Source organism: Cellulosimicrobium funkei (assembly GCF_004519295.1).
GTDB lineage: Bacteria > Actinomycetota > Actinomycetes > Actinomycetales > Cellulomonadaceae > Cellulosimicrobium > Cellulosimicrobium funkei.
The window spans coordinates 170,350-285,692 of record NZ_SOZH01000005.1 but is presented as its reverse complement, the minus strand read 5'-3'; the positions used below and the strand labels follow the sequence as shown (position 1 = coordinate 285,692).

90 protein-coding genes, 1 tRNA gene, 2 pseudogenes and 2 riboswitches (2 of these 95 only partly in view) are annotated in these 115,343 nt (G+C 75.4%); of the genes and pseudogenes, 57 read left to right on the top strand and 36 right to left on the bottom strand.

The genetic code is table 11. The features are described 5' to 3' along the window. On the top strand, nucleotides 1-644 hold the 3' portion of the coding sequence (gene sucD / locus E1O70_RS09860) for a succinate--CoA ligase subunit alpha (protein ID WP_061266878.1). The gene continues 247 nt to the left of window position 1, outside the view; only the last 644 of its 891 coding nucleotides appear in the window; its start codon lies beyond the left edge, outside the window; its stop codon occupies nucleotides 642-644. Nucleotides 645-810: 166 nt separating this feature from the next. Further along, a complete protein-coding gene (locus E1O70_RS09855; RefSeq protein WP_082774243.1) occupies nucleotides 811-2,061 on the top strand; it encodes a cell division protein PerM in 1,251 nt (416 codons plus the stop codon). Nucleotides 2,062-2,208: 147 nt separating this feature from the next. Here E1O70_RS09855 and E1O70_RS20575 read toward each other — a convergent pair whose 3' ends face one another. Further along, a complete protein-coding gene (locus E1O70_RS20575; RefSeq protein ID WP_061266880.1) occupies nucleotides 2,209-2,820 on the bottom strand; it encodes a hypothetical protein in 612 nt (203 codons plus the stop codon). A 138-nt stretch (nucleotides 2,821-2,958) separates the two neighbouring features. Here E1O70_RS20575 and purN point away from each other — a divergent pair, with 138 nt between their 5' ends. Further along, nucleotides 2,959-3,600: a phosphoribosylglycinamide formyltransferase gene (gene purN, locus E1O70_RS09845; RefSeq protein WP_061266881.1), complete on the top strand. Its 642-nt coding sequence runs from the start codon at nucleotides 2,959-2,961 to the stop codon at nucleotides 3,598-3,600. On the opposite strand, the gene E1O70_RS09840 is transcribed toward purN, so the two are convergent. Then, nucleotides 3,597-4,217, bottom strand: a complete 621-nt coding sequence (locus tag E1O70_RS09840; protein WP_061266882.1) for an ArsR/SmtB family transcription factor — start codon at nucleotides 4,215-4,217, stop codon at nucleotides 3,597-3,599. The two genes, purN and E1O70_RS09840, sit on opposite strands and share 4 nt — an antisense overlap. Nucleotides 4,218-4,321: 104 nt before the next feature. Here E1O70_RS09840 and E1O70_RS09835 point away from each other — a divergent pair, with 104 nt between their 5' ends. Beyond that, nucleotides 4,322-5,716 carry an MFS transporter gene (locus E1O70_RS09835; protein ID WP_061266883.1) on the top strand — a complete coding sequence of 465 codons (1,395 nt, stop codon included), beginning with the start codon at nucleotides 4,322-4,324 and terminating at the stop codon, nucleotides 5,714-5,716. 4 nt (nucleotides 5,717-5,720) lie between these two features. Further along, a riboswitch (ZMP/ZTP riboswitch) is annotated at nucleotides 5,721-5,809 on the top strand. A gap of 60 nt (nucleotides 5,810-5,869) precedes the next feature. Continuing rightward, entirely contained in the window at nucleotides 5,870-7,564 is a 1,695-nt protein-coding gene (gene purH / locus E1O70_RS09830; RefSeq protein ID WP_061266884.1) for a bifunctional phosphoribosylaminoimidazolecarboxamide formyltransferase/IMP cyclohydrolase, read from the top strand. 144 nt (nucleotides 7,565-7,708) lie between these two features. On the opposite strand, the gene E1O70_RS09825 is transcribed toward purH, so the two are convergent. Continuing rightward, entirely contained in the window at nucleotides 7,709-9,103 is a 1,395-nt protein-coding gene (locus E1O70_RS09825; RefSeq protein ID WP_082774234.1) for an FAD-dependent oxidoreductase, read from the bottom strand. Between the two features lie 54 nt (nucleotides 9,104-9,157). Here E1O70_RS09825 and E1O70_RS09820 point away from each other — a divergent pair, with 54 nt between their 5' ends. Further along, complete coding sequence (locus E1O70_RS09820) at nucleotides 9,158-9,589, top strand: DUF3017 domain-containing protein (RefSeq protein WP_061266885.1); 432 nt, start codon at nucleotides 9,158-9,160, stop codon at nucleotides 9,587-9,589. A 173-nt stretch (nucleotides 9,590-9,762) separates the two neighbouring features. Here E1O70_RS09820 and E1O70_RS09815 read toward each other — a convergent pair whose 3' ends face one another. Further along, nucleotides 9,763-10,833, bottom strand: a complete 1,071-nt coding sequence (locus tag E1O70_RS09815) for an MIP/aquaporin family protein (protein WP_082774235.1) — start codon at nucleotides 10,831-10,833, stop codon at nucleotides 9,763-9,765. 373 nt (nucleotides 10,834-11,206) lie between these two features. On the opposite strand from E1O70_RS09815, the gene E1O70_RS09810 reads away from it, so the two are divergent. The 8 genes from E1O70_RS09810 to E1O70_RS09775 all read left to right on the top strand — a co-directional run bounded on the left by E1O70_RS09810 (nucleotide 11,207) and on the right by E1O70_RS09775 (nucleotide 28,930). Beyond that, entirely contained in the window at nucleotides 11,207-12,424 is a 1,218-nt protein-coding gene (locus E1O70_RS09810; protein WP_021482263.1) for an NADP-dependent isocitrate dehydrogenase, read from the top strand. 149 nt (nucleotides 12,425-12,573) lie between these two features. After that, a complete protein-coding gene (locus tag E1O70_RS09805) occupies nucleotides 12,574-13,560 on the top strand; it encodes a malate dehydrogenase (RefSeq protein ID WP_061266886.1) in 987 nt (328 codons plus the stop codon). A 173-nt stretch (nucleotides 13,561-13,733) separates the two neighbouring features. Next, nucleotides 13,734-17,390 carry an ATP-binding cassette domain-containing protein gene (locus tag E1O70_RS09800; RefSeq protein WP_061266887.1) on the top strand — a complete coding sequence of 1,219 codons (3,657 nt, stop codon included), beginning with the start codon at nucleotides 13,734-13,736 and terminating at the stop codon, nucleotides 17,388-17,390. A gap of 279 nt (nucleotides 17,391-17,669) precedes the next feature. Then, a complete protein-coding gene (pulA, locus tag E1O70_RS09795) occupies nucleotides 17,670-23,861 on the top strand; it encodes a pullulanase-type alpha-1,6-glucosidase (protein ID WP_082774236.1) in 6,192 nt (2,063 codons plus the stop codon). Nucleotides 23,862-24,003: 142 nt separating this feature from the next. Beyond that, a complete protein-coding gene (locus E1O70_RS09790) occupies nucleotides 24,004-24,495 on the top strand; it encodes a GNAT family N-acetyltransferase (RefSeq protein ID WP_051027759.1) in 492 nt (163 codons plus the stop codon). Nucleotides 24,496-24,845: 350 nt separating this feature from the next. Beyond that, nucleotides 24,846-26,402 carry a multiple monosaccharide ABC transporter ATP-binding protein gene (mmsA, locus tag E1O70_RS09785; protein ID WP_043652783.1) on the top strand — a complete coding sequence of 519 codons (1,557 nt, stop codon included), beginning with the start codon at nucleotides 24,846-24,848 and terminating at the stop codon, nucleotides 26,400-26,402. A gap of 54 nt (nucleotides 26,403-26,456) precedes the next feature. Beyond that, entirely contained in the window at nucleotides 26,457-27,746 is a 1,290-nt protein-coding gene (mmsB, locus tag E1O70_RS09780; protein WP_051027756.1) for a multiple monosaccharide ABC transporter permease, read from the top strand. Between the two features lie 71 nt (nucleotides 27,747-27,817). After that, on the top strand, nucleotides 27,818-28,930 hold the full coding sequence (locus E1O70_RS09775; protein WP_043652781.1) for a substrate-binding domain-containing protein: 1,113 nt from the start codon (nucleotides 27,818-27,820) through the stop codon (nucleotides 28,928-28,930). A 151-nt stretch (nucleotides 28,931-29,081) separates the two neighbouring features. On the opposite strand, the gene purU is transcribed toward E1O70_RS09775, so the two are convergent. Beyond that, complete coding sequence (gene purU, locus E1O70_RS09770) at nucleotides 29,082-30,002, bottom strand: formyltetrahydrofolate deformylase (protein ID WP_061266888.1); 921 nt, start codon at nucleotides 30,000-30,002, stop codon at nucleotides 29,082-29,084. Between the two features lie 108 nt (nucleotides 30,003-30,110). Between purU and E1O70_RS09765 the strand changes: the two genes are divergently transcribed. From E1O70_RS09765 to E1O70_RS09755, 3 genes are all read left to right on the top strand, one after another. Continuing rightward, entirely contained in the window at nucleotides 30,111-30,629 is a 519-nt protein-coding gene (locus tag E1O70_RS09765) for a GNAT family N-acetyltransferase (RefSeq protein WP_043652776.1), read from the top strand. Nucleotides 30,630-30,660: 31 nt separating this feature from the next. Further along, nucleotides 30,661-30,771, top strand: a riboswitch (ZMP/ZTP riboswitch). Nucleotides 30,772-30,852: 81 nt separating this feature from the next. Next, complete coding sequence (gene glyA / locus E1O70_RS09760; protein ID WP_061266889.1) at nucleotides 30,853-32,142, top strand: serine hydroxymethyltransferase; 1,290 nt, start codon at nucleotides 30,853-30,855, stop codon at nucleotides 32,140-32,142. Beyond that, nucleotides 32,139-33,020 carry a bifunctional methylenetetrahydrofolate dehydrogenase/methenyltetrahydrofolate cyclohydrolase gene (locus E1O70_RS09755; RefSeq protein ID WP_061266890.1) on the top strand — a complete coding sequence of 294 codons (882 nt, stop codon included), beginning with the start codon at nucleotides 32,139-32,141 and terminating at the stop codon, nucleotides 33,018-33,020. Before glyA ends, E1O70_RS09755 begins: the two co-directional genes overlap by 4 nt. Nucleotides 33,021-33,119: 99 nt before the next feature. Here E1O70_RS09755 and E1O70_RS09750 read toward each other — a convergent pair whose 3' ends face one another. The 3 genes from E1O70_RS09750 to E1O70_RS09740 are packed head-to-tail and all read right to left on the bottom strand — an operon-like array spanning nucleotide 33,120 to nucleotide 35,877. Next, nucleotides 33,120-33,983 (bottom strand): ABC transporter ATP-binding protein, encoded by an 864-nt coding sequence (locus tag E1O70_RS09750; RefSeq protein ID WP_061266891.1) that lies wholly within the window; start codon nucleotides 33,981-33,983, stop codon nucleotides 33,120-33,122. After that, on the bottom strand, nucleotides 33,980-34,807 hold the full coding sequence (locus tag E1O70_RS09745; RefSeq protein ID WP_061266892.1) for an ABC transporter ATP-binding protein: 828 nt from the start codon (nucleotides 34,805-34,807) through the stop codon (nucleotides 33,980-33,982). Before E1O70_RS09745 ends, E1O70_RS09750 begins: the two co-directional genes overlap by 4 nt. Then, nucleotides 34,804-35,877 (bottom strand): ABC transporter permease, encoded by a 1,074-nt coding sequence (locus E1O70_RS09740; RefSeq protein ID WP_061266893.1) that lies wholly within the window; start codon nucleotides 35,875-35,877, stop codon nucleotides 34,804-34,806. The genes E1O70_RS09745 and E1O70_RS09740 overlap by 4 nt, the downstream gene beginning before the upstream one ends. 65 nt (nucleotides 35,878-35,942) lie before the next feature. On the opposite strand from E1O70_RS09740, the gene E1O70_RS09735 reads away from it, so the two are divergent. Together E1O70_RS09735 and E1O70_RS09730 are read left to right on the top strand one after the other, a co-directional pair. Continuing rightward, on the top strand, nucleotides 35,943-37,271 hold the full coding sequence (locus tag E1O70_RS09735; RefSeq protein WP_061266894.1) for an MFS transporter: 1,329 nt from the start codon (nucleotides 35,943-35,945) through the stop codon (nucleotides 37,269-37,271). Between the two features lie 45 nt (nucleotides 37,272-37,316). Beyond that, a complete protein-coding gene (locus E1O70_RS09730) occupies nucleotides 37,317-38,120 on the top strand; it encodes an exodeoxyribonuclease III (RefSeq protein ID WP_082774244.1) in 804 nt (267 codons plus the stop codon). A 10-nt stretch (nucleotides 38,121-38,130) separates the two neighbouring features. On the opposite strand, the pseudogene galK reads toward E1O70_RS09730, so the two are convergent. From galK to E1O70_RS09700, 7 genes and pseudogenes are all read right to left on the bottom strand, one after another. After that, a pseudogene (gene galK / locus E1O70_RS20115) lies at nucleotides 38,131-39,327 on the bottom strand (galactokinase); the annotation flags it as partial. Nucleotides 39,328-39,417: 90 nt separating this feature from the next. Continuing rightward, nucleotides 39,418-40,620 (bottom strand): annotated as a pseudogene (gene galT, locus E1O70_RS20415) (galactose-1-phosphate uridylyltransferase); the annotation flags it as partial. A gap of 61 nt (nucleotides 40,621-40,681) precedes the next feature. Next, complete coding sequence (locus E1O70_RS09720; RefSeq protein ID WP_031315539.1) at nucleotides 40,682-41,455, bottom strand: DeoR/GlpR family DNA-binding transcription regulator; 774 nt, start codon at nucleotides 41,453-41,455, stop codon at nucleotides 40,682-40,684. A gap of 92 nt (nucleotides 41,456-41,547) precedes the next feature. Further along, the gene (locus E1O70_RS09715; RefSeq protein WP_061266896.1) at nucleotides 41,548-42,759 is read right to left on the bottom strand and encodes an ABC transporter permease; all 1,212 of its coding nucleotides are present in this window, start codon (nucleotides 42,757-42,759) and stop codon (nucleotides 41,548-41,550) included. Next, entirely contained in the window at nucleotides 42,756-43,679 is a 924-nt protein-coding gene (locus tag E1O70_RS09710) for an ABC transporter ATP-binding protein (protein ID WP_082774238.1), read from the bottom strand. The genes E1O70_RS09715 and E1O70_RS09710 overlap by 4 nt, the downstream gene beginning before the upstream one ends. Next, complete coding sequence (locus E1O70_RS09705) at nucleotides 43,679-44,707, bottom strand: efflux RND transporter periplasmic adaptor subunit (protein WP_061266897.1); 1,029 nt, start codon at nucleotides 44,705-44,707, stop codon at nucleotides 43,679-43,681. Before E1O70_RS09705 ends, E1O70_RS09710 begins: the two co-directional genes overlap by 1 nt. A 422-nt stretch (nucleotides 44,708-45,129) precedes the next feature. Continuing rightward, nucleotides 45,130-46,278, bottom strand: coding sequence for an Mrp/NBP35 family ATP-binding protein (locus tag E1O70_RS09700; protein ID WP_043652757.1), 1,149 nt, complete (start codon nucleotides 46,276-46,278; stop codon nucleotides 45,130-45,132). A 109-nt stretch (nucleotides 46,279-46,387) separates the two neighbouring features. On the opposite strand from E1O70_RS09700, the gene E1O70_RS09695 reads away from it, so the two are divergent. After that, complete coding sequence (locus E1O70_RS09695; protein WP_051027752.1) at nucleotides 46,388-47,185, top strand: maleylpyruvate isomerase N-terminal domain-containing protein; 798 nt, start codon at nucleotides 46,388-46,390, stop codon at nucleotides 47,183-47,185. Nucleotides 47,186-47,195: 10 nt separating this feature from the next. On the opposite strand, the gene E1O70_RS09690 is transcribed toward E1O70_RS09695, so the two are convergent. Beyond that, a complete protein-coding gene (locus E1O70_RS09690; protein WP_034655412.1) occupies nucleotides 47,196-47,705 on the bottom strand; it encodes a DUF1003 domain-containing protein in 510 nt (169 codons plus the stop codon). Continuing rightward, nucleotides 47,698-49,041 carry a magnesium transporter MgtE N-terminal domain-containing protein gene (locus E1O70_RS09685; RefSeq protein ID WP_051027750.1) on the bottom strand — a complete coding sequence of 448 codons (1,344 nt, stop codon included), beginning with the start codon at nucleotides 49,039-49,041 and terminating at the stop codon, nucleotides 47,698-47,700. The genes E1O70_RS09690 and E1O70_RS09685 overlap by 8 nt, the downstream gene beginning before the upstream one ends. Before the next feature lie 144 nt (nucleotides 49,042-49,185). Between E1O70_RS09685 and E1O70_RS09680 the strand changes: the two genes are divergently transcribed. Next, the gene (locus E1O70_RS09680) at nucleotides 49,186-49,968 is read left to right on the top strand and encodes a YflT domain-containing protein (RefSeq protein WP_061266898.1); all 783 of its coding nucleotides are present in this window, start codon (nucleotides 49,186-49,188) and stop codon (nucleotides 49,966-49,968) included. Between the two features lie 273 nt (nucleotides 49,969-50,241). Here E1O70_RS09680 and E1O70_RS09675 read toward each other — a convergent pair whose 3' ends face one another. Together E1O70_RS09675 and E1O70_RS09670 are read right to left on the bottom strand one after the other, a co-directional pair. Then, nucleotides 50,242-51,894: an aminopeptidase P family protein gene (locus E1O70_RS09675; RefSeq protein WP_082774239.1), complete on the bottom strand. Its 1,653-nt coding sequence runs from the start codon at nucleotides 51,892-51,894 to the stop codon at nucleotides 50,242-50,244. Continuing rightward, the gene (locus E1O70_RS09670) at nucleotides 51,891-52,787 is read right to left on the bottom strand and encodes an alpha/beta fold hydrolase (RefSeq protein WP_082774240.1); all 897 of its coding nucleotides are present in this window, start codon (nucleotides 52,785-52,787) and stop codon (nucleotides 51,891-51,893) included. The genes E1O70_RS09675 and E1O70_RS09670 overlap by 4 nt, the downstream gene beginning before the upstream one ends. Before the next feature lie 118 nt (nucleotides 52,788-52,905). On the opposite strand from E1O70_RS09670, the gene E1O70_RS09665 reads away from it, so the two are divergent. Further along, entirely contained in the window at nucleotides 52,906-53,745 is an 840-nt protein-coding gene (locus tag E1O70_RS09665) for a PHP domain-containing protein (protein WP_061266899.1), read from the top strand. A 7-nt stretch (nucleotides 53,746-53,752) separates the two neighbouring features. Continuing rightward, complete coding sequence (locus tag E1O70_RS09660) at nucleotides 53,753-54,385, top strand: MarC family protein (RefSeq protein ID WP_061266900.1); 633 nt, start codon at nucleotides 53,753-53,755, stop codon at nucleotides 54,383-54,385. 83 nt (nucleotides 54,386-54,468) lie between these two features. Here E1O70_RS09660 and E1O70_RS09655 read toward each other — a convergent pair whose 3' ends face one another. After that, nucleotides 54,469-56,295, bottom strand: a complete 1,827-nt coding sequence (locus E1O70_RS09655; protein WP_061266901.1) for a chitinase — start codon at nucleotides 56,293-56,295, stop codon at nucleotides 54,469-54,471. 139 nt (nucleotides 56,296-56,434) lie between these two features. Here E1O70_RS09655 and E1O70_RS09650 point away from each other — a divergent pair, with 139 nt between their 5' ends. Together E1O70_RS09650 and E1O70_RS09645 are read left to right on the top strand one after the other, a co-directional pair. Continuing rightward, nucleotides 56,435-57,160 carry a FadR/GntR family transcriptional regulator gene (locus tag E1O70_RS09650; RefSeq protein ID WP_128957543.1) on the top strand — a complete coding sequence of 242 codons (726 nt, stop codon included), beginning with the start codon at nucleotides 56,435-56,437 and terminating at the stop codon, nucleotides 57,158-57,160. Next, on the top strand, nucleotides 57,157-58,347 hold the full coding sequence (locus E1O70_RS09645) for a CynX/NimT family MFS transporter (RefSeq protein WP_061266902.1): 1,191 nt from the start codon (nucleotides 57,157-57,159) through the stop codon (nucleotides 58,345-58,347). Before E1O70_RS09650 ends, E1O70_RS09645 begins: the two co-directional genes overlap by 4 nt. A gap of 89 nt (nucleotides 58,348-58,436) precedes the next feature. On the opposite strand, the gene E1O70_RS09640 is transcribed toward E1O70_RS09645, so the two are convergent. Beyond that, nucleotides 58,437-60,104, bottom strand: a complete 1,668-nt coding sequence (locus tag E1O70_RS09640; protein WP_061266903.1) for a DEAD/DEAH box helicase — start codon at nucleotides 60,102-60,104, stop codon at nucleotides 58,437-58,439. Between the two features lie 241 nt (nucleotides 60,105-60,345). On the opposite strand from E1O70_RS09640, the gene E1O70_RS09635 reads away from it, so the two are divergent. Further along, complete coding sequence (locus tag E1O70_RS09635; RefSeq protein WP_061266904.1) at nucleotides 60,346-61,059, top strand: ferritin-like fold-containing protein; 714 nt, start codon at nucleotides 60,346-60,348, stop codon at nucleotides 61,057-61,059. Between the two features lie 85 nt (nucleotides 61,060-61,144). On the opposite strand, the gene E1O70_RS09630 is transcribed toward E1O70_RS09635, so the two are convergent. Both E1O70_RS09630 and E1O70_RS09625 read right to left on the bottom strand, forming a co-directional pair. After that, entirely contained in the window at nucleotides 61,145-61,369 is a 225-nt protein-coding gene (locus tag E1O70_RS09630; RefSeq protein ID WP_034654117.1) for a DUF3107 domain-containing protein, read from the bottom strand. A 94-nt stretch (nucleotides 61,370-61,463) separates the two neighbouring features. Then, a complete protein-coding gene (locus E1O70_RS09625; protein WP_061266905.1) occupies nucleotides 61,464-62,201 on the bottom strand; it encodes a TetR/AcrR family transcriptional regulator in 738 nt (245 codons plus the stop codon). A gap of 66 nt (nucleotides 62,202-62,267) precedes the next feature. On the opposite strand from E1O70_RS09625, the gene E1O70_RS09620 reads away from it, so the two are divergent. The 3 genes from E1O70_RS09620 (at nucleotide 62,268) to E1O70_RS09610 (ending at nucleotide 70,335) form a co-directional block, all read left to right on the top strand. Further along, on the top strand, nucleotides 62,268-63,233 hold the full coding sequence (locus E1O70_RS09620; RefSeq protein ID WP_240696657.1) for a DUF3152 domain-containing protein: 966 nt from the start codon (nucleotides 62,268-62,270) through the stop codon (nucleotides 63,231-63,233). Between the two features lie 62 nt (nucleotides 63,234-63,295). Continuing rightward, entirely contained in the window at nucleotides 63,296-66,751 is a 3,456-nt protein-coding gene (locus E1O70_RS09615) for a PD-(D/E)XK nuclease family protein (protein WP_318280453.1), read from the top strand. Continuing rightward, entirely contained in the window at nucleotides 66,748-70,335 is a 3,588-nt protein-coding gene (locus tag E1O70_RS09610) for an ATP-dependent DNA helicase (protein WP_306303289.1), read from the top strand. Before E1O70_RS09615 ends, E1O70_RS09610 begins: the two co-directional genes overlap by 4 nt. A 12-nt stretch (nucleotides 70,336-70,347) precedes the next feature. Here the strand turns inward: E1O70_RS09610 and E1O70_RS09605 are convergent, their stop codons facing one another. Next, entirely contained in the window at nucleotides 70,348-71,268 is a 921-nt protein-coding gene (locus E1O70_RS09605) for a phosphotransferase (protein WP_061266932.1), read from the bottom strand. Between the two features lie 120 nt (nucleotides 71,269-71,388). Between E1O70_RS09605 and nudC the strand changes: the two genes are divergently transcribed. Next, on the top strand, nucleotides 71,389-72,513 hold the full coding sequence (gene nudC / locus E1O70_RS09600) for an NAD(+) diphosphatase (RefSeq protein WP_240696656.1): 1,125 nt from the start codon (nucleotides 71,389-71,391) through the stop codon (nucleotides 72,511-72,513). A 127-nt stretch (nucleotides 72,514-72,640) separates the two neighbouring features. Here nudC and E1O70_RS09595 read toward each other — a convergent pair whose 3' ends face one another. After that, a complete protein-coding gene (locus E1O70_RS09595) occupies nucleotides 72,641-72,907 on the bottom strand; it encodes a mycoredoxin (protein ID WP_061266915.1) in 267 nt (88 codons plus the stop codon). A gap of 126 nt (nucleotides 72,908-73,033) precedes the next feature. Here E1O70_RS09595 and E1O70_RS09590 point away from each other — a divergent pair, with 126 nt between their 5' ends. The 3 genes from E1O70_RS09590 (at nucleotide 73,034) to E1O70_RS09585 (ending at nucleotide 76,020) form a co-directional block, all read left to right on the top strand. Then, complete coding sequence (locus tag E1O70_RS09590; RefSeq protein ID WP_061266916.1) at nucleotides 73,034-75,088, top strand: ATP-dependent helicase; 2,055 nt, start codon at nucleotides 73,034-73,036, stop codon at nucleotides 75,086-75,088. A 166-nt stretch (nucleotides 75,089-75,254) separates the two neighbouring features. Then, the gene (locus E1O70_RS19885) at nucleotides 75,255-75,410 is read left to right on the top strand and encodes a hypothetical protein (RefSeq protein WP_157464294.1); all 156 of its coding nucleotides are present in this window, start codon (nucleotides 75,255-75,257) and stop codon (nucleotides 75,408-75,410) included. Nucleotides 75,411-75,588: 178 nt separating this feature from the next. Next, nucleotides 75,589-76,020: a WhiB family transcriptional regulator gene (locus tag E1O70_RS09585; protein WP_082774246.1), complete on the top strand. Its 432-nt coding sequence runs from the start codon at nucleotides 75,589-75,591 to the stop codon at nucleotides 76,018-76,020. Here E1O70_RS09585 and E1O70_RS09580 read toward each other — a convergent pair. Next, nucleotides 75,994-77,094 carry a ThiF family adenylyltransferase gene (locus E1O70_RS09580; protein WP_128957542.1) on the bottom strand — a complete coding sequence of 367 codons (1,101 nt, stop codon included), beginning with the start codon at nucleotides 77,092-77,094 and terminating at the stop codon, nucleotides 75,994-75,996. The genes E1O70_RS09585 and E1O70_RS09580 overlap by 27 nt on opposite strands. Nucleotides 77,095-77,329: 235 nt before the next feature. On the opposite strand from E1O70_RS09580, the gene E1O70_RS09575 reads away from it, so the two are divergent. Continuing rightward, a complete protein-coding gene (locus E1O70_RS09575; RefSeq protein WP_061266917.1) occupies nucleotides 77,330-77,935 on the top strand; it encodes a YgjP-like metallopeptidase domain-containing protein in 606 nt (201 codons plus the stop codon). Nucleotides 77,936-77,947: 12 nt separating this feature from the next. Here the strand turns inward: E1O70_RS09575 and E1O70_RS09570 are convergent, their stop codons facing one another. After that, complete coding sequence (locus E1O70_RS09570; protein ID WP_061266918.1) at nucleotides 77,948-79,540, bottom strand: zinc-dependent metalloprotease; 1,593 nt, start codon at nucleotides 79,538-79,540, stop codon at nucleotides 77,948-77,950. Between the two features lie 69 nt (nucleotides 79,541-79,609). Between E1O70_RS09570 and E1O70_RS09565 the strand changes: the two genes are divergently transcribed. Together E1O70_RS09565 and E1O70_RS09560 are read left to right on the top strand one after the other, a co-directional pair. Continuing rightward, the gene (locus E1O70_RS09565; protein ID WP_128957541.1) at nucleotides 79,610-80,722 is read left to right on the top strand and encodes an NAD-dependent epimerase/dehydratase family protein; all 1,113 of its coding nucleotides are present in this window, start codon (nucleotides 79,610-79,612) and stop codon (nucleotides 80,720-80,722) included. A gap of 68 nt (nucleotides 80,723-80,790) precedes the next feature. Then, nucleotides 80,791-81,900 (top strand): YlbL family protein, encoded by a 1,110-nt coding sequence (locus E1O70_RS09560; protein WP_061266919.1) that lies wholly within the window; start codon nucleotides 80,791-80,793, stop codon nucleotides 81,898-81,900. Nucleotides 81,901-81,915: 15 nt separating this feature from the next. Here the strand turns inward: E1O70_RS09560 and E1O70_RS09555 are convergent, their stop codons facing one another. Next, the gene (locus E1O70_RS09555) at nucleotides 81,916-82,545 is read right to left on the bottom strand and encodes a PPA1309 family protein (protein WP_232322606.1); all 630 of its coding nucleotides are present in this window, start codon (nucleotides 82,543-82,545) and stop codon (nucleotides 81,916-81,918) included. A gap of 152 nt (nucleotides 82,546-82,697) precedes the next feature. Here E1O70_RS09555 and E1O70_RS09550 point away from each other — a divergent pair, with 152 nt between their 5' ends. From E1O70_RS09550 to E1O70_RS09525, 6 genes are all read left to right on the top strand, one after another. Next, nucleotides 82,698-85,757, top strand: a complete 3,060-nt coding sequence (locus tag E1O70_RS09550) for a UPF0182 family membrane protein (protein ID WP_061266920.1) — start codon at nucleotides 82,698-82,700, stop codon at nucleotides 85,755-85,757. 132 nt (nucleotides 85,758-85,889) lie between these two features. Next, entirely contained in the window at nucleotides 85,890-86,942 is a 1,053-nt protein-coding gene (locus E1O70_RS09545) for an aldose 1-epimerase (RefSeq protein ID WP_082774247.1), read from the top strand. 62 nt (nucleotides 86,943-87,004) lie between these two features. Further along, nucleotides 87,005-87,078 (top strand) — tRNA-Met (locus E1O70_RS09540). Between the two features lie 199 nt (nucleotides 87,079-87,277). Continuing rightward, entirely contained in the window at nucleotides 87,278-88,156 is an 879-nt protein-coding gene (locus E1O70_RS09535) for an ABC transporter substrate-binding protein (RefSeq protein ID WP_043657951.1), read from the top strand. 7 nt (nucleotides 88,157-88,163) lie between these two features. Next, nucleotides 88,164-89,093, top strand: coding sequence for an amino acid ABC transporter permease (locus tag E1O70_RS09530; protein ID WP_061266922.1), 930 nt, complete (start codon nucleotides 88,164-88,166; stop codon nucleotides 89,091-89,093). Beyond that, the gene (locus E1O70_RS09525) at nucleotides 89,090-89,884 is read left to right on the top strand and encodes an amino acid ABC transporter ATP-binding protein (protein ID WP_051028429.1); all 795 of its coding nucleotides are present in this window, start codon (nucleotides 89,090-89,092) and stop codon (nucleotides 89,882-89,884) included. The genes E1O70_RS09530 and E1O70_RS09525 overlap by 4 nt, the downstream gene beginning before the upstream one ends. Before the next feature lie 53 nt (nucleotides 89,885-89,937). Here the strand turns inward: E1O70_RS09525 and E1O70_RS09520 are convergent, their stop codons facing one another. Next, nucleotides 89,938-92,139, bottom strand: coding sequence for a serine/threonine-protein kinase (locus tag E1O70_RS09520; protein WP_061266923.1), 2,202 nt, complete (start codon nucleotides 92,137-92,139; stop codon nucleotides 89,938-89,940). A gap of 95 nt (nucleotides 92,140-92,234) precedes the next feature. On the opposite strand from E1O70_RS09520, the gene E1O70_RS09515 reads away from it, so the two are divergent. From E1O70_RS09515 to E1O70_RS09505, 3 genes are all read left to right on the top strand, one after another. Next, nucleotides 92,235-94,238 (top strand): thioredoxin domain-containing protein, encoded by a 2,004-nt coding sequence (locus E1O70_RS09515; protein ID WP_061266924.1) that lies wholly within the window; start codon nucleotides 92,235-92,237, stop codon nucleotides 94,236-94,238. A 66-nt stretch (nucleotides 94,239-94,304) separates the two neighbouring features. Beyond that, nucleotides 94,305-94,781 (top strand): dsRBD fold-containing protein, encoded by a 477-nt coding sequence (locus E1O70_RS09510; protein ID WP_061266925.1) that lies wholly within the window; start codon nucleotides 94,305-94,307, stop codon nucleotides 94,779-94,781. Next, entirely contained in the window at nucleotides 94,778-95,059 is a 282-nt protein-coding gene (locus E1O70_RS09505) for an acylphosphatase (protein ID WP_061266926.1), read from the top strand. Before E1O70_RS09510 ends, E1O70_RS09505 begins: the two co-directional genes overlap by 4 nt. A gap of 48 nt (nucleotides 95,060-95,107) precedes the next feature. Here E1O70_RS09505 and E1O70_RS09500 read toward each other — a convergent pair whose 3' ends face one another. Then, the gene (locus E1O70_RS09500; protein WP_061266927.1) at nucleotides 95,108-96,229 is read right to left on the bottom strand and encodes a M15 family metallopeptidase; all 1,122 of its coding nucleotides are present in this window, start codon (nucleotides 96,227-96,229) and stop codon (nucleotides 95,108-95,110) included. A gap of 193 nt (nucleotides 96,230-96,422) precedes the next feature. Between E1O70_RS09500 and E1O70_RS09495 the strand changes: the two genes are divergently transcribed. Then, nucleotides 96,423-96,920, top strand: coding sequence for a phospholipase effector Tle1 domain-containing protein (locus tag E1O70_RS09495; RefSeq protein WP_061266928.1), 498 nt, complete (start codon nucleotides 96,423-96,425; stop codon nucleotides 96,918-96,920). A gap of 34 nt (nucleotides 96,921-96,954) precedes the next feature. Continuing rightward, nucleotides 96,955-97,500 (top strand): DsbA family protein, encoded by a 546-nt coding sequence (locus tag E1O70_RS09490; protein WP_061266937.1) that lies wholly within the window; start codon nucleotides 96,955-96,957, stop codon nucleotides 97,498-97,500. 80 nt (nucleotides 97,501-97,580) lie between these two features. On the opposite strand, the gene nhaA is transcribed toward E1O70_RS09490, so the two are convergent. Beyond that, complete coding sequence (gene nhaA / locus E1O70_RS09485; protein WP_051876943.1) at nucleotides 97,581-98,996, bottom strand: Na+/H+ antiporter NhaA; 1,416 nt, start codon at nucleotides 98,994-98,996, stop codon at nucleotides 97,581-97,583. 395 nt (nucleotides 98,997-99,391) lie between these two features. On the opposite strand from nhaA, the gene E1O70_RS09480 reads away from it, so the two are divergent. The 4 genes from E1O70_RS09480 to E1O70_RS09465 all read left to right on the top strand — a co-directional run bounded on the left by E1O70_RS09480 (nucleotide 99,392) and on the right by E1O70_RS09465 (nucleotide 103,253). Continuing rightward, nucleotides 99,392-99,871 carry a nucleoside deaminase gene (locus tag E1O70_RS09480; protein WP_034655539.1) on the top strand — a complete coding sequence of 160 codons (480 nt, stop codon included), beginning with the start codon at nucleotides 99,392-99,394 and terminating at the stop codon, nucleotides 99,869-99,871. Between the two features lie 57 nt (nucleotides 99,872-99,928). Then, nucleotides 99,929-101,404: an NCS2 family permease gene (locus E1O70_RS09475; RefSeq protein ID WP_061266929.1), complete on the top strand. Its 1,476-nt coding sequence runs from the start codon at nucleotides 99,929-99,931 to the stop codon at nucleotides 101,402-101,404. Nucleotides 101,405-101,487: 83 nt separating this feature from the next. Continuing rightward, nucleotides 101,488-102,807 carry a molybdopterin molybdotransferase MoeA gene (locus E1O70_RS09470; protein WP_061266930.1) on the top strand — a complete coding sequence of 440 codons (1,320 nt, stop codon included), beginning with the start codon at nucleotides 101,488-101,490 and terminating at the stop codon, nucleotides 102,805-102,807. Further along, nucleotides 102,804-103,253, top strand: a complete 450-nt coding sequence (locus tag E1O70_RS09465) for a molybdenum cofactor biosynthesis protein MoaE (protein ID WP_082774251.1) — start codon at nucleotides 102,804-102,806, stop codon at nucleotides 103,251-103,253. The genes E1O70_RS09470 and E1O70_RS09465 overlap by 4 nt, the downstream gene beginning before the upstream one ends. 164 nt (nucleotides 103,254-103,417) lie before the next feature. Here E1O70_RS09465 and E1O70_RS09460 read toward each other — a convergent pair whose 3' ends face one another. Beyond that, nucleotides 103,418-103,690: a hypothetical protein gene (locus E1O70_RS09460; protein ID WP_061266931.1), complete on the bottom strand. Its 273-nt coding sequence runs from the start codon at nucleotides 103,688-103,690 to the stop codon at nucleotides 103,418-103,420. 67 nt (nucleotides 103,691-103,757) lie between these two features. Beyond that, entirely contained in the window at nucleotides 103,758-104,894 is a 1,137-nt protein-coding gene (moaA, locus tag E1O70_RS09455) for a GTP 3',8-cyclase MoaA (protein ID WP_128957540.1), read from the bottom strand. A 256-nt stretch (nucleotides 104,895-105,150) separates the two neighbouring features. Here moaA and E1O70_RS09450 point away from each other — a divergent pair, with 256 nt between their 5' ends. From E1O70_RS09450 to E1O70_RS09440, 3 genes are read left to right on the top strand one after another with little or no spacing between them, the layout of a single operon-like run. Next, nucleotides 105,151-106,425, top strand: a complete 1,275-nt coding sequence (locus E1O70_RS09450; protein WP_061266940.1) for an XdhC family protein — start codon at nucleotides 105,151-105,153, stop codon at nucleotides 106,423-106,425. After that, nucleotides 106,425-107,294, top strand: a complete 870-nt coding sequence (locus E1O70_RS09445; protein ID WP_061266941.1) for an FAD binding domain-containing protein — start codon at nucleotides 106,425-106,427, stop codon at nucleotides 107,292-107,294. The genes E1O70_RS09450 and E1O70_RS09445 overlap by 1 nt, the downstream gene beginning before the upstream one ends. Continuing rightward, entirely contained in the window at nucleotides 107,291-110,308 is a 3,018-nt protein-coding gene (locus tag E1O70_RS09440; protein ID WP_061266942.1) for a molybdopterin-dependent oxidoreductase, read from the top strand. Before E1O70_RS09445 ends, E1O70_RS09440 begins: the two co-directional genes overlap by 4 nt. 51 nt (nucleotides 110,309-110,359) lie before the next feature. Here the strand turns inward: E1O70_RS09440 and E1O70_RS09435 are convergent, their stop codons facing one another. After that, nucleotides 110,360-111,025 (bottom strand): nucleotidyltransferase family protein, encoded by a 666-nt coding sequence (locus E1O70_RS09435; RefSeq protein ID WP_061266943.1) that lies wholly within the window; start codon nucleotides 111,023-111,025, stop codon nucleotides 110,360-110,362. A 247-nt stretch (nucleotides 111,026-111,272) separates the two neighbouring features. Here E1O70_RS09435 and E1O70_RS09430 point away from each other — a divergent pair, with 247 nt between their 5' ends. Beyond that, nucleotides 111,273-112,424 (top strand): SPFH domain-containing protein, encoded by a 1,152-nt coding sequence (locus E1O70_RS09430; protein WP_061266944.1) that lies wholly within the window; start codon nucleotides 111,273-111,275, stop codon nucleotides 112,422-112,424. Between the two features lie 2 nt (nucleotides 112,425-112,426). After that, nucleotides 112,427-113,503, top strand: coding sequence for a TFIIB-type zinc ribbon-containing protein (locus E1O70_RS09425; protein WP_082774266.1), 1,077 nt, complete (start codon nucleotides 112,427-112,429; stop codon nucleotides 113,501-113,503). Nucleotides 113,504-113,508: 5 nt separating this feature from the next. On the opposite strand, the gene E1O70_RS09420 is transcribed toward E1O70_RS09425, so the two are convergent. Next, nucleotides 113,509-113,916, bottom strand: coding sequence for a winged helix-turn-helix transcriptional regulator (locus E1O70_RS09420; RefSeq protein WP_031316645.1), 408 nt, complete (start codon nucleotides 113,914-113,916; stop codon nucleotides 113,509-113,511). A 143-nt stretch (nucleotides 113,917-114,059) separates the two neighbouring features. On the opposite strand from E1O70_RS09420, the gene E1O70_RS09415 reads away from it, so the two are divergent. Continuing rightward, nucleotides 114,060-114,938 (top strand): SDR family oxidoreductase, encoded by an 879-nt coding sequence (locus E1O70_RS09415; RefSeq protein WP_061266945.1) that lies wholly within the window; start codon nucleotides 114,060-114,062, stop codon nucleotides 114,936-114,938. Between the two features lie 51 nt (nucleotides 114,939-114,989). Here E1O70_RS09415 and E1O70_RS09410 read toward each other — a convergent pair whose 3' ends face one another. After that, nucleotides 114,990-115,343: the 3' portion of a universal stress protein gene (locus tag E1O70_RS09410; protein WP_061266946.1), read on the bottom strand. 30 nt of this gene lie beyond the right edge of the window; only the last 354 of its 384 coding nucleotides appear in the window; the start codon falls outside the window, past its right edge; the stop codon is at nucleotides 114,990-114,992.

Sequence of the window (115,343 nt, the reverse complement as noted above, 5' to 3'; positions counted from 1 at the left end):
CGCCGGCGTTCACCAAGGACGCCGCGATCGAGGCGATCGACGCCGAGATGCCGCTCATCGTCGTCATCACCGAGGGCGTGCCCGTCCAGGACACGGCCGAGGTCTGGGCCTACCTGCAGGGCAAGGGCACGCGCATGATCGGCCCGAACTGCCCCGGCATCATCACGCCGGGCGAGTCGCTCGCCGGCATCACCCCGCACACCATCACGGGCAAGGGCCCGGTCGGTCTCGTGTCGAAGTCGGGCACGCTGACCTACCAGATGATGTACGAGCTCAAGGACCTCGGCTTCTCGACCGCCATCGGCATCGGCGGCGACCCGATCGTCGGCACCACGCACATCGACGCGCTCGAGGCGTTCGAGAACGACCCCGAGACCAAGGCGATCGTCATGATCGGCGAGATCGGCGGGGACGCCGAGGAGCGCGCCGCGGCGTACATCAAGGCGCACGTCACGAAGCCGGTCGTCGGCTACGTCGCGGGCTTCACGGCTCCCGAGGGCAAGACGATGGGCCACGCCGGCGCCATCGTCTCCGGCTCCGCGGGCACCGCCCAGGCGAAGAAGGAGGCCCTGGAGGCCGTCGGCGTCAAGGTCGGCAAGACGCCGTCCGAGACCGCCGCGCTCCTGCGCGAGGTCCTCGCCTGACCCCTGGCTCCGTCGGGCCGCACGGCCCGCTGCCACGCCGTACGACGCCCCGCGACCGGTCCGCCGGTCGCGGGGCGTCGTCGTCCCCGGAGCCGGGGGCGCCGGTAGTCTGGCGCGCCGGGGCGAATGCCCTGAACCGACCTCTCGATCGACGACGATGGGCACCATGAGCACCACCAGCACGACTCGCGGTGCGCGCACGCGCACCGTGGAAGGCAGCCCGGCACCCGCGCCCGTCGGGGTGCGTCGTGCACCGTCCGGCGTGCTCGCCGCGCTCCAGGCGCTCACCCTGTCGCTCGCCGTCGTCGTGCTCCCGGGCGTCGTCGCCTTCCTGGCGTCCTCGACCGGGGCGTCCGAGGGGACGGGCTGGGGGCAGTCGGTCACCGTCGCGGCGGGCTTCTGGCTCCTCGGCCACGGCGTCCCGCTCGTCGCGAGCGGCACGACGGTCACCCTCGTGCCGCTCGGTCTCACCGCCCTCGCGCTCTTCTGCTGCTTCGCGTCGGCACGCCGCTCGGCGCACACCGCGGTCTCCGCCTGGGTGTCCGGCACCGCCACGTACGCGCTCGCGACGCTCGGCGTCGCGCTGCTCGCCGGCTCGACGCCGCCCTGGGGGCTCGGGGTCGCCGTCGTCGGGGGAGCCGTCGTCGGAGGGCTCGGGCTCGGCGGCGGGATCCTCGCGCGCCCGGACGCGCCGTTCGTCGCCGACCTCGCCGGGCGTCTCGACCGGGTCGTGCCACCGACGGTGCGCCTCGGGCTGCGGGGCGGTCTGCTCGGCACGAGCCTGCTCGCCGGGGCGTCCGCCGTGGTCGTCGGCGCGTGGCTCGTCGCGGGCCGCGCGACGTCGGGCGACATCGTCGCCGGGCTCGTGCCCGGGACCGTCGGGGGGATCGTCCTCGCACTCGGCCAGCTCGCCGTGCTGCCCAACCTCGTGGCGTGGGCCGGGGCGTGGCTCGTCGGCCCCGGGTTCGCCGTGGGCGAGGGGAGCACGTTTGCGCCCGGCGGGTCGGAGCCGGGCGCGCTGCCCGCGATCCCGCTCCTCGGGGCGCTGCCCGGCGACGACTGGACCAACGCCCTCACGCCCTGGGTGCCGGCCGGCGTCGTCGCGCTCGGCGTCGTCGCGGGCGTGTTCGTCTGGCGGCGCCTGCGCGACGTGACGTGCACCCACCCGGACGACGTCGTCCCCTGGTCCGCCGTCGTCCTCGCGCTCGCCGGCGTCGCGCTCGCGTCCGGCCTGCTCGTCGGGCTCGTGAGCTGGCTCGCCGGGGGAGCGGTGGGCCCCGGCCGGCTCGAGGTCGTGGGCGCGGACGCGCTCGTCGTCGGCGCGCTCGCCGCGGCCGAGATCGGCGGCGGCGCCGCGCTCGCCGTCCTGTGGTCCCGGCTCGAGGTCCTGGGCCGGCGCCACGGCGACGCCGGCTGACCCTCGCGCAGGCGGGTCGCCGGGGCGGACCGGCAGGAGCTGCCGCGCGGCGTCGTCCGCGGCGGTCGGCCCGCCGGGGTCGCCGGCACCGTCACGCGCTCACCGTCGGCGAGCTGCGTCGCGAACGGGTGACGGAGCCTCGACGTGTCAGGAGGACGCGGGGGCGGGGGTCGGGAACCAGCGTGCGAACTTCTCCTCGAGCGCGTGCGTGCGCTCGACGTCGCAGCGCTTCTCGGCCGAGACGGTGATCGCGCCGTCGAGGCACTGCTGGTGCGCGAGCGCGACGTCCCACGTGACGAGCGTCGAGACCATCTGGAGCGCGAGCATGGCCGAGAGCCCGACGCCGATCCCGAGGGCCGGGACGAGCGCGCCGCGCACGCGGGCCCGCCAGACGGCGAGCAGCGCCCGGATGCCCACGACGATCGCGCCGAGCGCGAGCGCGAGGCTCACCGCCTGCCACGGGAACGGCATGGTGCTCACGACGATGACGGCGAGCAGGAGCAGGCCGAAGTGCAGGGTGCGTCGCGTCGCCTGCCGGGCGAGCTCCGGGTCGGGCTCCGCGGGCTCGGGCGGCGCGGGGCGCCGGTGGCCCGGCCCGGCCTGCTGGTCCGGGCGCGCGGGGGCCGGGGGGATCGGCGCGGGGGCGGGGCCCGGTGCAGGCGCCGGCGCGTCCGGACGCGCTCCGTCCTCCGGCTGCGCGGGCTCGGGTCGAGGCTGCTGCGGCGCGTCGGGACGGGGCGGTGCGTACGGGTTGCCCACGGGCAGCTCCTCGGTCGGTCGGGCGGCTCGCGGTACATTCTCCCATCGGAGGCTGCGTGCCCCGACGGGCGTCCCACCGGCCCGCCGCCGCGGTCGCGCTCCGTGACCCGCGACCCCTCGAAACCCCGCAGGAGCACCGTGCAGACGCCGTCCGGCCACCCCGTCGAGTCCACCTCCGCCGCCCGCGTCGTCGTGCTGGTGTCGGGGGCGGGCAGCAACCTCGCGGCGCTCCTCGCCGCGCACGACGACGCCGCGTACGGCGCGCGCGTCGTGGGCGTCGTCTCCGACAAGGCGGACGCCGGCGGCCTGGACCTCGCCCGCGAGGCGGGCGTCGCCGCCGTGGTCGTGGCCCCCGGCGACTTCGCGGACCGGGCCGCGTGGAACGAGGCCGTCGCGCAGGCGGTGGACGTGTTCCGGCCCGACCTCGTGGTCCTCGCCGGGTTCATGCGCATCCTCGGCCCCGCGTTCGTGGGCCGCTTCGCGGGCCGCACGCTCAACACCCACCCCGCGCTCCTGCCGTCCTTCCCCGGCGCGCACGGCGTGCGCGACGCGCTCGCCTACGGCGTGCGCGTCACGGGCTGCACGGTCCACGTGGTCGACGACGGCGTGGACACCGGCCCGATCGTCGCCCAGGTCGCGGTGCCGGTCGAGGACGGCGACGACGAGTCGTCGCTGCACGAGCGCATCAAGGTGGCCGAGCGCGCGCTGCTCGTCGAGACCGTGGGGCGCGTGGCGCGCGAGGGCCTGCGCGTCGACGGACGCCGGGTCGTGCTGGGCTAGTCGGCGGGCGTCTCGGCCCGTCGGCCGGAGGCGTCCTCTCCCGGCGGGGGCGCGGGGTCGTCGTCGGCCGCCGGGGGCAGGTCGCGCGGGGCGAGCACCGCGAGCACCTGGTAGGTCTCGCGGCGCGCCTCGGGGTCCGCGCGCCCCTCCTCGAGCGCGCGCGTGTTCCAGCGCCCGACGAGCTCCTGGAGCTCGCGCGACATCGTCGTCGCCTGCTCGGGGCTGAGCACGAGCGTGCTCAGCGCGAGGATCCGGTCCTCGCGCGCACCCATCGCGCTCCCGCGGCGGAACGTCTCCTCGGCCCAGGCGAGCGCCGGGCGGACGACGTGGCGCACCGCGTCCGGCGTCCCGGGCTCCACCGCGTAGGTCTCCGCGACGTTCTTCCAGACGCGGTCCCGCCGGTCCCGGGCGTGCTCGGGCGCCTCGACGATCATGCCCGCCCGGGCGAGGACCCGGAGGTGGAAGCTCACGGAGTTGGCGGGCTCCCCGGTGGCCCGGGCGAGGTCGGCCGCGCGCGCGTGGCCGAGGACGGCGAGCTCCATGAGGATCCGCTGGCGCAGCGGGTGCGCGATCGCGCGCAGCGCCGCGGGGTCCTGGACGTGGAAGGTCTCGAGCACAGGCCGAGGCTAGCAACGCCCGAGTGTTCCGCACGGGGGAGTGCTCACCACAAAGTGCGCAACGACTATTGCGCAACGGTCGTTGCGGACGTAGGTTCTCAGCCATGTCGAACCCACCCCCCGCGCCCCCGGGACCCTGCACCGCTCCGTCGTCCGACCCCGGTGCCGCGGTCGGCCTCGCGCCGGACGCGCCGCCGTCGCTCCTGCGCAACCGGTCGTACCTGCTGCTCATGACCGGGCTGACCGCGGAGTCGCTCGGTGCCGGGGTGGCGCTCTTCGCGGTGCCGCTCGTGGCGTACGGGCTCACCGGGTCCGTCGTGCAGGCGGGGGTGGTGGCCGCCGTCGGGCAGGTCGGGGCGCTGCTGGCGACGCTGCCCGCGGGCGTCGTCGCCGACCGCGTGGACCGCCGGCGCCTCGTCGTGGCCGCGGCGACCGTGGGGGCGCTGCTCTGGACGACCGTCGCGGTGGCCGCCGGCACCGGCTCGCTCTCCGCGTGGCACCTCGCCGCCGTCCTGTTCGGGGCCTCGGTCGTCGGTGCGCTCGTGGACCCGGCGACGAGCGGCGCGTTCCGCTCGGTCGTGCCGGTGCCGCAGCTCCCGACGGCGCTCGCGGCCGCCCAGGGCCGGGACGCCGTGGCGAGCCTGCTCGCCGGCCCGCTCGGCGGGGCGCTCTACGCCGTCGCGCACGCCGTGCCGCTCGCCGGGGCCGCGATCGGGCACGCGGCGACCGCGGTGTGCACGTGGCTCGTGCGCGAGCCGCTCAACGGCGACGTCGCGGCCGCGCGCGCCACCCGGCCCGTCGCGGCGCTGCGCGAGGGGCTGTGCTTCGTGTGGTCCGTGCCGCTGTTCCGCGCGCTGCTCGGCCTGTTCGTCGTCATCAACGTCGCGTTCGGCAGCCTCATGGTCGGCATCAACCTCGAGCTCGTGCGGACGGGCACGGCGCCGCTCCTCATCGGCCTGGTCGACCTCGCGGTCGGCGTGGGCGTGCTCGTCGGGGCAGTGCTCGCACCCCGGCTCGTCGCGCGGGTCCGCGCGGGGGCGCTCGTCGTCGCGGCGCTCGGGGTGCTCGCCGCGGGGTCCGTCGTCATGGCCGTGCTGGAGTCGTACGCGGCCTACCTCGCGGTGCTGCCGTTCGCCCTCCTGCTCGTCCCGGCCGTGAACGCGGGCCTGTCGGGGTACGCCGCGGCCGTCACCCCACCGCAGCTCCAGGGTCGGCTCGCGTCCGTGCTCGGGCTCACCGGCCTCGCGGCGGGCCCGCTCGTCCCGCTCGTCGGGAGCGGGCTCCTCGACCGGTTCGGGCTCGGGACCGCGCTCGCGGTGCTCGCGGGGCTCCTCGTCGTCACGGTCGCGGTCCTCAGCGCGGTCCGCCCGCTCTGGCGGGTCGGCACGCCCGACACCTGGGCCGACGACGCGGCCGCCCTCGCGGCGTCGGGGGTCGTGCCGGGCGCGGTACCGGGTGCCGGCCCGACCGAGCCGGGGGCGCCGCCGTCGGGCCGCTAGACTGGACGACGGCCGCGACTGGCGAGGGTGGGAACGACCACCGGGGAGCGGCCGGATCTACCTGCTGGAGCGTCGACCGCCTGGGCGCCTGGGTTCTGCCACTCGCGTCGGCTCCGTCGGCGCGGCGACCGCGACCCAGAGGAGCCCCTCGTCATGTCCCACCCGGCCCCGCACGTGCCCTCCGCCCCCGACGTCCAGCTCACCGACGACTCGCGGCGCCCCGTGCGCCGCGCGCTCCTGAGCGTCTACGACAAGACGGGCCTCGTCGAGCTCGCCACGGCGCTGCACGCCGCGGGCGTCGAGCTCGTCTCCACCGGCTCGACGGCGTCGACCGTCGCGGCCGCGGGCGTCCCGGTGACGAAGGTCGAGGACCTCACCGGGTTCCCCGAGTGCCTCGAGGGCCGCGTCAAGACGCTCCACCCGCGCGTGCACGCCGGCATCCTCGCGGACTCGCGCAAGGCCGACCACCTCGCGCAGCTCGACGAGCTCGGCATCGCGCCGTTCGAGCTCGTCGTCGTCAACCTCTACCCGTTCGCCGCGACCGTGGCGTCGGGCGCGGGGCCGGACGAGGTCGTCGAGCAGATCGACATCGGTGGCCCGTCGATGGTCCGTGCGGCGGCGAAGAACCACCCGAGCGTCGCGGTCGTCGTGGACCCGGCCCGGTACGACGACGTCGTCGCGGCCGTGCAGGCGGGCGGCTTCACCTACGCGCAGCGCAAGGCGCTCGCCGCCGCGGCGTTCGTGCACACCGCGACGTACGACGTCGTCGTCGCGTCCTGGATGGGCAACGTCGTCGCGCCGACGGACGCGGTCCCGGTCGAGGGCGGCGCCGAGGGCGAGACGGTGAGCACGGGCTTCCCGGCGTGGATCGGCGCCACGTGGGACCGCGCCGACGTGCTGCGGTACGGGGAGAACCCGCACCAGCGCGCCGCCCTCTACACGGTCGGCCACGGTGCGACGGGGCTCGCCCAGGCGACGCAGCTCCACGGCAAGGCGATGAGCTACAACAACTACGTCGACGCCGACGCCGCGTGGCGTGCCGCGCACGACCACGCCGAGCCGGCCGTCGCGATCATCAAGCACGCGAACCCGTGCGGCATCGCGGTCGGGACGGACGTCGCCGAGGCGCACGCGCGCGCCCACGCGACCGACCCCGTGTCGGCCTACGGCGGCGTCATCGCCGCGAACCGCGTCGTGACGAAGGCGGCCGCCGAGCAGATCGCGCCCGTCTTCACCGAGGTGGTCGTGGCGCCCGGGTTCGAGCCGGACGCGCTCGAGGTGCTCCGGGCGAAGAAGAACCTGCGCCTCCTCGTCGTCGACGCCCCGCCGACGACGACCGTCGAGACCCGCCCGGTCAGCGGCGGGCTGCTCGTGCAGAGCGCGGACCGGGTCGACGCCGTCGTGACCGACGCCGAGGGGAACGTCACCGGCGGCGACGCGCCCGAGCACTGGACGCTCGTCACGGGCGACGCCGCGGACGACGCGACGCTCGCCGACCTCGCGTTCGCGTGGCGCGCGATCCGCGCGGCGAAGTCGAACGCGATCCTCCTCGCGCGCGACGGGGCCGCCGTCGGGGTCGGGATGGGGCAGGTCAACCGCGTCGACTCGTGCCGCCTCGCGGTCGAGCGCGCCAACACGCTCGCGGACGGCGAGGAGCGGGCCCGCGGCGCCGTCGCGGCCTCCGACGCGTTCTTCCCGTTCGCAGACGGCCTGCAGATCCTGCTCGACGCCGGCGTGCGCGCCGTCGTCGCGCCGGGCGGGTCGATCCGCGACGCCGAGGTGATCGAGGCCGCCCGCGCCGCGGGCGTGACGATGTACTTCACGGGGACGCGCCACTTCGCGCACTGACCCGTCCCGCTCGACGGCCCGCCGGTCCTCGGACCGGCGGGCCGTCGCGCTCGCGCTCGCGCTCGCGCTCGCGGTCGCGCTCGCGCTCGCGCTCGCGGTCGCGCTCGCGCTCGCGCTCGCGGGCGAGGGGGCGAGGCGAGGGCGTCAGGCGAGGGCGTCGCGCAGGCGCCGGGCCGGGTCGAGCGCGACGTCGAGGTCGACGCGCAGGCGGCCCGTCCGGTTCATCGCCTTGCGCACGGGGCCGACGTCGCGCGGCGAGTCGACCAGGAGCACGGCCCGGACGTCGGTGCCCCGGGCGGTCGGGTCGTCGGCGGCTGGGCCGCCGGGCTCGGAGCGTGCCGCGGGCGCGAGGTAGAACGCGGCCCAGCCCTCGTGGCCGGTGGCGCCGCCCGCGGGGTCGCCGCGCAGCACGACCTCGTCACCCTCGGCGGGCACGCCGAACAGCGCGAGGTCGTGCCCGAGCTGCTGGGAGAACACGTACGGCGCGTGCGCGGCCCGGTCGCCGCCGTCGCCGAGCAGCGCCGCGACGGTCGCGTCCGGGTCGTGGAGCGCCGCCGACCAGTGCCCGCCCGGGACAGGACCGAGCACGGGGTGGTCGCGGTTCGCGCAGTCGCCGACCGCCCAGAGGCCGGGCAGCCCCGGCACGGCGCCGTCCGCGTCCACGGTGACGCCGCCGCGCGCGTCGCGGGGCACGACGCCGTCGAGCCAGTCGGTGGCGGGGCGGGCGCCCACGGCGGCGAGCACGACGTCGGCCGGCAGCTCGCGGCCGTCGGCGAGCCGGACGCCGTCGGGCCGGACCTCCGCGACGGTGGCGCCGGTGACGAGCTCGGCACCCGCGGCCGCGTACCAGGGCGCGAGGTGCACCCCGACGTCCGGGCCGAGCTGGCGGTGCAGCGGCGCACCCGCGGCCTCGACGACGGTGACGTGCGCACCGGCGCCCGCCGCGACGCCGGCGAGCTCCGCGCCGATCCACCCGGCCCCGACGAGGACGAGGCGCAGGCCCGGCCGGAGCGCGGCGCGCAGGGCGTCGGCGTCGGCCGCGGTGTGGAGCACGCGCGCGTGCTCCCAGCCGTGCGGCCGCACGGGCACGGAGCCGACCGCGAGCACGACGGCGCCGGCGACGAGGCGGTCGCCCGACCGCGTCTCGACGGACCAGCCGGAAGCGTCGGCGGTCCCGACCCGATCGAGGCGCACGGCCGGGTCGGCGAGGCGGACGTCGTCGGCGAGCGCGTCGACGTCCACCCCGAGGTCGTCGGCGAGCCACGCGGGGGAGGGCCGGCTGAGGAGCTCCTTCGACAGGGGCGGGCGGTCGTACGGCGGCACGCCCTCCGCGCCGAGCAGCGTGACGCGCCCGGTGTGGCCGCGGCGGCGGAGCGCGGCGAGGGTCTGGGCGCCCGCGAGCCCGGCGCCGACGACGACCACGGACGACGGCGGCCCGCCGTCGTGCCGGGTGGTCGCCGGGCCGGCCGCAGGGCCGGTCGCGGGATCGGTCGAGGTGGCGGGGGGAGCGGACGGGACCGGCGGCACGACGGACGGCATGCACGTCACGCTAGGGCACGACGGTAGGCTTCCGGGCGTGGAAGGTGCAGCAGCGTGAGCGACGTCACCGCGGACGGGGGGACGCGGCACCGGCCACGCGCGACGCTCGTGCCGGTGTGGCACCACGTCGACGACGAGACCGGCGACGGGACGGCTCCCGAGGGCGCCCCGGTGCCCGACGACGCGACCCCGCCCCCGGTGCCCGAGCCGCCCGCGAGCCTCGCGCCGTCCCGCCAGCCCGCGATGTGGCTGGTCCTCGCGGGCGTCGCCGTCGCCACGGTCGTGGCCGTCCTCGCCGGTGCGCGCGCGGGCTGCTTCGCGCTCTCCGGGCTGCTCGCCGTCGCGGGCGTGTGCCGCGCGGCGATCCCGGGCCCCGGCCCGGTCGGCATCACCGTCCGGTCGCGCGGGCTCGACGTCTTCTTCTTCCTCGCGCCCGCAGCGGTCATGGCGTTCCTCGCGCTGAGCCTGGACCAGGGCGAGCTCTGACGTCCCCGCGCGGAGCGCGGCGGACGTGCGGCCCGCGCGACGTGCGAACCCGCGCGACGAGCGACCCGCACGAGGTGCGGCCTGCACGAGGTGCGGCCTGCACGAGGTGCGGCCTGCACGACGACGGGCCCGGACCGCGTGCGCGGTCCGGGCCCGTCGGGCGTGCGAGAGGGTCAGGCCCGCGGGGTCGTGCCCTCGCCGGGGGCCGGGGCGTCGGGGTCGTCGGTCTCGACCTCCGTCTCGACGACCTCCTCGACCGCGACCACGTCGCCGTTCTCGTCCGTGACGACGACCGCCTCCTCGACGACGGTGCCCGCACCGGCGCCGACGACGGCCGCGCCCGCACCGGCGGCGGCGCCACCGGCGACCTCGGCCTCGGTCAGCGTGACGACGTGGTCCTCGCCGAGCAGGTCGTCCTGCTTCGGGGCGAACGCGAACGCCCGGTAGAAGAGGCCCGCGATCGCGGCGCCGAGGAGCGGCGCGACCCAGAAGACCCACTGCTGCTTCCACAGGTCCCCGTCGCCCGCGAAGACGGCCGACGCCATGGAGCGGGCCGGGTTGAGCGACGCGTTCGTGACGGGCACCGCGACGAGGATCAGGGCGGTGAGGGTGAGGCCGATGACGACCGGCGCGTACTGCACGGTCGCGCGCTTGTCGGTCACGCCGAGGATCACGCCGACGAACACCGCCGTCGCGATGGTCTCGATGAGCAGCGCGGCGAGCAGCCCGAACTCGGTGCCGCCCTGCGACGCCGTGGAGAGGGACGAGAAGTCGCCGTAGCCGTTCGCGGTCGAGACGAACAGGCCGCCGCGGTCCTCCTGCCCGACGAGCGCGGGCAGCGAGCTCGGGACGGTGGCGAGCAGGACGAGGCCCGCGAGGAGCGCGCCGACGAGCTGCGCGACCCAGTAGGGCAGCACGTCGCGCCACGCGGTGCGGCCGCCGATGGCGGCGCCGAGCGTCACCGCCGGGTTGAAGTGGCCGCCGGAGACGTTGCCGACGGCGGCGGCGCCGGCGAGCAGCGCGAGGCCGCCCGCGAGAGCGACCGCGAGGGCGTTCTGCTGGCTGACGAAGGTGTACAGCGCCACACCGATGATCGCGAGGACGAGGAAGAACGTGCCGAAGACCTCGGCGCCGAGGCGCGCGAGGAGGCTGGGCTGGACGACAGCGACGGCCTCGGTCTGCGCGGGGCGCGCGTCGTCGACGTAGCCCTCCGGTGCGCCGGGAGCGGTGGTGTCCTGGGACATGATGATCCTGTCTGGTTCGGTGGGAACTTCGGGCAGTCCCGGCCCGGTGTGCCGCGGTGCGGCACCGGCGGGCCGTCGGGACGACGGCACGATGCCTGACCGAGTGCCCGGCCATTCCGGCATCTGGGGGCATCTTGCCACCACCACCCGGGAGATGCGTGGGAATCTGCGGTGCTGCACCTGAGAACGGACGCCAAGTCTCACGATCCGAACGGTCCGCCGGGCGTCGCCAAAGTATCTTGACGTCGAGAAGTCGAGTACCCTGGACCGCGGTCAGCAACGCCCTCGTGTGCGACGGACCGGGCCCACGGGCCGCACGGTCGCCGTCCGACACCCGGGGGCTCCAGTCCCCGACAGTTGGAGCGATCTGCGCATGGGCAAGATCAAGGTCGTCAACCCGGTCGTCGAGCTCGACGGCGACGAGATGACGCGCATCATCTGGCAGTTCATCAAGGACCGCCTCATCCACCCGTACCTCGACGTGGACCTCAAGTACTACGACCTGTCGATCCAGAACCGCGACGCGACCGACGACCAGGTCACGATCGACGCCGCGCACGCGATCAAGCAGTACAACGTCGGCGTCAAGTGCGCGACGATCACGCCCGACGAGGCGCGTGTCGAGGAGTTCGGCCTGAAGAAGATGTGGGTCTCGCCGAACGGCACGATCCGCAACATCCTCGGTGGCGTCGTCTTCCGCGAGCCGATCATCATCTCCAACATCCCGCGCCTCGTGCCGGGCTGGAACAAGCCGATCATCATCGGCCGTCACGCCCACGGCGACCAGTACAAGTCGACGAACTTCAAGGTCCCCGGCCCGGGCAAGATCACGATGACGTTCGAGCCGGCCGACGGCTCCGAGGCGCAGAAGTTCGAGGTCGTGACCATGCCCGAGGAGGGCGGCGTCGCGATGGGCATGTACAACTTCAACGAGTCGATCCGCGACTTCGCGCGCGCCTCGTTCGCGTACGGCCTCCAGCGCGAGTACCCCGTGTACCTCTCGACCAAGAACACGATCCTCAAGGCCTACGACGGCGCCTTCAAGGACATCTTCCAGGAGGTGTTCGACGCCGAGTTCGCCGAGGCGTTCGCCGCCAAGGGCCTCACCTACGAGCACCGCCTCATCGACGACATGGTCGCCTCGGCCATGAAGTGGGAGGGCGGCTACGTCTGGGCCTGCAAGAACTACGACGGCGACGTCCAGTCCGACACCGTCGCGCAGGGCTTCGGCTCGCTCGGCCTCATGACGTCGGTCCTCATGACCCCGGACGGCCAGACCGTCGAGGCCGAGGCCGCGCACGGCACGGTGACGCGCCACTACCGCCAGCACCAGCAGGGCAAGCCGACGTCGACGAACCCGATCGCGTCGATCTTCGCCTGGACGCGCGGCCTCATGCACCGCGGCAAGCTCGACGGCACGCCCGAGGTCACCGAGTTCGCGCAGACGCTCGAGGACGTCGTCATCAAGACGGTCGAGTCCGGCAAGATGACGAAGGACCTCGCGCTCCTCATCGGCCCGGACCAGGAGTGGCTGACCACGGAGGAGTTCCTCGCCGCGCTCGACGAGAACCTCAAGGCGCGCCTGGGCTGACCCGGCCCGCACCGCACGCCCGACGGCGGCGTCCCCTGCGCAGGGGGCGCCGCCGTCGTCGTGCCCGGGGGCCGCAGAGGCGGGAGTCGGCACCGGCGGGCGCGCCGCCCCGCGCGTCCGGGCGGGTCGCGTTGTGGGAGAGTGAGCGCATGACTTCCCCCGTGAACGTGACGGTGACCGGCGCGGCCGGTCAGATCGGTTACGCGCTGCTGTTCCGCATCGCGTCGGGCCAGATGCTCGGCCCCGACACCCCCGTGCGCCTGCGCCTCCTCGAGATCCCGCAGGGCGTGAAGGCCGCCGAGGGCACGGCCATGGAGCTGGACGACTGCGCGTTCCCGCTGCTCGCCGGCATCGACATCTTCGACGACCCGACGCCCGCGTTCGAGGGCACGAACGTCGCGCTCCTCGTGGGCGCCCGCCCGCGCGGCCCGGGCATGGAGCGCGGCGACCTGCTCGAGGCGAACGGCGGCATCTTCAAGCCGCAGGGCCAGGCGATCAACGCGGGTGCGGCGGACGACGTCCGCGTCCTCGTCGTCGGCAACCCCGCGAACACGAACGCGCTCATCGCGGCGTCGAACGCGCCCGACGTCCCGAAGGACCGGTTCACCGCGATGACGCGCCTGGACCACAACCGCGCGCTCACGCAGGTCGCGAAGCGTGCGGGCGTCCCGGTGTCCGAGGTGCGCAAGGTGACCATCTGGGGCAACCACTCGGCCACGCAGTACCCGGACCTCTTCCACGCGGACGTCGCGGGCACGCCGGGCGCGCGGCTCGCCGAGGACCGCGAGTGGCTGGAGGGCACGTTCATCCCGACGGTCGCGAAGCGCGGCGCGGCGATCATCGAAGCGCGCGGCGCGTCGTCGGCGGCGTCGGCGGCGAACGCGGCGATCGACCACGTGCACGACTGGGTCCTGGGCACGCCCGAGGGCGACTGGACGAGCGCGGGCGTCGTGTCGGACGGGTCGTACGGCGTCCCGACCGGCCTCATCTCGTCGTTCCCGGTGGTCTCGCGCGGCGGGTCGTGGGAGATCGTCCAGGGCCTGGAGCTCTCGGAGTTCTCGCGCGGGCGCGTCGACGCGTCGGTCGCGGAGCTCCAGGAGGAGCGTCAGGCCGTCGAGGAGCTCGGCCTGGTCTGAGCCGTACCTGCGCGGCCCGGGTCCTTCGGGACCCGGGCCGCGCTGCGTCCGGGGCCGGGCAGGGCCGACGCGAGCCGGCCCGGCTCGGCCCCGCGCCGACCGGGCCGGGCAGGGCTGCGGGCTGCGAAAATCCCTGCGTCGGCGGGGGTGGGTCGCCGTAGGGTCGTGGGGCCATGATCGACGCCTCCCTGCCGACCGAGCAGCCCACGAACCCCCCGTCCGACCCGCACGCCGCGCCGTCGGCCGCCGCCCCGCGCTCGCCCGACCCGGCCCGGCGCCTGGACTGGCGCCGCCTGCGGGGGCCGCAGGCCGTCGTCGCGCTGCTCGCGCTCACCGTGGGCGCGGTCGGCGCCGCGCTGGGCACCGTCATCGCCGGGTGGCTCGCCGAGGACCCGACGACGGCGACGCTCCAGCTCCTCGCCGCGTGCGTCGTCGGCGCGGCGCTGCTCGACACCGTCGGCCAGGTCGTGTGGGCGGGCGTGGTCGACCGCGCCGAGGGCCGCCTGCGCGGCGACCTCCTCACCGCGGCGCTGCACCAGCCGCTCGCCACGCTCACGGAGCAGGCGGTCGGCGAGGTGCTCGACCGCGTCGACGACGACACGCACGCCGTCGGCACGCTCGTGCGCCGTCAGCTCTGGGGCGCGGGCCGCACCGTCGTCGGCGTGCTGCCGATGTGGGTCGTCGCCGGCCTCACCTGGTGGCCGGCGTGGGTCCTCTTCCCGGTGCTGGGGGCGGTCGCGTGGTTCATCGTACGCCCGATGCTGGGCGAGATCGCGCGCCGCAAGGTCATCGAGGAGATGGCGTGGACGGACCACGCCGCGGCGTTCGAGGAGTCCGTCGCCGCGCGGGACGACCTGCGCACGAGCCTCGGGCAGTCGTTCGCGATCCGGCGCCTCGCCGAGCGCTCGGCCCGGGTGCACCGGAAGTTCGAGGCCGTGCTCGTCGTCGAGGCGCGCATGCTCCGCCGCGCCGGTCTCGTGCTCGCCTCGCTGCTCGCGGGCGTGGCCGTGGCGGGCGCCGCGCTCGCCGCGGACGGCGACCTGGGCGTCGACCGGCTCGTCACCCTGTTCCTCGTGACCGCGCTCTTCGTCGGGCAGGTGGACAACCTGGTCCACCACCTCCCGGACATCCAGGAGGGGCTGGGCGCGCTCACGCGCATCCGGCAGATGCTCGCCGTCGAGCCCGAGCCGACGGGCGGGCGCACGCTGCCCGCCGGGCCGGTCGGGATCGAGGTGCGCGACCTGCACTTCTCCTACGCCGAGGGCACGTTCGCGCTCGACGGGGTGGACCTGCACGTCCCCGCGGGGGAGACGGTCGCGCTCGTCGGGCGCACCGGCTCGGGCAAGTCGACCCTCGCGTCGCTGCTCTCGCGCGCGGTCGAGCCGCCGCGCGGCGCCGTGCTCGTCGGCGGCGTGGACGTGCGCGACCTCGACCTCCAGGCGCTGCGCGCGGCCGTCGGCGTCGTCACGCAGCGCACCGAGATCCTCGCGGGCACGCTCGCGGAGAACGTCGCGCTGTTCGCGGACGTCCCGCGGTCCGACGTCGAGGCGGCCGTGCGCGAGCTGCGGCTCGACGACTGGGTCGCGGGCCTGCCCGACGGCCTGGACACCCTGCTCGGTCCCGGCGGGACCTCGCTCTCCGCGGGGGAGGAGCAGCTCGTCGCGTTCGCGCGCCTGCTGGTGCGCGACGTGCAGGTCGTCGTGCTCGACGAGGCGACGGCGCGCATGGACCCGCTCACGGAGGCGCGCGTCGTCGCCGCGTCGGAGCGGCTGCTCGCGGGGCGCACGGGCGTGCTCGTGGCGCACCGGCTCACGACGATCGAGCGGGCAGGGCTGCTGGCCGTCCTCGACCACGGCCGGGTCGTGCAGCAGGGCGAGCGCGCCGCGCTCGCCCACGCCCCCGGTCCCTACCGCGACCTGCTCGTCGCGAGCGTCGCGCAGGACGGCGGCCCGGGCGGCGACGACGTCGACGACCTCGCCCCCGGCGACCCGGCGCCCGCCGCCGTGCCCGCGGCGTCCGCGGCCGTGCAGGACCACGCGGTCGCGCAGGACGACGCGGGCGCCGAGGGCGAGACGCCCGCGGCCCGCGCCTCCGACGCGGTCGGCGGACGCCGGCGGCGTGGCGAGCCGCCGGTCCTCGACGACCCGGGCGACGGGCCGAGCCTCGCGCGCGGCGTCGCGCACGCGCTGTTCGTCCGCCCGGCGTGGGGCGTCGTGGGCGCGGTCCTGTTCCTCGTCACGAGCCTCGTCTCGGCCCAGGGTGCCGTCACCGGCTTCCTCTGGGGACAGGCGGTCCAGGACCTCGGCTCCGGCTTCCCGGCGCGTCAGCTCGTGCCGCTCGCCGTGCTGCTCGTGGTCGCGCCCCTGTGCCTCGCGTGGGCGCTGTACGTCTACCCGCGCTGGTGGGTCGAGGTGCTGCTGCGCGTGCGCATGGCGGTCATGGCGGGCCAGACCCGTCAGCACCGGCTCACGGCCACGCCGCCCGGCGAGGTCGTCGCCCGTGCCATGGACGCCGACCGGTTCGTCCGGTATGCCGACCGCTGGGTCGACTTCGTCAACGGCCTCGTCATCGCGGGCGTCACCGCGCTGCTCAGCCGGTCGTGGCTCGCCGGCGCGGTGCTCCTCGCCGTCATGGTCGTGTCCGCGGCGGCGTCGGCGCTCGGGCGGCCGATCGCCGGGCGGTCGGCAACCCGGTCGTCGGCCGCGCGCGCCCGGTTCGGCCGCGCGCTCGTCTCGGCGCTCGACTCCGCGCGGACGGTGAAGCTCGCCGCCCGTACGCCGCAGGTGCACGCGCACCTGCGCGAGGTGGACGCCGGGCGCGTGCGCGCCGCCGTCTTCGAGCACCGCGTGCAGGCCGCGCTCGACGGTGTCCCCCTCGTCATGATCCAGCTCGGCGTCGTCGCGGCGTGGGCCGGGCTGCTCACCGGGACGTGGGACCTCGCGACGGCGCTCCTCGTCGCCAACGCCGTGACCGGCTTCGGCTGGTTCGGGGTCGTCGCGGGCGCCGTCGTGACCGAGGCGCCCGGCACGCGCTCGTGGCAGCGCGCGACGAGCCGGTTCGCCGCCGGGACGGACCTCATGGACCTGCCGCCCGGCGTCGACCTGCTCACGGGCGCCGCCCCCACGCCCGACCCGGGCCCCCGGCGGCCGCTCGAGCGGATCGACCTGGACGGCGTGACCGCGCTGCACGACGACGGCACGATCGGCGTCCAGGACGTGGACCTGTCCGTCGGCCGCGGCGAGCTCGTCCTGCTGCTCGGGCAGGTCGGCGCGGGCAAGTCGAGCCTGCTCTCGGCGCTCGCGGGCCTCATGGAGCACACGGGCCGCATCCGCTGGAACGGCACGGACGTCGTCGACGCCCAGACGTTCCTGCGGCCGGGCCAGGTCGCGCACGTCGCGCAGGTGCCGCGCGTGCTCTCCGGGACGTTCGCGGACAACGTGCGGCTCGGCCACGAGCGCGACGTCCACGGGCCCGTCGCGGCCGCGCGTCTCGAGCGGGACGTCGTCGAGGCGGGCGGGCACGAGGCGCTCGTCGGGCACCGCGGCGTCCGGCTCTCGGGCGGCCAGGTCCAGCGGCTCGCCCTGGCGCGGGCGCTCGCGACCGACGCCGAGCTGCTGCTGGCCGACGACGTCTCCAGCGCGCTCGACGCGGCGACGGAGATCGAGCTGTGGGAGTCGCTGCGCGAGCGGGGGACCACGGTCGTGGGCGCGACGTCCAAGCGCGCGGCGCTCGCCCGGGCGGACCGCGTGGTCGTGCTCGACGAGGGCCGGGTCGCCGCCGTCGGGCCGTGGTCCGAGCTCGCCCCGCGCTGGGGCCATCTCGCGGGCTGACCACCGCGACCTCCCGGACCCGGGGCCGCCCCTCGCCAGGACTTCCTGAGCGGGGCGACCCCGGGTTCGTCGTGTCCGGGCAACGGCGCGGCACAGCGCGGGCGCGTCGTTTGCCGAACCTTGCTGCAACTTTCTGCAACCAGTACAGTTCGGCTCAGCCGTACGCTGAGAAAGCCGCGGTCGACGTCGCCCGCTGCTGGTCCCGTCGTCCGCGTCCTTGCCGGCACCTGCCTGCTCACGCCTGCGGTCCCGCACCAGCCACCGGACGAGGGAGTCCTCATGACCTCCACGCCGCGACGTCGCCGCGTCCCGCGCACACCGTCGCCCCACCCATCCGACACCACGCCCCGCCGCACGCGCGGGGCCCGCACGACGGCGTCGGTCACCGCCGTCGCGCTCGCCACCTCGGGCCTGGCGGGCGTCACGCTCGCCGCGTTCGCCGCCCCCGCCGCGGGGGCCGACGAGCGCACGCTCGCCCTCGTGGGCGACCTCCAGTCCGAGCTCGGCTGCCCCGCCGACTGGGACCCCGCGTGCGCGGCGACCGAGCTCGCGCCCACCGACGCCGCCGGCATCTGGTCCGCCGACTTCGAGGTGCCCGCGGGCACCTACGAGTACAAGGTCGCCTACGACGACGCGTGGGACGAGGCGTACGGGCGCGAGGGCGGCCAGGACAACGCGCCCCTCGTGCTCGGCGGCGACGCGACCGTGCGCGTCACGTTCGACGAGTCGACCCACCGCATCGCGCTCACGCCGCTCGGGCTCGCGGGCGGCTACGACGAGGCGCAGGACGCCGACCTCGTGGTGCCCCCCGTGCGCCAGCCCGGGTCGGACGAGCGCTTCTACTTCGTCATGACCGACCGGTTCGCGAACGGCGACCCGTCGAACGACACGGCGGGGCTCGGCGACGACCCGCTCGTCTCCGGGTTCGACCCGACGAACAAGGGCTTCTACCAGGGCGGCGACATCGCGGGCCTGCGGCAGAACCTCGACTACGTCGAGGGCCTCGGCACGACGGCGATCTGGCTCACGCCGTCGTTCAAGAACCAGCCGGTCCAGGGCACGGGCGCCGACGCGTCGGCGGGCTACCACGGCTACTGGATCACCGACTTCACGCAGATCGACCCGCACCTCGGCACCAACGCCGAGCTCGAGGCGCTCATCGACGAGGCGCACGACCGCGGGATCAAGGTCTACTTCGACATCATCACGAACCACACGGCCGACGTGATCGACTACGAGGAGAAGCAGTACTCGTACGTCGACCAGGCCACGTCGCCGTACCGCGACGCCGAGGGCACCGTGTTCGACCCGGCGGACCACGCGGGCACCGGCGACTTCCCGGCGCTGGACGCCGCGACGTCGTTCCCGTACACGCCGGTCGTCCCCGCGGGCAAGGAGGACCTCAAGGTCCCGGCCTGGCTCAACGACCCGACGCTGTACCACAACCGCGGCAACTCGACGTGGACCGGGGAGTCCGTGACGTACGGGGACTTCGACGGCCTCGACGACCTCATGACCGAGCACCCGACGGTCGTCGACGGGTTCGTCGACGTCTACCAGGACTGGATCGACCTCGGCATCGACGGCTTCCGCATCGACACCGTCAAGCACGTGAACTTCGAGTTCTGGGAGACGTGGACCACCGAGGTCCTCGACTACGCGCACGCGCAGGGCAAGGACGACTTCTTCATGTTCGGCGAGGTGTACGACGCCGACGCGGCGAAGCTCTCGCCCTACGTGCGCAAGACGGACATGAGCTCGACGCTGGACTTCACGTTCCAGTCCGCCGCGACGAGCTTCGCGAGCGGGAACAGCGCCAAGGGCCTCGCGTCGCTCTTCGCGAGCGACGACATGTACACGACGCCGACGACGAACGTTCAGGCGCTGCCGACGTTCCTCGGCAACCACGACATGGGCCGCGTCGGGTACATGCTCGCGAGCACCGACGACCCGCTCGCGCGCGACGAGCTCGCGCACGACCTCATGTACCTGACCCGCGGGCAGCCGGTCGTGTACTACGGCGACGAGCAGGGCTTCGCGGGGAAGGGCGGCGACAAGGACGCGCGCCAGACCCTGTTCGCGACCCAGGTCGACGAGTACGCCGACCAGCCGCTCGTCACCGGCGAGCAGGCGGGCAGCGTGGACCGCTTCGGCACCGACGCGCCGCTCTACGCGCACATCGCCGAGCTCGCCGCGCTGCGCGAGGCGCACCCGGCGCTGGGCGACGGCGCCCAGGTGGAGCGCTACGTCGAGAACGGCGCGGGCGTGTACGCGTTCAGCCGCGTCGACCGCGAGGAGAAGGTCGAGCACCTGGTCGCACTGAACAACGCGGCGCAGGAGCGGACGGCGACGTTCACGACCCTCACGCCCGGCGCCTCGTACGAGGTGCTCTACGGCGAGCAGGCCGCCCCCGTCACCGCCGACGCGGACGGCGTCGTCACGCTGACCGTCCCGGCGACGGGCACGGTCGTGCTGCGGGCCGACCGCGAGGTCGGCGCGGACTCGTCGGGCGACATCGCCCTCACCGTGCCGCAGGCCGGGGGAGCGGTCACGGGCGTCGCGCCGGTGACCGCCACCGTCGACCCGGACGCGTGGGCCGAGACGTCGTTCGCGTGGCGCGAGGTCGGGAGCGCCGAGTGGCACCCGCTCGGCACCGCGGAGGACACGGCACCGCGCGTCTTCCACGACGTCGCGGGGCTCGCCGACGGCACGCTCGTCGAGTACCGCGCGGTGACGACCGACGCCGACGGCGACCGCGCCGCCGCGTCCACGTTCGCGAGCGTCGGGGTCGACGTGAGCGGGGTCGTCGGCGAGGAGCCCGAGCCCGAGATCGACCTCGTGACCGTGCCCGGCAGCCACAACGCGGCCATGGGCTGCGCGGGCGACTGGGCCCCGGGCTGCGAGGCCGCGAAGCTCACGAAGCGCGCGGACGGCGTCTACGCGGGCACGTTCGACGTCCCCGCCGGGACGTACGAGTACAAGGTCGCGATCAACGGGTCGTGGACCGTGAACTACGGCGTCGGCGGTGTGCAGGACGGCACCAACGCGACGTACACGACGGCCGGCGGCCCGGTGACGTTCTACTGGGACCCGGTGAGCAAGGACTTCTCGAGCACCGCGCAGGGGCCGATCGTCACGCTCGCGGGCTCGTTCCAGGACCAGGTCGGCTGCCCCGGCTCGTGGGCGCCCGACTGCCTGGCGTCCTGGCTCAAGGACCCGGACGGCGACGGCGTCTACACCTGGTCGACCGACCGCCTCGCGGCCGGCGCGTACGAGGGCAAGGTCGCGCACGGCCTGAGCTGGGCCGAGAACTACGGCGTCGGCGGCGCGCGCGACGGGGCGAACTACCAGTTCTCCGTCGGCGACGGCGAGCTGGTCACGTTCTCCTACGACCTCGCGTCCCACGTCCTGACGATCGACGTCGCGAACCCGCCTCTCCCCGGCACCGGCCAGGAGGCCGCGCACTGGGTGCGCGAGGGCGTCGTCGCCTGGCCGGGCGACCTCGGCACGGGCGACGAGTGGACCCTGTGGTCCGCCCCGCAGGGCGGGCTCTCGGTCACCCCGGGCGGCGCCGACGGCGAGGTGCAGGCCCCGGAGGGCACGGCGTCGTACACGCTCCAGGTCGACCCGTCGGGCCTGCCCGACGACGTCGCGGCCGAGTTCCCCGCGCTCGCCGGGCACACCGCGCTGCGCGTGCTCGACGACGGCGAGCCGCTCGACCGCGCGGAGGTCGAGGCGGCGCTCACGGGCCAGCTGCTCGTCACCCGGGCCGACGATGGCGCGCTCACGGCCGCGACCGGGGTCCAGGTGCCGGGCGTCGTCGACGACCTGTTCGCCGAGGACGCCGCCGAGCGCGAGCTCGGCGTCTCGTGGCACGCCAACGGCAAGTGGGCGTCGTTCGCGCTGTGGGCGCCGACGGCGAAGGCCGTCTCGGTGCTCGCGTGGCCCGCGGGGGCGTCGCTCGACGACGACCCGCGCCGGTTCGAGGCCGCCCGCCAGGCCGACGGCACGTGGACCCTCGACGGCAAGGCGGCCGACAAGAAGCTCGGCGGCGCGGCCGTCGGCTGGAAGGGCGCGCGCTACCTCTACGAGGTGCAGGTCTACGTCCCGAGCACGGGGAAGGTCGAGACGAACGTCGTCACCGACCCGTACTCGGTGGGTCTCACGCTCGACTCCACGCACTCGGTGGCCGTCGACCTCGACGACCCCGCGTTCCGCCCGAGCGCCTGGGAGGGCACGCCCGCCCCGGTCGTCGAGCGGTCGGTCGACCAGACGATCTACGAGCTCCACGTCCGGGACTTCTCGATCTCCGACGAGACGGTCCCGGCGGAGCGGCGCGGCACGTACCTCGCGTTCGCGGAGAAGGACTCGGCCGGCATGACGCACCTGCGCGAGCTCGCGGACGCGGGCGTCACCACGGTGCACCTGCTCCCGACGTTCGACATCGCGTCGATCCCCGAGGACCGCGCGGCCCAGGCCACGACCGGCGACCTCACCGGGTTCGCGCCCGACTCGCCCGAGCAGCAGGCCGCGGTCGCGGCGGTGCAGGCGCAGGACGGCTTCAACTGGGGCTACGACCCGTGGCACTTCAGCACGCCGGAGGGGTCGTACGCCCTCGACGCGGACGGCGGCGCGCGCGTGGCCGAGTTCCGCACCATGGTCGGCTCGCTCCACGGTGCCGGGCTGCAGGTCGTGCTCGACCAGGTGTTCAACCACACCGCCGCGAGCGGGCAGGACGCGAAGTCCGTCCTCGACAAGGTCGTGCCGGGCTACTACCACCGGCAGAACCCGACCACCGGCTCCGTCGAGACGAGCACGTGCTGCCAGAACGTCGCGACCGAGCACGCGATGGCGGGCAAGCTCATGGTCGACTCGGTCGTCACGTGGGCGAAGGACTACCGCGTCGACGGGTTCCGCTTCGACCTCATGGGCCACCACTCGAAGCAGAACATGCTCGACGTCCGGGCCGCGCTCGACGAGCTCACGCTCGCCGAGGACGGCGTCGACGGGAAGTCCGTCTACCTGTACGGCGAGGGCTGGGACTTCGGCGAGGTCGCGGGCAACGCGCTGTTCGAGCAGGCCACGCAGGGCCAGCTCGGCGGCACGGGCATCGGCACCTTCTCCGACCGGCTGCGCGACGCCGTGCACGGCGGCTCGCCCGTCGACGGCGCCACGACGTTCACGCAGGGCTTCGGCACGGGCCTCGCGACCGACCCGAACGGGCAGCCCGCCCGGGCGGGGGAGCCGGGGACCGTGAACGACGGGTCCGCGGACGAGCTCGCCGACCTCGGTCACCAGACCGACCTCGTGCGTCTCGGCCTCGCGGGCAACCTGCGCGACTACACGCTCGTCACGTCGACGGGCGAGGAGAAGCGCGGCGACGAGATCGACTACCGCGGGGCGCCGGCCGGCTACGCCGACTCGCCCGAGGAGGTCGTGACCTACGTCGACGCGCACGACAACGAGACGCTGTTCGACCTGCTCGCGCTCAAGCTCCCGGCCGACACGCCGATGGACGAGCGCGTGCGCATGAACACGGTCTCGCTCGCGACCGCGGCGCTCTCCCAGACGCCGTCGTTCTGGCACGCGGGCACGGACCTGCTGCGGTCGAAGTCGCTCGACCGCAACAGCTACGACTCGGGCGACTGGTTCAACGCGATCGACTGGACCGGTCAGGACAACGGGTTCGGCAAGGGCCTGCCGATGGCGGCCGACAACGAGGACAAGTGGCCGCTCATGGCCCCGCTCCTCGCGGACCCGGCGCTCAAGCCGTCGCCCGACGACATCGCCACCGCGTCGGCGCAGGCGCAGGACCTCCTGCGGCTGCGGCACTCGACCGAGCTGTTCCGGCTCGGCGACCCGGAGCTCATCCGGGAGAAGGTCACCTTCCCGGGTGCCGGGCCGGACCAGGTCCCGGGCGTCGTGGCGATGGCGGTGGACGACACCGTCGGCACCGACGTCGACCCCGCGCTCGACGGGCTCCTCGCCGTCTTCAACGCCTCCCCGGACGAGGTCACCGTCCCGCTGTCCGCGCTCGCGGGCCGCGAGTACGTGCTCTCGCCCGTGCAGCAGGAGGGGAGCGACGACGTCGTGCGCGGCACCGCCTGGGACGCGGCCACCGGCACGGTGACCGTCCCCGGGCGGTCCGTCGCCGTCCTCGTGGTGCCGCAGGCCGGGGCGGAGCTGCCCGTGTCCGTCGACGTGCGGACGCGCTGCCTCGCGGGCAAGGCGTACGTCGCGGTCCGGGCGACGAACGACGGCGCCGTGCCGGTCGACGTCCGGCTCGCCACGCCGTTCGGGCAGAAGGCGGTCGCGGACGTCGCGCCCGGCAAGAACGCCTACCAGTCGTTCGCGACGCGCCAGAAGGCGGTCGCGGCCGGCGATGCCACGGTGACCGCCACCGCGGTGGTCGACGGCGAGGAGGTCACCTCGACCTTCACCGTCGAGCACGAGGGGGCCACCTGCTCCTGAGCCGACCGCCGAGGTAGGACGACCCGCCGAGGGAGAGCCCTGGTCATCACCAGGGCTCTCCCTCGGCCTACCCGGGGTCTACCTCGGCGCACCCCGGTCCGCGTCGTTGTCTCCCGGGGGGCTGGTGCTAGCGTCGCGAGCCGTGACCACCTCGCCCTCGCCCGCCGTCCGCCCGACGGCGGGTCTCGTCTTCCGTCCGGCCGTCGCCGCCGACCTGCCCCGGGTGGTCGAGCTCATCGCCGACGACGCGATCGCGCGCGCCCGCACCGGCGAGGTCGGCCCCGAGCACGAGGCGGCGTTCGCCGCGATCGACGCGGACCCGAACAACGCCCTGGTGGTCGTGGAGCGCGGCGGCGAGGTCGTGGGCACCATGCAGGTCACGGTCGTCCCGGGGATCTCGCGCGGCGGTGCGTCGCGGCTGCTGGTCGAGGCCGTCCGGGTCGACCGGCGGCTGCGAGGGCAGGGCGTCGGCCGCGCCATGATGGCCTGGGCGCACGCGTGGGGTGTCGCGCGTGGCTGCGCGCTCGCCCAGCTCACGTCCGACAAGCGACGCACGGACGCCCACCGGTTCTACCGGTCGCTCGGTTACGAGCAGTCGCACGAGGGCTTCAAGCGCCCGCTCCCACCTCGCTAGGCCCGCTCCCACCTCGCGAGGCCCGGACGGCCGGCACCGCCGCGGCCGCCTCGGTGCACCACGCCTGTCGGCAGCGCTGTGTGCGCTCTCGCCTGAAAGCGCTCTCAAGCATTCACGTCCTGATCGCTTGGGCCAGACCGCACGTGTTCGCGCTCACATCCGGGGCATATGTCTGCGCTGTCATAGGACCAAGGTCGCTATTCGATCACAGTTCGCCCCGGCCTTGCGTTCAGGAGTTGACGCCAAGATCGCGACGGGCATAGCGTCGGGCCCGCTCGGACGGCGCTGAGGGTGTCCGGGTCCGCGGGGCACAGGTGCCCCGCGCGCTGTCCTCGGCAGGAGGAGGTCCGATGACGGACGAGCGCGTGATCCTCGAGATGCGGGGCATCACCAAGGAGTTCCCGGGCGTGCGCGCCCTCGACGACGTCAACCTGCGCGTCCGCGCAGGGGAGATCCACGCGATCTGCGGGGAGAACGGCGCCGGCAAGTCGACGCTCATGAAGGTGCTCTCGGGCGTGTACCCGCACGGCACGTACACGGGCGACATCTACTACGAGGGTGCCGAGGTCCGGTTCAAGGACATCCGCTCGAGCGAGCAGGCGGGCATCGTCATCATCCACCAGGAGCTCGCGCTCATCCCGGAGCTCTCGATCACCGAGAACATCTTCCTCGGCAACGAGGTCAAGGGGTCGTTCGGCATCGACTGGGGCGTGGCGCGGCGCCGGGCGGAGGAGCTCATGGCCCGCGTCGGGCTCCAGGAGTCGCCCGACGCCCAGATCAAGAACATCGGTGTCGGCAAGCAGCAGCTCGTGGAGATCGCCCGCGCGCTGGCGAAGGACGTGCGCCTACTCATCCTCGACGAGCCGACGTCCGCGCTCAACGAGGAGGACTCGGAGCACCTGCTCGACCTGCTGCGCGGCCTGCGCTCCCGCGGCATGACGAGCATCATCATCTCCCACAAGCTCAACGAGATCGAGGCCATCGCGGACTCGATCACGATCATCCGCGACGGCCGCTCGATCGAGACGCTCGACGTGAAGCACGACGCCGTCGACGAGGACCGCATCATCCGCGGCATGGTTGGCCGGTCGCTCGAGTCGCGCTTCCCCGACCACACCCCGTCGATCGGCGAGACCTTCTTCGAGGTCGAGGGGTGGACCGTCGAGCACCCCGAGGTGCCCGGCCGCCTCGTGTGCAAGGGGTCGACCTTCCACGTGCGACGCGGTGAGATCGTCGGCTTCGCCGGGATCATGGGCGCGGGGCGCACCGAGCTCGCGCGCTCGATCTTCGGGCGCACCTACGGGCGCTACCTCTCCGGCGTCGTCCGCATCGACGGGCGCGAGGTCTCCATGCCCACGGTGCTCTCGGCGATCGAGAACCGCATCGCGTACGTCCCCGAGGACCGCAAGTCCCTCGGCCTCAACCTGCTCGACACGATCCTGGGCACGATCCAGTCGGCGAACCTGCCGCGCATCGCGAAGGCCGGCGTCATCGACCGCGACGCGGCGTTCGTCGCGGCGGAGGGCTACCGCAAGGCGTTCTCCATCAAGGCGCCGAGCGTGCACGAGGGCGTCGCGAAGCTCTCCGGCGGCAACCAGCAGAAGGTGCTGCTCGCCAAGTGGATGTACACCGAGCCGGAGCTCCTCATCCTCGACGAGCCGACGCGCGGGATCGACGTCGGCGCCAAGTACGAGATCTACGGGCTCGTCCAGAAGCTCGCGGACGCGGGCCGCGGCGTGGTCGTCATCTCGTCGGAGCTGCCCGAGCTGCTCGGGCTGTGCGACCGCATCTACACCGTCTTCGAGGGGCGCATCACCGGTGAGGTCTCCCGGGCCGACGCGACCCAGGAGGGGCTCATGCGGCTCATGACCGGGACGCAGAGCGACGCGCCCGCCGACGCGGCCTGACCCGGCCGCCCCACCCCCAGCCACCCCGTCTCGACCGAGAAGGAACCACCGACGATGTCGTCCATCAAGCAGCTGCTGAGCGGCGGAGCGCGCCAGTTCGGCATGCTCTTCGCGCTCCTCGCCCTGATCATCTTCTTCCAGATCGCGACCGGGGGGCGCGTCCTCACCCCGAGCAACGCGCAGAACCTGCTCAACGGCAACTCCTACATCCTCATCCTCGCGATCGGCATGGTGCTCGTGATCATCGCGGGCCACATCGACCTGTCCGTCGGGTCGGTCGCGGCGGTGACCGGCATCATCGTCGCCCTCGCGATCCGGGACTGGGGGATCCCGTGGTGGCTCGGCATCCTCCTGGGGCTGTGCGTCGGCGCGGTCATCGGCGCGTGGCAGGGCTTCTGGGTCGCGTACGTCGGCATCCCGGGCTTCATCACGACCCTCGCCGGGATGATGATCTTCCGCGGCCTCAACCAGTACATCGGCAAGTCCAACACCGTCCCCGTCCCGACCGAGATCCAGTGGATCGGCGGCGGCTACCTGCCCGAGTGGGGACCGGGCACCGGTCTCAACAACTCGACGCTCCTGCTCGGCGTCCTCGCGATCGCGGCGGTCGTGTGGTCGGAGCTCCGCCGCCGGGCCAGCGCCCGCAAGCTCGGCGCCGACCCGGTCCCGACGTCGGTCGCCGTGACGCGCGTCGTCCTCTTCAGCGCCGTCATCGCCTACCTCACGTACCTCTACGGCTCGGGCCGCGTCGGGACCTCGATCCCCGTGCCCGCGGTCATCCTCATCCTGCTCGTCATCGTCTACCAGTTCGTCGCGCAGCGGACCGTCGGCGGCCGCCACGTGTACGCGGTCGGCGGCAACCGGGCCGCCGCGGCGCTGTCCGGCGTCGACATCAAGCGCACGAACTTCTTCGTCATGATGAACATGTCGGTCCTCGCGGCGCTCGCGGGCATGATCTTCATCGGCCGCTCGACCGCGTCCGGCCCCTTCGACGGCAACATGTGGGAGCTCGACGCGATCGCGGCCGTCTTCATCGGCGGCGCCGCCGTCTCGGGCGGCGTCGGCACGGTCGTCGGCTCCGTCATCGGCGGGCTCGTCATGGCCGTGCTCAACAACGGCCTGCAGCTCATGGGCATCGGCTCGGACCGCACCCAGATCATCAAGGGCCTCGTGCTCCTCATCGCGGTCGCGTTCGACGTCTACAACAAGGTGCAGGGCCGCCCGTCGATCATCGGGCTGATCTTCCCCTCGCGACGCGACAAGGGCACCGGTGCCGTCACCGGCGCCGACGACCCGCAGCCCGAGGTCCCGGTCGAGGCCGGCGCCACGGCCGCCAAGGGCTGAGCCCTCCCGAACCTTCCCGCACGACCCCCGGACCGCATCCGACGACGGATGCCCGACAGAAAGTGGTACCCATGAAGAAGCTCACCACGACGCTCCTGGCGCTCACCGCCGCGAGCGCGCTCGTGCTCAGCGGCTGCTCCTCCGAGCGCGGGGGCGACAGCGGTGGCGGCGAGACGTCCGGCGGCGGCGAGTCCGCGGCGGCCGGCTTCGAGGAGGGCGCGACGATCGGTGTCGCGCTGCCGCAGAAGACGTCGGAGAACTGGGTCCTCGCCGAGAGCCTGTTCAACGACGGTCTCGAGGAGGCCGGCTTCAAGCCGATCGTCCAGTTCGCCAACGGCGGCGTCTCCGAGCAGCAGAGCCAGATCGACGCGATGGTCGAGCAGGGCGCGAAGGTGATCATCGTCGGCGCGATCGACGGGTCGCAGCTCGGCACCCAGCTCAAGAACGCCAAGGACAACGGCGCGACCGTCATCGCCTACGACCGTCTCGTGAAGAACACGGACGCCGTGGACGAGTACATCGCGTTCGACAACTTCAAGGTCGGCGAGCTCCAGGGCCAGGCCCTGCTCCAGGGCCTCGAGGAGCGCAAGGGCGAGGCGCCGTACAACGTCGAGCTCATCGCCGGCTCGCCCGACGACGCGAACTCGACGCCGTTCTTCGAGGGCGCCATGAGCGTCCTCCAGCCGAAGATCGACGACGGCACGCTCGTCATCCCGTCGGGCCAGACGTCGTTCGAGCAGGTCGCGACGCAGGGCTGGAAGGCCGAGAACGCCCAGAAGCGCATGGACACGGTGCTCTCGGGCAGCTACTCCGACAAGGAGATCGACGGCGTCCTGTCGCCGAACGACACCCTGGCGCGCGCCGCCCTCACCTCGGCGAAGCAGGCCGGCAAGGAGACCCCGGTCATCACCGGCCAGGACTCCGAGGTCGAGTCCGTGAAGTCGATCGTCGCGGGCGAGCAGTACTCGACGATCTACAAGGACACGCGCAAGCTCGTCGAGGAGTCGATCAACGCGGTCACGGCGCTCCAGGCGGGCGACGAGCCGGAGATCAACGACACCGAGTCGTACGACAACGGCGTGAAGGTCGTCCCGGCCTTCCTGCTCGAGCCCGTCATCGTCACGCAGGAGAACGCCGCCGAGGTCTACGCGGGCGATCCCACCCTGGAGGAGCTCACCAAGTGACCCGTTCGCGCTGAGCGACCGGGAGGCGGCGGCGAACCGGCACGCCGCCGCACGACGGCCCCCGTCACGTCCGAGACGTGGCGGGGGCCGCCGTCGTGCGCGAGAGAGCGGCGGGCGCGCGACGGGGGTGCCGGGCGCGCGCGGCGGCTGCTCAGCGGAAGACGACGGTGCGGTGCCCGTCGAGGAGCACGCGGTGCTCCGCGTGCCAGCGGACGGCGCGCGCGAGCGTCTGGCGCTCGACGTCCTCGCCGATCGCGACGAGGTCCTCGACGCGGCGCGAGTGGTCGACGCGCTCGACGTCCTGCTCGATGATCGGGCCCTCGTCGAGGTCGCCCGTCACGTAGTGGGAGGTCGCGCCGATGAGCTTGACGCCGCGGTCGTGCGCCTGGGCGTACGGGCGCGCGCCCTTGAAGCTCGGCAGGAACGAGTGGTGGATGTTGATGATGCGCCCGGGCATCTCGCGGCACAGCTCGTCCGAGAGGATCTGCATGTACCGGGCGAGCACGACGAGCTCGACGTCGAGCTCGTCGACGAGCTCGCGCAGGCGCGCCTCGGCGACGGCCTTCGTGTCCCGCGTGACGGGCAAGTGGTGGAAGGGCTTGCCGTAGAACGACGCGATGTCCTCGAGGTCGCGGTGGTTGCCGACGACGCCGACGACCTCGATCGGCATGCCCTGCGAGCGCTCGCGGTACAGGAGGTCGACGAGGCAGTGCGGTGCCTTCGAGACCATGAGCAGGGTGCGCACGCGCCGCCCGACGACGTCGAGCCGCCACGTCATGGCGAACCGCGCCGCGACCTCCTCGACGGCCCGCTCGAGCTCGGCGCGCTCCGCGGCGGCCTCGACCTGGACGCGCATGAAGAACAGCCCGGAGAGCGGGTCGCCGAACTGCTGCGACTCGGTGATGTTGCCCCCGAGCCGCGCGAGGGCCCCGGCCACGGCGTGCACGATCCCCGGCCCGTCCGGGCACGAGAGCGTGAGGACCCAGTGCGTGGGTTCGCCGGTGGGGGGCTGCGCGGTGCGGGTCGCCGGGACGTCGGTGACGTCGGCGCCGCGGGGATCTGTCGTGGACACCCCTCAGAGGGTAGCCGCGCCCGCGCCCGGCAGGGGCCGCGTCCTGCTCGCGGACACGACCGGTGGACGTGCCCGGTCCTGGTGCGCGATGTCTGACACGATGTCCCCATGAACGACGCGCAGATCACGACCCGCCTCGTCACCGACGCCGAGGCCGGTGAGCTCCTGACCCTGCGCCGGGCGGCGTTCGTCACCGAGGCGCAGCTCTACCAGGACCCGAACATCCCGCCGCTGACCCAGACGCTCCACGAGCTGCGCGAGGACCTCGCGCGCGAGGACGTCGTGACGATCGGTGCGTGGCTCGGCCCGCGGCTCGTCGGGTCCGTGCGGGTGGAGATCGAGGACAGCAAGGCGACGCTCGGCCGGCTCGCCGTCGCGCCGGACATGCAGGGCCGCGGCATCGGGACCCAGATGCTCTTCGAGGTGCTGCCGTACCTGCCGGAGCAGACGACGGAGATCTGGGTGTTCACGGGCAAGGACTCGAAGCAGAACCTCGCCATGTACACCAAGCACGGCTACGAGGAGCAGTACGACAAGGCGGCGGGCGACCTCACGTACACCTACCTGCGCCGCATCCTCGGCGAGGCCGAGGCGCGCAACGAGTCGGGCGCCGTCGGGCAGGAGTAGCCCGGCACCGCCCGCGGGCCGTGCGCTAGGATCGACGCGTCGCGACTGGCGCCGCCCGGTGGAACTCCGCCCGGGCAGGGTGGATCACCACCGGGGAGCGGCACGCTGTGCAGACGACGGGTCGTTCGCCTGGGCCCCGGGTCACCCCCTGGTGGGGCGTACCCGGCGAGCCGGGAACGTGACTACCGACGACGAACTGCCAGACACCCGCGGAGGAGACGCCATGAGCGCCCAGCCAGCCGACAACGTCCTCGACACCCCGCTCGCCGAGCTCGACCCCGAGATCGCGGCCGTCCTCGACGGGGAGCTCGCGCGCCAGCGCGACACCCTCGAGATGATCGCGTCCGAGAACTTCGTCCCGCGCGCCGTCCTGCAGGCGCAGGGCTCCGTGCTCACCAACAAGTACGCCGAGGGCTACCCGGGCCGCCGCTACTACGGCGGCTGCGAGCAGGTCGACATCGCGGAGAACCTCGCGATCGCCCGTGCCAAGTCGCTGTTCGGCGCGGAGCACGTCAACGTCCAGCCGCACTCGGGCGCCCAGGCGAACGCCGCCGTCCTGCACGCGCTCATCAACAAGGGCGACCGGATCCTCGGCCTCGAGCTGGCGCACGGCGGCCACCTCACGCACGGCATGAAGATCAACTTCTCCGGCAAGCTCTACGACGTCTCCGCCTACGGCGTGGACCCGCAGTCGTACCGCGTCGAGATGGACGAGGTCCGCAAGCAGGCCCTCGAGACCCGCCCCGACGTCATCATCGCCGGCTGGTCCGCGTACCCGCGCCACCTCGACTTCGCGGCGTTCCGCGAGATCGCGGACGAGGCCGGCGCGAAGCTGTGGGTGGACATGGCGCACTTCGCGGGCCTCGTGGCCGCGGACCTGCACCCGTCCCCGGTGCCGTACGCGGACGTCGTGTCCTCCACGGTCCACAAGACGATCGGCGGCCCCCGCTCCGGCTTCATCCTCAGCAAGGAGGAGTACGCCAAGAAGATCGACTCGGCCGTGTTCCCGGGCCAGCAGGGCGGCCCGCTCATGCACGTCGTCGCGGCCAAGGCCGTGTCGTTCAAGGTCGCGGCCACGGACGGCTTCCGCGACCGCCAGGAGCGCACCCTGCGCGGCGCGAGCATCATCGCGGACCGCCTGACCCAGGCCGACGTCGCCGAGGCCGGCGTCTCCGTCCTCACGGGCGGCACCGACGTGCACCTCGTCCTCGTCGACCTGCGCCACTCCGCGCTCGACGGCCAGCAGGCCGAGGACCTCCTGCACGAGGTCGGCATCACCGTGAACCGCAACGCCGTGCCGTTCGACCCGCGCCCGCCGCGCGTCACGTCCGGCCTGCGCATCGGCACGCCGGCGCTCGCGACCCGCGGCTTCGGCGACGCCGAGTTCACCGAGGTCGCCGAGATCATCGCGACCGCGCTGCGCGAGGGTGCCGCGACCGACACCGACGCGCTGCGCGCCCGCGTGCAGAAGCTCACGGCCGACTTCCCGCTGTACCCGGGCCTCCAGCAGTGACCGCGCGGATCCTCGACGGCAAGGCCACCGCCGCCGCGATCAAGGCGGAGCTCAAGGACCGCCTCGCGGTCCTCGCGGAGAAGGGCGTCGTGCCCGGCCTGGGGACGCTCCTCGTCGGCGACGACCCGGGGTCGCAGTGGTACGTCGCGGGCAAGCACCGCGACTGCGCGGAGGTCGGGCTCGCGTCGATCCGGGAGGACCTGCCGGGCGACGCGCCGCAGGAGGAGATCGAGGCCGCCGTCCGACGCCTCAACGAGGACCCGGCCTGCACGGGGTACATCGTGCAGCTCCCGCTCCCGCGGGGCATCGACACGAACCGCGTGCTCGAGCTCATCGACCCGGCCAAGGACGCGGACGGGCTGCACCCGACCAACCTCGGCCGGCTCGTGCTGCGCGTCAACGAGGAGGTCACGTCGCCGCTCCCGTGCACGCCGCGCGGGATCATCGAGCTCGTCGAGCGACACGGCATCTCCCTCGCGGGCAAGGAGGTCGTGGTCGTGGGGCGCGGCGTCACCGTCGGCCGCTCGATCGGCCTGCTGCTCACGCGGCGCGCGGTCAACGCGACCGTGACGCTGACGCACACCGGCACGACCGACCTCCCCGCGCTCGTGCGCCGCGCCGACGTCGTCGTCGCGGCCGCGGGCGTCCGCGGGATCGTCACGCGCGACATGGTGAAGCCCGGCGCCGTCGTCATCGACGTCGGCGTCTCGCGCGAGGTCGACCCCGAGACGGGCAAGAGCCGCGTCGTGGGGGACGCCGCGCCCGACGTCGCCGAGGTCGCCGGCTGGATCTCGCCGAACCCCGGCGGGGTCGGCCCGATGACGCGCGCGATGCTCCTCGCGAACGTCGTCGACGCGGCGGAGCGCGCCTCCGCCTGACGTCCCGAGCGGTCCGGCCCGGCGCCCCGTGCGCCGGGCCGGGCTCCGGACGCGGTGCGGCGAGGACCGTCGGCCGGACGTGGCGGCGACCGTCCGGCCTCAGGTCCCCCCACGGGCCAGGACGAGCATGCGCTCCTCGATCGTCGCGGGCACGGGCTCGACGCGCGCTTCGGTCCCCGTGCCCGCGAGAGCGGTGCGGACGCTCTCGACGCTCGAGTCCGCGACACGCACCGACCGGCCGTCGAGGGTCACCGGAAGCCCCGCGCGGTCGAGCGCGGAGAACGCGGTCGCCCAGTCGTCGGTCCGCACGGCGAGCGCGCGCGTGTCACCGATGATGTCGCGCTCGCTGCCCTGCGCGACGAGCCGTCCCTGCGACATCAGCAGGAGCCGGTCGCACTGCTGCGCCTCCTGCATGTAGTGCGTGGTGACGAGCACACCCACGCCGTGGTCGGACTGCTCCCGGATAGTGTCCCACAGGCGGGCGCGGGCGAGCGCGTCGACGCCGGACGTCGGCTCGTCGAGCAGGACGGCCTCCGGGCGGTGGGACAGGGCCGCCACGAACGCCGCCCGGCGTTGCGTGCCGAGGGGCAGAGCGCCGACGAGGACGTCGGCGTCGCCCGCGAGATCGTCCGGGATCCGCGCGGCACCGGTGCCGTACGTGGCGCCGACGAAGTCGAGGTTCTCCCGCAGCGTCATGTCCGTGTACAGGCCGAGGTTCTGCGGCAGGTAGCCGATGCGACGACGGCGGCCGCGGTTCGGCGGACCGCCGAGCATCTGCACGCTCCCCGCCGTCACCGGCAGGAGCCCGAGCAGCATCCGCATGAGGGTCGTCTTGCCGGCACCGTTCGCCCCGAGCAGTCCCACGACCTCGCCCGCCCCGACCCGCATCGAGACGTCGTCGACGGCGGGGAACGACCCGAATCGGCGCGTCACGCGCCGGGCCACGAGGACGGGGTCGGTCATCCGAGGACCTCCTGGGGTGAGCGCCGCGCGAGGGAGAGCGCGATGACGATGTCCTCCAGGTCGGTCTCCACGACCGGCAGGTCCGGCGGGGCGGCCGCGCCGGGCCAGTACTCGTGCCGCTCCCTGCCGCGACGCCACGACCAGGCCGGGCGCCGCGCGACGCGGCCCCGGGTGACGGTGCCACGGAAGCCGGCACGGACGTCGTCGTACGAGCCCCGGACGAGCACCCGGCCCTCGTCGAGGACGACGAGGTGCCCCGCCCGCTCCGCCTCGTCGAGGTACGTCGTGGACAGGACGACGGCCGCCCCTGAGGCCGCGGCCTGCGAGACGAGCCGCCACAGGTCGACGCGGCTGACGGGGTCGACGCCCGTGCTCGGCTCGTCGAGGACGACGAGCCTCGGCTCGTGCACGACGGCCAGGCAGAACCCGAGCTTGCGGCGCATCCCTCCTGAGAGCCGGGAGGCGAGCCGGTCGGACGCCCCGGTCAGGCCGGCGCCGGCCAGCAGGGTGGCGCGCCGGGACTCCAGCGCCGCCCCGGTGAGCCCGTAGACCCCGCCCACGAAGTCGATGTTCTGCGCCACGGTGAGGGCCGCCCAGCTCCCGGACGAGGCAGGGAGGAACCCCAGCTGCGCCTTCTCCGGGGAGCTGACCTGCCCGGAGTCGGGGACGACCTGCCGCACGAGGGTCCGCAGCAGCGTCGTCTTGCCGGCGCCGTCGCCGCCGACGACCGCGACGACCTGGCCGGCGGGCACCTCCACCGTGACGTCCTGGAGCGCGCGCCGCTCGCCGAAGGACACGCTGACGGACGTGACGCCGTAGGTCATGCCGCGCCCCGCCCGGGCTCGGCTGCCCTGCCGGGAGCGTCCCGGACGCGCCGCTCGGGGGCGAGGTCCCGACGGAACCGCAGGGTCGCTGCCGAGAAGATGACGACAGCCATGACGGCGAGCACGGCGAACGCCCACCACAGGGACCCGAACGTGGCGCCGCGCAGCATGACCCCCTGGGAGATGATCGTGAAGTAGGTGAGGGGCAGGAGATAGCCGATCCACCGCACGCCGGCGGCCATCGCGTCCAGGGGGAAGATCATGCCCGACAGCAGGATCTGCGGCATGAGGACGAAGAACGCGCTCTGGATCGCCTGCCCGGCGGTCTGCGAGATCGTGGAGATGAACACCCCGATGCCCAGGACGACGAAGAGGAAGATCGCGGCCCCGAGGGCGAACGTGAGGACGTTGCCGTTGAACGGCACGTCGAACAGCAGCACCCCGAGCACGGTCACGACGATCATGTCCGCGGCGGCGAGGAGGAAGTACGGCGCGATCTTGCCGAGGATCACGGTGCTCGGCGCGATGGGCATCACGGCGAGCTGTTCCAAGGTGCCCGCCTCGCGCTCGCGCACCAGGCCGATGCTCGTGATGATCGTGCCGATGAAGGTGAGGATCAAGCCGATGATCGCGGGCACCATGACCCACGACGTCTCCAGGTCGGGGTTGTAGAGGACCTCGGTCGTGACGGGCGTCCCGGAGCCGGCGCCCACGCGCGCGAGCTCCGCGAGCGCGGACTGCGCGGCGAACAGGTTGGAGCCGTCCACCAGCGCCTTCGGCGTGCCGGCGCCGGTGACGATCGCGACGTCCACGGCGTTGTCCCGGAGCATGTCGCGCGCGTCGGCCTCGTCGTCGGCCGGCGCGGTCGTCGTGACGTCGAAGAAGCCCGGGAGGGTGCCGGCCACCTGCTCGGCCTGCGGGCCGACCACCGCGGTCTCGACCGTCGAGACGTAGAAGTTCGCGGCGTACCCGAAGATCACGAGCAGGAGCAGGGGCAGCGCGATCAGCAGACCCAGGGTGCGCCGGTCACGGACGAGCTCCCGGAGCTCCTTGACGATCATCGCCCTCATACCGCCGACGGTACGGCGCGAGCGGTGCACGCTCCAGCGCGCCGTCGAGACGCTACTCTGCGCGGGTGACGGAGCGCATCGCGACGACGGCGGCGTACGCCGTGCAGGGCTTCGGGTTCGCGGTGGTGCTCACGAGCATCCCCGGATACAAGGACCGGCTCGGCATGGGCGACGACGTCGTCACGCTCGTCGTGCTGGGCGTGTGCGTCCTCGCCGGCCTGGGCAGCGCGCTGTCGGGCGTCGTGGCGGCCGTCCGCGGCGCGCGTGCCGTGGTCGTCGGCGGCCTGCTGCTCGCCGCGGCGGCGGTGGCGGGGATCGGTCTCGCGACGTCGTGGCCCCTCTTCTTCGGGTCGATCGGCCTCTACGGGCTCGCGCTCGGCGCCGTCGACGCCGCGATGAACATGCTCGGGATCGACGTCGAGCGCGCCCACGGCCGCAGCCTGCTCGCGTCGTTCTACGCCGCGAACGCGGCCGGGGGAGTGCTCGGCGCGCTCGCGGTGTCGGGCGGCGCGCTGGCCGGTCTCGGCCAGCCGCTCGCGCTCCCGCTCGCGGCGCTGCTCGTCGCCGTCGGCGCGGTCTGGCTCGCGCTGCACCTGCCCGACGGCGGCCGTGCCGTCCCGGGTGCCGTCGCCCCGGACGCCGTGGTCCGGGATGCCGTCGTCAGCGATGCCGTGGTCCGAGACGCCGTCGTGCGGGACGCCTCGGCCGGCCCGGGCGCCGTGGCGACGTCCGGACCGGTGACGTGGGTCGCGGCGGGCACGATCGCGCTGCTCGGCGCGGGGATGCTCGCGTTCCCCGTCGCCGACTCCGCGGTGTCGAGCTGGAGCGCGACGTTCCTGCGCGACGTCCTCGCGGCGAGCGCGGCCGCCGCCCCGCTGGGGTACGCGGCGTACCAGGCGGCGCTCATCGTGTCGCGGCTCGTCGGGGACGGTCTCGTCGAGCGTCTCGGCCGGGTCCGGGTCGTGCGGCTGGGCGGCACGCTCGGCGCCCTGGGGTTCGTCGCGGTGGCGGCCGCCCCGGCCTGGCCCGTCGCCGTGCTCGGTCTCGCGGTGACGGGCCTCGGGCTCGGCGTCGTCGCGCCGCTCGCGTTCTCGGCGGTCGGGGACCGGGCCCGGGAGGCGGTCGCGTCGGGCCGGGCGGGAGCGGCGGCGGAGCCCGCCGCCGGGGTCGTGGCGACGGTCACCGACCGGGCGGTCGCGCGGCTCAACGTCTTCACCTACGCGGGCGCCGTGCTCGGCGGCGTCCTCACCGGCGTCTTCGCAACCGCCCACCACCTCCGGGTCGGCTTCGTGGTGCTGGCCGTGCTCGCCGCCGTCTCGGCGGTCCTCGCGAGCGCGTTCCGGCCCGCCCGCGTCGTCGCGGCGCCCGTGAGCGAGGCCACGCCGCCCGCGTGACGCCGGGGCCCGTCGTTGTCGGTGGCGTGTGATGGGATGGCCCGCGTGCTGACCCTCGCCACCGCCAACGTCAACGGAATCCGCGCCGCCTACCGCCGGGGGATGGACGCCTGGATCGCGTCCCGGACGCCCGACGTCCTGCTGCTCCAGGAGGTGCGCGCGCCCGACTCGGTCGTCAACGACCTGCTGGAGGGCTGGCACGTCGCCCACCAGGCGTGCGACATCAAGGGCCGCGCCGGGGTCGCGGTCGCGTCCCGCCTACCGGTGTCCGCGGTCCGCGTCGGCCTCGGGGCCGGCGAGCCCGAGCCGCCGGTCGACACCGGCCGCTGGGTCGAGGCCGACCTGGAGCTGCCCGACGGCGGCCGTCTCACCGTGGTCTCGGCGTACATCCACTCGGGCACCGTGAGCCAGCCGGAGACGATGGTCGCGAAGTACGCCTACCTGGAGAAGGTCACGGCACGCCTGCGGCAGCTCGCGGCCACGGGCGAGAAGGTCGTCCTGGCGGGCGACCTCAACATCGCGCACCGCAACGTCGACATCAAGAACTGGAAGGGCAACCTCAAGAGCGCGGGGTTCCTCCCCGAGGAGCGCGCCTACGTCGACGTGTGGCTGGACCAGGTCGGGCTCGTGGACCTGGGCCGCGTCCACGGCGGCGAGGGCCCGGGCCCGTTCACGTGGTGGTCGTGGCGCGGGCGCGCGTTCGACAACGACTCGGGCTGGCGCATCGACTACCAGCTCGCGACGCCCTCCCTCGCGGAGCGCGCGGTCAAGGTCGAGGTCGACCGCGCGCCGTCGCACGAGGAGCGCTGGAGCGACCACGCGCCCCTCGTCGTCACCTACGACGTCTGAGCCGACCCGGTCAGGCGACCCGCTCGGCGGGCGCGGACGGCGTCGCGAGCAGGAAGCCCGGGGCACCGAGCCCTTCGCGCTCGAACGCGGCGCGCACGGCGTCGGCGACGGCCTCGACCTGGTCGGCGCGCACGAGCGCGATCGCTGAGCCGCCGAACCCGCCGCCGGTCATCCGCGCACCGAGGGCGCCCGCGACGCGCGCGGCGTCGACCGCGACGTCGAGCTCGACGCTCGACACCTCGTAGTCGTCGCGCAGCGACGCGTGCGACGCGTTCATCAGCGACCCGACGGCGTCCGGCCGGCCCTCGCGCAGGAGCGCCACGAACGCGCGGACTCGGCCGATCTCGGTGACGACGTGGCGCACGCGGCGGCGCGCGACGTCGTCGGGCAGCGCGTCGAGCGCCCGGGCGAGCGCGGCCGCCGGGTCGTCGCTCGCGTCGACCGCGTCGGCGAGCTCGCGCAGCGAGCCGATCCCGAGCGTGCGGGCGGCGTCCTCGCACGTGGCGCGGCGCTGCGCGTACTGGCCGTCGACGAGCCGGTGCTCCGCCCGGGTGTCCATGACGAGCAGGGCGAGGCCCGCGGCGTCGAGGTCGAACGGCACCTGCGTGGCGGACTCGACCGGGTCGAGCCCGGGACGGCAGTCGAGGAGGAGCGCGTGACCGGCCTGCGCGCGCAGCGCCGCCGACTGGTCCATGCCGCCCGTGGGCGCGCCCGCGATCTCGTTCTCGGCGCGGACGCTCGCCGTGGCGAGGACGGCGCGGCCCGCGTCGGTCGCCGCGAGGCCGAGCCCGGCGACGTCGTCGAGCGCGACGGCGACCGCGCACTCGAGGGCCGCGGACGACGAGAGCCCGGCGCCGAACGGGACGCTCGAGTCGACGGCCGCGTCGAACCCGGGGACGGCGGCGGGGTCCGCGCCCTGGGCGACGAGGTGTTCGCGCAGCGCCCAGGCCACGCCCGCGACGTACGAGCCCCAGCCGGCGACCTCGCCCGGGCCGACGTCCTCGAGGCGGGCCGTCCACGTCTCGCCGGGCGCCTGCGCGGACGCGAGGCGGACGAGCGAGTCGGTGCGCGGCCGCAGCGCGACGTAGGTGCGGTGGGGCAGCGCGACCGGCAGGCACAGGCCCGCGTTGTAGTCGGTGTGCTCCCCGATGAGGTTGACGCGCCCGGGCGCGGCCCACACGCAGACCTCCTCGCCGGGCTCGTCCGCGCCGAACGCCTCGGCGAGCACGGCACGGGCGCGCGCGGCGCCGTCGTCGTCCGACAGCGCGGGCACCCAGCCCCGGGCGGCGCTCGTCGGGGCGAGCTCCTGGAGGCGTGCGGCGATGCGCTCGGGCGTCGTGTCGCTGATCCACGCACCCATGCCGGACTCCGAGCCCGCGAGGTACTTGAGCTTGCCGGGCGCGCGGAGCACGGAGAACACCTGCAGGTGCAGCCGAGCGAGGGTGACGTCGTCGGTGCCGCCGTCGGCGACCGAGCGGCCCTCGCGGGCCGGGGCCTGGTGCCACGCGGCGATGTACGGCAGGGGGATGGGCTCGCCGTCGGCCGTCTCGAAGAACCGGTCCAGGCGGCGCAGCAGCTCGAGGTAGGCGGTGGCCAGGTCGTCGCGCTCGGCGTCCGTGAGCGCGGGCAGGTCGGGGACGTCGCGCCGTGGCGCGAGGTGGACCTCGACGGGCCAGCGCGCCGCGTAGGGCACGTACGCGACCCAGTGCTCGGTCTCGAGGACCACGCGGCGGCCGTCCGCGAGCTCGGACTCGAGCACGTCGCGCAGCAGGCTGCGGCCGGTGCGACGGTGGTGCTCGCGCGCCTGGTCGAGCAGCGTGCGCGTGCGCGGCGTCACGTACGGGTAGCCGTAGATCTGGCCGTGCGGGTGGTGCAGGGTGACGCCGATCTCCTGACCGCGGTTCTCGAAGCAGAAGACCTGCTCGACCCCGGGCTCGGCGCCGAGAGCGGCGGTGCGGTCGGCCCACGCGTCGATGATCGTGCGGACCCGCTGCTGCGGGAGCGCGCCGAAGGACGTGCGGTGGTCGCTCGAGAAGCACACGACCTCGCACCGGCCCGCCGCCGGGGCGTGCTGCTGGAGCGGCGCGTCCTCGACCACCGCGTCCGGGACGCCCGGCACGCGCTGGAGCGACGGGAAGCGGTTCTCGAAGACCACGACGTCGTAGTCCGTGTCGGGCACCTCGCCGTCCGAGTACGCGCTGCCGGGCCGCGCGGGGCACAGCGGGCACGAGTCCGCGGCGGGCAGGAAGGTCCGGTTCATGCGATGCGCCGCGAGCGGGACCCAGTCGCCGGTGAGCGGGTCCCGACGCATCTCCGGGCCCACGTACGGGTGCGGGGTCCCGTCCGGGCCCGGCACCGGGGCGAAGCGGTCCGGCAGCGGTCGTGGGTCGTCGAGCCGTCGCGTGCGCTCTCCCGAGACGTACGCGGGGGAGTCGTCGAAGTAGACGAGCTCGCGGCCGTCGGCGAGCCGGGTCGAGGTGCGGCGCAGGTGCGGGTTCATGCGTGGGGTGTTCCGATCGCGGTGCGTGGGGAGTGCGGGGAGCGGGGGCCGAGGTCGCCGGTCAGGCGACGACGAGCTGCTCGACGAGGTCCTGGACGCGGGCGCGCTCGTCCTCGGCGAGCCCGGCGTCGGTGACGAGGACGTCCACGTCGGCGAACGTCGCGAAGACGCGCAGGCCCGTGGTGTGCCACTTCGTGTGGTCGGCGAGGACGACGGTGCGCCCGGCGGACTCGATGAGCGCGCGGTTCGTCGCGGCCTCGTCGAGGTTCGGCGTCGTGAGCCCGATCTCCGGGTCGACGCCGTGCGCCCCGACGAACGCGAGGTCGACGCGCAGCCCCGACAGCGCGGCCTCGGCGAGCGGGCCGACGAGCGCGTCGGACGGCGTGCGGCTGCCGCCGGTGAGGATCGTCTCCAGGCGCGGGTCGTTGGCACGGTGCAGGATCTCGGCGACCGGGAGGGAGTTCGTCACGACCGTCAGGGGGCGCAGCGCGGGATCCGCGGCGATGCGGGCGGCGAGCAGGTGCGTCGTCGTGCCGGCGCTCAGCGCGACCGACGCGTTCGCGGTGATGAGGCGGGCGGCGGCCGTCGCGATGGCCTCCTTCTCCGCGGCCTCGCGCGAGCTCTTCGCGGCGAACCCCGGCTCGTGCGCGGTCGTGTGCGGCGCGACGGCGCCGCCGTGCACCTTGCGGACCAGGCCCTGGTCGGCGAGCTCGACGAGGTCGCGCCGGATCGTCATGTCCGACACCCCGAGCTCCCGGGTCAGGTCACCGATGCGGACCGCGCCGTGGTCCCGGATCTCCGCGAGGATGCGCTCCTGGCGCTGTGAGGCGAGCATGCGGACAGTATTGTCCACATCGTCGAGAAATCCAACACGATCGAACACGACCGAACATCGCTCGACCCGGCGACGAGGCCGGGCCGAGCGGGTCAGTAGCGGATCGCGTCGATCACCTTCACGCGCACGGCGACGAGCGCGGGGAGGAGCCCGGCGAGCGCGCCGACCCCGACGGCCGCGAGCATCCCGGTCACGGCGGCCGAGAACGGGAAGCCGGGCGCGTCCTGGACGGCCGAGCCCATGAGCACGTCGAGCGGGACGTTGTGCAGCACGACGACCGCGACCGTCACGCCCAGCACGCCCGCGACGGTCGTCGCGACGACGCTCTCCATCATCACGGAGAAGAAGACGCGCCCCGAGCTCGCGCCGAAGCTGCGGCGGATCCCGATCTCGCGGATCCGGTACCGCACCGTGACGAGCGCGATGTTCACGAGCCCGAGCCCGCCGAGCAGCAGCGCGATCGCGCTCACGCCGAGCACGACCCACCGGATCGCGCCGTCGACGACCGTCGCCGACGGCGAGTCGGACCGGTAGACGTCGGCCTGGACGCCCTCGAGCGCTCCCGCCACGTCGCGGCGCACCGTCTCGACGAGCGCGTCGGACATGTCGTCGGGCACCCACAGCTCGAGCCGGGGCGGCCCCATCATCTCCAGCGACTCGGGCGTGACCCACGTCGACTGGGCGTCGACCAGCGCGTACGCGACCGGGTCCATGTCCGGCCAGTCGTCGGGGAAGGCCCCGACCACGGTCGCGACGACCGGGTTGTCCCCGCCGATCGTCACCGTCGGGTGCTCGGCCACGGTCACGCCGCCGAGCGCGTCGAGGAACGCCTGGTTGACGACGAGCGCGGGCGCGAGACGGTCCGCGTCCGCCTCGGTGAACCAGCGACCCGACGTCACCTGGAAGCGGTGCATCGTGGCCCAGTCGGGCTCCACCCCCGTCGTGGTGATCTCGCGCGTGCCGCCGGGGAACCGCACCGGTGCGGGCGCGTCGCGCAGCATCGAGGAGTAGCCGATGCCGTAGCGGTCGACGATCTCGTCGAACACCTGCTCGTACTCCTCCGCCGCGGGCATGACGCTCCCGCCGTCGCCCGTGGGCCATGCCGAGACCTGGAGCGTCGCGGGGCGACCGCCCCAGCGTTCGTTCTGCTCGGCCGAGACCTGGCGCAGCATCTCCCCGGCGGCCGAGATCGTGGTGATCGCGCAGACCGCGACGGCGACGCCGACGAGCGCGAGCAGCACCCGGACCTTGTGGACGCGCAGCTCGTCCCACGCCTCGAGGAGGGCGCCGACGACGCCGGTCATGCCGTCTCTCCCGCGTCGTGCCCGGTGCCGGCCGAGACGCTGGTCGAGCTGCCCGCCGGACCGCCGACCGAGGCTCCTGCCGGGGTGCGGGCGGCGAGCACCGGGCCGGTCCCGACGAGCGGGCGGGCCACGTGCTCGGCCTGGTGGTCGTGGCTCGTCCCGGGGTCGGTCCCGGGATCGTGGTCGGTGCTCGGCGCGGTGCCGAGCGCCCCGAGGGACCCGGCGCTGCGCGCGCTGATGGAGATCGGGGTGAGCACGCCGTCCGCGAGCCGGAACTGGCGGGCTGCGCGCGACGCGACGGCGAGGTCGTGCGTGATCGCGATGAGCGCGGACCCGTTCTCGCCGGCGATGGCGTCGAGCAGGTCCATGACCTCGCTCCCCGTGTCGACGTCGAGCGCTCCCGTGGGCTCGTCCGCGAGGATGACGCGCGGGACCCGCACGAGCGCACGCGCGATGGCGACGCGCTGCTGCTCGCCGCCGGAGAGCTTCTCCGGGGTCGTGTCGAGCCGGTCGCCGAGGCCGACCCGCTCGAGCATCTGGGCGGCCAGCGAGCGCCGCTGCCAGAACTGCCGTCCGCGCGCGTAGAGCAGCGGGGCGACGACGTTCTCGAGCGCGGTACGGCCCTGCAGCAGGTTGAACTGCTGGAACACGAACCCGAAGTCCGTGCCGCGGCGCCGCGCCCGGGCGCGGCCCGAGAGCCGGCCGATCGGGACGCCGTCGAGCAGGTAGTCCCCGCTCGTCGGGCTGTCGAGGAGGCCGAGGATGTTGAGCAGGGTCGACTTGCCCGTCCCCGAGCGCCCCACGATCGAGACGTGCTCGCCCGCGCCGACCGTGAGGTCGATGCCGCGCAGGATCTCGAGCTCGCGGTCGTCGGGGAGCAGCACCGAGCGGGTGACCCCGCTGAGCTCCAGGAGGCCCATCAGTACGAGGCCTCGCTGTCGTCCGTCATCATCATGTCGTCCATGACCGGCATGACGTCCTGGCCGGGCACGAACTCGAGGACCTCGTCGCCCTCGGCGAGTCCCTCGGTCACCTGGACGACCGCGCCGTCGGTGAGTCCGAGCGTCACGGTGCGCTCCTCGGGCTCGCCCTCCGCGCCGACGACCCACACCTTGCCCTGCTCGACGCGACCGAGGACCGCCGTCACGGGCACCACGAGGGCTCCCTCGACGGATCCCGCGGTGATCTCGAGCTCGGCGGCGAGCCCGGCGAAGACGGTGACGTCGCCCGGGACGGCGCACGTCACGCTCGCGGACGACGCACCGCCGGCCGGGTCGGGTGCGCCCTCCTCGGGCGCGTTCTCGGGGGCGGCGGCGGCGCCCATGCGGAGGTTCGTGCACACGAACGGCGCGGGGCCGCCGGTGACCGTGACGGTCGCCTCGCCGGGGATCTGGAGGAGCCGGAACTGCTGCTCGGCGACCATGCTGGCCGTGACCGAGAGCGTGCCGGGCGAGATGGTCGCGAAGTCGTCGCCGACGGCCACCTCCTGGTCCTTGAGCGCGGTGAACGTGGCGACCGTCCCGCCGATGGTGGCCTCGACGGTCTCGCGCGTGACCTTCGGTCGGCGCTCGGTGACCGTGACCTCGCCCGTCTCGGGGTCGGTCTCGGTGAGGGGCTCGCGGGGCTCCTCGAGGGTGACCTCGAGGAGGGACGCGCCCGCCTGGACCACGTCGCCCGGCTTGGCGAGCACCGCCGTGACCACCCCGCGCTGCGTCACCTTCTGCGGAGCGGCCGGGTCGGCGACGACCTGCCCGGTCAGCTTCACGGTGTTGGTGACGTCTCCTGTGGAGACGGCCACGCGGGGTTCCACGAGCTCGGCCGTGGGGAACGCGGGGTCGGTCGCGGGCTCGGGTGCCGAGCGGAACGCGATCACGGCGAGCAGGGCGGCGATCGCCGCCCAGATGACGATGCGGAGGGCGGGGAAGACGATCCGGCGGGTGATACCCACGTGCGGGCTCCTGGGACGACGGTGGCGGGACGGCGAGCGGGCGCTCCTGGCGGGGCCGACGACGGCCCGGCCCGAGGCTAGGGCGGCGACACGGACGGTGTCGTCATCCCTGGGGAGGAGTTCTGCCGCGGCTTCGTCACTGACGGGTCACCGACCGGTCAGGTCGACGTGACCACGTGGGGCGGGCGTGCGCTCCCGGCGGACAGCAGCGCTCTGCCCGGGCAACGGGGGCGGCGTCGCAGGTCAGGGGTATCGCGCGCGAGATGTGGGCAGGGCGGAGCGGCGGCGATGCCACGACACGATCCCCCTCACCGGCCCGACGGCCGTCCCCCCGGACGAGATGCGGGCGAGACTATACCGTGGCGCGCGGAAAAGACAGGAAAAGGACGGTGAAAGACCGGCTGACGTCCGCAGGCCGCGCGTCAGACGACGGTGACCCCGAGCGACCGCCCCGCGAGCCCGCGGGGCCGGCGCGCGAGACCCGCTGCGACGTCGCGCAGCGCGGCTGCGGCGGGGGAGCCCGGGTCGGAGAGCACGACCGGGGTGCCGCCGTCGCCCGCCTCGCGCAGCGACACGTCGAGCGGCACCTGGCCGAGGAGAGGGACGGTGGTCCCCGTGGCGCGCGACAGGTTCGCCGCGACGCGCTCGCCGCCGCCCGCGCCGAACACCTCGAGGCGCGACCCGTCGGGCTGCTCGAGCCACGACATGTTCTCGACGACGCCGACGACACCCTGTTGGGTCTGCGTCGCGACCGACCCGGCGCGCTCGGCGACCTCCGCGGCGGCGACCTGCGGCGTCGTGACGACGACGATCTCGCTGCCGGGCAGGAGCTGCGCGACCGAGATCGCGATGTCGCCCGTGCCGGGCGGGAGATCGAGGAGCAGCACGTCGAGGTCGCCCCAGAACACGTCCGCGAGGAACTGCTGGAGCGCGCGGTGCAGCATCGGTCCGCGCCACACGACGGGCTGGCCCGGGGGCACGAACATGCCGATCGAGACGACCTTCACGCCGTGCGCGATCGGCGGCAGGAGCATGTTGTCCACGCGCGTGGGCTGCCGGTCGACGCCGAGCATGCGCGGGATGGAGAACCCGTAGATGTCGGCGTCGACGACGCCGACCTCGAGGCCCTGCGCGGCGAGCGCGACCGCGAGGTTCGCGGTGACCGACGACTTGCCCACCCCGCCCTTGCCCGACGCGATCGCGTACACCTTCGTCAGCGACCCGGGCTTGGCGAAGGGGATCTCGGGCTCGCCCACGCCGCCGCGCAGCATCGTGCGCAGCTCGGCGCGCTGCTCCGCGGTCATGACGCCGAGGTCGACCCGGACGTCCGCCACGCCGTCGACCGCGCGCACCGCGGCGTCGACGTCGCGCGCGAGCGTGTCGCGCATCGGGCACGTGGCGACCGTGAGGTCGACGCCCACCGTCACGACGGCGCCCGGCGCGCCGGGCTCGACGTCGACCGAGCGGATCATGCCGAGGTCCGTGACGGGGCGGCGGATCTCGGGGTCCAGGACCGTGGTGAGGGCCTGCCGGACGGCGTGCTCGAGCGGGTCTGCGGCGGGGTCGGGCATGCCCCCATCGTAGGCGCGGCCGGAGCCCGGTCGGCCGGGTCGGAGGTCCCGGACCGGACGTGAGCCCCGTCGCACGACGAGCGCCGCGGATCGGCGCTACCGTGCACGGATGGACGCCCTGGCCTCCCTCGCGCGGGACAGCGAGCTGTTCGGCGACGCCGTGCGCAGCGCCCCGCCCGACGCGCGCGTGCCCGCGTGCCCCGAGTGGACGGGCGCCGACCTGCTCTACCACCTCGCCGAGGTGCAGGACTTCTGGGCGCGCGTCGTCGGCCCGGCTCCCGGGGAGGGGGTCGACGGCGACGAGGTCGAGCCGCTCGCGCGGCCGGCGTCCGACGCCGAGCTGCCCGCGCTGCTCCAGCGCTCGACGAGCCGGCTCGTCGCGGCGCTCACCGGTCGCGACCCCGACGAGCCGTGCTGGTCGTGGCACGACGACGGCCGGCACGTCGGCTGGGTGCTGCGACGCCAGGCGCACGAGGCGCTCGTCCACCGCGCCGACGCGGAGCTCACGGCCGGGCGCGACGTCACGCCCGCCGACCCGGCCGTCGCGGCAGACGGGGTCGACGAGGTGCTGTCCGTCATGGTCGACGGGGTGCCCGGGTGGGGCGTCTTCACGCCCGACGGCGCGACGGTCTCCGTCGTCGTCGACGGGCCGGGGGAGCGGCCGCGGAGCTGGGAGCTCGCGTTCGGCCGCTTCACGGGGACCGGTCCGGAGTCGGGGACGGCGTACGACCTCGACGTCGCCCAGCTCGTCGACCTGCCCGGTTCGACGACGACGCAGGTCTCCGGCCCGGCCTGGGCGCTCGACCTGTGGCTGTGGGGCCGGGGCCCGGCGGACGGGCTCGCCGTCGCGGGTGACCCCGCCCTCGCCGAGCGGCTGCGCCGGGTCGCGGCGGAGGGCACGCAGTAGGGCCCCGAGGTCAGCGGTCGGCGACCTCGTCGTCGGGCTGACGCGCCGCCTTCTCCTCCAGCTCCTCGAGCAGGTTGCGGATCTCGGACCGCACGAAGTCGCGCGTGGCGACCTCGCTCAGCGCGATGCGCAGCGCGGCCATCTCGCGCGCGAGGTACTCGGTGTCCGCGAGGTTGCGCTCCGCGCGCTGGCGGTCCTGCTCGGCGGTGACGCGGTCGCGGTCGTCCTGCCGGTTCTGCGCGAGCAGGATGAGCGGCGCGGCGTACGACGCCTGGAGCGAGAGCATGAGCGTGAGCGCGGTGAACCCGAACTCGGCCGAGTCGAACCGCAGCCCCTCCGGGCCCCACGAGTTCCACGCGATCCACAGCGCGCAGAAGACGGTGAGGTAGACGAGGAACCGCGGGGTGCCGAGGAAGCGCGCGATGCCCTCGGTCGAGCGGCCGACGGCGTCCTGGTCGACCCTGACCCGCGGGAAGAACGTGCGGCGCGCGGTCTTCGGGGTGTCGAGACGGTCAGCCACGGGCCACCCCCGCGGTGCCCGGACGGCCGGGGGTGCCCGCGGTGGGCGTGCGCCCGCTCGCGACGGCCCGGCGCGCGGCCTCGGTGTCCTCGTCGTCGGTCTCGCGCCAGTCGTCGGGCAGCATGTGGTCGAGCACGTCGTCCACGCTGATCGCGCCGAGCAGGCGTTTCTCCGCGTCGAGCACGGGCACGCACAGCAGGTCGTAGGTCGCGAGGATGCGGGTCACGCGCCCGAGCGGCGCGTCGGGCGTGACGCCCTCGACGTCGGAGTCGAGCACCGAGCCGACGGCCGCGTGCGGGGGCTCGCGCAGCAGGCGCTGGAAGTGCGCGACGCCGAGGAACCGGCCCGTGGGCGTCTCGAGCGGCGGGCGCGCGACGAACACCATCGACGCGAGCGCGGGCGCGAGGTCCTTGCGGCGGATCTGCGCGAGCGCGGTCGCGATGGTGGTCTCCGGGCCGAGCACGACCGGGTCGGACGTCATGAGCCCGCCCGCGGTGTCCTCGGCGTATGACAGGAGACGGCGCACGTCGCGCGCCTCGTCGGGCTCCATGAGCTCGAGGAGCTGGGCGGCCTGGGCCTCCGGGAGCTCGTGCAGCAGGTCGGCCGCGTCGTCGGGCTGCATCGCCTCGAGGACGTCGGCGGCGCGGTCCGTGTCGAGCCCGGAGAGGATCGCGACCTGGTCGTCCTCGGGCAGCTCCTCCAGCACGTCGGCGAGCCGCTCGTTGTCGAGCGCGCCCGCGACCTCGAGCCGGCGCGTGTCGCCGAGGTCGTGGATGACGTCGGCGAGGTCGGCGGGCTTGAGGTCGTCGTAGGCGGCGAGGAGCATCGCGGCGCCCTGCGCCTCGGTGCTCCCGGCGAGCCCGGTCACGGCGTCGACGTCGACGACGAGCGCGTCGCCCCGTCGGCGCAGCCCCAGCGTCCCCTTGTGCTGCGCCTGCCGGCGCACGTACAGCTTGGTGACGAGCCAGTCGCCCGTGCGCTGGCGCTCGATCGCGAGGTCCTCGACCGTCGCCGAGCCCGACCCGTCGACGAACTGCACCGTGCGCTCCAGCAGCTCGCTCACGGCGAGCGTCTCCATCGCGCGCTGCTCGAACCGGCGCATGTTGACGAGCCCGGTGGAGATGACCTGGCCCGCGTCGATGCTCGTCACGCGCGTCAGGGGCAGGAAGACCCGACGCCGGCCGGGCACCTCGACGACCAGGCCCACCGCGCGCGGGGCTCCCTTGGGCCGGATGAGCACGACGACGTCCCGCACCCGCCCGACCTGGTCGCCGATGGGGTCGAACACGCTGGTCCCGGCCAGGCGCGCGACGAAGACGGTGGTGGCTGCACTCACGCCGCCAGCCTACGCACGCGCCCCCGTCGCCGCGCTCCGTCCCGGCAGGTGGCGGGCGTCACCGGTCGCCTGCCGGCCGTCCGTCGCGGGCCGGGGACGGGGACGGCCCTCGCGCGCTCCGCCCGGGTAGGACAGACTGGGCGAATGAGCATGTCACGCCCGGGCGCCGTCCCCCGTGTCCCCACCCCGCCGCGCGGCGAGGAGGTGGCGTCGTACGCGACCTACCTCGAGGCGCAGAAGGCGGTCGACTTCCTCTCGGACAACAAGTTCGCGGTCGAGCTCGTGACGATCGTCGGCACCGACCTCAAGATGGTCGAGCGCGTGACGGGCCGTCTCACCTACGGTCGCGTCGCGATCGCGGGTGCCGCGTCCGGCGCGTGGTTCGGCCTCTTCGTCGGCCTGCTGCTCTTCATGTTCTCCGGCCAGGGCGGGTTCGTGCTCACCGCCGTCGGGATCGGCGCCGGGTTCGGCCTGCTCTTCTCGGTGCTGTCGTACGCGCTGACGCAGGGCAAGCGCGACTTCACGTCGCAGAGCCAGATCGTCGCCTCGTCCTACGGCATCCTCTGCGCGCCCGAGCGGGCGGGCGAGGCGCGCCAGCTCCTGGGCCGCATGCCCGAGGGCGCGGGCGGTGTCCGTGGGCCCGCCGCCCCGGCCAACCCCGGCTGGGGCACCCCCGGCACCCCACCCCCCGCCGCTCCGCACGCGCCGGCCCCGGAGCCCTCGGCGGGCGTCCCCGCGCCGGCCCCTCCGGCGGCGCCCCCGACCCGCACGCCCGACCCGCGCTGGACGACGCCGTCGGGCGAGCCGCGCTACGGCGCGATGCGCCCGACGTCGGACCAGCCGACCGACGCGCCCGCGCCCGACGCCGCACCCGGGCAGGCACCCGCACCCGGCGCGCACCCCGACCAGCCCGAGCGCCCGGCCTGACGCACCGCTCCCGGGGCGTCCGGGACGTCTCTCGGAGCAGACGACGAGGGCCGGCCGTCGGACGTCGTCGTCCGGCCCTAGGCGGAAGCGCCGCTAGCGCTTCCGCGACTTCACTGCGGTCTCGGCAGCCCTCTCGCGCTTCTGGGCGCGCTTCTCCTTGATGGACATCGACGCTTCCTTCTTGATGCTCTTCGCCACGTGAGTTCACCTCCCCTCACCGGTGGATGAACGGGCCACCATAGCCCAGTTCCTCCGCCGGTGAGCCGGGCCCGCTCAGCCGCGCAGCCGCGCCATCCAGGCCTCGACGTCCTCGGGCCGACGGGGGAGCGCGGCCGACAGGTTCTCGTTGCCGTCGGCGGTGACGAGGACGTCGTCCTCGATGCGGACGCCGATCCCGCGGTACTCCGCCGGGACGGCCAGGTCGTCCGCCTTGAAGTACAGCCCCGGCTCGATCGTGAAGACCATGCCCGGCTCGAGCACCCCGTCGAGGTAGAGCTCGCGGCGCGCCTGCGCGCAGTCGTGCACGTCGAGGCCGAGGTGGTGGCTCGTGCCGTGCACCATCCAGCGGCGGTGCTGCTGGCCCTCGGGCGAGAGCGACTCGGCGGCGCTCACCGGGAGCAGGCCCCACTCCTCCAGGCGCGCGGCGATGACCTCCATCGCGGCGGCGTGCACGTCGCGGAAGCGCGCCCCCGGCACCGCGACCGCGAACGCGGCGTCCGCGGCGTCGAGCACGGCCTGGTACACGCGGCGCTGTACCTCGGTGAACTCGCCGTCGACGGGCAGCGTGCGCGTCACGTCGGCCGTGTAGAGCGAGTCGACCTCGACGCCCGCGTCGAGCAGCACGAGCTCCCCGGTCCGCACGACGCCGTCGTTGCGGATCCAGTGCAGCGTCGTCGCGTGCTCGCCGGCCGCGGCGATCGTCTCGTACCCGACGGTGTTCCCCTCGAGGCGCGCGTGGGCGTCGAACGTCGTCTCGATGACGCGCTCGCCGCGACGGTGCCCGACGGCGCGCGGCAGGCTCCGCACGACCTCCTCGAAGCCCGCGATCGTCGCCGCGACGGCCTCGCGCATCTGCTCGACCTCGTGCGCGTCCTTGACCAGGCGCAGCTCGGAGACCGCCTCGACGAGCGCGGCGTCCGTGCGGCGGTACGCGGCCTCGGCGCGCGCGAGCCACTCGGCCTCGGAGAGCTGCTGGTCCTCGGCGGACGCGGCCGCCTCGACGTCGTCGACGCCCGCCTCCGCGCGGATCGCCTCGACGAGCGCCTCCACGGCCTCGTCCGCGCCCGCGACGACGAGGAGCGTGACCCCGCCGGCGCCGACGTCCTTCGCGAGCGCGTCGCGCAGCTCGTCGACGTGCCGGGCCTCCACGCCGGTCGCGGTCGTGACGTCGTCGAGCGACGGGCGGGCGCCGACCCAGAACTCGCCGTACCGTGCGTCGGCGTAGAACTCCTCCGTGTCGCGTGCCGCGAGCGGGCGGACGTACAGCACGGCGTGGTGGTCGGACCCGGCGTCCCCGGTGCCCGGCTCCACGGGGTGCAGCACGAGCACCGCGTCGGGCTCCTGGTCCGTGCCGTAGCCGGTGAGGTGCGCGAACGCCGAGTGCGGGCGGAAGCGGTAGTCCGTGTCGTTCGAGCGCGTCTTCAGCGGGCCGGCGGGCACGACGAGGCGCGCGCCCGGGAACCGGGCCGACAGCGCGGCGCGGCGTGCGACGGTGAACGGCGCGGCCGGCAGGGGCTCGACGTCGAGCGCGGCGCGCGGCGCCCAGCCGCTCGTGATGAAGGCCTTGAACGCGTCGGAGTCCGGGCGCTGGGAGCGGTTGCTGCCGCGCGCGGCCAGGTCCTGGGTTTCGCCGGGGCCGGCGTGCTCGGCGGCCTGGTCGGGCGTCTCGGACAGGGGCGCGGGCGTGACGGGGGTGGCGTCGGTCATGCCCCCAGTCTCGCACCGCGCACGCGGCCGAAGTCCGCGAGCGCGCGCCCGAGCACGCGGTTGAAGGCCTCGGGGGCCTCGCTGTTGACGTCGTGGCCGGCGCGCGGCACGACGACGAGCGCCGCGTCCGCGGCCGCGGCCAGGTAGCGCTGCTCGTCGAGGCGCATGTGGTCGCGCGCGCCGTTGACGAGCCACACCGGGACGTCGACGTCGCGCACGTGGGCGAGCCACGAGCGGCCCGCGAGCTGGGTGAGCGCGTCGGTGACGACGTGCCAGCCCGGCGCGACCGGCGTCGGCGGCCCGGCGTCGGCCGGCCCGGCCAGCGCGTACGACGACGCGGCACCGCCCGGCAGGCCGCGCCCGCCGCGGGCGATCGTGCCCCACGCGGTCGCGGTCGTGCGCGCGGCCCAGCGCGCGCCGCGGCCGACGGCGCCGCCCCCGGCGACGACGAGGCGCGCGACGTCGCGGTACAGCGCGACGGGCTTGCCCTTGGGGTCGGACGTGCAGGCCGCGGCCACCACGCCCGCGAGGTTCGCGGGGCGTCGGGCCGCCCAGGCGAGCGACGTGTAGCCGCCGAGCGAGAGGCCGACGAGCGCGACCCGGCGGTCGGGGCCGAACGACGCGGCCGCCTCGTCGAGCACCTCGAAGGAGCGGTCGAGCGTGAAGCGCTCGTGCGCGCGGGCGCCGTGCGCGGGCAGGTCGACCGCGACGGCCTCGTGGCCGAGGGCGCGCACGTGCTCGACCTGGTGGTCCCAGATCGCGCCCGAGGTGCGCATGCCGTGGACGAAGACCACCGCGGGCGGGGCCTGCGCAGGGTCGGGGGACACCGGCGTCGAAGGGGTCGCGGGGGAGGTCGGGGCGAGGGCTGCCGTGGGGGGCGTCGTGAGGGTCATCGCTCCCGACTCTGGCACCCCAGCCTGGGACGACCGTGGGGAGGGGCCGCGCCCCGTGTGGACATCGTGTGGGGGTCCCGTGCCGCCGCCTCGGTGCGTCGTCACTATCCTGGTCCCCGTGCGCATCGACCTCCACACCCACTCGACGGCGTCCGACGGCACGGACGCCCCGGGGGCGGTCGTCGAGGCCGCCGCCGCGGCCGGGCTCGACGTCGTCGCGCTGACCGACCACGACACGACGGCGGGCTGGGCGCAGGCGACGGACGCGGCGCTCGCGCACGGGGTCGCGCTCGTGCGCGGCGCGGAGATCTCGGCCCGCTCCGGCGGCATCAGCGTGCACGTGCTGTCCTACCTGCACGACCCGGCGCACGCCGCCCTCCTCGCCGAGCTGGACCGCACGCGCGACGCGCGCACGAGCCGGGCCCGGCGGATGGTCGACCTCATCGCCGAGGACTACCCGATCACGTGGGAGGATGTGCTCGCCCAGACCGTCGCGGGGACGACGATCGGGCGACCGCACATCGCCGACGCGCTCGTCGCGGCCGGGCTCGCGCCCGACCGCTCCGCCGCGTTCGCGACCATCCTCGCCACGGACACCCCGTACTACGTGCCCCACTACGCGCCCGACGCCGTCGTGGCCGTGCGCGGGATCCGCGCCGCGGGCGGCGTGCCCGTCTTCGCCCACCCGGGCGCGGACGGTCGCGGCCGCGCCGTGGCCGACGCCGTGATCGAGGAGATGGCCGAGGCGGGGCTCGCCGGGCTCGAGGTGTTCCACCGCGACCACGACGAGCGTCAGCGCGCGCGGCTCGAGGACCTGGCCCGGACCCTGGGCCTGTTCGTCACCGGGTCGAGCGACTACCACGGGGCCGGCAAACCGAACCGGCTCGGGGAGAACACGACAGCACCGACCGTGCTGGAGCAGATCGAGGAGCTGGGACAGTTGGACGTGATCCGATGATCGGACGATGAGCGAGTTCTTCGACGTCCGGCTCTTCACGGAGGTCTTCGTCACCCTGTTCGTCATCATGGACCCGCCCGGCACGGTGCCGGTGTTCCTGGGCCTGACGAGCGCGATGGGCGCCAAGCAGCGCAACCAGGCGGCGCGCACCGCGATCCTCGTGGCGTTCGGCGTGATCGTCGCGTTCGCGGTGTTCGGCCAGCAGATCCTCAACTACATGCACATCTCGCTGCCCGCGCTCCAGACGGCGGGCGGCCTGCTGCTGCTCCTCGTGGCGATGGAGCTCCTCACCGGCAAGATGGAGGAGCCGCAGCCGTCGGGCAACAAGGGCGTCAACGTCGCGCTCGTGCCGCTCGGGACGCCGCTGCTCGCCGGCCCGGGCGCGATCGTCGCGACGATGGTCTTCGTGCAGCGCGCGGGGGAGCGCGGCGGGGGCGTCGCCGAGTGGGTCGCCATCGCGGCGGGCGTCGTCGCGGTGCACGTGTGCCTGTGGCTCTCGATGCGCTTCGCGAACGTCATCAACCGCGTCCTCGGCGACTCGGGCACGATCCTCGTGACCCGGATCGCCGGTCTGCTGCTCGCGGCCATCGCCGTCCAGCTCGTCGCCGACGCCGTGATCGAGTTCGTCCAGACCGCCTGACCCCGCGTCCCGCCGTCCGGTGCGACCGGCGTCCGAGGGCGAGGCCCCCGGACGCCGGTCGCGGCGCGGTGGCGACCCGCTCGTCAGGGCCAGTACGCGTCGAAGCTCCGGGAGAACTCGCCGCCGTTGAAGCGGTCCCAGTTGATCGACCACGTCATGAGGCCGCGCAGCCCCGGCCAGCGCCCGTGGGTCCGGTACGACCCGCAGCCCGTGCCCTTCGTGAGGCAGTCCAGGGCCTGGGCGACCTGCGCGGGCGGGGTGTGGCCGTTGCCCGCCTGCGTGCTGGCCGGCAGGCCGATCGCGACCTGGTCGGGGCGCAGCGGGGGGAACATCCGCGCCGTGTCGCGCGCGACCGGGAAGCCGGTGAGCAGCATGTCCGTCAGCGCGACGTGGAAGTCCGCGCCGCCCATCGAGTGGTACTGGTCGTCGAGCCCCATGATCGGCCCCGAGTTGTAGTGCTGGACGTGGAGCAGCGTCAGGTCGTCGCGCAGGGCGTGGATCACCGGCAGATAGGCGCCGCAGCGCGGGTCCTGGCCGCCCCACGGGCCCGAGCCGTAGAACTGGTAGCCGTTCTGGACGAAGAAGGTCTCCGGCGCCATCGTCAGCACGAAGTCGTCGCCGTACCGCGCCGTGAGCGTCTTGAGCGCGGAGATGAGGTTGACGATCACGGGGGTGGTCGGGGAGCGGAAGTCCGTGTCTCCCGGGTTCAGGTACAGGGAGTGCCCCTCGAAGTCGATGTCGACCCCGTCCAGCCCGTAGGTGTCGATGATCGAGCTCACGGAGGCGATGAACGCGTCCCGCGCGGCGGTCGTCGTCAGCTGGACCTGGCCGTTCTGCCCGCCGATCGACAGGAGCACCTTCTTCCCGGCCGCGCGCTTGGCGGCGACGGCGGTCTTGAACTCCGCGACCGACTCCACGTTCGGGCACTCGGTCCGCGGGCAGAGGCTGAACCGGATGTCGCCGGACGTGACGCTCGTCGGCTCGCCGAACGCGAGGTTGATGACGTCCCACGAGTCCGGGACGTCCGCCATCCGGACGTAGCCCGAGCCGTTGGCGAACGACGTGTGCAGGTAGCCGACGAGCGCGTGCGCCGGCAGCCCGGCGCCGGGTCCGCCGCCGGTGCCGCCGGTCGCCGTGGTGACGGCGACGGCGGCGGAGCGGGGCGACTCGCCCGCGCCGTTCGTCGCGGTGACCTGGAAGGAGTAGGCGGTGGCGGCGGTGAGCCCGGAGACGGTGGTGGACGGGGCCGTGGTCGTGGCGACGCGGGTGCCGTCGCGGTAGACGGCGTAGCCGGTAGCACCGGCGACGGCGCCCCAGGTGAGGGGCACGCTGGTGGCGGTGGGCGTCCCGGCGGTGAGGCCGGTGGGGGTCGCGGGCGGCTGCGCCGTGCCGCCGCCCGGGCCCACGAGGCTGACGTCGTCGACGACGTAGGCCGGCTGGCCGTACCAGCCGTGCACGAAGACGGTCGCGGACGTCGCCGTCGCGGTCGTCGTGAAGGTCACGCTGAGCCGCTGCCAGGTCGCGGCCGAGGGCGTCCAGGTGGTGACGTCCTGCGCCGTCGCGCCGCTCGCCCCGAGGTACGCGTAGGAGCCCTGGACCCACGCGCTGAGCGTGTAGGTCGAGGAGGGCCGGACGGCGACGGTCTGCGAGCAGCGCGCGGTGTCGGTCCCGGCGGGCGTGGCCCGGAGCGCCCCGCTGCCGGTGCGGACCGGGCTCGTGACCTGCTGCCCCGTGGAGCCGGAGCAGGTCCACCCGGACAGTCCGGACTCGAACCCGCCGTTGACGGCGAGCTCGGTGTCCGCGGCCGCGGCGGTCGTGGTGCCGGTGAGGAGCGTCCCGACGAGCGTGGCGGAGGCGACGAGGGCGACGAGGCTGCGCAGTCGTCGGCGTCGTGACGGGGTGGGGTCCATGGTGGTCTCGCTTTCGTCGTCGAAGGAGCGGTCCTGTCGCAAGGTCCTCGCGGTGCCGCGCGCTGGTCAACCCCCGTACGCGAGACCCCGTACGCCCCGTCTCGTCACCGAGCCAAACAGGGGATGTTAGGTTCTTTCGGTGGACCAGCCGATCATCCCTCCCCGCAAGGTGTCGGAGCTCGTCGTCGAACGGCTCATGCAGCGCGTCGAGCGCGGGGAGTGGCCCGTCGGCACCCGCATCCCGGCCGAGCCGGAGCTCGTCGCCGAGCTCGGCGTCGGGCGCAACACCGTGCGTGAGGCCGTGCGCGCGCTCGAGCACGCCGGGATCCTCGAGCCGCGGCGCGGCGACGGCACCTACGTGCGCGCGGCCGACGGGCTCGACGCCGCCCTGACCCGGCGGGCCCGCACCACGGACGCGCTCCACGTGCTCGAGGTGCGGGAGATCCTCGAGCGCGGCGCGGCGCGTGCCGCCGCCGGGCAGGCCGACGCCGACGCGCTCCACCGCCTCGACGCGGCGCTCGCCGCCCAGGTCGCGGCGCGCGACGGGGACGAGCAGGCCTTCCAGGCCGCCGACGTCGCCTTCCACGGCGAGGTCGTGCGCGCCGCGGGCAACCCGCTGCTCGCCGACCTCTACGACGGGCTCGACCACGCGCTCGTCCGCACGCTCCCGGCCGGCGGGCAGCGTCGGCACCACCGCGACGTCCCCGGTCACGCGGAGGTCGTCGCGGCGGTCCGGGCGGGTGACGCCGAGGCGGCCGAGGCCGCCGTCGTCGCGACGATCGACGCCGTGCGGGCGCAGCTCGTCGAGGCCGCCGCGGACGGTCCCGGCCGCGCCGACGCCGACGCCGGCGAGGTCGAGGCGTGAGCGGGCTGCGCCGTCCGCTGGGGCTGGCCGCCGTCGTCGCGATCGTCCTCGCGGCGCTCAACCTCCGGCCGGCCGTCGTCGCGATCTCGCCCGTGCTCGGCGAGATCCGCACGGACCTGGGCCTCAGCGCGACGGCGGCGGGCGTGCTCACGACGCTCCCCGTCCTGTGCTTCGGGCTCCTCGCGCCGCTCGCGCCCGTGCTCGCGCGGCGCTGGGGGCTCGAGCGCGCGCTCTTCGTGAGCCTCGTGCTGCTGTGCGTCGGCTTCGGGCTGCGCCTCGTGCCCTCGACCGCGGGGCTGTTCGCCGGGACGGTCGTCGCGGGGTGCGCGATCGGGCTCGGGAACGTGCTGCTGCCCGCGCTCATCAAGCGCGACTTCGCCGACCGCATCGGTCTCATGACCGGCCTCTACTCGATGGCGCTCTCCGGCGGGGCGGCGCTCGCGGCGGGCCTGACCCTGCCGGTCGCGTCCGCGGCCGGTCTCGACTGGCGTGGCGCGCTCGCGACCTGGGGCGTCCTCGCCGTGCTCGGGGCGATCGTCTGGGTGCCGCGCGCGCTGCGGCCCGACCCCGCCGGCACGGTGACGTTCGGACCCGGCACGGGACCGGCCGCCGCTCGGTCGGCGGTGTGGCGTTCCCCGCTCGCCTGGGCGGTCACCGTCGTCATGGGCATGCAGTCGCTGTCGTTCTACGCGGTCAACGCCTGGCTGCCCGAGATCATGGTCGCGCTCGGCCGGACGCCGGAGGCGGGGGGCTGGCTCCTCGCGCTGTGCAACCTCGCGGGGATCGTCGGCTCGTTCGTGACCCCGGTCCTCGCCGGGCGCATGCCGCGCCAGCGCGGCATCGGCCTCGTGCTCGTGGTCCTCGTCGGCTCGGGGCTGCTCGGGCTCGCCGTCGCGCCCGGCGCAGCGGCGCTCTGGGTCGTGCTCGTCGGCCTCGGGCAGGGCGGCGGGATCAGCCTCGCGCTCACCCTCATGGCGCTGCGGGCGCGCGACGCGGCGCACACGTCCGAGCTCTCCGGCATGGCGCAGAGCGCCGGCTACCTGCTCGCCGCGACCGGCCCGCTCGGCCTCGGGCTCGCGCACGACGTCACCGGCGCGTGGACCCTCCCGCTCCTGCTCCTCGTCGCCGCGGCGGCCGTCCAGGGCGTCGCGGTGTGGTTCGCCGGGCGCGACGCGCACGTGCACTGACCCCGGACGCGACGGACCCCGGGTCGCGTCCCCACGGTCTGGTGACCGTGGGCGCGCGACCCGGGGTCCGGCGTCGGGCCGTGGAGCGGCTACTCGGCGGGCTGGGCGGTCGCCTCGGCGCCGCCGCCCTGCTGCTCGACCGGGCGGCCGCCGCGCGTGCGGCGACGGCTGCGGGACCGACGGCGGCGCTCGCCGCTCTCGGTCGCCGGGGCGCCCTCGGACGCCTCGGTGCGCTCGCCCTCGGCACGAGCGCCCGTGCGCTCTGTCTCGCCGCGACGACCGCCCGAGCGGCCCTGACCCCCGGACCGGCCCCGCTCGCCCTCGGAGCGGCCACGACTGCCGTCGGACCGGCCGCCCTGGCGCCCGCGCGACCCGCCCGCGGGCGTGTGCCGCTTGCCGGTCTCGCCGAGGTCCTCGATCTCCTCCGCCTCGAGCCCCGCGAGCGTGCGCCGCTCCTTGGGGAGGCGGCCCTTCGTGCCCTCGGGGATGTGCAGGTCGGTGTACAGGTGCGGCGAGCTCGAGTACGTCTCGACCGGCTCGGGGATGCCGAGGTCGAGCGCCTTGTCGATGAGCGACCAGCGGGGGATGTCGTCCCAGTCGACGAACGTCACCGCGGTGCCCTTGTTGCCCGCGCGACCGGTGCGGCCGGTGCGGTGCAGGTACGTCTTCTCGTCCTCGGGGCACTGGTAGTTCACGACGTGCGTGACGTCCTCGACGTCGATGCCGCGCGCCGCGACGTCGGTCGCGACGAGCACGTCGATCTTGCCGTTGCGGAACGCGCGCAGCGCCTGCTCGCGCGCGCCCTGGCCCAGGTCGCCGTGGATCGAGCCGGCCGCGAAGCCGCGGTCGACGAGCTCGTCCGCGACCTTCGCCGCGGTCCGCTTGGTCCGCGCGAACACGATCGTGCGCCCGCGGCCCTCGGCCTGGAGGATGCGCGCGAGCATCTCGACCTTGTCCAGCGCGTGCGCGCGGTAGACGACCTGCTCGATGTTCTTGACCGTCTGGCCGCCGTCGTCCGGGTCGTTCGCGCGGATGTGCGTCGGCTGCTTCATGTAGCGGCGCGCCATCGAGACGACGGCGCCCGGCATGGTCGCCGAGAAGAGCATCGTGTGCCGCTGCGCAGGCGTGCGCGCCAGGATCTTCTCGACGTCGGGGAGGAACCCGAGGTCGAGCATCTCGTCCGCCTCGTCGAGGACCACGGTCGCGGCGCGCGTGAGGTTGAGGTGGCCCTGGTTCATCAGGTCGATCATGCGGCCGGGCGTCCCGACGACGACCTCGACGCCGCGCGTCAGCGCCTCGACCTGCGGCTCGTAGGCGCGACCGCCGTACAGCTGGACGATGCGCACCGAGCGGCGCTTCGAGGCCGTGGTGAGGTCGTTCGCGACCTGGACGGCGAGCTCGCGCGTCGGGACGACGACGAGCGCCTGCGGCTTGCCGGGGGAGGGCAGCTCGTCGAAGCCGGGCTCGCCCGGGGCGACGACGCGGTGCAGCAGCGGCACGCCGAAGCCGAGGGTCTTGCCGGTGCCCGTCTTGGCCTGGCCGATGATGTCGTGGCCGGACATGGCGACGGGGAGCGTCATCGCCTGGATGGGGAAGGGCTGGACGATGCCCGCGTCGGAGAGCGCGTCGACGATCTCCTGGCGCACGCCGAAGTCCGCGAAGGTCGTGTTGTCCGCGTGGACGCTCGCGGCGACTGACGTCGCGTCCGCGCTCACGTCCGGCGTCGCGTCGGTGGTGGTGGCGTCTGTGGTGGTCACTGGTGCCTCTGTCTCGTTCGGGCACGCGCGACCGTCGGCGGGCCGTCGGGGCCCGGAGCCGGGGAGGTTCCCGGTCGCGGTCGTGCGCACCTCGTGGCCGGCAGCCGATCGTGGGATGTCGTGGCCAGGCCCGCGCTGCGGACCGTGCCGTGCCGTCGTCGTACGCGTGACGAGCGTGAGGTCTGGACGACCGGGCAACCGATGTACGTCGGCCATGATATCGGAGAACTATCCTGGCCCGATGAGCGACGCCGAGCACGCGAGCCCCACGACCCTGCCCCCGGCGGACCACACCGACGCGGTGGAGCTGCTCGGCCTCGTCGCGTACACCGAGCTCGCGAGCTTCGGGCGCCTCGCGGGCGACGCCGCGCACGCGCCCACGCTGCGCCAGCGCCAGGCCCTGTCCCGCCTCGCGGCCGCGATGCTCGACCGGCAGGAGCGCGTGCTCGTGCGCGTCGAGGAGCTGGGCGGCGACCCGGCGGACTGCATGAGCCCGTTCGACGGCCTGTTCGACGACTTCGACGCGCGCACGAAGCCCAGCACGTGGTGGGAGGGCATCCTCAAGGGCTACGTGGGCCAGGGCGTCGCGGACGACTTCTGCCTCCTCGCGGCCCAGGGTCTCGACGAGCGCTCGCGCGACGTCGTCGTGGAGGCGCTCACGCACGACACCCCGTCGCAGCGCTACGCCCCGGTCATCGCCGAGGTCGCCGCCGAGGACCCGGTGCTCGCGTCGCGCCTCGCGCTGTGGGGTCGGCGCCTCGTCGGGGAGGCGCTCGGCGTCGTCGGCGACGTGCTGTCCAGGCGTCCCGCGCTCGCCCGGCTCGTGGCGGCCGGGGCCGAGCCGGTCGCCGCCGGCGGCGGGAGCGGGCCCGCGCCCGCGACGCAGTCCTGGGTGTTCGCGCGCCTCACGGCGGAGCACTCCCGGCGGATGGACCGCCTGGGCCTCGCGGCATGACGAAGCCGCCGCCGCGCCCGGGGGCGCGACGGCGGCACGTGACGGTCGGGGCCCCGAGGGTCGCCCGACGCTCGGACCTGCAGGCTCAGAGCGAGCCGAAGCCGACCCGGCGCTGCTCCTCGGTGCCGATCTCGACGTAGCCGAGCGACGCCGTCGGGACGATCACGCGGCGACCGCGCGAGTCGGTGAGCTCGAGGGCGGGGGCGCCGCCGAGCGCGTCGGCGACCGCCGTGGCCACGGCCTCGGCGGTCAGGTCCGTGTCGACGACGATCTCACGGGCCAGGTTCTGCACACCGATCGTGACTTCCACTCAGCTCTCCTCACAGCGGCTGCGCCAGGCGCAGCGACGACGGGCCTCGGGCCGCCGGCGGGCGTCCCACCGGCGACAACGCGATCGATAGTAGTCAGATTCCCGTCGCCGACCCGCCGGGCGCGCTGGGGGCGCCCGACAGCGGCCGCCGCAGCATGCCGCGCACCCCGCGCCACACGAGGCGCGGCACGAGCCGGGTGACGTCGTCGGCCGTCGCGCCGCCGTCCGGGCGTACGACCTCCGTCGCGGCGGCCCGCCCGACGGCGGTGCACGTCCGGGCGACGACGAGCGCCTCGTCGGCGTCGAGGTCCGTGATGCGCACGAGCACGTCGGCGAACGCGCCGGCGATCGTCGTGTCCGGCGCGAGCACCCGCGCCCGGACGACCGGGTCCCGCATGACGTCGGACTCGAAGAGCAGCGCGGCCGAGCGGCCCGCCGCGCGCGCGTACGCGACGTAGGCCCGCACGATGCCCTCGATCACGGCGAGGCCGTCGACCGCGAGGGCGTCGAGGTCGCCCGCGGGGTTCCCCGGCGCGGGCTCGCGGAACGGGTCCAGCGTCGCGTGCACGGCGCCGACGAGGCGTTCGCCCTGGTCGTCGACGATCGCGAGGTAGAGGTCGAGCTTCGACGGGAAGTGCCGGTACAGCACGGGCTTGCCGACCCCGGCACGGTCGGCGATGTCGTCCATCGAGATGTGGTGGTAGCCGTGGGAGGCGAAGAGCTCCTCGGCGATCGTGAGGAGCTGCGCGCGGCGCTCGTCGCGCGGCATCCGGGTGCGCAGTCCCGGGGGAGCGGCGGCCGCGCCGCGCGTGCGTCCCTCGGTGGCTCCCATGGGGGGAGGATACGGAAACCGCGGTTCGTGTCGACCTCGCGTCGCGAGGAGTGGGACGATGGGCGGGTGCCCGACAGACATACCCCCCCGAACCGCCTCTCGACCGCCCGTGCCGGGGGTCGCGCGACGGGTCTGCGGCACGGGGCCGCGGTCGCCGCGTGCCTCGTCGTCGGTCTCGGCGGCGGTGCGGCGACGGCGGAGGTCTGGGACCTGGGCGGGGCGGCGGGCACCGCGGCCGCTCCCGCCGCAGACGTCCGCGTGGAGCCGCCGGCCCCGGAGCGCGACGAGTCGGCGGCCGTGAGCCGGTCGTCCGTCGAGCGCGCGGGCGCCGTCGAGCGGGGCCCGGGCCTCCTCGGCCCGATCGCGCCGCGCCCGGACGCGGTCACCGCGCCCGAGCCCGTCCCGACGACGGCGCCCGAGCCCCTCGCTGAGCCGGCACCCGTCGAGACGCCCGAGGCCCCGGTCGCGGAGCCGGGCTCCGGCCTGCTCGGGACGGTCGTCGTCGCGCCGGACCTCGGCGGCTCGCTCGTCGTCGTGCCGGGGGAGAGCCCCGCGCCCGGGACGGGCACCGTCCGCTCCGTCCGGGTCGAGGTCGAGGCCGGGCTCCCCGTCGACGGCGAGGTGTTCGCCGCCGCGGTGCTCGCGACGCTCAACGACCCGCGCGGCTGGTCGGTCCCAGACGGCGTGACGTTCTCGCGGACGGCGGCCGACGACGCGTCCATCCGGGTCGTGCTCGCGAGCCCCGCCACGGCCGACCGCCTGTGCGCCCCGCTGGCGACCGAGAGCCGCTACTCGTGCGGCAACTCGGTGACGGGCGCCGCCGTGCTGAACTTCGAGCGGTGGGTCCTCGGGGCGCCCGACTTCGGCGACGACCTCGCCACGTACCGGCAGTACCTCGTCAACCACGAGGTCGGGCACGTGCTCGGCCACGGCCACGAGGACTGCCCCGCGCCGGGCGCCGTCGCCCCGGTGATGGTCCAGCAGTCCATCTCGGCCCAGGGCTGCCTGACCAACGGCTGGCCCGTCCCGTAACCCCCGGCCCCCCGGCGCGCGCCCGCGCGGCGGTGTGGGTGGCGCGTGATGGGATCAGGTCCGTGCCCCGGACGACGACCGCCCCCCGCCTCGTCGCGCGGCCTCGCGAGCTCGAGGCCGACGCGGTGCTCGACGACTCCCAGCGCGCGGCGCTCGCCGCCGCGGCCGGCCCCGGGGCCACCCTCGTCGTGGGCGCGCCGGGCACGGGCAAGACCCTCGTCGCGCAGGAGGTGGTGCTCGCGGCCCTGCGCGACGGCGTCGCGCCCGAGCGCGTGCTCCTCCTCGCCGCGTCGCGCCGCGCCGCCGCCGCGCTCCGTGACCGCCTGTCGGCCCGTGCGCGCCGCACGGTCGGCGCGCCCCTGGTGCGCACCGCCGCGTCCGCGGCCTTCGCCGTCCTGCGGGAGCGCGCGGCCGCGCTGGGCGAGCCCGTCCCCACGCTGATCTCCGGCCCGGAGCAGGACCTCGTGCTCGCCGAGCTCCTGGAGGGTCACCTCGACGGCGGCCTCGCGCACCTCGGCACCCCGCTCGCCCTGCCCGCGGGACTGCCCGAGGAGGCGCTCGGTCTCCGGGGGCTGCGCCAGGAGCTCCGCGACCTCCTCATGCGCGCGGCGGAGCGCGGCCTGACCCCGGCCGACCTCGCCGCCCTCGGCGAGCGCTACGCCCGCCCGGAGTGGTCGCTCGGCGCCCAGCTCTTCGCGGAGTACCTCGACGTCACCGCCCTGCGCACGGGCACGCCCGACGCCGGGTCGCGGTTCGACCCGGCGATCGTCGTCGACGAGGCCGCGGAGGCCCTGCTCGCCTGGGACGACGAGGTGCCCGACGCCGCCCGGCCGCGCTGGGACCTCGTGGTCGTCGACGACTACCAGGAGGCGACGGTCGCGACCGCGCGCCTCCTGCACGTGCTGCACGACGACGGCGCGCGCCTCGTGCTGCTCGGCGACCCCGACGCCGCGGTGCAGACGTTCCGCGGCGCGAGCCCGGGGCTCGTGGGCCGGGCGTCCGCCCCGGCACGGCGGGACGGCGCGCGCCGGGGCGAGCTGGGCGCGCGCGTCGCCGTGCTGGGCACCGCCTGGCGCCAGAGCGCGCCGCTGCGCGAGGTGACCCGCCGCGTGACCGCGCAGGTCGGCACCGTCGCCGGGGCGGTGCACCGTGGCGCCGCGCCGCGCGACGCCGACGGGCGTCCGGGCGAGGCGGCCGACGTCGGCCCCGGCGCCCCGCCCGTGCAGGTCGCGGTGCTCTCGGCCGTCGCGCAGGAGGCCGCGTTCGTCGCCCGGGAGCTGCGCGCGGAGCACCTGCTGCACGGCACCCCCTGGCACCGGATGGCCGTCGTCGCGCGCACGGGGACGCGGCTCGCGGCGCTGCGCCGCGAGCTCGTCGCCGCCTCGGTCCCCGTGACGCTGCTCGGCTCCGACGTCCCGCTGCGCGACGAGCCGGCGGTCGCGCCGCTCCTCGCGGCCGTGCGCGTGTGCGTCGCCGACGCGGAGGACCCCGAGGCCCTCGACCCGTTCACCGCGGCGGCGCTGCTCACGTCGCCCGTGGGCGCGCTCGACGTCGTCGCGCTGCGCCGTCTGCGCCGCGCGCTGCGGGCCGAGGAGCTCGAGGGCGGGGGCGGGCGCTCGTCCGAAGCGCTGCTCGTCGAGCTGCTCCTCGACCCGGCGCGCGCCGCGACGCTCCCGCCCACGGTGCGCCGCGGGCCGGTCGCGGTCGCCCGGGCGCTCGCGGCGGGGCGGGCTGCGGCGGCCGAACCCGGCGCGACGGCGCAGACGGTCCTGTGGGCGGTGTGGGCCGCGACCGGTCTCGCGGAGCGCTGGCGCTCGGCGGCGCTCGACGGCGGCCCCGCCGGGGCGCGCGCGGACCGTGACCTCGACGCGGTGCTCGCGCTGTTCCGCGCCGCGGAGACGTTCGTCGACCGCATGCCGGGCGCGCCCGCCGGGGCGTTCGTCGAGTACCTCGCCTCGCAGGACCTGCCCGCCGACTCGCTCGCGGCGAGCGCGAGCGGGGCCGACGCCGTCGCGGCGCTCACCCCGGCCGGTGCGGCCGGGCGCGAGTGGGACGTCGTCGTGGTGGCGGGCGTCCAGGACGGCGTGTGGCCCGACCTCCGGCTGCGCGACTCGCTGCTCGGCTCGCAGGCGCTCGTCGAGCTCCTCGCCGGCCGCGCCCAGGACGCGCACGGGGTCGGTTCGCAGGCGCGCGCCCAGGTGCTCGCCGACGAGCTGCGGGCCTTCGTCGTCGCGACGTCGCGTGCGACGCGTCGCCTCGTCGTGACGGCCGTGCAGGACGCCGAGGAGGCGCCGTCGGTGTTCTGCGACCTCGTCGTGCCGCCGTCGGCGCCCGAGGGCCCCGACGGCACGGACGGTCCCGACGGGCGTGGTCCCCAGGACGGCCCGGGCGCACCCGCGGCGGGCGCCGGCCCGGTACCCGCCGGTCCCGCGGCGAGTTCCGGTCCGGCGCCGGTCGGACGCGCACCCGTCGGCCCGGGGCTCGCGGACGTCGGGGGCGGGCAGGTCGAGCCCGCCGAGCGGAGGCACGTGCGCGTCGGGGCGCCGCTCGACCTGCGCGGGCTGGTCGCCGCGGCCCGTGGCGTCCTCGTCGAGGCCGCGGCGCGCGAGGCCGGCGGCGCCGGAGCGTCGGGGCCGGACGAGCGCGCCGTCGCGGCGGCGACGCTCCTGGCGGACCTCGGTGCGCTCGGCGTCGCGGAGGCCCGCCCGGAGACGTGGTACGGCGTGGCGGGCGTGTCGAGCACGGCGCCGCTGCGCGGTGCGGAGGAGACCGTCACGGTGTCGCCCTCGAAGGTCGAGACGGTCTCGACGTGCCCGCTGCGGTGGTCGCTCGAGGCGGCCGGCGGGACGGCGCCCGACGCGACGCACCAGAGCCTCGGCACGCTCGTCCACTCGATCGCCGAGACCCACCCGTCCGGGTCGCTCGCCGAGCTGCGCGCGGAGCTCGACCGCCGGTGGGCGGAGCTCGCGCTGCCCGACGGCTGGCCCGCGCGCCAGCTCCGGCGCCGGGCCGAGCGCATGGTCGAGAAGCTCGCGGCCTACGTCGCGCAGGCGGGCGAGCCGCTCCTCGTCGAGCCGTCGTTCGACGTCACCGTCGGCCGCGCCCGGCTGCGCGGCACGATCGACCGGGTCGAGGCAGCGGGGGAGGGCAAGGTCCGCGTCGTCGACCTCAAGACCGGTCGGCGCACCGCCACGAAGGCGGAGGGCGCGGAGCACCCCCAGCTCGGTGCCTACCAGCTCGCGGTCGAGGCCGGCGCGCTCGACGTGCCGGAGGGCACGCGCAGCGCGGGCGCGCAGCTCGTCTACGTCGGGAGCACCCACGTGGGCCCTGCCGTCGTGGCCCAGCCCGCGCTGGAGCCGGAGCCCGACGGGTCCAGCTGGGCGCGCGACCTCGTGGAGGAGGCCGCCGGCACCATGTCGGCGGCGACGTTCACCGCCCGCCAGAACGGGCTGTGCGAGATGTGCCCCGTGCGCCGGGCGTGCCCGGTGCAGCCCGAGGGCAGGAGGGTGGTGGCGTGAGCAGCGAGCTGTTCGAGCTCCCGGAGGCGGGCGCGAGCGGGCCGACGGTGCGTCTCGTCGCGGCCGACGGCCTCCCGGTCGAGAGCGCCGACGCCCCGGGCGACGGGCACCGGGCGGCGGAGGCGCCGCAGCCGACGCTCTCCGCGACGCGGATCGCCGACCTCCTCGGACGTCCCCGCCCGACCCCGGAGCAGGTCGAGGTGATCGAGGCGCCGCTCGAGCCGACGCTCGTCGTCGCCGGGGCCGGCTCGGGCAAGACGGAGACGATGGCGGCGCGCGTCGTCTGGCTCATCGCGAACGAGCTCGTCCCGCCGGACGCGGTGCTGGGCCTCACGTTCACGCGCAAGGCGGCGGGGGAGCTCGCGGAGCGCGTCCAGGTGCGGCTCGCCCAGCTCGCGCGCGCCCGGGGCGGGGCGGCGTCGGCGCTCTCGCTGCTCGACCGGCCGACCGTCGCGACGTACAACGCGTACGCCGCGTCGCTCGTCGGCGACCACGGGCTGCGCGTCGGCGTCGAGCCGGGGGCCCGCCTCCTCGGCGAGGCGCAGCAGTGGCAGCTCGCGTCCGAGGTCGTGGAGTCCTGGGACGACGACCTGGGCACCGACCGCGCGCTGAGCACGGTCGTCGCGGCGGTGCTCGGCCTCTCCGGCGCGCTCGGCGAGCACCTCCTCGACCCCGCCGAGGCGCGGGACCGCCTGGCCGAGATCGTCGAGCAGCTCGACGCGCTCCCGCTGGGGCCGCGGCAGAAGGCCCGGACGAAGGAGGTCGAGAAGCTCGTCGGCGACGTCGCGGAACGGGTCCGCCTGCTCGACGTCGTCGCGGAGTACCGCCGCCGCAAGCGCGCGACCGACTCCCTCGACTTCGGCGACCAGGTGGCGCTCGCGGCGCGGCTCGCGCGCGAGGTGCCCGTGGTGGGGGAGACCGAGCGCGCCCGCTTCCGCGTCGTCCTCCTGGACGAGTACCAGGACACGTCGCACGCGCAGGTCGAGCTCCTCGCGGGGCTGTTCGGCGGCGGGCACCCCGTGACGGCCGTGGGCGACCCGCACCAGTCGATCTACGGGTGGCGCGGCGCGAGCGCGGGCGGCCTCGCGCGGTTTCCCGACCGCTTCCCGCGCGCGGGCGGCGACCGCTCGGCCGTGCGCTTCCTCTCGACGTCGTGGCGCAACGACGCCGCCGTCCTCGCGGCGGCGAACGTCACGGCCGGTCCGCTGCGCGGTGCCGTCGCCGGCGGCCGGGGCGACCGGGTCGAGGTGCCGCCGCTCGCCCTGCGCCCCGGCGCGGGCCCGGGCGCGGTCGCCGCGCACGTGGCGGCGACCGCCGAGGAGGAGGCCGCGGCCGTGGCCGAGCGCGTCGCCGCGCGCTGGCGCCCGGCGAGCGCGCCCGGGGGGCGCGTCACCGCGGCCGTGCTGTGCCGCAAGCGCAGCCAGTTCGCGGCGGTCGAGGTCGCGCTGCGGCGGCGCGGGCTCCCCGTGGAGGTCGTCGGCCTCGGCGGGCTGCTCACGACGCCCGAGGTCGTCGACGTCGTCGCGCTGCTCGAGGCCGTGCACGACCCCTCGCGCGGCGACGCGCTCGTGCGTCTCCTCACCGGGCCCCGGCTCAACCTCGGCGCCGCCGACCTGCACGCGCTCGGGAGCCGCGCGGCGGACCTCGCGCGGCTCGAGGGCGCGCTCGGCTCGCGCCGTCGCGCCCCCGCCGCGGAGGACGCCGAGTCGGGGCTCGTGGTCGTCGAGGGCGACGTGGCCGACCACCGCTCGATCGTCGACGCGCTCGACGACCTCCCGGACCCGGGCGAGCCCGCGGCGGACGGGCGCACGCTCTCCGCGGAGGGCCACGCGCGGCTCTCGGCGCTCTCCCGGACCCTGCGCGCGCTGCGCGGCCTCACCTACCTGTCGCTCCCGGAGCTCGTCGTCGAGGCCGAGCGGGCCCTGGGGCTCGACGTCGAGGCCGTGACGAACGAGGCGCTGCTCGCGTCGCGGCGGCTCGTCGACCCGGAGGCCGTGAGCGACCGGGCCCGCGAGCACCTCGACGCGTTCCGCGACGTCGCCGCGACGTTCACGCAGACGGCGGACGTCGTGACGCTCGGGGCGTTCCTCGCCTGGCTCGGGGTCGCCTCGACCCGGGAGAACGGGCTCGACCTGCCCGTGCGCGAGCCCGACCCGGACGCGGTGCAGGTCATCACCGCGCACGCCGCGAAGGGCCTCGAGTGGGACGTCGTCGTCGTGCCCGGGCTCGTGGACGGCGTGTTCCCGACCACTGCGCAGTCGTCGTCGGGGGTGCGCGCGGACAGCGGCTGGCTCACCGACGTGAGCCAGCTCCCGTACCCGCTGCGCGGCGACGCCGCCGACCTGCCCGAGTTCCGCTTCGACCTCGCGGCGGACACGAAGGAGCTCGTGGCGCGGCGCGACGAGTTCCGCGCGGCGAGCGGGGAGCACCAGCTCGCCGAGGAGCGACGGCTCGCCTACGTGGCCTTCACGCGCGCGCGGCGCGAGCTGTACCTCACGGCGTCCTGGTGGCAGACGGGATCGCGGCCGCGCGCGCTGTCGCCGTTCCTCGTCGAGCTCGTCGAGGCGGGGGTCGTGACGGCCGACGGGTGGTCGGCACCTCCCGGCCCCGACGACTCCAACCCGCTCGAGGACGTCGAGGTGACCGGGACGTGGCCCGTGCCCGACGACGCTCCCGGCGGGTCGGCGCGGTCCGTCCTGCGGGACACCGCGGCGGCCGTCGAGCGTGCGGCGGCCGAGCGTGCGGCAGCCGAGCGTGACGCGGCAAGGCGTGGCGCGGCGGACCGTGCCGCGCACGCCGGGGCCGGGGCGGTCGACGCCGTGCCCGGGCAGGGGGGCGTGGACGGCACGGGCGGCCCCGCCGGGCTCACGGCGCCCTCCGGAGTCCTCGTCGACGCCGAGGGCCGTGACCTCGTCGCGCTCGCGCGCGTCCTGCTCGCGGAGCGCGCCGAGCGCTCGGGCCGGGAGGTCGAGCTGCCGGCGCACGTCTCGGCGTCGAGCCTCGTGCGGCTCGCGGCGGACCGCGACGAGTACGCGCTCCACCTGCGCCGCCCGGTCCCGGTCGAGCCCACGGTCCACGCGCGCCGGGGCACCCGGTTCCACCTGTGGGCCGAGCGCTACTTCACGACGTCGTCCCTGCTCGACGTCGAGGACCTCCCCGGGGCGGACGACGACGACCTCGACCCCGACGCCGACCTCGAGACGCTCCAGCGGACGTTCCTGGCCTCGGAGTGGGCCACGCGCACGCCGGTCGCGGTCGAGGTCGACGTCGAGACGCCCGTCGGGTCGACGGTCCTGCGGTCGCGCATCGACGCGGTGTTCCCCGAGCTCCCGGAGCACGCGGGCGGGGCGCGCGACGCGGTCGTGGTCGTCGACTGGAAGACGGGGCGTGCGCCGTCCGACCCGGAGGCGCGCAGCGTGCGCGAGGTGCAGCTCGCGGTCTACCGGCTCGCGTGGTCGCGCTGGACGGGGGTGCCGCTGGAGAAGGTGAACGCGGCGTTCTACTACGTCGCGTCCGACGAGACCGTGCGTCCGCGCCGCCTGCTGGGCGAGGCCGAGATCGAGGCGCTGCTGGTCGCCGACTGAGCCGGCGACGCCTCAGTCGTCGGCGTCCTGCGTCGCCTCGTCGAGATCGGCCAGCATGTCGAGCGCGTCGGCGACCACGTCGTCGAGCCCGTTGCGCACGCCGTGCAGGAGCCAGCGCGCGAGCGCGAGCTCGCCGACGAGGAGCGCGCGGTCGAGCAGGTGCTTGTCGGTGAGCTCGGTACGGCGCAGCTGGTACGCCTCCATGATCGAGTCGACGGCCTCGGGCGGTGCCGAGACGAGCAGCCACGCGAGGTCGTCGGCGGGGTCCGCGACGCGCGCGCTCGCCCAGTCCGTCACCGCGACGACGCGTCCGCGGGCGACGAGCACCTGCTCCGGGCCCAGGTCGCCGTGCACGACGACCGGCTGGAACCGCCACAGCGAGACGTCCTCGAGCGCGGTCTCCCAGCGGCGCAGGAGCGTCGGGGGGACCTTGCCCGTGGCCGCGGCCTCGTCGAGCTCCGCCATGCGGCGCGCGCGGTACTCCTCGACCTCGTAGCCCGGCAGGCCGGCGTCGTCGACGATCGCGCGCGGCAGCTCGTGGACCGACGCGAGCACGCGGCCCAGGTCGGCCGCGAGGCCCGGTCCGGGCCGCAGGCTGTCGACGTCGAGCGGCTCGCCCTCGAGCGCGGGGTGCACGACGGCCCGCCCGCCCTCGGGCAGGACCGCGGTGCCGCTGACGCGGGGCACGGCGAACGACAGCACCCCCGACTCGGCGTAGTGCTGCAGCGAGCCCAGCAGCTCCGCCTCGGCCTCGAGCGCGGCGCCGGCCTGGAGGCTGCGGGGTGCGCGCACGGTCCAGCGGGCGCCGTCGGCGTCGGTCACGACGGCGGTGTCGTAGTCGCCCGGGTCCTCGACGGGCCGCGCGCTGCGGGCGTCCAGGCCGGGCACGGCGGCGGTCGCGAGCGCGGCGAGGGTCAACGGAGAGCGAGGCACGCGACCACGGTAGTCGGTCCCCGCGCGCGCCCGGTCGACCCACGCCGTCCGACGCCGCACCCCGCCCGACGGCGCCCGCGCAGGCGGGTGGCCCGGCCGGGGGTGGCCTACGGTCGGGGGGTGAGCACCCCTGCCGCCCGGCCGTCGTCGGGCACGAGCGACCCCGCCGCTCCGGACCGACCCACGCCCGCGCCGACCAGCACCCCGGCCGACACCGGGACCGGCACGGCCACCGGGCCGGGCACCCTGCCGCGCACCCCGCTGGACCGCCTCCCGCTGCCGCTCGATGGCGCGTTCGTCGACCGCGCGGAGCACCGCCGCGCGGAGCCGGACCTCGTGCGCACGCTGCGGTCGCAGCCGACGACGCGCGTCCTGCTGGTCCACCGCGGCCGGCTCGCGCTCGGCGGCCCGGGCGCGGCGGACGGCGTCGCCCTCCTGGACCCGGCCGAGCTGCGCGACGTCGACCCGGCGACCGACGACGACCAGGGCCGCTGGCTCTTCCTCGGCGAGGGCGACGGCACGGCGTACCTCGCGCTCGTCCTGCCCGACGACGCCGACGCCGAGGAGGTCGACATCGAGGGCGTGGACGCCTCCGAGCCGTTCGCCGTGCTCGCGCGCGAGCAGACGTGGTCGGGGCTGCGGGACCTCGTCGGCGAGGTCGGGGCGCCCGTCGCGGGGCTCGCGACGGAGGCGGTCGCGCTCGCGGCGTGGCACGCGAACCACCCGCGGTGCCCGCGCTGCGGCGGTCGGACGACCGTCGAGAAGGGCGGCTGGACGCGCCGCTGCGTGGCCCAGGGCGTCGAGCTGTACCCGCGCACGGACCCGGCGGTCATCATGACGGTCGTGCACGGCGAGGGGCCCGACGAGCGCCTCCTGCTGGGGCACGCGGCGCACTGGCCGGAGCGGCGGTTCTCGACCCTCGCGGGCTACGTCGAGCCCGGGGAGTCGCTCGAGAACGCGGTGCGGCGGGAGGTCGCGGAGGAGGCGGGCGTCGTCGTCGGCGACGTGGCCTACCGGGGGAGCCAGCCGTGGCCGTTCCCGGCCTCGCTCATGCTCGGGTTCTCGGCGCGCGCGCTGACGACCGAGCTGCACGTGGACGGCGTCGAGCTCACCGACGCGCGCTGGTTCACGCGGGCCGAGCTCGCCGACGCCGTCCGGTCGGGCGAGGTGCTGCTGCCGGGCCGGTCGTCGATCGCGCGGGCGCTCGTCGAGGACTGGTTCGGCGCGCGCCTCGCCGACGACTGAGGGTGGCTCAGGGCCGCTCAGGGAGGCGGGTGGCGAGGAGCGGCGCGACGCACGCCGTCGCGACCGCTGCTCGGGGACGCGGAAGGGCCCGGTCCGGACGTCCGGACCGGGCCCTCCCACGACCGCGTCAGGCGGCGAGGCGCTTCTTGACCTCCGCGAGGGACGGGTTCGTCGCGGCGGAGCCGTCCGGGAAGACGACGGTCGGCACGGTGCGGTTGCCGTCGTTGACGGACTCCACGAACTCGGCGGTGCCGGGCGTCTCCTCGATGTTGACCTCGGTGTAGCCGATGCCCGCGGAGTCGAGCTGCGTCTTGAGGCGGCGGCAGTACCCGCACCAGGTCGTCGAGTACATGACGATCGAGCCGGCGTCGGGAAGGGTCGGGGTGGTGCTCATCGAGGGCTCTCCTGCTGCGGTTCCGGGCGGCGCGTGCCGCGGGCGGTCGGGTCGTGACGGTAACACCGGGGGAGCGCGGGCTGTTCCCCGCCCGCGTGTCACCGGGGGCTGCGAGAATCGCGGGTGATGTCCACGCCACCGGTCTCACGCCCGCTCGCCCACCGCTCCGCCGACGAGATCCTCGACGCGCTCGACCCCGACCAGCGCGACGTCGCGGTCGCGCTGCGCGGGCCCGTGTGCGTGCTCGCCGGCGCGGGGACGGGCAAGACGCGCGCGATCACGCACCGCATCGCGTACGGGGTCCGCACGGGCGTGTACGTGCCGACGAGCGTGCTCGCCGTGACGTTCACGGCGCGCGCGGCGGGCGAGATGCGCACGCGGCTGCGCGAGCTCGGCGCGACGGGCGTCCAGGCGCGCACGTTCCACGCGGCCGCGCTGCGCCAGCTCGGCTACTTCTGGCCCAAGGTCGTCGGCGGGGCGCCGCCGCGCATCCTCGAGCACAAGGCGCCCGTCGTCGCGGAGTCGGCGCGGCGGCTCGGCGTCGGGGTGGACCGCGTCGCGGTGCGGGACCTGTCGTCCGAGATCGAGTGGGCCAAGGTCTCGCTCGTCACCGCCGACGACTACGTCCGGGCGTGCGAGGCGATCGACCGCGAGCCCCCCGCCGGCTACGACCACCAGACCGTCGCGCGCCTCCTCACGGCCTACGAGGACGTGAAGACCGAGCGGTCGGTCATCGACTTCGAGGACGTGCTCCTCATGCTCGGCGACATGCTCGCGACGCAGGGCACGGTGGCCGACGAGGTGCGGCGCCAGTACCGCCACTTCGTCGTCGACGAGTACCAGGACGTGTCGCCCCTGCAGCAGTTCGTGCTCGACCAGTGGCTCGGGGGGCGCGACGAGCTGTGCGTCGTCGGGGACCCGTCGCAGACGATCTACTCGTTCACCGGCGCGACGCCGCACCACCTCCTCACGTTCTCGCGCACGCACCCCAAGGCCCAGGTGATCCGCCTGGTGCGCGACTACCGCTCGACGCCGCAGGTGGTGAACCTCGCGAACCAGCTCCTCGCGCGCGCGGGCCGCGCGGGCGGCGCCCACCAGGCGCTCGAGCTCGTCGCCCAGCGGCCGGCCGGGCCGCCCGTCGCCTTCACCGCGTACGACGACGACGAGGCCGAGGCGAGCGGGATCGCGCAGCGCATCGGGCGGCTCCTCGCCGCGGGCACGCGCGCGAGCGAGATCGCCGTGCTCTACCGGACCAACGCGCAGTCCGAGGCCTTCGAGTCGGCGCTCGCCGACGCGGGCATCGGCTACCTGGTACGGGGAGGGGAGCGCTTCTTCCAGCGCAAGGAGGTGCGCGACGCGATCGTCCTCCTGCGCGGCGCGGCGCGCTCCGCCGACCCGGACGTCCCCATGCCCGAGACGGTGCGCGACGTCCTGGCCGCCGCGGGCTGGGCCCCGGCGCCGCCGGCGGCGCGGGGCGCGGCGCGCGAGCGCTGGGAGTCGACGCAGGCGCTCGTCGCGCTCGCCGACGACGTCGCGGGGCTCGCCGCCGCGTCCGACGCCCCGCCCCCGACCGTCGCGGCCTTCGTCGCCGAGCTCGACGAGCGCGCCGCCGCTCAGCACGCCCCGACGGTCGAGGGTGTCACCCTGGCGTCGCTGCACGCGGCCAAGGGGCTCGAGTGGGACGCCGTCTTCCTCGCGGGGATGAGCGAGGGGCTCATGCCGATCTCCCTCGCCGAGACGGACGAGGCGGTCGCGGAGGAGCGCCGGCTGCTCTACGTCGGCATCACGCGGGCGCGCGAGCACCTCGAGCTCTCGTTCGCGCGCTCGCGCAACCCGGGCGGCCGGGCGACGCGCCGCCGCACGCGCTTCCTCGACGGGCTCTGGCCCGACGAGCCCGGCGCGCGCGGGACGCGGCGTGCTCGCGCCGGGCAGGCGAAGGTCCGGCTCACGGGGGAGTACGACCAGGCGCTGTTCGAAGAGCTGCGCGAGTGGCGTCGCCAGGTCGCGCAGGAGACGGACAAGCCGGCGTTCACCGTGCTCGTGGACTCGGCGCTCGCCGCCATCGCCGAGACGCGCCCCACGAGCCCGGCCGGGCTGGCGCGCATCAACGGTCTGGGGCCCGCGAAGATCGAGCGGTACGGGGCCACGATCCTCGAGATCGTGCGCCGCGCGGAGCGCTGACGAGGCGCTCTGCCCGGCCCTCGACGAGGGCCGGGTGAACTCGTCGAAGAAATTCCCGTAAATAAGTTGTGCCTCCTGCGAAGGGCGGCATATGGTCGACGAGTCCTGTTGGGAAGGGGCGCGCCGAGAGGCGGGCGCCTGATGGAGAGAGGGGGTGGGAGAGCTGATGAACAACCAGATCGCCATGGCGAACCTGCTGGATCACGCGTCCGTGTACACGGGCACGCCAGGAGAGCTCCGTCCGCGTGCCATCGCGCACCGCGGCGGCACCTTCATCGCCCGCCCCGCTCCCGACTCCGCCCCCAGGACGAACCCGGTCTGACCGACCGGAACCTTCCAGGCCGCGGAGTCCCTCTAGGACCCGCGGCCTTCGTGTTCTCCGAGCACGTCCGCCGATGAGGATCACCGGCACCACCCGTCTCCACGAGACGGGGCCGCTGTCCTCAGGGTCCTGTGACGACGACGTTCACACCCACGACAGGACATCACTGGAGGACATCGTGCGGCTCACCGCGCTGCTCGACAACATCACCGCTCAGGGGGGATCCGGCCCCTGGGTCCCCCACCAACCGCTGGCCACGCCGCTCGGCGAGAACGACTCCGCGGAGTTCGACCGCCTGCTCGCGGGCCTGCTGCCCTGCCGCACCAACGACCCGGAGCTCTGGTTCGCCGAGCGCACCGCCGAGGTCGAGGAGGCCAAGGCCCTGTGCCGCACCTGCCCGCTCGTCGAGGGCTGCCTCGCCGGTGCGGTCGAGCGCCGCGAGCCCTGGGGCGTCTGGGGCGGCGAGGTCTTCGTGGACGGCGTCGTGGTCGCGCGCAAGCGCGGCCGCGGCCGTCCGAGCAAGGCCGAGGTGCTCGCCCGCGAGGCCGAGCGCCAGGCCCACGAGGCCGCACGGACCGAGGCGTCAGTCGGCGCCTCGACGGCGGCCTGACATGGGCAGCGGCGCCCCGTCCGGGGGCGTGCGCGCCAGCTCGCCGCACCCGCAGCGCGGGTGGCGGCTCGACCCGCGCAGCCGCGGCACGGCATCGGGAGCAGGAATCTCGATGCCGGCCGTGGCTGCGCGGGGCACCAGCCCGTCCAGGGCTGCCAGGACCTGACCGAGCGCGACGGCCGCCGCCGACGCCGCGAGGAGCGTCTCCTCGCCCCGGTGCACCGACGCCTCGCGCAGCTGTCGCGCGACCTGCGGCCAGCAGGGGTCCACGTCCGCGCGGTGCAGGTCCGCGCACGTCAGGCACGGGTCGAGCCCCGGTCGGACGAACGGCCCGACCACGACGTCGGCCTCGCGCACCACGACCGACAGGTGCGCGACCCCTGCACCCACCAACCTCCGCACCCGGACCGGGTCCGTGGCTCCGTGCTCGACCACGACGACGACGTCGGGCGCGGGTGCCCGTGCCTCCTCCGGCGTGTCCGGGGTCGAGGCCGTCACGACGCCCGGGGCGACCTCCTCGACGATCCGCCGCACTGCGCCCTCGCGCGGCGACCCGACGTCCCGCAGCCGGTACGCCCCGCCTCCGACGTCCGTGGCGAGCACGGTGCCCGGGTCGTCGAGCACGAGCACGCCCACCCCCGCGGTCGCGAGGTGGACGGCGAGCGCGGCACCCACCCGGCCGAGCCCGACGACCCCGACCGTCGCCCGGGCGCGCGCCGCGAGGACGCGGTGCCCCGCGCCGTCGGGCAGCAGGGCCGACAGCACCGCGAGATCCGCCGCGCCGTGACCCGGGGCGGGCGACGCCGGCCGGCGCCGACGCGCCGCCACGAGGAGGTGCGCCTCGTCGAGCAGGCGGACGAGCGCGGCGCGGCGCGTGCGCTGCGCCGGGGAGCCCGGGACGTCGGGTGCGTCGCCGCGCCGAGCGGGCCCGGCGAGCGCGCGCAGCCAGCGCTCGTCGTCGGCATCGAGCCCGGTGAGTCGCACCGACCACCGGGGGTCGGAGCCGACCTGCACCTCGCCGGGGCCGCGCCGCAGGAGCGGCGCCTCCGGTCGCAGCACACGTCGTCGCTGCACGGCTCCTCCGTCCGTCGTCGTCCGGGCGCCCGACCGGACGCCCGCCGTCAGCCTGGCACGGCCCCGAGGCGCGCCGACGGTTGTCCACAGGCTCCTCGCGATGGTCCCGCGGGGAGGATTTCTTTGCCGTCGCCACAGGTCTCCACGTCGTCCGCTCGACCGAACGTCGCGGGAGAGCGCGCCACTCCGGGCGCGCCCCTGCCATTTCGTGGCGAGAACCACTACGGTCTGAGGCGTGGTCCGGGAGACGATCGTGGAGGTTCGGCGCAGCCGCCGACGCAAGAGCACGGTGAGCGCCTACCGCGACGGCGAGCGCACGATCGTCGCGATCCCGGCGCGGTTCACGCGCGCGCAGGAGCGCGAGTGGGTCCAGCGCATGCTCGACCGCCTCGCCGACTCCGAGCGTCGGCGGCGGCCGTCGGACGCCGAGCTGGCGCGCCGCGCCGTCGAGCTGTCCGACAAGTACCTGGACGGCCGCGCCCGCCCCACGAGCGTGCGGTGGGCGGGCAACCAGGACCGCCGCTGGGGCTCGTGCACGCTCATCGACGGCACGATCCGCATCTCGACGCGCGTCCGGGGGATGCCGTCGTGGGTGCTGGACTACGTGCTCCTGCACGAGCTCGCGCACCTGCTCCACGCCGGCCACGGCCCGGGGTTCTGGAAGCTGCTCGAGGCCTACCCGCGCACGGAACGGGCGCGAGGGTTCCTGGAGGGTGTGTCGTTCTCGCGCGACGCGGACCTCGAGCCCGACGACGCGGACCTCGAGCCGGACGACGCGGACGTCGAGCCGGGGGACGGCGCCGCGGAAACCGCGGCACCGCCCGCGGGCGCCGAGGACTGACGTCCGGTCAGGTCAGCGCGGCGCGCCGCCCTGGCCGGTCGCGTCGCCCATCCCGCCGTCGTCCGTCGGTCCGGCTGCGTCCGAGTCGTCCGCGGGCGCGTCGTCCGCCGGGGCGTCGTCGTCCGAGCCGTCGGCCGTCGCCGGCCCCGGCTCGGTGGTGGGCGATCCCTCCGCGGCGCGGAAGATCTCCTCGAGCGCGCGGTCGACGTCGGCCTCCTCCGCGCGGGTCGCGGCGCGCCGGCCCTCGTAGCCGGACGGGTCGTCGAGGTCGGTCCCGTCGGGAAGCAGGTCGGGGTGGTCCCACACCGCGTCGCGCGCACCCGCGCCGGACTGCGCCGCGATGAGCGCCCACAGGGCGGCCGCGTCGCGCGAGCGCCGTGGGCGCAGCTCGAGGCCGACGAGCGTCGCGAACGTGTGCTCCGCGGGCCCGCCCGCCGCCCGACGACGGCGCAGCATCTCCCGCAGCGGGACGGCGTGGGGCAGGTGGGGGAGCGCCGCGACGGCGGTCACCTCGTCGACCCAGCCCTCGACGAGCGCGAGCGTCGTCTCGAGGCGCAGCAGGGTCGCCTGCTGCTCGGGCGTGTTCTGCAGGCCGAAGACACCGCCCGACAGCGCGCGCTGGAGCGCGTCGGTGTCCGCGAGGTCGACGTCCGCGAGCTGCGACTCGAGCGCGGAGAGGTCGATGGTGATGCCGCGCGCGTAGGCGTCGACGAGCCCGCGCAGGTGCCCGCGCAGCCACGACACGTGCGTGAACAGGCGCGCGTGGGCGGCCTCGCGCAGGGCGAGGAAGAGGCGGACCTCCTCGGCGGGGGCGTCGAGGCCCTCGGCGAACGCCGCGACGTTCGTCGGCAGGAGGACCGTCGCGGGCCGGTCGAGCAGCGGCAGCCCGACGTCGGTCGCGCCGAAGACCTCGCGCGAGAGCGTCCCGGCGGCCTGGCCCACCTGCATGCCGAACACCGCGGAGCCGAGGCGCCGCATGAGCGCGGCCGGGTCGCCCGCGGGCAGCCCGAGCGCACCGGCCGGCAGGCCTGGCAGGGTGAACCCGACGCCCGGCAGGGCGGAGGTGTCGTCCCCCATGCCCTCGGGGAGCTGGTCGCGCAGGACCGTGGCGAGCGCGTCCGCGACGGACGCGGCGACCGGGGCGACGAGCTCGTTCCACGCGGGGAGCGTGTGCTCGACCCACTCGGACCGGCTCCACGCCTGGCTCTTCCCACCCGACGGCGGCAGGTCGGTGACCGCGTCGAGCCAGAGCTCGGCGACGGACAGCGCCTCGGTGACCGCGCGCTGCTGCGCCGGCGAGATCGACGGGTCGCCCTCGGCGACGGCGACCTGGCGCGCGACGTCGTGCGAGACGTCGGTGTTGACCGGGCCGTCGCTCGGCGTCGAGAGCATGCGCTGCACCTGCGCGAGGACGTGCTGGAAGAGCTGCGGGTCGGCCGCGCCGCCCGCGGCGAGCGCCTGCGGGTCGAGCCCGCGGGCGCGCAGCTCGCGCAGCGCCTCGTCGGCGTCGGGCCCGAGCATCGAGCGGAGCAGCTCCTCGAACCGCGGGTCGAAGGGCGTGTCGTCGTCCGGTCCGGGCGTGCGGTCGGGGGGAAGGCTGCTCATGGCGACTCCTCACGGTAGCGTCGGTGATCACCGTAACCACGATCGAGCGCCGAGAACGGGGGCTGGGCCATGTCCGAGGGCCGGGTTCGCTCACGGCGCAGCGAGGCGCTCCCCGCGGCGGGCGAGCCCCCGGCCGGTCCGGGGGAGGACCCCACGGCGAGCGCGGTGACCGCCCCGGCGGACGAGGTCGCCGACCCGGAACCGGTGGTGGTCGTCGGCGTCGGGCAGGTCGCGGACGCGGTGCGCGCGGGCCTGGGCGCCGCCGAGGCGTCGCCCGTGGACGCGCTCGTCTGGCCCGCCGGGGCGCGACGGCTCGTCGTGGTCGCGCCCGCGGGGGAGTTCGGGACGCCGCGCGCACGGACGGACGCCGAGCAGCGCGCGCGCCTCGCGCTCCTGGGCCGTCGTGCGGGGGAGGCGGCGGTCGCGGCCGGGATCGAGCACGTCGTCGCCGTGTCGTCGGCCGCGGTGCACGGCGCGTCGCCCGAGCGGGGCGTGATCGACGACGACGACCCCGTGGCCGCCGACGACGGGCCCGGCTTCGCGGGCGACCTCGTCGCGTTCGAGGACGCGCTGCGCGACGCGCTCGACGGGGTGCCGCTCGCGCTCGTGCGGCCGGCGGTCGTCGTCGGGCCGGGCGTGGACACCGTGCTCACGCGGCACTTCGAGGCCCCGCGCCTGCTCACGGTGCGCGGCGGCGGCCGCACGTGGCAGCTCGTGCACGTCGACGACGTGGTGGGCGCGGTGCGCGTCGCGCTGGACCAGGGTCTCGTCGGCGGACTGACGGCCGGGCCGGTGCGCGACGGCGAGCCCGACGCGCTCGACTCGGAGACGGTGGCCGCGGCGGCCGGGATGCGCACGGTGCAGCTCCCGCCCGCGACGGCGTTCGGGACGGCCGAGCGGCTGCACCGGGTCGGTGCGCTGCCGTCACCGGCGAACGACCTCGCGTTCGTCGTGCACCCGTGGTCGGTCTCGGGGCGGCGGCTGCACGACGCCGGGTGGCGGCCGGAGTGGTCGGGCGCCGCGGCGCTCGGGGTGCTCCTCGCCGAGGTGCGCGGCCGCACGGGCGTCGGCGGTCGCCGGTTCGGTGGTCGGGACGCCGCGGCGCTCGGCGCGGCCGGGGCGGCCGTCGCGGTCCTGGGCACGGCCGCCGTCTGGCGGCAGGCCCGCTCGCGCCGCCCGTAGGGGCGGCTCCCGGGCGGTGTCCCCGCCGTCGGCAGGGAGATCCCAGCAACCTCGGGGATGATGTCCCGGTGAGCGACGCCCCCTCCTTCGACGCCCTCCTCACCGAGGACGAGCACGACCCGCCGCCCGTGACCCGGCGGTCGCTGACGTTCGGCATCTCCCTGCTCGCGACGACGCTGCTCGTCGCGGGCCTCGCGATCCTGCCCGCGCCGTACGCGGTGCGGTCGCCGGGCCCGACGGAGGACACGCTCGGCCAGCAGGACGGCACGCCCCTCATCTCGATCACGGGCGCCGAGACGTACGACTCGACGGGCGAGCTGCTCCTGACGACCGTGTCCGTCGCCGGCGGCCCGGGCTACCCGGTGAACCTCGGCCAGGTGGTGCAGGGCTGGTTCGACCGGTCGCGCAGCGTGCGCCCGGTCGAGGAGGTCTTCCCGACGGGCCGCACCAAGGAGGAGACCGAGCAGCAGGGCCAGGCCGAGATGATCAGCTCGCAGGAGAACGCGACGGTCGCCGCCCTCACCGAGCTGGGGTACGACGTGCCCGCGACGCTCACGGTCGAGGGGACGGTGCCGGACAGCGGGTCCGACGGCGTCGTCGAGCCGGGCGACGTCATCGTCGCGCTCGACGGCGCGCCCGTGCGGACGTACCAGGACCTCATCGACGGGCTGGCCGCGGTCGACCCGGGCGACGACGTGACGCTGCGCGTGCAGCGCGACGGCGCGGAGACGGACCTCACGGTCGCGACGACCGACGGCGGCGACACCGCGCTGCTCGGTGTGTTCATCGACCCCGCGTTCGACTTCCCCGTCGACGTCGAGATCCAGATCGAGGACATCGGCGGCCCGAGCGCGGGCACGATGTTCGCGCTCGGGATCGTCGACCAGCTCACGCCCGAGGACGAGGCGAACGGCGTCGTCATCGCGGGCACGGGCACCATGAGCGTCGAGGGCGACGTGGGGCCGATCGGCGGCATCCAGCAGAAGCTCTACGGCGCGCTGCGCGACGGCGCGACGTGGTTCCTCGCCCCGCAGGCCAACTGCCCCGAGGTCGTGGGGAACGTGCCCGACGGCCTGCACGTGGCGGCGGTCTCCACGCTCGCCGACGCGCGCGCGGCGATGGAGGCCATCGGCGCGGGCGAGGGCGACTCGCTGCCCACGTGCGAGGCGCGCGGCTGACGACGCCGCGCGCCGTCAGTCCTCGAGCGTCGCGCGCAGCGCCTCGACCAGCCCCGGCACGAGGTCCGGTCCGCCCGCGACGTCCGTCGCCGAGTCGTGGGCGCGCGAGCGGACGGCGCACCACGTGGTGCCGTCGCGCAGCACGCCGACGGCGAGGCGCACGTCCTGCCGGTCAGGGTGGTTCGTGAGGTAGTCGAGCGCGGCGTCCGGGTCGTCGGGGACGCCCTCCTCGGCGGCCGGCGGCAGCACGATCCGCTCGACGACGAGCGCGGCGCCGTCGACCGTCGCCGGCCACGCGACGCGGGCGAGCCCGTCCTCGAGGTCGCCGTCCACGGCGAAGCCCTCCTGCTCGATCGACAGCAGGTGGTGCGGGTCCGCCTCGGCCGCGGCCACGACGTCGGGCGGGAGCCGGTCGGCGAGCGTCGGGTCGGCGCCGAGGGCGCCCGCGGTCCCGACGAGCGCGAACAGCCGGGGCGGGACGTCCCAGCCCGCGTCGGCCGCGTGCGACTCGATCTCGTGCACCGCGAGCGCGAGGGCGTGCTGCGGGGTGGGGCCGCCGGGCGCGACCGGGTCGGGACCGGCGTCGGGTCCGGGCGCGGGGGTGGTGGCGTCGGGACCGGGGGCGGCGTCGTCAGGCTGGGGCATGACCCCATCGTCCCTCATCGGCGCCGCCCCGCGCCGCCGCGGGCCGGTTGCCGGCCGTCCCCCACGAGGCGCCGGACCGTGGGAACCTTGGGGGAGGACCGGGCGTTGACCCCGGTGCACGCCCGAGCCACGACCGAAGAGGTATACCCACCGTGTCATTCGCCGCAGCGCCCCGCCGGCCGTCCTCCGGGGGGCGGCCCGCCCGGCGCCGGAGCCCGATCGGGATCGCGATCGCCGTCGTCGGCGCCCTCGTCGTCCTCCTGCTCCTGCTCGCCCAGTTCTGGACCGAGGTGCTGTGGTTCCAGCAGCTCGACTTCGCGAACGTCCTGTGGACCCAGTGGGGCGCGCGCATCGCCCTTTTCGTCGCGGGCTTCCTGGTCATGGGCGGCCTCGTCTTCCTGTCGTTCTCGCTCGCGTACCGGTCGCGGCCCATCTACGCGCCGTCCACCCCCGAGCAGGCGACCCTCGACCAGTACCGCGAGGCGATCGAGCCGCTGCGCAAGGTCGTCATGGTCGTGGCCCCGGCGCTCGTCGGCTTCTTCGCCGGCGCGGCGGCGTCCTCGCAGTGGCAGACGGTCCTCCTGGCGCTCAACTCCGTCCCGTTCGGCACGACGGACCCGCAGTGGGGCATCGACCTGTCCTTCTACGTCTTCACGCTGCCCGCCCTCCGGTTCGTCGTGAGCTTCCTCATGGCGGTCGTCATCATCGCGGGCATCGCCGCGGTCGCGACGCACTACCTCTACGGCGGCCTGCGGATCGGCGGCGGCTCCGACGCGGGCCCGCGCACGACGACGGCCGCGCGCGTCCAGCTCTCGGTGATCGCGGCGCTGCTGCTCGTCCTCATCGGCGCGAACTACTGGCTCGACCGGTACTCGATCCTCACGTCGGGCGGCGCGAAGTTCGACGGCGCGTCGTACGCGGACGTGCACGCGGTGATCCCGTCCAAGGCGATCCTCACGGTCGTCGCGCTCTTCGTCGCGGCCCTGTTCGTGGTGACCGCGGTGCGCGGCAACTGGCGCCTGCCGGCCATCGGCGTGGGCCTCATGGTGGTCTCGGCCATCGCGATCGGCGGGATCTACCCGGCCGTCGTCCAGCGCTTCCAGGTCACGCCGAACGCGCAGGACTTCGAGGAGGAGTACATCCAGCGCAACATCGACGCGACGAAGGCCGCCTACGGCATCGACAACGTCGAGACCGAGCAGTACAACGCCAAGACCGAGGCCGAGGCCGGCGCGCTGCGCGAGGACGCGGACACGACGGCGTCGATCCGCCTCCTGGACCCGGAGATCGTCAGCCCGTCGTTCAGCCAGCTCCAGCAGAACAAGCAGTACTACCAGTTCTCGAGCTCGCTGTCGGTGGACCGCTACACGATCGACGACGAGAGCCGCGACACCGTCATCGCGGTGCGCGAGCTCAACCAGGACGGGCTCGGCGCCGACCAGCGCAACTGGGTCAACGACCACACGGTCTACACGCACGGTTTCGGCGTCGTGGCGGCGTACGGCAACCAGATCGGCCCCGACGGCCGGCCCGCGTTCTACGAGGGCTCGATCCCGTCGACGGGTGCGTTCACGGACGCGGGCGGCTACGAGCCGCGCATCTACTTCTCGCCCGAGGCGCCCGAGTACTCGATCGTCGGTGCACCCGAGGACCGTGAGCCGTGGGAGCTCGACTACCCGGTGGACGACGCGGGCGGACAGGTCAACAACACCTTCCCCACCGACGAGGTCGCGGCCGGTCCCAGCGTCGGGTCGTTCGTGAACAAGGTGCTCTACGCCCTGAAGTTCGGTTCCGAGCAGATCCTGTTCTCGGACCGCGTGACGAACGAGTCGCAGATCCTCTACGACCGCAGCCCGCGCGACCGCGTCGCGAAGGTGGCGCCGTTCCTCACGCTCGACGGCCGCGTGTACCCGGCGGTCGTCGACGGCCGCGTGAAGTGGATCGTGGACGGCTACACCACGTCGAACGCCTACCCGTACTCCACGTCGGAGTCGCTCGAGGACTCGACGCGTGACTCGCTCGTCGCGGCCAACTCGGTCGAGGCGCTCGCGCCGCAGCAGGTGAACTACATCCGCAACTCGGTCAAGGCGACCGTCGACGCGTACGACGGCTCCGTCGACCTCTACGCGTGGGACACGGAGGACCCGGTCCTCCAGGCGTGGACGCAGGTCTTCCCGAACGCCGTGCAGCCGCTGTCCGAGATCTCGGGCGACCTCATGAGCCACCTGCGCTACCCCGAGGACCTGTTCAAGGTGCAGCGCACGCTCCTCGCGAGCTACCACGTGGACGACGCGAACGAGTTCTTCTCGGGCCAGGACTTCTGGCGCAGCCCGGAGGACCCGACGGCGAGCGGGGACAACAAGCCGCTCCAGCCGCCGTACTACCTCACGCTGCAGATGCCGAGCCAGGAGGCGCCGACCTTCTCGCTCATGTCGACGTACATCCCGGGGGGTGGCTCGGACCGCAACATCCTCACCGGCTTCCTCGCGGTCGACGCGGAACCGGGCAGCGAGGCGGGCGTGCGGTCGGAGGACTACGGCACGCTGCGGCTCCTCGAGCTGCCGCGCAACGCGACGGTGCCCGGACCGGGTCAGGTGCAGAACAACTTCAACACCGACCCGACGGCGGCCGACGGCCTGCTGGCACTGCGCCGCGGTGACTCGACGGTCATCAACGGTAACCTGCTGACGCTGCCGGTCGGTGGTGGCCTGCTCTACGTCCAGCCGGTGTACGTGCAGTCGACCGAGGGCACGCGGTTCCCGCTGCTGCGCAAGGTGCTCGTCTCCTTCGGTGACGAGATCGGCTTCGCCGACACGCTCGACGAGGCGTTGGACCAGGTGTTCGGCGGCGACTCGGGCGCGAACGCCGGTGACGCGGACGGCGGCGTCGAGACCGAGGTCCCGGACCAGCCGGCCGACGGCGAGTCGCCGGACGCGGGCACGACCGACCCGGGCACGACCGACCCCGGCACCGAGCCCCCGGCGACCGAGGAGCCGGCCCCGCCGGCCGACGGCGGCACGGTCGACGGCGGCGCGCGCGCCGAGCTCGACCAGGCGCTGCGCCAGGCGCAGCAGGCCATCGAGGACGGCCAGGCGGCGCTCGCCGAGGGCGACTTCGCGGCCTACGGCGAGGCGCAGGACCGCCTGCAGCAGGCGCTCGAGTCGGCCCTCGCGGCCGAGCAGGCGCTCGACACCGAGTCGTCGGCGGGCTGACGCACCGGTCGCGCGAGCGACGCAGCGCCACGGACGGGCGGGGACACCAGCGGGTGTCCCCGCCCGTCCGTCGTCTGCGGCCGTTCGGGACGGAGTTGTCATTTCCCGCCCCGGGCGGGAGGATCGCTCCTCGTGACTTCTGCAACGGTTTGCAGCAACGCTTTCAGCGCGGCGGGCGACGACACCACGACCGTGCCGGCGGTGCGGCTGCACCACACGTCCGGCGCCGAGCTCGTGGTCGCGCTGCGTGGCGCCGCCGTCCTCGCGTGGCGCGCCCCCTGGCGCGGCGCCGACGGCATCGAGCGCGTCGAGGACCTCGTCGACGGGTACGCCGACGAGGCGGAGGTCGCCGCGCACGACGCCGCGCGGTCGGCGCTCATGGCGCCGTTCGTCAACCGCCTCGCGGGCGGCGAGTACGTGTTCGACGGCGTCCGGCACCACGTGCCCCCGGTGCTCCCCTGGGAGCCGCTCACCATGCACGGGTTCGCGCGCACGCTCGACTGGGCGGTCGTCGAGGATGCGGGGGAGGGCGGGGTCGCTGCGCGCGACGCGGCGGCCGTCGACGGGGCGGAGCGCGAGTCCGTGACGCTCCGGACGGTCGTCCACGCCGCCGCGCACGCCGGCTACCCGTTCGCGCTCGTGCTGGAGGTCCGGTACGTCCTGGGCGCCGGATCCCTCGACGTCACGCTGCGCGCCCGCAACGTCGGGACGACCGCGGCCCCCGTCTCGCTCGGCTGGCACCCCTATCTCCGGGTCCCCGGGCACGGCACGGTCGACGCGCTGGAGCTCACGGTGCCGGCCCGCCGCGCCGTCGTGACTGACGCGGGGATGCTCCCGCTCGCGGGGGAGGCCGCGTTCGGGGCGATCGACGGCGTCGGCCCGCTGCCGCTCGCGGGCGTGCGCCTCGACCACGCGTTCGCCGACCTCCGGGCCGACGCCGACGGCCGCGCGCGCACGGTCGTGCGCGACCCCGCCACCGGGCAGGGGCTCGCCGTCTGGCAGGAGCGCGGCCTCGTGCACGTCTACACGGGCGACGGCCTGGCACGGCGCGGCCGCGCGGCGATCGCGGTCGAGCCGGTGGAGACGCTGACCGACGCGTTCAACCGGCCGGACTGCGCCGCCGACGTGCGGCTCGAGCCGGGGGGCGTCCGCGAGTTCGCCTTCGGGGTCGAGGTCCTGACGTGACCCACGTCTCGTCCACCCGATTTGGCCTGGTCCGGAACCTCACGTAGAGTAGTGATCACCGACGCGGGGTGGAGCAGCTCGGTAGCTCGCTGGGCTCATAACCCAGAGGTCGCAGGTTCAAATCCTGCCCCCGCTACTCCTGAGAGGCCCTCGGTCAGCAGAAATGCTGACCGAGGGCCTCTCGCTTTGTCCCGTGCGCGGGCGGTGTCCTCGTGCTGTGACGGGCCCCATCCGGCCGAGGCGCGGGCGGGGGAAGCCACGGCCCATGGCCCGGCGTTATCGTCAGTGGCCGGCGCCCACCACTCCCGCGGGCGCCCGACACCCGGAAGGTCACCATGCGCCGTCTGCGTCCCCGTCCCGCCGTCCTGACCGCCGTCACGGCGGTCGCCGCGCTCACGCTGGCGGCCTGTTCGTCGGGTGCCGACGACGGCGGCGACGCCGCGAGCCCGAGCGCGAGCGCGTCGGGTGACGCGCAGTGCGAGCCCGGTGCGCTCCCGACGCTCACCGACGGCGTGCTGACCGTCGGTGCGGGCGAGCCGTACTCCCCGTGGTACGTGGGGGAGCAGGACTCGGGCGAGGGCTTCGAGTCGGCCCTGATCTACGCCGTCGCGGACCGCCTGGGCTACGCCGCCGACGACGTCGTGTGGGAGACGGTGACGTTCGAGCAGATCATCAGCCCGGCCGTGAAGCCGTTCGACGTGGCCGCGTACCAGACGTCGATCACGGACGAGCGCAAGCAGGCCGTCGACTTCTCGAGCCCGTACCTCACGACGCGCCAGGGCGTCATCGTCATGGAGGACGGCCCGTACGCGGGCGCGACGACGCTGGCCGAGCTCGACGGCGCGCGCATCGGGGTCACCGCCGCCCAGACGAGCCTCACGCTCGCCGAGGCCGCGTGGGGCGAGGACGCCGACATCTCGCCGTACAGCGCCGCGGGCGACGGCATGCAGGCGCTGCAGTCCGGCACGATCGACGCGATGGTCATGGACGTCGACCAGGGCGTCGCCGCCTCGACCGAGTACTTCCCGGACTCCGTCGTCATCGGCACCCTGCCCGACGAGGGCGTCGTTGAGCAGTACGGCCTCGTGCTGGACCTCGGCTCGGAGCTCACGGACTGCGTGTCGCAGGCCGTCGACGACCTGGAGGCGGACGGCACGCTCGCCGAGCTGCGCACGACGTGGCTCAAGTCGGACGACATCCCCGTCCTCCAGTGACCCGGCCATGACCGTGCCCGACGACGCGCGCCCGCCCGGAGGCGTCGGGTCGCCCGACGCCGTCCCGGCCGCCGCGTGGTCGCCGTCGCCGCTCGCGCTCGACCGGGCGGCGTTCCGGCGCGCGCAGCGGCGGCGGTCGCTCCTCGTCGCGCTCGTGAGCACGGTGCTCGTCGTTGCGGCGGTCGTGCTCGTCGTCGTCAACGCGCCGGGCTGGGAGCGGGCGCGGACCGCGTTCTTCGACCCGGCGATGGCGTGGGAGTCGCTGCCCGCGATCCTCGAGGGGCTGTGGCTCAACCTGCGCGTGTGGGTCGTCGCGGGCGTCGTCGGCACGGTGCTCGGGCTCGGTCTCGCGGTCGCGCGCACGAGCCGCATCCCGGCGCTGTTCCCGCTCCGGGCGTTCGCGACGGTGTACGTCGACCTGTTCCGCGGCGTGCCGCTCCTGCTCGTGCTGCTGCTCGTCGGGTTCGGGCTGCCGGCGCTGCGGCTGGAGTGGCTGCCGACGTCGGGCGCGTTCCTCGGCGCGCTCGCGATCGTCCTCACGTACACCGCGTACCTCGCGGAGGTGTTCCGCGCGGGCATCGAGTCGGTGCACCCGTCGCAGGTCGCGGCGGCGCGCTCGCTCGGGCTCACGCGCGCGCAGACGACGCGGCGCGTCGTGCTGCCGCAGGCGGTGCGCAACGTCACCGCGCCGCTCGCGAACAACCTCGTCTCGCTGCAGAAGGACTCGGGCCTCATCTCCGTCCTCGGTGCCGTCGACGCGATCCGCGCCGCGCAGATCGCGACGACGGGCAGCTACAACTTCACGCCCTACGTCGTCGCGGGGATCATGTTCTTCCTCGTGTCGTTCCCGCTGACGCGCGCGGTCGACGCGTACCAGGCGCGTCGCGGCTGGGGCCGGTCGCTCGCGACGGTGAGCGGGGCGGGGGACATCCGATGAGCGCGTCCGCGACGTCCGGCGCGATCCCCCAGGACGCGCGTCACCTGCTGTCCCTGCGCGGCGTGCGCAAGACGTACCCGGCCGCGGGCGCCCCGGGCGGGCGGCGGGTCGTGCTCGACGGCATCGACCTCGACGTCGACGCGCACCGGTGCGTCGTGCTCGTCGGGTCGTCCGGCTCGGGCAAGTCGACGCTGCTGCGCGTCGTCAACCTGCTCGACGAGGTCGACGACGGCCAGATCCTGCTCGACGGCGAGGACGTCGCCGACCCGCGCCTCGACGCGAACCGCGTGCGGGCGCGCATGGGCATGGTCTTCCAGGCGTACAACCTCTTCCCGCACCTCACGGTGCTCGACAACGTGACCCTCGCACCCCGGCTCGTGCACCGGCGCTCGCGCGACGACGCCGAGGCGGCGGCGGTCGGGATGCTGGGCCGCGTCGGGCTCGGGCACAAGGTGACGTCCTATCCCGACCAGCTCTCGGGCGGCGAGCAGCAGCGCGCGGCGATCGCGCGCGCCCTCGTCAACGGTCCCGAGCTGCTCCTGCTCGACGAGGTGACGTCCGCGCTCGACCCCGAGCTCGTGGGCGAGGTGCTCGACCTGCTCGCCGAGCTGCGCGCGGAGGGCCGCACGATGCTCGTCGCGACGCACGAGATGGGGTTCGCGCGCCGCGTCGCCGACGAGGTGTGCTTCCTGCACGAGGGCCGCGTCCACGAGCGCGGCACGCCCGAGCAGGTGCTCGGCGACCCGCAGCGCGAGCGGACCCGCGCGTTCCTGCGCCGTCTGCACGCCTGAACCCGCCCCCTCGGGACCGCGCCGAGCACCGCCCGACCCGGCCCGAACCCCGGTCAGCCGCGCAGCACGAGCACGACCGTCGCAGCGACCGACGCGCAGGCGACGAGGACGTACGGCCACGTCCACGTGCGCTGCCCGGCGACGCGCAGCCCCACGGCCACCGCGAGCGCGGCCAGGGCGAGCACGGGACCGTCGACGAGCGGGGCCAGGTCGACCGAGACGCGCAGGGTCTCCAGGAGCTGTGGCGGCAGGGGGACGAACGGCTGGCTCTGGCGGGCCGCGCCGTCGGGCACGAGCCACAGCGTGCGCAGCACCGCCAGGACGGCGAGGACGCGCGGCAGGGCGCGCAGGAGCGCGCCTCCGACCCGAGAACGGTCCCAGGACGACGACGCGGCAGGTCGGACGGGACGTGCGGACCGTGCGGCGGACGCCGGGGCCGCCTCCTGGCGCGGCGCCGGCGTGGCCGCGGACGTGCCGACGGCGCGCGGGGCAGGGGCGCTCGCGACCGCCGCACCGGTGATCCGCGGCCGGACGGACTCCGGACGCACGGCGGGCGACGACGGCGTCGGGCCGAGGTGCCGGACGGGGCTCCGGCGCGGCGGGACCGACGGCGGGACCGGCCGGCCGACCTGCGTGGCGACGAGGTCGGGGGAGTCCATGACGCGGGTCCGTCCGACGGCGGGCGGGACCGGCTCCGGCCGGGGCCGCCCCGACGGACCACGACCCAGCGTGGAGACGCGCTGCACAGGCACCGGCCAGGGACGCGGGTCCGGGGAGCCGGACGCCGGCACCGGGACGGGGCCGTCCGTCCGCGCCCGCGCGGCCCGGGCCACGGGCTCGGCGCCGGAGCCCGGCACGGCGAGCATCGGGTGCGTCGGGCGACGGTACGCGCGCCATCCGCGGAGGGTGTCGGGGTGGCCCGCGGGCGGTGCCGCGGCCTGCCACCGCATCGCCTGCCAGAGCCAGTCCTTGAGCTCCGCCGGGGTCCGGCCGTCGGCCACGTGCGCGCCGATGCTCGCGACGTGGTCCGCGATGACCTCGGCGGCCGCGCCGTCGAACCCGTCGCCGTGCACCTCGGCCAGCACGCTCATCAGCGTCGCGTCGTAGACCAGGGCGTGCCACGGCTCCCGGACGCGGGCCGCGTCGGCCGCCCTGCCGACCGGCGTGACCTCCTCCGCCCGTTCGGCCCGGACGGGTGCGCCGGTGGCGGCGGCCAGCCCGGCGACGGGGCCCAGCGCGCGCTCGGCCGCGGTGGCGCCGTCGGCCACGATCCGTGACGTGAGGAGCAGGGTGTCGTCGGGGGCCTCCCCGGCGAGCCGGGCGCGCAGCACCCCGACGACGCTCTCGAGCGCGGGCCGGTGGTTCGGCTGGTAGCGGGTCGTCGACAGGATCAGGTCCTGCAGGTGGGGGTCGATCTCGGGCAGCTCGGCCGGGGACGGGGCCGGCTCCGTCCCGGCCGGCACCCCGACCAGGTCGTCCGGGACCTCCCGCACGAGGTCGTCGGCCTCGAGGTCGCGGCCGAGGAAGTTGAGGTCCGCCGGCACGACCCCCGTGGTGGCGAAGATCAGGAGCAGGCCGAGCGCGTACACGTCCGAGCGAGGGTGCACGCGACGGGCGAACAGCTCCGGCGCCATGTACGCGAGCGTCCCGACTGGCTGGGTGGACGTCGCCGTGTCGAACAGCTTGGCGATGCCGAGGTCGATGAGGACTGCCCGGTCGCCGTCGACCATGATGTTGGCGGGCTTCAGGTCGCGGTGCACGCAGTGCTGCTCCTGCAGCACGAGCAGGGCCTCCGCGACGTGCGACGCCAGCCGCAGCGCCTGCCGTCCGTCCAGCGGGCCCGACGCGCGGACCTGCTCGCGCAGCGTGGTGCCGGGGACCAGCTCCATGGCGAACCACGGCTGGTCGTCGTCCAGGCCCGAGCGCACGAACGCGGGGAAGCCGCGCCCGCCCACGGCCTCCAGCAGCCTCGCCTCCTGCGCGAAGCGCTCGCGGGAACCCTCCTGGAGACCCGTGAGCACCTTCACGGCGACCTCCGCGCCGTCGGCGTCCGTCGCGCGGTAGACGTGCGCGAACCCGCCGTGCCCGAGCACGTCGGCGAGGGTGAACGGGCCCTTGCGGTCACCGCTCGCGGGCACCTGGCGGACGGGCCGGCGGGGCAGCGGCGCGGGGCCCGGCCCGGCGTCCGGATCGGCGGCAGGTCGGACGGAGACGTCGGTCGCCACCGCGAGGGCGGGCTGCTCGGGGCCGGGCATGGGCGCAACGTTACAAGCGCGCCGCTCCGGGACGGAGCAGACAACTCCGACGGCCCGGGCCGCGAGCGGCGCGTCGACCTGGGAGGCTGGACGTCATGGTCAACCGTCTCGCCGCCGCCGTGAGCCCGTACCTGCGCCAGCACGCCGGCAACCCGGTCGACTGGTACCCGTGGGGCGCCGAGGCGTTCGCGGAGGCGCGCCGCCGGGACGTGCCGGTCATGGTCTCGGTCGGGTACGCCACGTGCCACTGGTGCCACGTCATGGCGCGCGAGAGCTTCTCCGACCCGGACATCGGTGCGCTGCTCGCGCGCGGGTTCGTCGCGGTGAAGGTCGACCGCGAGGAGCACCCCGACGTCGACGCGAGCCTCCTCGCCGCGGCGAGCGCGTTCACCCCGGACCTGGGGTGGCCGCTCACGGTGTTCACCACGCCCGACGGCGCCCCGTTCTACGCGGGCACGTACTGGCCGCCCGTCCCCGTGGCCGGACGCCCCGCGTTCCGGGACGTGCTCGACGCCGTCGCGCAGGCCTGGGAGCAGCGGCGCGACCAGGCGGTCGAGACGGGGGACGCGATCCGCGCGGCGCTGCGCGACGCGGCGGCGGGCCGCCGGACGGGCGTGCCGCGCGCGGCGGCGACGGCGGTCGACGGCTCGGGGGCGTCGGGCGGCGCGGACGCCGGGCCGGTCGCCGACCCGGCCGAGCACGCCCGCCGGGTCGTCGAGCGGCTGGAGGCGGCGGAGGATCGCGTGCACGGCGGCTTCGGGGGCGCCCCCAAGTTCCCCGTCGCCCCGACGCTCGAGCTCCTGCTCGACGTCGCGGCGTCGTCCGTCGTCGACCCGGAGGTCGCGCGGCGCGCGCTCGTCCTGGCGGGACGCACGGTCGACGCGATGGCGGCGAGCCCGCTGCGCGACGTCGACGGCGGCTTCTTCCGGTACGCGACCCGGCCGGACTGGTCGGAGCCGCACTACGAGCGGATGCTCTACGACAACGCGCAGCTGCTCTCGGCCGCGACGACGCTCGCCGTGCTGCGCCGGACCGGGCCCGTGGACGGACCGCTGCGCACGCCCGCCGAGGCGCCCGGCACGCCCGACGCGGGCGAGGACACCGCCGAGGTGGCGGGTGACGTCGGGCGCTTCCTCCTGCGCGTGCTGCGCCTGGCCGACGGCGCGTTCGCGAGCGCGCAGGACTCGGAGTCCGTCGTGGACGGCGAGCGCGTCGAGGGCGGGTACTACCTGCTCCCGCCGGGCGAGCGCGCGCACCACGAGCCGCCGCCGCTGGACACGAAGGTGCTCACCGGGTGGAACGGGCTCGCGATCGAGGCGCTCGCCCGCGCCGGGCACCACCTGGCGCTGCCCGACCTCACCGACGCCGCGCGGGCGGCCGCCGACCGGCTGCTCGCGACCCACGTCCGGGCCGACGGGTCGCTCGTGCGCGCGTCGGAGGGCGGGGTCGCCTCGGACGCCGTCGCGACGCTGGAGGACCACGGCGCGCTCGCGACGGCGCTCCTCGTGCTCGGGGGCCTGACCGGGGAGGCGCGGTACGTGCGCGAGGGTCTGCGCCTCGTCGACGCGACGGTCGGCCCGGGCGGCGACCTCACGCCCCCGCAGGGCACGGACCCGGTGCTCACCGACCTCGGGCTGGCGGCCGGGGCGGCGGCCGACCCGTCGGAGGGCGCGGTGCCCTCGGGCACGACGGCGGCCGCCCGGGCCGCGCTGCTCGCCCACCTCGCGACGGGCGAGCCGCGGTACCGGGACGCGGCGCTCGCGCACGCCGCCGCGTCCGCTGCGGCGAGCGAGCACCCGCTCGGCGCGGCGGGGGTGCTGCGCGTCGCCGTCGGGCTCGCGGAGCCGCCCCACCAGCTCGTGGTCGTCGCCGACGCCGACCGGCACGCGGGGTTCCTCGCCGCCGCGCGCGACTGGTACCACCCGGGTGCGCTGCTGCTCGCCGCGACGCCCGACGACGCCGCGACCCTCGCCGCCGACGGCGTCGCCCTGCTCGCCGACCGCGGGCCGGGCGCCTACCTCTGCGCGGACTTCGTGTGCCGGCTCCCGGTGCACGACCCCGCGGCGCTGCGGGACCAGCTCGGCGCCCGGACACCCTGAGACCGGGGGTGCAGCGCACTCCCGGCGGTCGCATGATGGAAGGACGGTGCGGCACGAGGAGGAGCCATGAGGGCATCGGTCGGGGACAGGATCGTGACCGCCTCGGGCGTCGTCGGCGGGGCGGTGCGCGACGGGGTCGTGGTCGAGCTGCGGCACGAGGACGGCTCGCCGCCGTACCTCGTCGAGTGGGCCGACACGGGCGAGCGGACGCTCGTCTACCCGGGGTCGGACAGCTACGTCGAGCACGTCCCGGGAGCGGAGACGGGCGACGGCACGGACACCACGAAGGTGTGGCGCGTGCAGGTGAGCGTCGTCGAGTCGGAGGGCCGGACGACGGCGGAGGCGGTCCTCGTCGCGGAGACGCCGGAGCACGTGCGGACCGTCGGGCGGGCGCGGCGCGACCCGCACGACCGCGACGTCCCGCTCATCGGCGACGAGATCGCCGTCGGGCGGGCGCTGCGCCGGCTCGCGGACCGGCTGCTGGACGACGCCGAGTCGGACATCGCGTCGTCGACGGGCGCCCCGGCGCACGTGCACCAGTGACGCGGCCGGGCGAGGGCGCGGCACCCGGTGCCGCGGACGCCACCGTGCGGGCGCTCGTGCACGGGCGCGTGCAGGGCGTCGGCTTCCGCTGGGCGACGCGCGAGCGGCTCGCCAGGCTCGGCCTCGACGGCACCGCGACCAACCGGCCCGACGGCACCGTCGAGGTCGTCGCGTCCGGGGCGCCGGACGCCGTCGACCGCCTCGTCGCCTGGCTGCGCGACGGCCCCACGCCGGGCGACGTCACGCACGTCGACGTCGAGCGGGCGCACGCCTCCTGAGGACGCGCCCCGGCGCTCCCGGGGTCCCCGGCGCGACCGGCGGCGGGCTCAGCCGTCCGCGCGTGCCAGCACGGACTCCCAGTGCCAGGGCTCGGGCACGCGCCCGTCGGGCTCGGCGAAGTCGGGGTGCGTCCAGCCGTAGGTCTCGGCGTGCTGCTTGAGCCACTCGTACTGCGGGGTGCCGAACGCCTGGACGCCGCCGCCCAGGTCGACGGCGAACCCCAGCCCGTGGTTCGAGCACCCGGGCGGCGCCGCGATGGGCGACGACGGGTCGTACAGGCCCTGCTGCTCCTCGAAGGTCCGGTAGGAGGAGTTGATCGTCAGGTGCACGCCGAACCGCTCGACGTACGCGGCGTCGAGGGCGACGAGCCCGTCCAGCACGTCCGCGCGCACCCGGTCGCCGGGCGACCACGGGATCGGCGCGAGAGCGGCGTCGGGCACGCGGCCGCTGTCGGGGTCCCACACCTGGTCCGGCGCCGGGCACGAGACGGCGTCCTGCGCGACCGACGTCTCCTCCGTCGACGTGCTCACGACCCCGAGGCCCGCGCCCAGGTCGAGCACCGCCTGCTCGAGCCTCGCGAGGTCGTCGCCCGCGAGCCCCGCGTCGGCGGCGGCGTCGGCCGCGGCCGCGGTGTCCAGCGCGTCGCGCAGCCGGGCGCGGACCGCCTCGTCGGCGCCGAGCCCCTCCGTCGCGGCGTAGATCTTCTCGCCCAGCGCGCTGGCGGTCGCCAGGCTCGCGCGCGCCGCGGTCACCTCGCTCCGCGCGTGGTCGAGCATCGAGGCGTGCACGGCGTCCGAGGCCGACACGAGCGACCGGTCCGTCGCGTCCGTGCCCGTGGTCATCCGGTCGAGGAACGGCGCCGCGAGCAGGGCGCGGGCGTCGTCCACCTCGGTCGTCAGCGCGGTCCGCACCGCCGGGTCCGCGACCTTCCCGTCCGACGCCGCGAGCAGGTCCTCGGCGGTCGCGGCCCGGTCGGCCAGCGCGTCGTACTCGGTGTCCCGGTACCAGGCGAACGCGCCGCCGCCCCCGCCCAGCACGAGCACGAGCGCCACGACGGCCGCGATCCACGCAGCCCGGTGCCGACGCTGAACGCGCGCGTGCCGACGCTCCCGGCCGCCCGGCGGGTGGTCCGCGGGGCCGGTGGGCGGGGCGGTGCTCGTGGCGGTCACACCGCCAGAACCTACGGCACGACGGCGACCCTCCCGGACGGATCCGGGGGTACGCACGGACACGCTCACGGCTTGCTCACGAACCCCGACCGGTCCGTGCGTCGGCGGGCGCCGTCGTGCATCAGCCGGGGCGCGGCGACCCTCCCCAGATGGTGTCCCCGACGCGCCGCCGGGGGCGGATCGAGGAGGGACCATGAAGCGGCTGGTGCTGTGCTGCGACGGCACGTGGAACTCGCCGGTGAACGCGAGCGTGTCGAACATCGAGAAGATCGCGCGCTCCGTCCGCACCGGGATCGGACCGGACGGCGTCCAGCAGATGGTGTTCTCCGTCGAGGGCGTCGGGGCGCAGGGCTACCTCGTCGACCGGCTCCTCGGCGGGGCGTTCGGCTACGGCCTGACGCGCAACGTCGTCGCGGGGTACCGCCACCTCGCGCTCAACTACGAGCCCGGCGACGAGATCTACGTGTTCGGGTTCAGCCGCGGGGCGTACACCGCGCGCAGCGTGGTCGGGATGGTCGCGACCTACCTCGCCGAGACGGCGGTGACGCTCAGCGCCGACCCCGCGTCGGTCTACGCGCGCCACGCGCGGAACCTCGCCTGGTGGCGCGACAGCGTGGGCCCGGACCTCGCGCGTCTCGTGGAGCCCGTGCCGGGCGCGGCCCAGGAGACCCGACCGCTCGTGCTCGCCTGACCACGGGCGCCGCACCCGTGCCATGCTGGGCGGCGTGAGCGAGCAGACTCCTGACCGCGTCCCGGCCGAGCAGCTCGTCCCCGCCGACGCGCACGTCCTCGGGGACCCGGCCGCGCCCGTCACCATCGTCGAGTTCGGCGACCTCGAGTGCCCGTACTGCGCCGCCGCCGCCCCGGTGCTGCGGCAGGTCGTCGAGTCCTCCGGCGGCCGGGTGCGTCTCGTGTTCCGCCACTTCCCGCTGTTCGAGATCCACCCGCACGCGCTGTCGGCCGCGCTCGCCGTCGAGGCGGCCGCCGCGCAGGGCCGGTTCTGGGAGATGCAGGCCGCGCTGTTCGCGCACCAGGACCAGCTCGGCGAGGCCGGACTCGCCGAGCGGGCCGAGGAGCTCGGGCTCGACGGCGCGTCGGTCGTCGGGGACGCGGCCCAGCAGTACGCCGCGCCGGTGCAGCGCGACTACGCCGACGCGCTCGCGGTCGGCGTGCAGGGCACCCCGACGCTCTTCGTCGACGGCGTCCGCTACCGCGGGCGCGTCACCGCGGAGGGCCTGCGGGCCGCCGTCGCCGCCGCCGCGCGGCCGTAGGGCGCTCGCGGGGTCGGGGCGCCCGGGCGGCGACCACACTCGTACCCGTGCCGTGCCGTGCCGTGCGCTCGGGCGCGCGGTCACGTGGTCGCGGGCGGGTGCCAGGGGAGCGGCGGGAGCTCGGGCGGCGGGCCGTCCGCGCCGGGCGAGCACAGGGGCCAGCGCTCGCCGAACAGCCGGAGCGCGACGGACCCGAGCACGGCGGCGACGAGCGAGCCCGCGAGGATGCCGATCTTGGCCTGCTCGACGAGCGCCTCGTCGTCGAACGCCAGCTCGGCGATGAAGAGCGAGATGGTGAACCCGATGCCGGCGAGGATCGCCCCGCCGAGCAGGTGGGAGTACCGCACGCGCCCCGGCAGGTCGCCGAGGCCGAGGCGCAGGGCCAAGGTCGCGGCCCCGAAGATGCCGACGGCGTTGCCCACGACGAGCGCGACCGCGACGCCGATCGTCACGGGCGACGTGGCCGCCGCGCGCAGCGACTCGCCGTCGAGCTGCACGCCCGCGTTCGCGAGGCCGAAGACGGGCACGACGACGTACGCGCTCCACGGGTGCAGCACGCGCTGGAGGCGCTCGCTCGTGGGCACGGCCGCGCGCGCCGCGAGCTCGGTGAGGTGCTCACGCTCCGCCGTCGTCTCCTGCGCGAGCCGCTTCGCGTACTTCGGCACGACGGCGACGTCCACGGGCCGCGACGAGCGCGACGGCACGAGCAGGCCCACGAGCACGCCCGCGAGCGTCGCGTGCACGCCCGACGCGTAGACCGCGCCCCACAGCGCGATCCCGGCGAGCGCGTACGGCGCGAGGCGCCAGACGCCGAGCCAGCGCAGCACGAGGATCACGACGACGAGCACGGCGGCGACGAGGAGGCCCGGGAGCCAGAGGTCGTCGGTGTAGAAGAGCGCCATGACGGTGATGGCGCCGATGTCGTCGACGACGGCGAGCGTGAGGAGGAAGAGCCGGAGCTGGTCGGGGCAGCGCGGCCCGAACAGGGCGAGGATGCCCACGAGGAACGCGGTGTCCGTCGACATGACGATGCCCCACCCGTGCTCCGCGGGAGACCCCGCGTTGAACGCGACGTAGATGAGCGCGGGCACCGCGAGGCCGCCCAGCGCGCCCAGCGCGGGGACGGCGACGGTGCGGCGGTTGCGGAGCTCGCCGCTCGTGACCTCGCGGTTGATCTCGAGGCCGATGACGAGGAAGAACACGGCCATCGCGGCGTCGTTGACCCAGTGGTGCAGGTCCATCTCGAACGCCCACGGCCCGACGCGCCAGCCCGCCTCCGTGGACCAGAGCGCGTCGTAGGCGCCCGACCACGCGGAGTTCGCCCACACGAGCGCGACGACCGTCGCGGCGAGGAGCAGGACGGCGCCGCCCGCCTCGGTCGCGAGGAACGAGCGCAGCGAGGGCGCCACGGGGCGGAGCTGGAAGCGCAGCGGCGGGCCCGGTCGGGCGGGGACGCGGACGACGGGGAGGGACGACGGCGGAGCGGGCTCGGTCACTGGGCCTCCGGGTGGGTCGGGACGGGGCGACGCCCCGGGCGTCGGACCTGCGCTGGGACAACTCTTCCGGGCGGCAGATCCTTCCGCAACAGGCCTCGCAGGAGCGCCGTGGGCGCGAAGCCCCGAGCAGCCCCGTCCGTATGGTGGAAAAGTTCTTCCGAAACCCTTGTGGCGTCCGTCACGCGCTGCTAGCGTCGAGCGTGCCAACGGCGGGCCCGGGCCGAGCGACATGCTCGGTGGTCGACACGTTCGATCCGACACCGGCAGCTACCTACCAGGCGGACGTGACAACTCGCCTGCAGCGGCCCGCCGGCCGCCTCCTCCCGGCTCACCGACGAGCCCGGACGCCGGAGGCGGAGCACCCGGCGTCGCTGCCCGAACCGTGGAGACTCACCATGGACACTCTTGTCGTGGACACCGCACACCTGGACCGAGCCGTCGCCCTCGCGGTCGACAGCGTCGCGCACGCCGGAGGACCCTTCGGCGCCGTCCTCGTCACCGCCGACGGGCAGGTGTTCGAGGGCAACAACCGGGTCACGCAGGACAACGACCCGACCGCGCACGCCGAGGTCACCGCGATCCGGCGCGCCTGCGCCGCGCTCGGCACCTTCGACCTCACGGGCGCGACGCTCTACTCGAGCTGCGAGCCGTGCCCCATGTGCCTCGCGTCCGCCCTCTGGGCGCGCGTGCACGCCGTCCACTACGCCGCCGACCGGTACGACGCCGCGCGCGCCGGCTTCGACGACGCCGCCTTCTACGACTTCTTCGACGCCGACCCGGCCGACCGGGTCATGCAGGTCGTGCACGAGCGCACGGCCACCGCCACCGCGCCGTTCGACGCCTGGCGCGCCCTCGAGTCCCGGGTCGAGTACTGACCGGCCGCGGCCGATCGGTACCTCAGGAAAGGGCACAAGGACGTGACTCTCCTCGGCATGCGGCGGGAGACCGCCGGGAACGACGACGCACGCGGCACCGGACCGGCTCCCGGCCGGCTCGACCGCTTCTTCCGGATCACCGAGCGCGGCTCGACCACCGGGCGCGAGCTCCGCGGCGGGCTGGTGACCTTCTTCGCGATGGCGTACATCGTCATCCTCAACCCCCTCATCCTCGGCGGGACGAGCGCCGAGAACGCGCCCGTCGACGTCGCGGGCGGGTGGCTCCAGACGGCGCAGGTCGGCGCGATGACCGGCCTCGCCGCCGGCGGCCTGACCATCCTGTTCGGGCTCGTCGCGAACCTCCCGTTCGCGCTCGCGGCCGGGCTGGGCATCAACTCGTTCCTCGCGGTCGCCGTGATCGGCGACGTGACGTGGCCCGAGGCGATGGGGCTCGTGCTCGTCAACGGCCTGCTCATCGTGCTGCTCGCCGTGACGGGCGCGCGGTCGGCGATCTTCAACGCCGTCCCGCGCCAGCTCAAGGCGGCGATCACGGTGGGCATCGGCCTGTTCATCGCGTTCATCGGGTTCGTCGACGCGGGGTTCGTCACGCGCACCCCGGGCGGGCCGCCGGTCCAGCTCGGCGACGGCGGGTCGATCACCTCGGTCCCGACGCTCGTGTTCGTCGTCGGGCTGCTCACCATGGGCGTCCTCGTGGCGCGCAAGGTCAAGGGCGGGCTGCTCATCGGGCTCGTCGCGACGACCGTCGTGGCGATCGTCGCCGAGTCCGTGCTGCACCTCGGCCCGGCGTCGGAGACGAACCCCGGCGGCTGGCACCTCACCGTGCCGGCGATGCCGAGCTCGCTCGTCTCGGTGCCCGACCTCAGCCTGTTCGGGCAGCTCTCGTTCGGCGCGTTCGACCGGATCGGGGCGCTCGCGGCGACGATGCTCGTGTTCACGCTGTTCTTCACGAACTTCTTCGACGCGATGGGCACGATGACGGGGCTCGCCAAGCAGGGCGGCCTCGCCGACGCGGACGGCAACTTCCCGCGCATCAAGTCGGCGCTCGTCGTCGAGGGCGTGGGGGCGGTCGTGGGCGGCGCGACGTCGTCGTCGTCGAACACGGTGTTCGTCGACTCGGCGGCGGGCGTGGGCGAGGGGGCGCGGACGGGCCTCGCCTCGGTCGTCACGGGTGGGCTCTTCCTCGTCGCGATGTTCCTCACGCCGCTCACGGCGGTGGTGCCGATCGAGGTCGCGAGCGCGGTGCTCGTCGTCGTGGGCGCGATGATGATGGGCCAGATCAAGGAGATCGACCTCACCGACTTCACGGTGACGCTGCCGGTGTTCCTCACGATCGTGACGATGCCGCTCACGTACTCGATCGCGAACGGCATCGGCATCGGGTTCGTCACGTGGGTCCTGCTGCGGACCGCGTGCGGGAGGGCGCGCGACGTCCACCCGCTGCTGTGGGTGGTCGCGGCCGGGTTCGTCGTGTACTTCGTGCGCGGTCCGCTCACCGCGGTCGTGGGAGGCTGAGCCTCGACATCGACCGCACGGCCGACGGGTCGCCCGCTCCTGGGGGTGGCCCGTCGGCGTGCGGGGAGCGGGAAGGGCGAGGCATGGCAAGAACAGCACGGGTGAGCGTCGACGAGCACCGCGCGGACGTCGCGGCCCTCCTCGCACCCCTCGTGGACGCGGCCCGACGCCGCGCCCGCACCGAGGACGTCGACCTCGCCGACGCGCTCGGCCGGGTCCTCGCGGGGGACCTCGTCGCGCCCGTCGCCGTCCCGCTGTTCCGCAACGCGCAGATGGACGGGTACGCCGTCCGCGCCGCGGACGTCGCCGACGCGCGGGGGGACGCGCCCGTCCGGCTGGCCGTGGTCGCCGAGATCGCGGCGGCGCCGGGCGTCCCGCCCCGGCTCGCGCCGGGCACGGCTGCCCGCATCATGACGGGCGCGCCCGTGCCCGAGGGGGCGGACGCCGTCGTGCCCGTCGAGGACACCGCGACCGGGACGTTCGCCCGCACGCCCGCAGGCACGGCGCGGGAGGGTGCCACCGACCCGGTTGCCGGACAGGCCTCCACGACGCCGGCCGACCCGGAGTCCGTCGAGGTCCGGGTGCCGCGGGCGGCGGGCGACTTCGTGCGCGAGGCGGGCTCCGACGTCCGCCCGGGCGACGCCCTGCTGACCGACGGGACCGTCCTCGCGCCGCACCACCTCGCGGCCGCCGCGGCGTGCGGGGTCGGGCGCGTCCGGGTCGTCGCACGTCCGCGGGTCGCGGTCCTGTCGACCGGGTCGGAGCTCGTCGGCCCGGGGGAGGCCCCGGGACCCGGGCAGGTCTTCGACGCCAACGCCGACGCGCTCGGCGCCGCCGTGCGGCGCGCGGGGGGCGACGTGGCGCTCACGGCCCGCTGTGGCGACGACGCCGAGCGGTTCGCCGCCGTGCTCGCCGAGGCCGCTGCGGTCGCGGACCTCGTCGTGACGTCGGGAGGCGTGTCGCAGGGCGCGTACGAGGTGGTCAAGGACGTCCTCGGCGGCGGTGCGTCGTCGGACGTGACGTTCCGCTCCGTCGCGATGCAGCCGGGCGGGCCGCAGGGGTTCGGCACCGTGGACGGGACGCCCGTGCTCACGTTCCCGGGCAACCCGGTGAGCGCGCAGGTGTCGTTCGCGATGTTCCTGCGCGAGCCGCTCGAGCGGGCCGCGGGGCTGCCCGGCGTCGAGCGCGTGCGCACGGCGGTGCTCGCCGAGCCGCTGACGTCGCCCGCGGGCAAGCGGCAGCTCCTGCGAGGCGCGACCGGCCCCGGGGGCACGGTGCGCGTCGTCGGGGGAGCGGGCTCCCACCTGGTCGCGTCGATGGCGCGCGCGGACGTGCTCGTGGACGTCCCGGCCGACGTGACAGAGTGGGCCGCCGGGACCGAGGTGGAGGTGCGGGAGCTGTGACGCAGACGACGGACGGCGGCGCGCCGCCCACGGACCCCAGCCGTGTGACGACGGACGTGCTCGACGACGCCGTGTCGCGCGCCGTCGAGGACGCCGTCGGGGGCCCCGAGTGCGGGGCCGTCGTGACGTTCCGCGGCGTGGTCCGCGACGTCGACGGCGGCCGGGGCGTGACGCGGCTCGACTACGAGGCGCACCCCGACGCCACGGCCGTGATCCGGCGCTGCGTCGCGGACGTGGCGGCCGAGACGGGGCTGCGGGTCGCCGCGGTCCACCGGTACGGCAGCCTGGGGATCGGCGACGTCGCGCTCGTCGCGGCGGCCGCCGCGGGCCACCGCCGGGAGGCGTTCGAGGCCTGCTCGCTGCTCGTCGAGCGCATCAAGGCCGAGGTGCCGATCTGGAAGCGCCAGCACTTCGACGACGGCGTCTCGGAGTGGGTCGGGCTGTAGGACGCGACCCTGGACCGGCCGCGAGACGACGAGAGGCGAGAAGTGGCCCCCGGCCGGAGCCGGGGAGGGGCCACTTCTCGCCTCTCGTGAGTTCCTTCTGATCCGCCGGGCGACGACGATGTCGGGCGGGGACCCGGCGGTGCGGGCCGGGAGGGGAGGTCGGGTCAGCGCTCGGCGGGGCGGTTGTCGAGCAGCATGCCGATGCCGAGGCCGACGGCGGTGCCGAGGACGAGGCCGAACCAGCTGAGCACGACGACCCCGACGACGGCGCCGACGGCCGCGCCCAGGACGCTCTTGGTGCCGGCCTTCCAGGCGGCGGAACGCTCGTCGGTGCGGTAGATCGGGAGCGCGGACGCGGCGTTGTCCGGGGTCGTCGAGGACGCGCCGGAGATCGAGGAGGAGGGGCGGTTGGTGGGTGCAGGAGAGATCGTCGTCACGACATCTATGGTAGGAAGAGACGGCTGCTCTGACCTGGGCTGATGCACCGAGGTGACCGGCTTCACCCTATGATCTGCGCCACCGCCGGCCGCCCGCCTCAGCCGCCGATCGCGCCCATGCTGCGGGTCGTCGCCGCGAAGGCGTCGGCGCGAGAGTCGGGGCGTCGCTGCCGTGCGCGAGCGGCTTGCGCCACATCGCGCCCTGCCACGCGCGGGCGAGGGCGTCGTCGCGCTCGTCCTCGGCGAGGTCCGCAGAGCGCAGGATCGCGCGCAGGTCGGTCTCGTCGTCGCCGAACAGGCACGAGCGCACGGTGCCCTCGGCGGTGAGCCGGGTGCGGTCGCACGCGCTGCAGAACGAGCGCGTGACGGAGGCGATGACGCCGACCGTCTGTGGCCCGCCGTCCACGAGCCACTCCTCGGCGGGCGCCGACGGGTCGTCGCGCCCGACCTCGAGCAGGTCGAAGCGGGTGCCCAGCACGGCCAGGAGGTCCGTCGCCGACACGAGGTCGGCGCGCGTCCAGCGCCCGTCGGCGTCGAGCGGCATCTGCTCGATGAACCGCAGGTGGCAGCCGTGCTCGACGGCCCACGCGAGGAGGTCGGCCGCGCCCGCCAGCGTCTCGGGCATGAGGACGGCGTTGAGCTTCACCGGCGCGAGGCCGGCGTCGAGCGCGGCGCGGATCCCGGCGAGCACGTCGGGGAGGCGGTCGCGCCGGGTGAGGCGCGCGAAGTGCGCGCGGTCGACCGAGTCGAGGGAGATGTTCACGCGGTCGAGCCCGGCGTCGACGAGCCCGCGGACGCGCTTGTCGAGGCCGATCGCGTTGGTCGTCAGCGAGAGGGACACGCTCGGCGCGGCGGCGCGCGCGGCGCGCAGGATGTCGGCGAGGTCGTTCCGCAGGAGCGGCTCGCCGCCGGTGAACCGGACGTCGGTGATGCCGAGCCGCTCCACCGCGACCCGCACGACCCGGCCGATCTCGTCGGGCGTGAGCAGGTCCTCGCGGGGGATCGCGGGCAGCCCTTCGGCGGGCATGCAGTACGTGCACCGCAGCGAGCACTTCTCGGTGACGGAGATGCGCAGGTCGCGCGCCACGCGGCCGTACCGGTCGACGAGCGCGTCGGTCGCCGGGCGGGCCGGGTCCAGGTCTCCCGGGGCGCCGGAGGGCACGGCGGGCCGCACCCTGGGCATCCCGAGCGAGACGGCGGTCATGGGCCGATCGTAGTCGTCCCTCCCGCCAGGACGGTGACCTGCGCCTCACCGCGTGCTAGCGTGGAGTCCGTCGAGTGGAACTGCAATTCCACTAGACGGAACTTCTCTCCGTGGGTCGGAGGGGGTCCACGGCGGATTCAAGCCCTGTGTTTCGGGCGCGTCACAGCGGACGCGGGCCAGGACACGCAGGGGACTCACCGCAAGGGTTCACTGGAAGGACGCCGGTACGCCGGCACCCTGCGGAAGCGAGGCCACGATGCTCCACATCGTCGACCGGCTCGCCCCCTGGCTCGGTCCGGGGCAGCCGCCCTTCGCCGTGGCGACCGTGGTCGCCGCGTCGGGGTCCGTGCCGCGCCCGGTCGGCACCGCGATGGCGGTCCGCGCCGACGGCGCCGTGCTCGGCAGCCTGTCCGGCGGGTGCGTCGAGGGCGCCGTCCACGCCGCGGCTCTCGACGCGATCGCGTCCGGCACGAGCCACCGCGAGACGTTCGGGTACAGCGACGACGACGCGTTCGCCGTCGGGCTGAGCTGCGGCGGGACGCTCGACGTCCACGTCCAGCCCGTGCTCCCCGACGACGACGCGACGCGCGCCCTGCACGCGCTCGCGGCGCGAGCCGAGCCCGCCCCGCCCGTGGCCCTCGTCCGCCGCATCGACGGCGGCGCGCGCACGGCCGTCGTCGTGGACGACCCGGGTGCCGCCGACGAGGCAGCGGTCGCCCGGGCGCTGCGCGGCCTCGTCGGGCCCGACAGCCTGGCCGCCGCGGCGGCGCAGGTCGTGGCGGTGCTGCGCGCGGGCGGCACGGCGACCGTGCACGCGGCGCACGGCGGCCCGGGCGCGGCGCCGTCGCCGTCGCCTTCGGAGGGGTGCGCCGCCGCACCGGCCCCGGCAGGAGCAGCCGCCGACGCGTGCGACGCGGCCGAGCCCGTCACGCTGCTCGTCGAGACGCGGCTGCCCGCGCCGCGCTTCCTCGTGTGCGGGGCCAACGACTTCGCGGGCGCGCTCGTGCGGCACGTCCGGCTCCTCGGCTACCGCGTGACGCTCGTCGACGCGCGCGAGGTGTTCGCCGACCCGCGCCGCTTCCCCGAGGCGGAGGTCGTCGTCGAGTGGCCCGACCGCTACCTCGCCGCCGAGGCCGCCGCGGGCCGGCTCGACGCACGGACCGCCGTCGCCGTCCTCACGCACGACGCGAAGTTCGACGTGCCGCTCCTGCGGCTCGCGCTGGACCTGACGCTTGCGTACGTCGGCGCGATGGGCTCGCGCCGCTCGCACGCCCAGCGCGTCGCCGCGTTGCGCGCCGAGGGCGTGGGCGAGGCCGCGCTCGCGCGCCTGCGGTCGCCCATCGGGCTCGACCTCGGCGCCGTCACGCCCGAGGAGGTCGCCGTCTCCATCACCGCGGAGCTCGTCGCCACCCGGCACGGGCGCTCCGCCGTCGTCCCGCTCAGCAGCAGCTCGGGCCCGCTCCACGCGGAGCCCGCAGCACGACCGGACGGTGCACCGACGCACCGCCCCCACCCCGAGGAGGCCCCCTGATGGACCTGGGCACCGTCACCGACCTCGTCCCGACCGCCGACCCCGCCGACTGGCGCGAGGGCGACGCGTGGCTCGCGGGCGGGACCGTCCTGTTCTCCTACGGCAGCGAGACTCTCCGGCGCCTGCTCGACCTGACGAGCGCGGGGTGGCCCGCGCTGACCGTCACCGACGAGGGCCTCGAGATCGCCGCGACGTGCACCGTCGCCGAGCTGTGGGCGTTCGAGGAGAGCGCGCAGGCCGCGTCCGTGCGCGACCGGTGGCGCGCGCTGGACCTCGTGCGGCCGTGCTGCGACAGCTTCGTCGCGTCGTTCAAGATCTGGAACACGTCGACCGTCGGGGGCAACGTCTGCACGTCGCTGCCGGCCGGGCCGATGATCTCGCTCACCGCGGCGCTCGACGGCGTCGCGGAGGTCTGGGGGCCGGGCGGCACCCGCCGGGAGCAGCCCGTCGTCGACCTCGTCACGGGCGAGCTGCGCAACACGCTCGCGCCCGGGGAGCTCCTGCGCGCGATCCGTCTGCCGGACCACGCGCTGCGCTCGCGCACCGCGTTCCGCCGCCTGTCGCTGTCCAACCTCGGGCGCTCCGGCGTGCTGCTCGTGGGCCGGGTCGACCCGCCCGACGCCGGGGGCGCGTTCGTCCTCACGGTCACCGCCTCGACGCGCCGGCCCGTGCAGCTCCGCTTCGCGGCGGACGCGCTGCCCACCGCCGCCGACCTCGTCGCCACGCTCGACGCCGCGGTCCCCGCCGACCTCTACCACGACGACATCCACGGGCTGCCCGAGTGGCGCCGGGACATGACCTACCGCCTCGGCGAGCAGATCCGCGCGGAGCTCGTCGACGGCACGACCTCGGACGGAGGCCTCCGATGACGACGACGCCCGCCCCGCACCCGGCCCCGCCGGTGACGATCGACGGCCGCACCGCCCGCACCGAGCCCCGCGCGGGCCAGTGCCTGCGCACCTACCTGCGCGAGCAGGGCGCGCTCGGCGTGAAGAAGGGGTGCGACGGCGGCGACTGCGGCGCGTGCACCGTGCACGTCGACGGCGTCCCGGTGCACTCGTGCGTCTACCCCGCGCGGCGCGCGGCGGGCCACGAGGTGACGACGATCCAGGGGCTCGCGGCGACGTCGTGCCGGGGCGGTGCCGGGGACGAGGCGGCGGGCGCGTGCGACCACGACCCCCGCGGCCCGCAGGACGCGCTGCACCCGGTGCAGCAGCAGTTCCTGGACGCGCAGGGCTTCCAGTGCGGGTTCTGCACCGCCGGGATGATCATGACCGCCGCGACGTTCGACGACGCGCAGCGCGAGAACCTGCCGCGCAACCTCAAGGGCAACCTGTGCCGCTGCACGGGGTACCGCGCGATCGAGGACGCCGTGCTCGGGCGCGGCGACACGACCGGGACCGCACCGGGCACGGGCGAGCGTGCGCCGTCGGGCGGCGACCGGGCCTCTACCTCGCCGGACCACGGCTCTACCTCGGCGGACCGGGCCTCTACCTCGCCGGACCGGGGCTCTACCTCGGCGGGGGAGGGCTCTGGCGAGGCGGGCCGGGCGTTCGGGCGCGACGTGCCCGCGCCCGCGGGCCGGGGGATCGTCACCGGGACGGTGCGGTACACGCTCGACGTGGACCCGGCCGACTACCCGGGCCTGCTCCACCTCAAGCTCGTGCGGTCGCCGCACGCGCACGCGCGCGTCGTCGCGATCGACACGACGGACGCGCTCGCGGTGCCCGGCGTGCACGCCGTGCTCACGCACGAGGACGCGCCCGCGACGCGGTTCTCGACCGCGCAGCACGAGCTGTTCACCGACGACCCCGACGACACGCGGATCCTCGACGACGTCGTGCGGCACGTCGGCCAGCGGGTCGCGGCCGTCGTCGCCGAGACCGTCGCCGCGGCCGAGGAGGGGGTGCGCCGGGTCCGCGTCGAGTACGCGCCGCTGCCCGCCGTCGTCGACCCGGAGGAGGCCATGGTCGCGGGGGCGCCGCTCGTGCACCCCGAGCTCGACGCCGCGGCCGCGCGCGTCTCGCGGCCGGAGGCGAACGTCGTCGCCGAGGTGCACTCCGAGCTCGGCGACGTCGAGCGCGGGCTCGCGGAGGCCGACGTCGTGCACGAGGCCACGTACCGCACCCACCGCGTGCAGCACGCGGCGCTCGAGACGCACTGCGCCGTCGCGTCGCTCGACGACGACGGGCGCCTCGTCGTGCGGTCGTCCACGCAGGTCCCGTTCCTCGCGCGCCGCCATCTGGCGCGCGTCCTCGACCTCGACCCGGAGCGCGTGCGCGTGCACTGCGAGCGCGTGGGCGGCGGGTTCGGCGGCAAGCAGGAGGTGCTCACGGAGGACGTCGTCGCGCTCGCGACGCTGCGGCTCGGCCGGCCCGTGCAGCTCGAGCTCACGCGCCGCGAGCAGTTCGTCGGCACGACGACGCGCCACCCGTTCCGCATCCGCGTGCGCGCGGGCGCGCGCCGCGACGGCACCCTCACTGCGCTGCACCTCGACGTCCTCAGCAACACCGGGGCGTACGGGAACCACGGCCCGGGCGTCATGTTCCACGGGTGCGGCGAGTCCCTCGCCGTCTACCGGTGCGACAACAAGAAGGTCGACGCCCACTGCGTCTACACGAACACGGTGCCCGCGGGCGCGTTCCGCGGGTACGGGCTGTCGCAGATGATCTTCGCCGTCGAGTCCGCGGTCGACGAGCTCGCGCGGCAGCTCGGCCTGGACCCGGTCGAGCTGCGGCGCCGCAACGTCGTGCGCGACGGCGACCCCATGCTCTCCACGCACCCGACGCCCGAGGAGGACGTGCTCTACGGCAGCTACGGGCTCGACCAGTGCCTCGACCTGGCCGCCGACGCGCTCGCGCGCGGCCGGGCGCGCGACGTCGCCGCGTACGGCGCGGGCGCCGGGTCGGGGCCGGACGCGCTCCCGGACCTGGGCCCGGAGTGGGGCGTCGGGGAGGGGACGGCGCTGTCCATGATCGACACCGTCCCGCCTCGCGGGCACTACTCCCACGCGCGCGTGCGGCTGCGGCCGGACGGGGTCGTCGAGGCCGAGGTCGGGACCGCCGAGTTCGGCAACGGCACGACGACCGTCCACGCCCAGCTCGTCGCGAGCGCGCTCGGGCAGGACGCCGCCGACGTCGTCGTGCGGCAGTCCGACACCGACCTCGTCGAGCACGACACCGGGGCGTTCGGGTCCACCGGCACGGTCGTCGCGGGCAAGGCGTCGCTCGCCGCCGCGCAGGACCTGGCCGAGGTGGTGCTCAAGGTCGCGGCCGGGGTCGCGGGCGCCGCGCCCGGCGACTGCCGACTCGTGCCCGGCGGCGTCGACTGCGCCGGGACGGTACTGCCGCTGGCCGACGTCGCGCGCGCCGCCGACGACGCCGGGATCGCGCTCGCCGCCGAGGGCCGCTGGGGCGGCACCCCGCGCTCGGTCGCGTTCAACGTCCACGGCTTCCGCGTCGCGGTGCACCGCGGGACAGGGGAGATCCGCATCCTCCAGTCCGTCCAGGCCGCCGACGCCGGGGAGGTCGTCAACCCGCGCCAGTGCCGCGGCCAGGTCGAGGGCGGCATCGCCCAGGCCCTCGGCGCGGCGCTCTACGAGAACGTGGTGGTCGACGAGACGGGCCGCGTGACGACGGACATCTTCCGCCAGTACCACCTGCCCACGTTCGCGGACACCCCGCGCAGCGAGGTGTACTTCGCGCGGACGTCGGACACCGTGGGCCCGATGGGCGCGAAGTCGATGAGCGAGAGCCCGTTCAACCCCGTCGCACCCGCGCTCGCCAACGCGATCCGCGCCGCGACGGGCGTGCGGTTCACCGAGCTCCCGCTCGCGCGCGACCGCGTCTACCTGGGCATCAAGGCCGCCGCCTCCACCCGCTGAGTGCGGGAAGCAGTCCCGTCCGACGCCGGTCGGCGCGACTGCTTCCCGCACTCAGCGGGGGGCGGGGCCGTCCAGGAGGTCGAGGTCGGCCGCGGTGTCGAGGTCGCGGCCGTCGCCAGGGTGGTCGACGACGTCGACCAGGTCGGCGTGGGCACGCAGGAAGTCGCGTGCCCCGTGGTCGCCGCGGGCGCTCGCGGCGGCGGGCCCCGCGAGCGCGGCGTCGAGGACGAGCGGGTGCGCCCACCGAGGGCGGTCCGCCCCCGCAGCGTCCTCCGCGGCGCCCCCGGCGAGCCACCGCGACGCGGTCACGCGCCCGGGGCGGTGCGCGGCGAGGAGGCGCGCGACGTCGTCGGGCCCGACACCGGGCTGGTCCACGTGCGCGACGACGACCCGGGCGGGGGCGAGGCCGAGAGCGGCGGCGACGCCGACGCGCAGGGACGACGCCATCCCGGTGGCCCAGTCGGGGTTGTCGACGACGCGCACCCCGGGCTCGTCGAGCGACGACCCGGCCCGCACGCGCGCGGCCTCGGCACCGAGCACCACGACGACGGCGTCGCACCCGCCCGCGAGCAGGGTCGCCGTCGCGTGCTCGACGAGCGTGCCGCCGCGGTGGGGGAGCAGCGCCTTGGGCCCGCGCCCGAGGCGCGTCCCGGCCCCGGCCGCGAGGAGGACGGCGACGGTGGGAGTCGCTGGCGCGGTCGTCGGCGGGGTCGGCACCCGGCCAGGATAGGTGCCGCCGAGCCCGGGGCCGCTCCTCGGGCGGCCTCGTCCGGGGGGAGTCACCGCGGGTTCGTCGGGCCGCACGCGACCGCGCGGCGACCAGTCGGTTTTACCAACCCTTGGCGGTTTCATCGGCAGGCTGGGATGCCGCTATGCTCGGCGCGCCGGGGGCGACCGCGGCGGGCCGCGCGCCCGTCGACCAGGTTGCCCGCGGCCGTCCCGCACGACGAGCGAAGGAGTCCGGATGAGCTTCATGGAGAAGCTGCGCGGCCAGCTGATCGACATCGTCGAGTTCCTCGACGAAAGCCGGGACACGATCGTCTGGCGCTTTCCGCGCCAGGGCAACGAAATCAAGAACCAGGCGAAGCTCGTCGTGCGGGAGGGGCAGAGCGCCGTCTTCGTCAGCGAGGGCCGGCTCGCCGACGTGTTCGGGCCGGGCACGTACACGCTCGAGACCAAGAACCTGCCGATCCTGTCGACGCTGCAGGGCTGGAAGCACGGGTTCAACTCACCGTTCAAGGCGGAGGTCTACTTCGTCACGACGCGCCAGCTCACCGACCTCACGTGGGGCACGCAGAACCCGGTGATCCTGCGCGACCCGGAGCTCGGCGCGGTCCGCCTGCGCGCGTTCGGCACGTACGGCCTGCAGGTCGTCGACCCGGCGGCGCTGCTGCGCCAGCTCGTGGGGACCGACCCGCAGTTCCGCACCGACGAGATCGGCGACTACTTCCGCCGTCTCGTGGTCGGCCAGCTCGGGCCGGCGCTCGCGGAGGCCGGCGTCGCGGCGGTCGACCTCGCCGCGAACCAGGGCCAGATCGCCACGCGCCTCGCGGGCCAGCTCTCGGAGGACCTGTCGGAGTACGGCATCGCCGTCCGCCGCTTCGTCCTCGAGAACGTCTCCTTCCCGCCCGAGGTCGAGGCGGCGCTCGACAAGCGCACCCAGATGGCGGTCGTCGGGAACCTCGACCAGTACACGAGGTTCCAGGCGGCGAACGCGATCGAGACCGCGGCGGGGAACCCCGGCGGGGCGGGCGACGGCCTGGGGCTCGGTGCGGGCATGGGCCTCGGGGCCGCCATGGGGCAGCAGCTCGCGCAGTCCCTCGGGACGCCGTCCGCCCCGCAGGCCCCGGCGGCGCCCGCCGGCCCGCCGCCGCTGCCCGCCGCGGAGTCGCCCTGGTACTGGGCCGTGGACGGCGCGCAGGCCGGTCCCGGCACGACGGCGGACCTCGCGGGCCACGTCCGGTCCGGTGCCCTGACGCGCGGGTCGCTCGTCTGGCAGCAGGGCATGGACGCGTGGACGCCCGCCGGGCAGGTCCCGGCGCTCGCGCCGCTGTTCGCCGCGACCCCTCCGCCGCTGCCCCCGACGGGCACCTCCGGCGACCCGGCGGCGGGCTGACGGTGAGCGACATCCCCGGCGAGCTGGTCCGCACGCGCTGCGACGCGTGCGGGTCGCAGCTCGCGTACGCGCCGGGCACGCAGCACCTGCGCTGCGTCGCGTGCGGTGGCACGGTCGACATCGTGCACGCCGCGGGCGACGCCGTCGACGAGCACTCCTTCGACGCGTGGGCCGCGGCACAGGGCGGCGTGCGCGCCGGTCTCCTCGACGCGCGCACGCTCGTGTGCGACGGCTGCGGCGCGACGACGCAGGGCACGGACCTGTCCGTCGCGTGCCGCTTCTGCGGGGGCCACCTCGTCGTCGCGGCGGAGGCCGACGGGCTCGTGCAGCCGGAGGCGGTCGTGCCGTTCGGCGTCGAGCAGGCGCAGGCGCGCGAGGCGTTCCGGCGGTGGGTGCGCTCGCGCTGGTTCGCACCGGGCGAGCTGAAGAAGGTGGGCGACACCGAGTCGCTGCACGGCTCGTACGTGCCGCACTGGACGTTCGACGCGCGCACGTCGTCCGCGTACACGGGCCAGCGCGGCGACGCGTACTACGTCACCGTGAAGCAGGGGGACCAGGAGCGCCAGGAGCGGCGCGTGAGCTGGACGCACGTCGCGGGGCACGTCGAGCGCGACTTCGACGACGTGCTCGTGCCCGCGTCCTCCCAGGTCGCCGAGCGCGACCTCGCCCGGCTCGGGCCGTGGCCGCTCGCCCAGGCCGTGCCCTTCCGCGCCGAGTACCTCGCGGGGTTCGCGGCGGCCCGGTACGAGGTCGAGCCGCCCGTCGGGCTCGAGCGTGCGCAGCAGCAGATGGCGCCCGTGATCCGGCGGGACGTCGAGCGCGACATCGGCGGCGACGAGCAGCGGGTGGCGTCGGTCCGCACCGCGTACGCCGACGTGATGTTCAAGCTCGTGCTCCTGCCGCTGTGGGTCGCGACGTACGTCTACGCGGGCAGGCAGTGGCAGGTGATGGTCAACGCGAACACGGGACAGGTGGTCGGGCGGCGTCCCTACAGCGTCGGCAAGATCGTGCTCGCGGTCGTCGCGGGCCTGCTCGTGGTCGCCGCGCTCGTCTGGTGGTACCTGCGCTCGCAGACGTGAGCTGGTCAGTCCCGGCGCGCGTCGTACGCGCGCTGGGACGCCGACACCTCGTCGACCGCGCCCTCGAGGACGTCGATGAGACCCGAGAGGCTGTCCGCGACGCGGCGCCCGAGGTCGGTGAGGGAGTACTCGACGTGGGGCGGGATGCTCGCCCGCACCTCGCGCACGACGATGCCGTCGCGCTCGAGGGACTGGAGGGTCTGCGCGAGCATCTTCTCGCTGACCCCGTCGATGCGGCGGCGGAGCGCGTTGAAGCGCACCGCGCCGTCGCGCAGGCCGGCGACCGTGAGCACGCCCCAGCGCCCGGTCACCGCCTCGAGCACGTGGCGCGAGGTGCAGCCGCGCTGGAAGACGTCGGCCACCATCGCGTCGGTGGGTCCGGTGTCCTCCGCGGGGCGGGCGTCGGTCGTCATCGCCCCAGGATACGGCGCGCTCGCGCGGACAGCACTGTGAGATAGAACGCACTCTCTACTGGTATGCACTTACGAAAAGTAAGCGCATGCTGGTGGTCGTGCGGCCGACCGGCCGCGCACCCCGCACTCGAAGGAGCCCGCGCATGTCCATCGCCGTCACCGGAGCCAGCGGCCACCTCGGCCGCCTCGTCGTCGAGTCCCTCCTCGCCCGCGGGGCCGACGCGTCCCAGGTCGTCGCGCTCGCGCGCACGACCGCCAAGGTCGCGGACCTTGCTGACCGCGGCGTCGAGGTCCGCGAGGCCGACTACGCGCAGCCGGAGACGCTCGCCCCGGCGCTCGCCGGGGTGGACGTCCTCGTGCTCGTCTCCGGGTCCGAGGTCGGGCAGCGCGTCGAGCAGCACCGCAACGTCGTCGACGCCGCGCGGGCCGCCGGGGTCGCGCGCGTGGTCTACACGAGCGCCCCGCACGCGACGACGTCCGCACTCGTGCTCGCGCCCGAGCACAAGGCGACCGAGGAGCTCCTCGCCGCCTCGGGCCTCGCCACGACGGTCCTGCGCAACAACTGGTACACCGAGAACTACGTCGGCGACGTGCTCGCCGCGCGCGAGTCCGGCGAGATCGTCGCGAGCGTGGGCGACGGCCGCGTCGCGAGCGCGAGCCGCGCGGACTTCGCCGAGGCGGCGGCCGTCGTCGCGCTCGCCGCGCACGAGGACGCGTCCGCGCACGCGGGCGCCGTGTACGAGCTGAGCGGTGACGTCGCGTGGACGTACGACGACCTTGCCGCCGCGGCCGCCGAGGTGCTCGGGCGCCCCGTCGTCTACCGGCGCGTGTCGCCCGACGAGCACCGCGCGCTCCTGCTGGGCGCCGGCCTGGACGAGGGGACGGCGGGGTTCGTCGTCGCGCTGGACGGCAACATCCGCGACGGCCTGCTCGCCGAGGTCACCGAGGACCTGCGCCGGCTCCTGGGTCGCCCGACGACGCCGCTCGTCGACGGGCTGCGCGCCGCCGTCGCGCAGGGCTGAGCCGGACGGCGCGGCCGTCCGGGCGACCGGGCGGCCGCGCGACGGCGTCCGTCAGTGGGACGCCTTGACGACGAGCACGGGGACGGGCGAGTCGAGCAGGACGCGCTGCGTGGTGCTGCCGAGCAGGAACTTGCCGACGGGTGAGCGCTTGCGCGCCCCCACGACGACGAGGTCGGGGGTCGTGCGCGCGGCCTCGTCGATGATCGCCTCGGCCGGGTCGCGGTGCTCGGGGCGGTACGACACCTCGGGGCGCGCGACCTGGGCGGGGAGCGTGTCGAGCAGGTGGGCGAGGCTCGCGGGGACGCCCGCGTCGGCGTCCTGCGGCGTGAGCACGAGGACCGCGAGCGCGGTCGAGCGGTGGACCGCCTCGGCGACGGCCGCCCGGAATGCGGTCTCGCCCTGCGG

What these genes read in the sequence shown, in the direction of transcription:
- E1O70_RS09855 (WP_082774243.1), top strand. Translation starts at nt 811, where the DNA reads ATGAGCACCACCAGCACGACTCGCGGTGCGCGCACGCGCACCGTGGAA.
- E1O70_RS09835 (WP_061266883.1), top strand. Translation starts at nt 4,322, where the DNA reads ATGTCGAACCCACCCCCCGCGCCCCCGGGACCCTGCACCGCTCCGTCG.
- purH (WP_061266884.1), top strand. Translation starts at nt 5,870, where the DNA reads ATGTCCCACCCGGCCCCGCACGTGCCCTCCGCCCCCGACGTCCAGCTC.
- E1O70_RS09825 (WP_082774234.1), bottom strand. Translation starts at nt 9,103, where the DNA reads ATGCCGTCCGTCGTGCCGCCGGTCCCGTCCGCTCCCCCCGCCACCTCG.
- E1O70_RS09815 (WP_082774235.1), bottom strand. Translation starts at nt 10,833, where the DNA reads ATGTCCCAGGACACCACCGCTCCCGGCGCACCGGAGGGCTACGTCGAC.
- E1O70_RS09810 (WP_021482263.1), top strand. Translation starts at nt 11,207, where the DNA reads ATGGGCAAGATCAAGGTCGTCAACCCGGTCGTCGAGCTCGACGGCGAC.
- E1O70_RS09805 (WP_061266886.1), top strand. Translation starts at nt 12,574, where the DNA reads ATGACTTCCCCCGTGAACGTGACGGTGACCGGCGCGGCCGGTCAGATC.
- E1O70_RS09800 (WP_061266887.1), top strand. Translation starts at nt 13,734, where the DNA reads ATGATCGACGCCTCCCTGCCGACCGAGCAGCCCACGAACCCCCCGTCC.
- pulA (WP_082774236.1), top strand. Translation starts at nt 17,670, where the DNA reads ATGACCTCCACGCCGCGACGTCGCCGCGTCCCGCGCACACCGTCGCCC.
- mmsA (WP_043652783.1), top strand. Translation starts at nt 24,846, where the DNA reads ATGACGGACGAGCGCGTGATCCTCGAGATGCGGGGCATCACCAAGGAG.
- mmsB (WP_051027756.1), top strand. Translation starts at nt 26,457, where the DNA reads ATGTCGTCCATCAAGCAGCTGCTGAGCGGCGGAGCGCGCCAGTTCGGC.
- E1O70_RS09775 (WP_043652781.1), top strand. Translation starts at nt 27,818, where the DNA reads ATGAAGAAGCTCACCACGACGCTCCTGGCGCTCACCGCCGCGAGCGCG.
- E1O70_RS09765 (WP_043652776.1), top strand. Translation starts at nt 30,111, where the DNA reads ATGAACGACGCGCAGATCACGACCCGCCTCGTCACCGACGCCGAGGCC.
- glyA (WP_061266889.1), top strand. Translation starts at nt 30,853, where the DNA reads ATGAGCGCCCAGCCAGCCGACAACGTCCTCGACACCCCGCTCGCCGAG.
- E1O70_RS09750 (WP_061266891.1), bottom strand. Translation starts at nt 33,983, where the DNA reads ATGACCGACCCCGTCCTCGTGGCCCGGCGCGTGACGCGCCGATTCGGG.
- E1O70_RS09745 (WP_061266892.1), bottom strand. Translation starts at nt 34,807, where the DNA reads ATGACCTACGGCGTCACGTCCGTCAGCGTGTCCTTCGGCGAGCGGCGC.
- E1O70_RS09740 (WP_061266893.1), bottom strand. Translation starts at nt 35,877, where the DNA reads ATGAGGGCGATGATCGTCAAGGAGCTCCGGGAGCTCGTCCGTGACCGG.
- E1O70_RS09720 (WP_031315539.1), bottom strand. Translation starts at nt 41,455, where the DNA reads ATGCTCGCCTCACAGCGCCAGGAGCGCATCCTCGCGGAGATCCGGGAC.
- E1O70_RS09715 (WP_061266896.1), bottom strand. Translation starts at nt 42,759, where the DNA reads ATGACCGGCGTCGTCGGCGCCCTCCTCGAGGCGTGGGACGAGCTGCGC.
- E1O70_RS09710 (WP_082774238.1), bottom strand. Translation starts at nt 43,679, where the DNA reads ATGGGCCTCCTGGAGCTCAGCGGGGTCACCCGCTCGGTGCTGCTCCCC.
- E1O70_RS09700 (WP_043652757.1), bottom strand. Translation starts at nt 46,278, where the DNA reads ATGCCCGACCCCGCCGCAGACCCGCTCGAGCACGCCGTCCGGCAGGCC.
- E1O70_RS09695 (WP_051027752.1), top strand. Translation starts at nt 46,388, where the DNA reads ATGGACGCCCTGGCCTCCCTCGCGCGGGACAGCGAGCTGTTCGGCGAC.
- E1O70_RS09680 (WP_061266898.1), top strand. Translation starts at nt 49,186, where the DNA reads ATGAGCATGTCACGCCCGGGCGCCGTCCCCCGTGTCCCCACCCCGCCG.
- E1O70_RS09675 (WP_082774239.1), bottom strand. Translation starts at nt 51,894, where the DNA reads ATGACCGACGCCACCCCCGTCACGCCCGCGCCCCTGTCCGAGACGCCC.
- E1O70_RS09670 (WP_082774240.1), bottom strand. Translation starts at nt 52,787, where the DNA reads ATGACCCTCACGACGCCCCCCACGGCAGCCCTCGCCCCGACCTCCCCC.
- E1O70_RS09660 (WP_061266900.1), top strand. Translation starts at nt 53,753, where the DNA reads ATGAGCGAGTTCTTCGACGTCCGGCTCTTCACGGAGGTCTTCGTCACC.
- E1O70_RS09655 (WP_061266901.1), bottom strand. Translation starts at nt 56,295, where the DNA reads ATGGACCCCACCCCGTCACGACGCCGACGACTGCGCAGCCTCGTCGCC.
- E1O70_RS09635 (WP_061266904.1), top strand. Translation starts at nt 60,346, where the DNA reads ATGAGCGACGCCGAGCACGCGAGCCCCACGACCCTGCCCCCGGCGGAC.
- E1O70_RS09625 (WP_061266905.1), bottom strand. Translation starts at nt 62,201, where the DNA reads ATGGGAGCCACCGAGGGACGCACGCGCGGCGCGGCCGCCGCTCCCCCG.
- E1O70_RS09595 (WP_061266915.1), bottom strand. Translation starts at nt 72,907, where the DNA reads ATGAGCACCACCCCGACCCTTCCCGACGCCGGCTCGATCGTCATGTAC.
- E1O70_RS09590 (WP_061266916.1), top strand. Translation starts at nt 73,034, where the DNA reads ATGTCCACGCCACCGGTCTCACGCCCGCTCGCCCACCGCTCCGCCGAC.
- E1O70_RS19885 (WP_157464294.1), top strand. Translation starts at nt 75,255, where the DNA reads ATGAACAACCAGATCGCCATGGCGAACCTGCTGGATCACGCGTCCGTG.
- E1O70_RS09570 (WP_061266918.1), bottom strand. Translation starts at nt 79,540, where the DNA reads ATGAGCAGCCTTCCCCCCGACCGCACGCCCGGACCGGACGACGACACG.
- E1O70_RS09565 (WP_128957541.1), top strand. Translation starts at nt 79,610, where the DNA reads ATGTCCGAGGGCCGGGTTCGCTCACGGCGCAGCGAGGCGCTCCCCGCG.
- E1O70_RS09555 (WP_232322606.1), bottom strand. Translation starts at nt 82,545, where the DNA reads ATGCCCCAGCCTGACGACGCCGCCCCCGGTCCCGACGCCACCACCCCC.
- E1O70_RS09535 (WP_043657951.1), top strand. Translation starts at nt 87,278, where the DNA reads ATGCGCCGTCTGCGTCCCCGTCCCGCCGTCCTGACCGCCGTCACGGCG.
- E1O70_RS09530 (WP_061266922.1), top strand. Translation starts at nt 88,164, where the DNA reads ATGACCGTGCCCGACGACGCGCGCCCGCCCGGAGGCGTCGGGTCGCCC.
- E1O70_RS09525 (WP_051028429.1), top strand. Translation starts at nt 89,090, where the DNA reads ATGAGCGCGTCCGCGACGTCCGGCGCGATCCCCCAGGACGCGCGTCAC.
- E1O70_RS09520 (WP_061266923.1), bottom strand. Translation starts at nt 92,139, where the DNA reads ATGCCCGGCCCCGAGCAGCCCGCCCTCGCGGTGGCGACCGACGTCTCC.
- E1O70_RS09515 (WP_061266924.1), top strand. Translation starts at nt 92,235, where the DNA reads ATGGTCAACCGTCTCGCCGCCGCCGTGAGCCCGTACCTGCGCCAGCAC.
- E1O70_RS09510 (WP_061266925.1), top strand. Translation starts at nt 94,305, where the DNA reads ATGAGGGCATCGGTCGGGGACAGGATCGTGACCGCCTCGGGCGTCGTC.
- E1O70_RS09495 (WP_061266928.1), top strand. Translation starts at nt 96,423, where the DNA reads ATGAAGCGGCTGGTGCTGTGCTGCGACGGCACGTGGAACTCGCCGGTG.
- E1O70_RS09480 (WP_034655539.1), top strand. Translation starts at nt 99,392, where the DNA reads ATGGACACTCTTGTCGTGGACACCGCACACCTGGACCGAGCCGTCGCC.
- E1O70_RS09475 (WP_061266929.1), top strand. Translation starts at nt 99,929, where the DNA reads ATGCGGCGGGAGACCGCCGGGAACGACGACGCACGCGGCACCGGACCG.
- E1O70_RS09470 (WP_061266930.1), top strand. Translation starts at nt 101,488, where the DNA reads ATGGCAAGAACAGCACGGGTGAGCGTCGACGAGCACCGCGCGGACGTC.
- moaA (WP_128957540.1), bottom strand. Translation starts at nt 104,894, where the DNA reads ATGACCGCCGTCTCGCTCGGGATGCCCAGGGTGCGGCCCGCCGTGCCC.
- E1O70_RS09450 (WP_061266940.1), top strand. Translation starts at nt 105,151, where the DNA reads ATGCTCCACATCGTCGACCGGCTCGCCCCCTGGCTCGGTCCGGGGCAG.
- E1O70_RS09445 (WP_061266941.1), top strand. Translation starts at nt 106,425, where the DNA reads ATGGACCTGGGCACCGTCACCGACCTCGTCCCGACCGCCGACCCCGCC.
- E1O70_RS09440 (WP_061266942.1), top strand. Translation starts at nt 107,291, where the DNA reads ATGACGACGACGCCCGCCCCGCACCCGGCCCCGCCGGTGACGATCGAC.
- E1O70_RS09430 (WP_061266944.1), top strand. Translation starts at nt 111,273, where the DNA reads ATGAGCTTCATGGAGAAGCTGCGCGGCCAGCTGATCGACATCGTCGAG.
- E1O70_RS09420 (WP_031316645.1), bottom strand. Translation starts at nt 113,916, where the DNA reads ATGACGACCGACGCCCGCCCCGCGGAGGACACCGGACCCACCGACGCG.
- E1O70_RS09415 (WP_061266945.1), top strand. Translation starts at nt 114,060, where the DNA reads ATGTCCATCGCCGTCACCGGAGCCAGCGGCCACCTCGGCCGCCTCGTC.